Origin of the sequence: Pseudoalteromonas luteoviolacea CPMOR-1 (genome assembly GCF_001625685.1) — a bacterium.
GTDB classification, from domain to species: Bacteria; Pseudomonadota; Gammaproteobacteria; order Enterobacterales; family Alteromonadaceae; genus Pseudoalteromonas; species Pseudoalteromonas luteoviolacea_K.
Map to the genome: position 1 here is coordinate 1 of NZ_AUYC01000030.1, position 115,343 is coordinate 115,343.

Annotated in this window: 91 protein-coding genes and 1 riboswitch; of the genes, 60 read left to right on the forward strand and 31 right to left on the reverse strand. The window is 41.4% G+C overall.

The features are described from left to right. Window positions 1–486, forward strand: a 486-nt coding sequence (locus N473_RS26510) for a hypothetical protein (RefSeq protein WP_196766408.1), incomplete at its 5' end; no start/stop codon positions are given. A gap of 56 nt (window positions 487–542) precedes the next feature. Here the strand turns inward: N473_RS26510 and N473_RS12500 are convergent. Then, window positions 543–1,010: a DM13 domain-containing protein gene (locus N473_RS12500; protein WP_063368199.1), complete on the reverse strand. Its 468-nt coding sequence runs from the start codon at window positions 1,008–1,010 to the stop codon at window positions 543–545. 660 nt (window positions 1,011–1,670) lie between these two features. Between N473_RS12500 and N473_RS12505 the strand changes: the two genes are divergently transcribed. The 4 genes from N473_RS12505 (at window position 1,671) to N473_RS12520 (ending at window position 12,063) form a co-directional block, all read left to right on the forward strand. Continuing rightward, window positions 1,671–4,841, forward strand: a complete 3,171-nt coding sequence (locus N473_RS12505; protein ID WP_063368200.1) for a glycosyl hydrolase family 18 protein — start codon at window positions 1,671–1,673, stop codon at window positions 4,839–4,841. 66 nt (window positions 4,842–4,907) lie between these two features. Beyond that, window positions 4,908–6,518: a lytic polysaccharide monooxygenase gene (locus N473_RS12510; protein ID WP_063368201.1), complete on the forward strand. Its 1,611-nt coding sequence runs from the start codon at window positions 4,908–4,910 to the stop codon at window positions 6,516–6,518. 24 nt (window positions 6,519–6,542) lie between these two features. Beyond that, the gene (locus tag N473_RS12515; protein ID WP_063368202.1) at window positions 6,543–9,185 is read left to right on the forward strand and encodes a glycosyl hydrolase family 18 protein; all 2,643 of its coding nucleotides are present in this window, start codon (window positions 6,543–6,545) and stop codon (window positions 9,183–9,185) included. A 106-nt stretch (window positions 9,186–9,291) separates the two neighbouring features. After that, on the forward strand, window positions 9,292–12,063 hold the full coding sequence (locus N473_RS12520; protein ID WP_063368203.1) for an Ig-like domain-containing protein: 2,772 nt from the start codon (window positions 9,292–9,294) through the stop codon (window positions 12,061–12,063). 52 nt (window positions 12,064–12,115) lie between these two features. On the opposite strand, the gene N473_RS12525 is transcribed toward N473_RS12520, so the two are convergent. Next, window positions 12,116–13,306, reverse strand: a complete 1,191-nt coding sequence (locus tag N473_RS12525) for a DUF418 domain-containing protein (RefSeq protein ID WP_063368204.1) — start codon at window positions 13,304–13,306, stop codon at window positions 12,116–12,118. A gap of 176 nt (window positions 13,307–13,482) precedes the next feature. On the opposite strand from N473_RS12525, the gene N473_RS26215 reads away from it, so the two are divergent. Next, on the forward strand, window positions 13,483–13,656 hold the full coding sequence (locus N473_RS26215; protein ID WP_155401385.1) for a hypothetical protein: 174 nt from the start codon (window positions 13,483–13,485) through the stop codon (window positions 13,654–13,656). 67 nt (window positions 13,657–13,723) lie between these two features. On the opposite strand, the gene N473_RS12530 is transcribed toward N473_RS26215, so the two are convergent. Next, a complete protein-coding gene (locus tag N473_RS12530; RefSeq protein WP_063368205.1) occupies window positions 13,724–14,983 on the reverse strand; it encodes an alpha/beta hydrolase-fold protein in 1,260 nt (419 codons plus the stop codon). Window positions 14,984–15,154: 171 nt separating this feature from the next. Here N473_RS12530 and N473_RS12535 point away from each other — a divergent pair, with 171 nt between their 5' ends. Next, on the forward strand, window positions 15,155–17,215 hold the full coding sequence (locus tag N473_RS12535; protein WP_063368206.1) for a winged helix-turn-helix domain-containing protein: 2,061 nt from the start codon (window positions 15,155–15,157) through the stop codon (window positions 17,213–17,215). 66 nt (window positions 17,216–17,281) lie between these two features. On the opposite strand, the gene N473_RS12540 is transcribed toward N473_RS12535, so the two are convergent. Further along, window positions 17,282–18,229, reverse strand: coding sequence for a LysR family transcriptional regulator (locus N473_RS12540; protein WP_063368287.1), 948 nt, complete (start codon window positions 18,227–18,229; stop codon window positions 17,282–17,284). A gap of 124 nt (window positions 18,230–18,353) precedes the next feature. On the opposite strand from N473_RS12540, the gene N473_RS12545 reads away from it, so the two are divergent. The 4 genes from N473_RS12545 to N473_RS12560 are packed head-to-tail and all read left to right on the forward strand — an operon-like array spanning window position 18,354 to window position 25,128. Then, window positions 18,354–19,523: an efflux RND transporter periplasmic adaptor subunit gene (locus N473_RS12545; protein WP_063368207.1), complete on the forward strand. Its 1,170-nt coding sequence runs from the start codon at window positions 18,354–18,356 to the stop codon at window positions 19,521–19,523. A gap of 9 nt (window positions 19,524–19,532) precedes the next feature. After that, the gene (locus tag N473_RS12550; RefSeq protein ID WP_063368208.1) at window positions 19,533–22,661 is read left to right on the forward strand and encodes an efflux RND transporter permease subunit; all 3,129 of its coding nucleotides are present in this window, start codon (window positions 19,533–19,535) and stop codon (window positions 22,659–22,661) included. Window positions 22,662–22,663: 2 nt separating this feature from the next. Continuing rightward, window positions 22,664–24,082, forward strand: coding sequence for a TolC family protein (locus N473_RS12555; protein WP_063368209.1), 1,419 nt, complete (start codon window positions 22,664–22,666; stop codon window positions 24,080–24,082). Window positions 24,083–24,120: 38 nt separating this feature from the next. Further along, on the forward strand, window positions 24,121–25,128 hold the full coding sequence (locus tag N473_RS12560) for a zinc-binding dehydrogenase (protein ID WP_063368210.1): 1,008 nt from the start codon (window positions 24,121–24,123) through the stop codon (window positions 25,126–25,128). 35 nt (window positions 25,129–25,163) lie between these two features. Here the strand turns inward: N473_RS12560 and N473_RS12565 are convergent, their stop codons facing one another. Then, window positions 25,164–25,685 carry an acyloxyacyl hydrolase gene (locus N473_RS12565; protein ID WP_063368211.1) on the reverse strand — a complete coding sequence of 174 codons (522 nt, stop codon included), beginning with the start codon at window positions 25,683–25,685 and terminating at the stop codon, window positions 25,164–25,166. A gap of 241 nt (window positions 25,686–25,926) precedes the next feature. Between N473_RS12565 and N473_RS12570 the strand changes: the two genes are divergently transcribed. Beyond that, window positions 25,927–26,562 (forward strand): ABC transporter substrate-binding protein, encoded by a 636-nt coding sequence (locus N473_RS12570; protein ID WP_063368212.1) that lies wholly within the window; start codon window positions 25,927–25,929, stop codon window positions 26,560–26,562. A 219-nt stretch (window positions 26,563–26,781) separates the two neighbouring features. Continuing rightward, complete coding sequence (locus tag N473_RS12575) at window positions 26,782–29,589, forward strand: hypothetical protein (RefSeq protein ID WP_063368213.1); 2,808 nt, start codon at window positions 26,782–26,784, stop codon at window positions 29,587–29,589. A gap of 24 nt (window positions 29,590–29,613) precedes the next feature. On the opposite strand, the gene N473_RS12580 is transcribed toward N473_RS12575, so the two are convergent. Continuing rightward, window positions 29,614–30,525, reverse strand: coding sequence for a formylglycine-generating enzyme family protein (locus N473_RS12580; RefSeq protein ID WP_081221142.1), 912 nt, complete (start codon window positions 30,523–30,525; stop codon window positions 29,614–29,616). A gap of 139 nt (window positions 30,526–30,664) precedes the next feature. On the opposite strand from N473_RS12580, the gene N473_RS26220 reads away from it, so the two are divergent. Continuing rightward, window positions 30,665–30,832 (forward strand): hypothetical protein, encoded by a 168-nt coding sequence (locus N473_RS26220; RefSeq protein WP_155735598.1) that lies wholly within the window; start codon window positions 30,665–30,667, stop codon window positions 30,830–30,832. 28 nt (window positions 30,833–30,860) lie between these two features. Continuing rightward, complete coding sequence (locus tag N473_RS12585; protein ID WP_063368214.1) at window positions 30,861–31,040, forward strand: hypothetical protein; 180 nt, start codon at window positions 30,861–30,863, stop codon at window positions 31,038–31,040. A 16-nt stretch (window positions 31,041–31,056) separates the two neighbouring features. Here N473_RS12585 and N473_RS12590 read toward each other — a convergent pair whose 3' ends face one another. Continuing rightward, window positions 31,057–31,971, reverse strand: a complete 915-nt coding sequence (locus N473_RS12590; protein WP_081221144.1) for a formylglycine-generating enzyme family protein — start codon at window positions 31,969–31,971, stop codon at window positions 31,057–31,059. Between the two features lie 318 nt (window positions 31,972–32,289). Next, a complete protein-coding gene (locus tag N473_RS12595) occupies window positions 32,290–34,872 on the reverse strand; it encodes a M1 family metallopeptidase (RefSeq protein WP_063368215.1) in 2,583 nt (860 codons plus the stop codon). A gap of 648 nt (window positions 34,873–35,520) precedes the next feature. Here N473_RS12595 and N473_RS12600 point away from each other — a divergent pair. The 16 genes from N473_RS12600 (at window position 35,521) to N473_RS12685 (ending at window position 48,702) form a co-directional block, all read left to right on the forward strand. Beyond that, window positions 35,521–36,099 (forward strand): hypothetical protein, encoded by a 579-nt coding sequence (locus tag N473_RS12600; RefSeq protein WP_063368216.1) that lies wholly within the window; start codon window positions 35,521–35,523, stop codon window positions 36,097–36,099. 72 nt (window positions 36,100–36,171) lie between these two features. Then, the gene (locus tag N473_RS12605; RefSeq protein WP_063368217.1) at window positions 36,172–36,810 is read left to right on the forward strand and encodes a DJ-1/PfpI family protein; all 639 of its coding nucleotides are present in this window, start codon (window positions 36,172–36,174) and stop codon (window positions 36,808–36,810) included. A gap of 231 nt (window positions 36,811–37,041) precedes the next feature. Beyond that, entirely contained in the window at window positions 37,042–37,392 is a 351-nt protein-coding gene (locus N473_RS12610; protein ID WP_155735599.1) for a hypothetical protein, read from the forward strand. Between the two features lie 372 nt (window positions 37,393–37,764). Then, window positions 37,765–38,169: a hypothetical protein gene (locus N473_RS12615; protein ID WP_063368219.1), complete on the forward strand. Its 405-nt coding sequence runs from the start codon at window positions 37,765–37,767 to the stop codon at window positions 38,167–38,169. A 122-nt stretch (window positions 38,170–38,291) separates the two neighbouring features. After that, on the forward strand, window positions 38,292–38,666 hold the full coding sequence (locus tag N473_RS12620; protein ID WP_063368220.1) for a hypothetical protein: 375 nt from the start codon (window positions 38,292–38,294) through the stop codon (window positions 38,664–38,666). A gap of 136 nt (window positions 38,667–38,802) precedes the next feature. Beyond that, a complete protein-coding gene (locus N473_RS12625) occupies window positions 38,803–39,384 on the forward strand; it encodes a hypothetical protein (RefSeq protein ID WP_063368221.1) in 582 nt (193 codons plus the stop codon). Window positions 39,385–39,745: 361 nt separating this feature from the next. After that, complete coding sequence (locus N473_RS12630; RefSeq protein ID WP_063368222.1) at window positions 39,746–40,255, forward strand: hypothetical protein; 510 nt, start codon at window positions 39,746–39,748, stop codon at window positions 40,253–40,255. Window positions 40,256–40,710: 455 nt separating this feature from the next. Continuing rightward, on the forward strand, window positions 40,711–41,439 hold the full coding sequence (locus N473_RS12635) for a hypothetical protein (protein ID WP_155735600.1): 729 nt from the start codon (window positions 40,711–40,713) through the stop codon (window positions 41,437–41,439). Between the two features lie 60 nt (window positions 41,440–41,499). Continuing rightward, window positions 41,500–41,808 carry a hypothetical protein gene (locus N473_RS12640; protein ID WP_063368224.1) on the forward strand — a complete coding sequence of 103 codons (309 nt, stop codon included), beginning with the start codon at window positions 41,500–41,502 and terminating at the stop codon, window positions 41,806–41,808. 526 nt (window positions 41,809–42,334) lie between these two features. Then, window positions 42,335–42,718 (forward strand): hypothetical protein, encoded by a 384-nt coding sequence (locus tag N473_RS12650; RefSeq protein WP_063368226.1) that lies wholly within the window; start codon window positions 42,335–42,337, stop codon window positions 42,716–42,718. 575 nt (window positions 42,719–43,293) lie between these two features. Beyond that, window positions 43,294–43,743, forward strand: a complete 450-nt coding sequence (locus N473_RS12655; protein ID WP_063368290.1) for a GNAT family N-acetyltransferase — start codon at window positions 43,294–43,296, stop codon at window positions 43,741–43,743. Between the two features lie 57 nt (window positions 43,744–43,800). Then, on the forward strand, window positions 43,801–44,382 hold the full coding sequence (locus N473_RS12660; protein ID WP_063368227.1) for a pyridoxine/pyridoxamine 5'-phosphate oxidase: 582 nt from the start codon (window positions 43,801–43,803) through the stop codon (window positions 44,380–44,382). Window positions 44,383–45,152: 770 nt separating this feature from the next. Further along, window positions 45,153–45,650 carry a lipocalin-like domain-containing protein gene (locus N473_RS12670; protein WP_063368229.1) on the forward strand — a complete coding sequence of 166 codons (498 nt, stop codon included), beginning with the start codon at window positions 45,153–45,155 and terminating at the stop codon, window positions 45,648–45,650. 593 nt (window positions 45,651–46,243) lie between these two features. After that, window positions 46,244–46,510, forward strand: coding sequence for a hypothetical protein (locus N473_RS12675; protein ID WP_063368230.1), 267 nt, complete (start codon window positions 46,244–46,246; stop codon window positions 46,508–46,510). Between the two features lie 1,238 nt (window positions 46,511–47,748). Further along, a complete protein-coding gene (locus tag N473_RS12680) occupies window positions 47,749–47,967 on the forward strand; it encodes a hypothetical protein (RefSeq protein ID WP_063368231.1) in 219 nt (72 codons plus the stop codon). 219 nt (window positions 47,968–48,186) lie between these two features. Then, on the forward strand, window positions 48,187–48,702 hold the full coding sequence (locus N473_RS12685) for a demethoxyubiquinone hydroxylase family protein (protein ID WP_063368232.1): 516 nt from the start codon (window positions 48,187–48,189) through the stop codon (window positions 48,700–48,702). Window positions 48,703–48,851: 149 nt separating this feature from the next. On the opposite strand, the gene N473_RS26735 is transcribed toward N473_RS12685, so the two are convergent. Next, window positions 48,852–49,031 (reverse strand): hypothetical protein, encoded by a 180-nt coding sequence (locus N473_RS26735; RefSeq protein WP_063368233.1) that lies wholly within the window; start codon window positions 49,029–49,031, stop codon window positions 48,852–48,854. A 748-nt stretch (window positions 49,032–49,779) separates the two neighbouring features. Between N473_RS26735 and N473_RS12695 the strand changes: the two genes are divergently transcribed. Next, a complete protein-coding gene (locus N473_RS12695; RefSeq protein ID WP_063368234.1) occupies window positions 49,780–50,220 on the forward strand; it encodes a hypothetical protein in 441 nt (146 codons plus the stop codon). Window positions 50,221–50,712: 492 nt separating this feature from the next. Here the strand turns inward: N473_RS12695 and N473_RS12700 are convergent, their stop codons facing one another. From N473_RS12700 to N473_RS12710, 3 genes are read right to left on the reverse strand one after another with little or no spacing between them, the layout of a single operon-like run. Beyond that, window positions 50,713–51,939: a DUF1552 domain-containing protein gene (locus tag N473_RS12700; RefSeq protein ID WP_081221146.1), complete on the reverse strand. Its 1,227-nt coding sequence runs from the start codon at window positions 51,937–51,939 to the stop codon at window positions 50,713–50,715. Between the two features lie 29 nt (window positions 51,940–51,968). Next, entirely contained in the window at window positions 51,969–55,139 is a 3,171-nt protein-coding gene (locus N473_RS12705; protein WP_063368235.1) for a DUF1592 domain-containing protein, read from the reverse strand. A 12-nt stretch (window positions 55,140–55,151) separates the two neighbouring features. Next, a complete protein-coding gene (locus N473_RS12710) occupies window positions 55,152–56,948 on the reverse strand; it encodes a cellulose binding domain-containing protein (protein WP_063368236.1) in 1,797 nt (598 codons plus the stop codon). Window positions 56,949–57,179: 231 nt separating this feature from the next. Then, window positions 57,180–57,262: riboswitch (cyclic di-GMP riboswitch) on the reverse strand. A 561-nt stretch (window positions 57,263–57,823) separates the two neighbouring features. On the opposite strand from N473_RS12710, the gene N473_RS12715 reads away from it, so the two are divergent. The 6 genes from N473_RS12715 (at window position 57,824) to N473_RS12735 (ending at window position 65,627) form a co-directional block, all read left to right on the forward strand. Beyond that, window positions 57,824–58,780: a nucleoside hydrolase gene (locus tag N473_RS12715; protein ID WP_063368237.1), complete on the forward strand. Its 957-nt coding sequence runs from the start codon at window positions 57,824–57,826 to the stop codon at window positions 58,778–58,780. Window positions 58,781–59,138: 358 nt separating this feature from the next. Beyond that, window positions 59,139–59,981, forward strand: coding sequence for a hypothetical protein (locus N473_RS12720; protein WP_063368238.1), 843 nt, complete (start codon window positions 59,139–59,141; stop codon window positions 59,979–59,981). Between the two features lie 393 nt (window positions 59,982–60,374). Further along, window positions 60,375–61,139: an alpha/beta fold hydrolase gene (locus N473_RS12725; protein WP_063368239.1), complete on the forward strand. Its 765-nt coding sequence runs from the start codon at window positions 60,375–60,377 to the stop codon at window positions 61,137–61,139. Between the two features lie 256 nt (window positions 61,140–61,395). Beyond that, on the forward strand, window positions 61,396–61,590 hold the full coding sequence (locus tag N473_RS26740) for a transposase (RefSeq protein WP_081221148.1): 195 nt from the start codon (window positions 61,396–61,398) through the stop codon (window positions 61,588–61,590). 805 nt (window positions 61,591–62,395) lie between these two features. Continuing rightward, complete coding sequence (locus tag N473_RS12730; RefSeq protein ID WP_155735602.1) at window positions 62,396–64,288, forward strand: acyltransferase family protein; 1,893 nt, start codon at window positions 62,396–62,398, stop codon at window positions 64,286–64,288. 538 nt (window positions 64,289–64,826) lie between these two features. After that, complete coding sequence (locus N473_RS12735) at window positions 64,827–65,627, forward strand: alpha/beta hydrolase (RefSeq protein WP_231099567.1); 801 nt, start codon at window positions 64,827–64,829, stop codon at window positions 65,625–65,627. A 200-nt stretch (window positions 65,628–65,827) separates the two neighbouring features. On the opposite strand, the gene N473_RS12740 is transcribed toward N473_RS12735, so the two are convergent. Then, window positions 65,828–66,037: a helix-turn-helix domain-containing protein gene (locus tag N473_RS12740; RefSeq protein WP_039610207.1), complete on the reverse strand. Its 210-nt coding sequence runs from the start codon at window positions 66,035–66,037 to the stop codon at window positions 65,828–65,830. 2 nt (window positions 66,038–66,039) lie between these two features. Beyond that, entirely contained in the window at window positions 66,040–66,555 is a 516-nt protein-coding gene (locus N473_RS12745) for a DUF2975 domain-containing protein (protein ID WP_039610208.1), read from the reverse strand. A 139-nt stretch (window positions 66,556–66,694) separates the two neighbouring features. Between N473_RS12745 and N473_RS12750 the strand changes: the two genes are divergently transcribed. The 4 genes from N473_RS12750 to N473_RS12765 all read left to right on the forward strand — a co-directional run bounded on the left by N473_RS12750 (window position 66,695) and on the right by N473_RS12765 (window position 71,203). Beyond that, the gene (locus N473_RS12750; protein WP_081221150.1) at window positions 66,695–68,767 is read left to right on the forward strand and encodes a S9 family peptidase; all 2,073 of its coding nucleotides are present in this window, start codon (window positions 66,695–66,697) and stop codon (window positions 68,765–68,767) included. 584 nt (window positions 68,768–69,351) lie between these two features. Further along, complete coding sequence (locus N473_RS12755; protein ID WP_063368241.1) at window positions 69,352–69,729, forward strand: DoxX-like family protein; 378 nt, start codon at window positions 69,352–69,354, stop codon at window positions 69,727–69,729. 333 nt (window positions 69,730–70,062) lie between these two features. Further along, the gene (locus N473_RS26520) at window positions 70,063–70,467 is read left to right on the forward strand and encodes a DUF4177 domain-containing protein (protein ID WP_196766409.1); all 405 of its coding nucleotides are present in this window, start codon (window positions 70,063–70,065) and stop codon (window positions 70,465–70,467) included. Window positions 70,468–70,810: 343 nt separating this feature from the next. Further along, window positions 70,811–71,203, forward strand: coding sequence for a hypothetical protein (locus N473_RS12765; RefSeq protein WP_039610212.1), 393 nt, complete (start codon window positions 70,811–70,813; stop codon window positions 71,201–71,203). Window positions 71,204–71,307: 104 nt separating this feature from the next. On the opposite strand, the gene N473_RS12770 is transcribed toward N473_RS12765, so the two are convergent. From N473_RS12770 to N473_RS12795, 5 genes are all read right to left on the reverse strand, one after another. After that, a complete protein-coding gene (locus N473_RS12770) occupies window positions 71,308–72,969 on the reverse strand; it encodes a tannase/feruloyl esterase family alpha/beta hydrolase (RefSeq protein WP_231099568.1) in 1,662 nt (553 codons plus the stop codon). 150 nt (window positions 72,970–73,119) lie between these two features. Continuing rightward, the gene (locus tag N473_RS12775) at window positions 73,120–76,353 is read right to left on the reverse strand and encodes an ATP-binding protein (RefSeq protein WP_155735603.1); all 3,234 of its coding nucleotides are present in this window, start codon (window positions 76,351–76,353) and stop codon (window positions 73,120–73,122) included. A 599-nt stretch (window positions 76,354–76,952) separates the two neighbouring features. After that, on the reverse strand, window positions 76,953–77,930 hold the full coding sequence (locus N473_RS25855; protein WP_081221152.1) for a GGDEF domain-containing protein: 978 nt from the start codon (window positions 77,928–77,930) through the stop codon (window positions 76,953–76,955). Window positions 77,931–78,413: 483 nt separating this feature from the next. After that, window positions 78,414–79,049: a hypothetical protein gene (locus N473_RS12790; protein ID WP_063368245.1), complete on the reverse strand. Its 636-nt coding sequence runs from the start codon at window positions 79,047–79,049 to the stop codon at window positions 78,414–78,416. Between the two features lie 101 nt (window positions 79,050–79,150). Beyond that, the gene (locus tag N473_RS12795) at window positions 79,151–79,576 is read right to left on the reverse strand and encodes a GNAT family N-acetyltransferase (RefSeq protein WP_063368246.1); all 426 of its coding nucleotides are present in this window, start codon (window positions 79,574–79,576) and stop codon (window positions 79,151–79,153) included. 288 nt (window positions 79,577–79,864) lie between these two features. Between N473_RS12795 and N473_RS12800 the strand changes: the two genes are divergently transcribed. Further along, window positions 79,865–81,805 carry a RecQ family ATP-dependent DNA helicase gene (locus N473_RS12800; protein ID WP_063368247.1) on the forward strand — a complete coding sequence of 647 codons (1,941 nt, stop codon included), beginning with the start codon at window positions 79,865–79,867 and terminating at the stop codon, window positions 81,803–81,805. Window positions 81,806–81,875: 70 nt separating this feature from the next. Here the strand turns inward: N473_RS12800 and N473_RS12805 are convergent, their stop codons facing one another. The 3 genes from N473_RS12805 to N473_RS12815 all read right to left on the reverse strand — a co-directional run bounded on the left by N473_RS12805 (window position 81,876) and on the right by N473_RS12815 (window position 86,050). After that, on the reverse strand, window positions 81,876–83,891 hold the full coding sequence (locus N473_RS12805) for a TonB-dependent receptor domain-containing protein (protein WP_063368248.1): 2,016 nt from the start codon (window positions 83,889–83,891) through the stop codon (window positions 81,876–81,878). Window positions 83,892–84,030: 139 nt separating this feature from the next. Beyond that, on the reverse strand, window positions 84,031–85,368 hold the full coding sequence (locus N473_RS12810) for a HAMP domain-containing histidine kinase (RefSeq protein WP_063368249.1): 1,338 nt from the start codon (window positions 85,366–85,368) through the stop codon (window positions 84,031–84,033). Continuing rightward, window positions 85,355–86,050, reverse strand: a complete 696-nt coding sequence (locus tag N473_RS12815; protein ID WP_039610219.1) for a response regulator transcription factor — start codon at window positions 86,048–86,050, stop codon at window positions 85,355–85,357. The genes N473_RS12810 and N473_RS12815 overlap by 14 nt, the downstream gene beginning before the upstream one ends. Window positions 86,051–86,291: 241 nt before the next feature. Here N473_RS12815 and N473_RS12820 point away from each other — a divergent pair, with 241 nt between their 5' ends. From N473_RS12820 to N473_RS12835, 4 genes are all read left to right on the forward strand, one after another. Beyond that, window positions 86,292–87,398: an SGNH/GDSL hydrolase family protein gene (locus N473_RS12820; protein WP_063368250.1), complete on the forward strand. Its 1,107-nt coding sequence runs from the start codon at window positions 86,292–86,294 to the stop codon at window positions 87,396–87,398. Between the two features lie 158 nt (window positions 87,399–87,556). Further along, window positions 87,557–88,054 carry an SRPBCC family protein gene (locus tag N473_RS12825; protein ID WP_063368251.1) on the forward strand — a complete coding sequence of 166 codons (498 nt, stop codon included), beginning with the start codon at window positions 87,557–87,559 and terminating at the stop codon, window positions 88,052–88,054. 20 nt (window positions 88,055–88,074) lie between these two features. Further along, on the forward strand, window positions 88,075–88,929 hold the full coding sequence (locus N473_RS12830) for an AraC family transcriptional regulator (RefSeq protein WP_063368252.1): 855 nt from the start codon (window positions 88,075–88,077) through the stop codon (window positions 88,927–88,929). Between the two features lie 118 nt (window positions 88,930–89,047). Beyond that, window positions 89,048–89,968, forward strand: a complete 921-nt coding sequence (locus N473_RS12835) for an SDR family NAD(P)-dependent oxidoreductase (protein WP_231099569.1) — start codon at window positions 89,048–89,050, stop codon at window positions 89,966–89,968. A gap of 327 nt (window positions 89,969–90,295) precedes the next feature. On the opposite strand, the gene N473_RS12840 is transcribed toward N473_RS12835, so the two are convergent. Genes N473_RS12840 through N473_RS12845 form a run of 3 tightly spaced genes read right to left on the reverse strand, consistent with a single transcriptional unit; the run spans window position 90,296 to window position 91,358 of the window. After that, on the reverse strand, window positions 90,296–90,901 hold the full coding sequence (locus N473_RS12840; RefSeq protein WP_063368254.1) for a hypothetical protein: 606 nt from the start codon (window positions 90,899–90,901) through the stop codon (window positions 90,296–90,298). A gap of 9 nt (window positions 90,902–90,910) precedes the next feature. Further along, complete coding sequence (locus tag N473_RS26230; protein WP_155735604.1) at window positions 90,911–91,069, reverse strand: hypothetical protein; 159 nt, start codon at window positions 91,067–91,069, stop codon at window positions 90,911–90,913. Continuing rightward, on the reverse strand, window positions 91,029–91,358 hold the full coding sequence (locus N473_RS12845; protein ID WP_063368255.1) for a helix-turn-helix domain-containing protein: 330 nt from the start codon (window positions 91,356–91,358) through the stop codon (window positions 91,029–91,031). The genes N473_RS26230 and N473_RS12845 overlap by 41 nt, the downstream gene beginning before the upstream one ends. 165 nt (window positions 91,359–91,523) lie before the next feature. Between N473_RS12845 and N473_RS12850 the strand changes: the two genes are divergently transcribed. After that, entirely contained in the window at window positions 91,524–91,859 is a 336-nt protein-coding gene (locus N473_RS12850) for a helix-turn-helix transcriptional regulator (RefSeq protein WP_081221155.1), read from the forward strand. 229 nt (window positions 91,860–92,088) lie between these two features. On the opposite strand, the gene N473_RS12855 is transcribed toward N473_RS12850, so the two are convergent. Then, entirely contained in the window at window positions 92,089–92,544 is a 456-nt protein-coding gene (locus N473_RS12855) for an NfeD family protein (protein ID WP_063368256.1), read from the reverse strand. A gap of 3 nt (window positions 92,545–92,547) precedes the next feature. Then, the gene (locus N473_RS12860; RefSeq protein WP_063360469.1) at window positions 92,548–93,501 is read right to left on the reverse strand and encodes a slipin family protein; all 954 of its coding nucleotides are present in this window, start codon (window positions 93,499–93,501) and stop codon (window positions 92,548–92,550) included. A 149-nt stretch (window positions 93,502–93,650) separates the two neighbouring features. Between N473_RS12860 and N473_RS12865 the strand changes: the two genes are divergently transcribed. Then, complete coding sequence (locus tag N473_RS12865; RefSeq protein WP_063368257.1) at window positions 93,651–94,271, forward strand: class I SAM-dependent methyltransferase; 621 nt, start codon at window positions 93,651–93,653, stop codon at window positions 94,269–94,271. Between the two features lie 30 nt (window positions 94,272–94,301). Here the strand turns inward: N473_RS12865 and nudB are convergent, their stop codons facing one another. Next, window positions 94,302–94,730 (reverse strand): dihydroneopterin triphosphate diphosphatase, encoded by a 429-nt coding sequence (gene nudB, locus N473_RS12870; protein WP_155735605.1) that lies wholly within the window; start codon window positions 94,728–94,730, stop codon window positions 94,302–94,304. 668 nt (window positions 94,731–95,398) lie between these two features. On the opposite strand from nudB, the gene N473_RS12875 reads away from it, so the two are divergent. The 9 genes from N473_RS12875 (at window position 95,399) to N473_RS12915 (ending at window position 107,764) form a co-directional block, all read left to right on the forward strand. Then, complete coding sequence (locus N473_RS12875; RefSeq protein ID WP_063368259.1) at window positions 95,399–96,445, forward strand: tetratricopeptide repeat protein; 1,047 nt, start codon at window positions 95,399–95,401, stop codon at window positions 96,443–96,445. Between the two features lie 74 nt (window positions 96,446–96,519). Continuing rightward, window positions 96,520–98,406 carry a M6 family metalloprotease domain-containing protein gene (locus N473_RS12880; protein ID WP_063368260.1) on the forward strand — a complete coding sequence of 629 codons (1,887 nt, stop codon included), beginning with the start codon at window positions 96,520–96,522 and terminating at the stop codon, window positions 98,404–98,406. A gap of 303 nt (window positions 98,407–98,709) precedes the next feature. After that, window positions 98,710–99,723, forward strand: a complete 1,014-nt coding sequence (locus N473_RS12885; protein WP_063368261.1) for an SDR family oxidoreductase — start codon at window positions 98,710–98,712, stop codon at window positions 99,721–99,723. Between the two features lies 1 nt (window position 99,724). Next, window positions 99,725–100,948 (forward strand): aspartate aminotransferase family protein, encoded by a 1,224-nt coding sequence (locus tag N473_RS12890; RefSeq protein WP_081221158.1) that lies wholly within the window; start codon window positions 99,725–99,727, stop codon window positions 100,946–100,948. Between the two features lie 9 nt (window positions 100,949–100,957). Then, complete coding sequence (locus tag N473_RS12895; RefSeq protein ID WP_052262327.1) at window positions 100,958–101,404, forward strand: type II toxin-antitoxin system RatA family toxin; 447 nt, start codon at window positions 100,958–100,960, stop codon at window positions 101,402–101,404. Continuing rightward, entirely contained in the window at window positions 101,401–102,516 is a 1,116-nt protein-coding gene (locus N473_RS12900; protein ID WP_063368263.1) for an acyl-CoA dehydrogenase family protein, read from the forward strand. The genes N473_RS12895 and N473_RS12900 overlap by 4 nt, the downstream gene beginning before the upstream one ends. Further along, window positions 102,516–103,370: a formyltransferase family protein gene (locus N473_RS12905; protein WP_063368264.1), complete on the forward strand. Its 855-nt coding sequence runs from the start codon at window positions 102,516–102,518 to the stop codon at window positions 103,368–103,370. Before N473_RS12900 ends, N473_RS12905 begins: the two co-directional genes overlap by 1 nt. A gap of 234 nt (window positions 103,371–103,604) precedes the next feature. Then, a complete protein-coding gene (locus N473_RS12910) occupies window positions 103,605–104,672 on the forward strand; it encodes an efflux RND transporter periplasmic adaptor subunit (RefSeq protein ID WP_063368265.1) in 1,068 nt (355 codons plus the stop codon). Continuing rightward, a complete protein-coding gene (locus tag N473_RS12915; RefSeq protein ID WP_063368266.1) occupies window positions 104,669–107,764 on the forward strand; it encodes an efflux RND transporter permease subunit in 3,096 nt (1,031 codons plus the stop codon). The genes N473_RS12910 and N473_RS12915 overlap by 4 nt, the downstream gene beginning before the upstream one ends. A 707-nt stretch (window positions 107,765–108,471) precedes the next feature. Here N473_RS12915 and N473_RS12920 read toward each other — a convergent pair. Further along, on the reverse strand, window positions 108,472–108,906 hold the full coding sequence (locus N473_RS12920) for a helix-turn-helix domain-containing protein (RefSeq protein ID WP_063368267.1): 435 nt from the start codon (window positions 108,904–108,906) through the stop codon (window positions 108,472–108,474). 1,955 nt (window positions 108,907–110,861) lie between these two features. Here N473_RS12920 and N473_RS12935 point away from each other — a divergent pair. Next, entirely contained in the window at window positions 110,862–111,446 is a 585-nt protein-coding gene (locus tag N473_RS12935; RefSeq protein ID WP_063368270.1) for a hypothetical protein, read from the forward strand. A 13-nt stretch (window positions 111,447–111,459) separates the two neighbouring features. On the opposite strand, the gene N473_RS12940 is transcribed toward N473_RS12935, so the two are convergent. Together N473_RS12940 and N473_RS12945 are read right to left on the reverse strand one after the other, a co-directional pair. Further along, complete coding sequence (locus N473_RS12940; RefSeq protein WP_063368271.1) at window positions 111,460–112,017, reverse strand: heme NO-binding domain-containing protein; 558 nt, start codon at window positions 112,015–112,017, stop codon at window positions 111,460–111,462. Continuing rightward, window positions 112,017–112,961 carry a sensor histidine kinase gene (locus N473_RS12945; RefSeq protein ID WP_196766410.1) on the reverse strand — a complete coding sequence of 315 codons (945 nt, stop codon included), beginning with the start codon at window positions 112,959–112,961 and terminating at the stop codon, window positions 112,017–112,019. The genes N473_RS12940 and N473_RS12945 overlap by 1 nt, the downstream gene beginning before the upstream one ends. Before the next feature lie 419 nt (window positions 112,962–113,380). Between N473_RS12945 and N473_RS12950 the strand changes: the two genes are divergently transcribed. After that, a complete protein-coding gene (locus tag N473_RS12950; RefSeq protein ID WP_063368273.1) occupies window positions 113,381–114,883 on the forward strand; it encodes a calcium-binding protein in 1,503 nt (500 codons plus the stop codon). Window positions 114,884–115,343 lie beyond the last annotated feature (460 nt).

A 115,343-nucleotide genomic window follows, 5' to 3' on the forward strand; every position in this document is an offset into this window, starting at 1 on the left:
TCATACGGCGCAGGCGATTCAACAGGGGCAAGACCTGATGACTTCGTACCATTTCCAACCAATGAGCTTAATCCAGTCGACTTCAACCGAATGCATTTAGGTGTTTTGTACCTAGAGCATCGACCTGATATCCATAGCCAGTTCCAAGAGTACTATAAGGTGTGTGTGAAAGCGGGTAAACGTATGGTCATCGCATCGAACTCTCGATACGACAGCATGTACAAAAATATTAATTTTGCAGGTAAAGGATCTTTCAAGCCAACTTGGAAAGGTGGTGATGACTATGGTCGTCTTCATTTAACGCTGCAGCATTATTATGAGAGCAAAAAGGAAAGAATAGTCTTAGAAAAGATCTATGAGTCCAGGTTCGAATTTTATGGTAGCACAAAAAGGGGCAAGGACTACGCAGGTCAAGTGAGAGGCTACTATAAAGGAATAGATGCATATTGGAATGAGGGCTGTGACTCTCATTTAGGTAGTTACTAAATTATCTAATAATAGGGGCCTGTTTGGCCCCTAAACTTTGTCATTTAATCATTCGGTTACTGATATTTACCAGCCGTGATGAATTCACCAAATGTTTCACACCACACGACAACCGTTGTAAACTTTTCGATGTCAATGCCGTTTGGCACATCGACAATAAAGCCGTTAAAGCTCGAAACCATACTGACAAATTGCATATTATTTTTATGTTGCTCAAACTCGGCTTCATCTTCTACGAATGTCGGCGAGAGATATAGGCGGTAATCAGGACCTGGTGCAAGCCTGCCTTCAAACCCGATACTTTGCTTCCCGATAAACACACTGCCTTCACCAAAATGCAAAAAGTCTGAGCCTTTTAGGTTTTTATTAAACATCGCAGTGAATTTTGCCTGATTAGCCACAGTAGAGAGCGCTGTCTGTGTGGGGGCGGGCGGAGCCATCATGATGGGCAAAGAGTAAACTCCCAGTGCAAACCCGGCACAAAAAATAAACACAGTAAACAAAACTTTAAACAAAAATCGCATCTTCTATATGCTCTAGTAAATGAATGTAACTTAACCTTAGCTTGACCACTCGAGGAGTCAAACTGTTGTATGTTTTATTTGTGTTAACTTAATTGTTAAGGAAAAAATATTCCAAGAAAATGTATTTTGTAATGATAAATGATGATTGACATTTGGCGTATTAATTGAGTTTTCATGTGTAAAAGTATGGTGTCTTAGTAATTGTATGAAAATACTAAAGTATTCCTTTTTTAACTGTAATTGTTTCTTTTTTTATTTCTATTCATGAAATCTCAACGTACCGATTAGGTTACTTATGATACAAATAAAAGTATTAGATTTGTATTTTTTAATAATAAAAATGGTTTATCTTCTGGTTTGTCCTCGGTATATTGTAAATAAAAGTAAACAATATTGATGTTAATTTAGTTAACATTCATTGCTGTTTGTTTGTTGTTTATTTATCAACAAAGCAATCAATATCAATATGTTACGTAACTCATGATTTTGTCTAAAATTACCTTTTTTCTGGTTCTTTGGTTGGTTATTTTTAATTTTTGCTAATCCCTTGTGGTGTGTTTTTGGATCGGTACAATCGCCGCTGCTCAGTATTACATTGGGTAAATATGTTACTTAATGTAATTTTATAAACAAAAATCATACAAATTAGGAAATAATCAAATGAGCGTGTCAAAATCCTCAAATAAGGTGCTTAAGCTCAGCGCCATAACAATGGGTTTGATCAGTGCGTCGGCTTTTGCCGAGGTAAATTGTGACAATCTAGCCAATTGGGAAGCAGGCAAAATTTATGTTGGTGGTAACCAGGTGCAACAAGATAACGTTGCATATAAAGCAAATTGGTGGAACCGTTCTTCACCAAAACTAAAATCTGGTCAGTGGCAAGAATGGACGAAGCTGGGTGAGTGTAGTAGTGCAGAGCCTATCAACCAAGCACCCTCAATTAAATTACTTAAGCCAATCGCGGATATCACTGTGGCTGAAAATGAGCAAGTCATTATTGATTTCTCTGCGAGCGACAGTGATGGTGAAGTGAAGCATGTTGCGGTATACCACAACGACGCACTGGTAAAAGTATTGAGTCAGGCACCCTATAACTTTTCCTGGCAAGCTAAACAAGGCAAGCATGAATTTCACGGTGTTGCGTTAGATGATGATGGTGCTACTGCAAAATCTGTCAGTCGAAAAGTGACGGTTGAAGCGTTGCCGCCAAAAGATCAAAATACAGCACCGATCGCACGCTTAGCTGCACAATTGCCAAGTGAACTAGAAGTCGGTAGTCAGATAGTATTCACTTTGATTGCAAATGATAAAGAGTCAGATAGTTTGACTCAATCACTCTCTGTGAATGGCATCGAAGTAGTGAGCACATCACAAAATGAGTTCGAATATACATGGACGGCTACTGCAAAAGGTCCGCAGACATTTGTCTTAGTCGCGAAAGATGAACACGGTCTAGAATCAGAAAAAATAAGCCGAACCTTTACGGTGAAAGCGAAAGATGATGGTCAAAGCTCACATGACGATTGTCGCCCTGCGGGTTTATACCAAACACCCGGTGTAACGCCGTCTTACTGTGATATTTATGACAGTGAAGGGCGTGAAAAAATGGGCGCAGACCACCCAAGACGTGTGATTGGTTACTTCACAAGTTGGCGTCATGGCAAAAACGATCAGCCAAGCTACCTTGTTAAAGACATTCCATGGGACAAAATTACGCACATTAATTACGCGTTTGCACACGTCAATGATAAAAATGAGATCAGTATTGGTAACCCGAATGCAGACGGTAATGCGGCAACCAATATGACTTGGCCTGGTATTGCTGGTGCTGAAATGGATCCTAGCTTGCCTTACAAAGGGCATTTCAACCTGTTGAATAAATACAAAAAGCAATATCCACACGTGAAAACCATGATCTCGGTTGGTGGCTGGGCTGAAACTGGTGGCTATTTCGACGAAACGGGTAAACGCGTGAATAACGGTGGTTTCTATACGATGACCACGAATGCTGATGGCAGCGTTAACCATGCTGGTATTGCTCAATTTGTGAAAAGCTCGGTTGAGTTCTTAAGAACCTATGGTTTTGATGGCTTAGACGTTGATTACGAATACCCATCATCAATGAAAGACTCCGGTCACCCAGAAGATTTCCCTGTGAGTAATGCAAGACGTGCGGGGTTAAATAAATCTTATCAAGTGCTGATGAAAGAATTACGTGAAGCGCTTGATAAAGCAGGTGAGCAAGACGATAAACACTATATGTTGACCATTGCGTCTCCGTCATCAGGCTATTTATTGCGTGGCATGGAAACCTTCCAAACAGCACAGTATCTAGACTTTGTAAATATCATGTCGTACGACTTGCACGGTGCGTGGAACGATCATGTTGGTCACAATGCGCCGCTTTACGATACGGGCAAAGACACAGAGCTTAAGGTGTGGAATGTATACGGCACTAAAGAGTTCGGTGGCATTGGTTATTTGAATACCGACTGGGCAGTGAACTATTTCCGCGGTGCATTACCAGCAGGACGTATCAACATTGGTATTCCATATTACACCCGTGGTTTTAAAGACGTACGCGGTGGTGAAAATGGCTTATGGGGTCGCGCACCTTTGCCAAACCAAAGCGATTGTCCAAAAGGCACAGGTATTGGTGAGAAGAACAAATGCGGTAACGGCGCAATTGGTATTGATAACCTGTGGCATGACATTGAAAACGGTCAAGAAGTGGCTGCCGGTTCAAACCCACTTTGGCATGCGAAAAACCTTGAGCATGGGATCAACCCAAGTTACTTAGAAGTTTATGGCTTAACCCCTGAAACGGATGCAGATGATGTACTGCGTGGTGACTATGTGCGCCATTACGATGACGTTGCTGTTGCGCCATGGCTGTATAACGCCGAGAAAAAAGTATTCCTATCGATGGAAGACACTGAGTCTATGAAAACCAAATTAGACTATGTCGTTGATAAGGGCCTGGGCGGTGTGATGTTCTGGGAGCTTGCTGGTGACTTTGATTATCACGCTGATAAGGGCGAGTACTTCATGGGCTCAACAATGACAGCGCTGGCATACAACACATTTAACCAAAGTGGTGTTGCCTATGACAATCATGTTGGTGATAGTGCATTTGCAGTACCAACCGAAGCGGTTGATATTGCATTTGAAGCGAAAGACTTCCCTGTGGGTGACCAAAACTATCCAATTCGTCCAACCTTTGCCTTTACTAATAATTCTGAGATTGACCTGACGGGTGCAACGATTACGTTCAACGTACCAACTTCTACCTCCGCAATTTTCAAGTCAAATTGGAATGCGCGCAAAAAACTGGGTATGCGTGTAGAGCATGATGCGTCAAATTCTGCTGGCAATAACATCGGCGGTTTTGAAAATGAATTCCACCGTTTTTCAATCACATTTAAAAATGAGTGGGGTGGTCAGCTTGAGTCTTTTGCACCAGGTGAGACTGTGAACGCACAGGTTATGTACTACATGCCTATCACAGGTCCTGTGAACTTTGTCGTTGAAAAAGACGGTAAGCAGTATGCATTTGCCTCTGAATATCCAGAGCTGCCAGTCGCTAAAAAACACAATCCAAATCCAGGTGACGGCGATAAAACCCCACCAAATGGGCAGCAGTGTGAAGGCGTGAAAATTGAAAATATCAATACGTACCCTAATTGGCCTCGCACCAACTGGGCAGGTGATCCAAGTCATGCTGTCGGCGGCGACATGATGATCCATAACGGCGCTGTTTACAAAGCCAAATGGTGGACAAATGGCACACCAAGCAACGGTGGCGCATGGCAAAAAGTATGTAGCCTGTAACGGCCACTTTTATTCCCAACCGGAGTGATCTGCGGATCACTCTTACAATCAATAAATGAGAAAACTATGAGACAACAAGTAACCTTATGCGCGCTTGGCGTAGCCATAGGTGTGGGCGTCATTGGTAAAGTGAACGCGCATGGCTATATGGACTTTCCCAAAGCGAGGCAGGCAATCTGTCAGGAGCAAGGTGGATTTTGGTGGCCAAAAGATGGCTCAAAAATCCCCAATGCCGCATGCCGTACTGCATACCTTAAGTCAGAACACGTGCAATTTATTCAAAAGCATGAGTTTGCAGCAAACACAGCTGATTTTCGCAACCAAGCTGCTGTTGAAGCAAATATCCCAGATGGCACCTTGTGTGGCGCGGGTGATAGCCAAAAAGCGGGGATGAATATTCCCTCAACGCAGTGGCAGGCAACGGAGATAAAACCGAATGCCAATGGCAAAGTGAAAATTCGCTACCGTGCTACAACACCGCATAACCCCAGCTTTTGGCAGTTTTATTTAACCAAGCCGGGTACTGATTTTAAGCAAAAACCACTTGCTTGGCATGACTTAGAGCTGGTGCAAGAGCATGGAAATATTGCATTTTTCATGGCACCAGATGGCAAGCGCTATTACGAGATGGAAGTAGCGATCCCAGAAAAGTTTTCTGGTGATGCGATTTTATACAGCCGTTGGCAGCGTGATGATGTGGTGGGTGAAGGCTTCTATAACTGTAGTGACGTGACCATTGTGCGCAGCACTGAGCCAACACCGACGCCAGATAGTTGGTTCCCAGTTGATTATTTTGTTAAGCAGGGTCAAGAGGCAAGTGCTGGAGACACGGTGTGGGTTAGAGTATTCGACGGTAATGGCAATGAGCTTATTCAAGAGCGGTTCGATGTCACTTCAGCCAATGAAGTACACTGGCAAAGTCAGTTTGCTTTAAATCTCAGCACGCAATTTGCTGATATTGTGCGCATCGGTGTGAAAGACAGCTCGGGTAACATTGAGTTTAACTCTGAGGCGGTTTCGAGCAACCAAGTCTTTTTATCTGACAAATCATATAGCTACAACTTATCGGTGATCTCAAAGCCGAAAAATACCGCACCAACAGTGCATACGCCGGCTCCCATCACCATTGATGAGGAGCAGAGCAAGCACTTGCATGTCCATGCATTTGATGACGAGCAGCCAACCCTTAAATTTGACTGGCAGCTACCAAGTGCATTGAGCTTTACCGGTTCTGGTTCAACCATCACGATCACTGCGCCAAAGGTGGACGCGGATACGCGCTTTGACGGCAAAGTGACCGTGTCAGATGGCAGTCTGAGCAAAACAGTCCCACTGGTTGTGAATGTTAAAAACATCGATACCGATCCGGGCACACCGGATAAGCCAACAGGCGATACTTGGGCGCCCAGCAAAATCTACACAGCTGGCGATACTGTGGTTTATCAAGGCAAGACTTACCGTGCTAAATGGTGGGTACGTGGTCAGCTACCAACGTCGAGCCATGCATGGGAGTTAGTGCCAAGTGGTGATGATTCAGACGCAGGCAATACATCATGGCAGTCAAGCAAAGCCTACCGTGGCGGTGAAATCGTGACTTTTAACGGTGTGCGTTATCAAGCCCGCTGGTGGACACGTAATCAGCAACCAGACCAACATTCCGTTTGGAAAAAACTATAAAAATATCATAGAGGTAATTCAAAAATGTTTAAATATTTAACTACTGCTGCAGCTGTCGGTGCAGCGCTTGCGAGTGCCGCTGTTGTGGCTGCGCCATCAACACCAAGTATTAACTGGAAACCACAAAATTACTCGTTTGTTGACGTGAATATTTATGGCCGTGGGTCATACAAGCAACTGATCCAAGCCAAAGACGTGGTGGACATTCAAATTGAATGGAATGCATGGTCAGGTAAAGGCGGCAACAGCTATAAAGTGTATTTTGACAATGAAGTGGTGAATGAAGGCACACTCGCAGAGGGCACAACCGGTGGTACGATCCGTTTTCCATATCACAAGTCTGGTCGTCATGAATTAAGAATCGCATTGTGTGATGCATCCGGCTGTTCAATGTCTGCGTCAAAGCCAATCGTGATCGCCGATACAGATGGCGGTCACTTAGAGCCACTTAAACTGAATGTGAATCCAAACAATAAGAAGTTTGACACGGATCCTAATACAGTTGTCGGTGCTTATTTTGTTGAGTGGGGTATTTATGGTCGTAAGTTCGATGTGACACAAATTCCTGCGGATAACTTAACCCACTTACTTTATGGATTTATCCCAGTATGTGGTCCAAATGACTCGCTGGCGGAAATCGAAAACGGCAATAGCTTGAGAGCACTTAAGCTGGCCTGTGGTAGCTCAAAAGACTACGAAGTGGTGATCCATGACCCTTGGGCTGCGGTGCAAAAAGCATTACCGGGGATCAGTTCTAAAGATCCAATTCGTGGTACATATGCACAGCTAATGGCATTGAAGCAGCGTAATCCCGATCTGAAAATTCTACCTTCTGTGGGCGGTTGGACACTTTCAGATCCGTTCTTTGACTTTGATGTGAAAGCAAACCGTGACACCTTTGTGAATTCAATGCGTGAATTCCTCAAGACATGGAAATTCTACGACGGCATCGATATTGACTGGGAGTTCCCAGGCGGTGACGGTGCAAACCCAGACTTAGGTTCAGACAAAGATGGCGAAGTTTATATCATTCTTATGAAAGAGCTTCGCGAGATGCTCGATGAACTTGAGATTGAGATGGGTCGTGAGTTTGAACTGACTTCAGCGATTGGTACTGGCTACGACAAAATTGAAGATGTTGATTATCAGCAAGCTGCACAATACATGGATTACATTTTTGCCATGACATATGACTTTGCAGGTGGCTGGAACAATGTAACAGGTCACCAGACTGCGATTTACTGTGGCTCGCATATGTCTACAGATGAGTGTAATGGCACGGGTGTTGATGATAAAGGCGAAGCGCGAAAAGGCCCTGCATATACGCTAGACAATGCCATTAAATTGCTCTTAGCCCAAGGTGTGCCAAGTGAAAAGTTAGTCGTAGGCACAGCAATGTATGGCCGTGGCTGGGAAGGTGTATACCCACAAAATGCGCAAATTGCTGATAACCCAATGACTGCGCCAGCAAATGGTAAATTACGCGGTTCGACGTCGCAAGGTGTTTGGGAAGCAGGCGTTATCGACTACAAGGGACTAAAAGCACACATGATTGGTCATGATGAGCAAGGTATTAATGGTTTTGAAGTAGGGTACGATGAGCAAGCTGAAGCAGCATATGTTTGGAATCGCCAAAAAGGCACCTTGGTTACCTATGACAGCCCTCGCTCTGTGCGCGCAAAAGGTCGCTATGTACGTGAGCATAATTTAGCGGGTCTATTTGCATGGGAAATTGATGCGGATAACGGTGACATCTTAAATGCAATGCACGAAGGTCTTGCAGGTAAAGTAACAAACCCAACGCCTGTGAATAAAGCACCTGTTGTGACACTGACGAGCCAGATTACGTTAAATGCGGGCGATATTGATGTTTTGACGGCTCAAGCTATCGATCCTGAAGGAAAAGCGCTTACTTTTTCTTGGCAAGGTGATGCGGCCTTAAATCTACAAAGTGAAAATGACAGCGTTATCGTGACTGCACCAAGTGTCACAAGTGATTCTGTGTTCACCGTCAACTTAGCTGTTAGTGATGGTGCAAACACCGTTAATCGCACGGTAAAAGTCATTGTTAAAGCACCTGTTGTTGAAAACAAAGCACCAGTAGTTGGCAATATTTCAGCGATCTCACTCGATGAAAATACCAGCAAGTCAATCAGCGTATCAGCAACGGATCCTGAAGGTAAAGTACTGAGCTTTGCATGGCAATTACCGGGTCACACGATTGTGGGCACAGGCAGCACTGTCACGGTAAAAGCAGGTGAAGTAACACAAACAGAGACACTCACAGGCACCGTTGTGGTATCTGATGGCGAGCACAGCGTGACGCGTCAGTTTAATGTCACGATTAAGAATGTGGAAACGGATCCAGAGCCGACGCCAGATGATGGCAAGACAACTTGGGATGCAAACAAGGTTTACACTGGTGGAAATACGGTTTGGTACAAAGGCGTTCAATATAAAGCGCGTTGGTGGACCCGTGGTGCTGTGCCAAGCAATGGCGGTGTATGGGCTGAGATCATTCCTGATGATGGCAAAGTACGCGATTGGCGTAGTGACCTAGTTTATACCGGTGGTGACAAAGTGGTTCACAATGGTGAGACCTACCAAGCTCGCTGGTGGACTCGTGGTCAAACTCCGGGCAGCAACTCAGTATGGCGCAAGCTATAACAGGTTAATTAACTGAGCTCGTTTGAGTCGAGCTCATTCAAACCGAGTTCATTCTGGTGCATGGATGCACCTTCTTACTATAACAACAAGTACAGAGTAAATATCCATGTTAAAAGCAAAAAAAATAGCACTACTGGTCGCGGCAAGTGTTGGTGTTTTTTCAACGTTCGCGGCATTGGCCAGCGAGCCTGTAAGCCTGCACAACAATGAACAATTGAAGGCAAATATCAAGTCGCAGTTGTCACAACATCACAGCTTTTTTAGAGTGGCTTCAAGTGACGAGCAGCAAGATTTAGAGTTTATCACGCACCAACAAACGCAAGACGGACGCCATATGCGCCGCAGCCAATACTACAAAGGTGTGCGGGTGTACGGCGGTGAAATTGTCACTCACCATAATGAACAAAACTTTTTAAGTGTTTGGTTTCAACCTGAGGGTGAAATTACGTCAATCAGTGGCTCTGTGGTTCCAAATATCTCGCTTGATACGGTTAAAGCAAGTATTTCGGATAAACAAGCCATTGAGTTTGCAAAAGAGCAAATTACTGAGCTGCTTGCAACATCAGATGAACAGGTTGAGCTGGTTATTTACCCTCATCAAGGCAAGGCAAAACTCGCTTATTTAGTGACCTTATTTGCTGAAACTGAGCATGCACCAATGCGCCCAGAGTTTGCAATTGATGCACATACAGGTGAAGTGTTGTCGCGCATTGAAACACTTAATCACTCGAAAATTGGTATGGGTCCGGGCGGGAATGAGAAAATTGGCAAGCATTATTATGGTGATGATATGCCAAAGTTCCATGCAAAGGAGCTCGGTAATGGAAATTGTGAAATGTCTCATACAGATATACGTGTGATTGACATGGAGCATGGCACAACCAATACGCAAACGTATCAATTTCCATGTCACGAAAATACTCATAAGCATGTAAATGGTGCTTATTCACCACTCAACGACGCGATGTTTTATGGTCAAGCAACCATAGACATGTTTAATGATTGGTTCGATAGCCGTGCATTATCGGGCGACCTTGTTATGCGAATCCATTATCGTAAAGATTATTTGAACGCGTTTTGGAATGGTAAAGAGGTCACTTTTGGTGATGGTGACTTAGATAACTACGGCGTTTATCCATTTACGTCTTTAGGGGTTGTTGCCCATGAAATCGGTCATGGTGTGACGCATCAAAACTCTAAATTGGTTTATAGCAATATGTCTGGTGGCGTGAATGAATCCTTTTCAGATATGACTTCTGAAGCACTTGAATGCTTTATGAATCAAAAACCAGATGGCACTTGTGAGGTCGATTGGCTGATTGGCGCAAGCATATTTAAAAATAGAACGGCGCTTCGTTATATGGAAAATCCAGAGCGAGATGGCCGATCTATCGGTCACGCCAGCAAGTTTGAAATAGGCATGGGTGTTCACCACAGTTCGGGTGTATTTAATCGCGCTTTTTATTTGCTCGCAAACAGTGAAGGTTGGGGCGTTAAAAAAGCTTATGAAGTGATGCTTCATGCCAATAAAAACTTTTGGGTTTACAATGGTAAGTTCGAATCGCTTGCTTGTGGCGTTACAGATGCTGCGGCTGACTTGGGCTACGATACGAAGGCTGTGGGAGAAGCGTTTAAAGCAGTAGGTGTTTTTGCTTGTACTGAAAATAAAGCGCCGACCATCTCTATTACCAGTCCAGAAAGTAACGGACGCTATCTGGTTGGCAGTGACGTTACGTTTAAAGCTGATGCTAAAGATGAGTATGGTGCAATTGAGAAGGTCGAGTTCTTTGTCAATGGGGCATTGTACAATACCGATCTGAAAGCGCCGTTTGAGACGCAATTTAGCACAGATAAAACAGGGGTATATACGGTAACAGCCAAAGTGACCGATGATGAAGGTCTATCAACAGACGCTGCACCGGTGTCGTTTAGCCTGATCGACCCAAGTCAATGTCAAACTGCACCTTGGCAAGGTGGCAAAGTCTATACTCAGGGTAATAAAGTCGCCTATGATGGATTTGAATACGAAGCGAAGTGGTGGAACAGAGACCAAAACCCAGCGAGCAATTCAGGATCCTGGGGTGTATGGAAAAAGGGACTAGAGTGTGGTGGTGTAGCTGATAAGCCAAATCAAGCACCAAGCTTATCACTCACTTCACCATCAAATAATGTATCGATTGAATTAGGTGAATCTGTGTCAGTGAGATTTGCTGCCAATGACAGTGATGGTGAGATTGCTAAAGTTGCAGTGAGTGTCAATGGTCAAGCGCTAACCGAGCTAACGCGTGCACCTTATGCATTTAACTATCAACCACTTGAAGTAGGTACCTATCAACTATCAGCGGTTGCTTATGATAATGATGATGCACAATCAGCGGCTGTTCGTCGCACCATAACGGTGACAAATGCTGAGCCACAGCCAACACCAGAGGCACCAAGCGTACGCTTAACAAGTCCTGCGAATGGCAGTACATTTAATGTTGGTGAGCAAGTTGCGCTTTCAGTTGTGGCCAGTGACAAAGACAACGATTTAAAGCAAATCGCTTACTTTGTGAATGGCAAGCAAGTGGCAGTATCTAGTGTGGCACCATACAGTGCAAACTTTAAAGCGACATCCGCTGGGAGTTACAGTGTATTTGCCATTGCAACGGATGCACAAGGTCTGAGTACACAGTCTTCGACAAACCGTTTTAAGGTGAATGGCAGTAAACCGAGCTGTGATGTGCCAGCATGGCAGGCAAGTAGCGTATATACCTCTGGTAAGCAAGCCAGCCTTGATGGGCAGTTATATCAAGCGAAGTGGTGGACACGTAATCAAAACCCCGCGCAATACTCTAGTCGTTGGGCTGTCTGGAAACACCTAGGCGAGTGTAAATAATCTCCTCTTGAAATTGACCAAAGGGCCGATTTACCGGCCCTTTTTTACATATTTACAACGCCTTTCTCCACATCATTTCTACAGGACCTTGTCGAAATTGATTGAGCCACCATAGCCCAAAAGATACTTGCGCAGCTAAAATGATAGCACTAAATACAACAATCAAATAAAACGGCAAAGTATTCATCAGTGCTAAGCCATACCCATAAAACAGCATGACGCAGAAAGTGGTTTGCATTAAATACATGGTCAGTGACATACGCCCCAATGTATTAAGCCCAAGTGCAACTTTGTTGTGGCATTTATCGACTAACTTGACGATGCAAGCAAGGTACGTCAATGCCAAGAATAGGCATCCTAGGTGGTAACACACACCTTGCATAAAACCAATTAAGTTAAGAGAAAACGGGCTGCCTGTCATGGCTTTGATAACGGCGTACACTAAATTCAGTAAAAGTCCTATAAGCGCTAAAAAAGCGATGGCCTGCCACGAAATAACGATGTTGATACGACCATGCACTATAAAAGTTTTGACAAAATAAATCCCAAGCAAAAATTGCCCAAGAACTTGAAAGGGCCTTCCCGTAATAAGATAAGACATGGGTCTTGGGATCGCGCTATATATATTTGCAATAAACACGTCCATAAATTCGGTTGAGGTGCGCATGCTCAGTAAGCTGGTATGCTCATACCCGAGATTTGATTTTAAACTTAGCGCAATCAATTTTAGAGCTGACCAAAAGCTGGTATCTTTGCTGATCATGGCCATAAGGTGAATGAGTAAAGGTATAAACAGGAGCGTGAGGGCGATAAAAAGTAAGCGAGGCGCAGAGAAACGTATAAACCAAGGCAATGTCATGCCTAAAAGGCTATACAAAACAAGAATATCGCCATGCCAGATAAAAAACATGTGGATGAGGCCAATGAACAATAAAACACCCATTCTCCTGCGCCAATACGAAGCAAAATCAGCACCTTGCTTTTGTTCATGTAATAGCGCAAATCCTGCGCCAAATAATATGGCGAACACGGTATAAAATTTACCCTCAACCAGCCAATCAATAGCAAATAACGTGGCTCTGTCAGCAAAAGGTAGTTGGCTTATCTGCGCATAATTTAATGAATAAAACCCAAAAAAACTCATCAAATTAGCAAAAATGATGCCGCATAAGGCAAACCCGCGGATAGTGTCTAGGAGCGGTATCCGACCATAACTTGGCATAGGTGTGTGTGGCATGACCATGATAGCATCCTTTATCAATTGGTAATTGTTATGTTATCTCAATAAAAGAAGAGTATGACTATATGACGTTTTTGTGAACTTGTTTGTTTATTAGACGATTGTCTAGTGCCTGTTTGTGCAAATTAGCGACACACTGGTTTTGCCAATCTTGGCTCAACAACGTAAAGGAAATAATAATGAAATTAAAAATGAACAAAAAGAGCGTAAAAAACCTTTCGCAGACAATGGCTTCATTAAATCAAGAAAAAACACGCCAAATAGCAGGTGGTATTTCTGCAATGGGATGTGGCCCAATTTCTGATCCTAATTACTCTTGCCCTGTTTCGATTAATGGTTATAAGTGTAATTAAGCGCGTAAATAGGACCTGATGGAACAGGTCCTTATGGGTTACACACTCATTATATGAGAGGCAGAATTTACTTTTTTGTCAGTGATTCTATTTTACCTGTCAACCACTCCTTTCTTTTGGTGTTTTCAGGCTCAGATAGTGTTAATGCTTGACGGTAGAGTGTCAGTGCCTCGCTTGCTTCACCTTGTAGCTCTTTACTGACGGCAAGTCCAGCGACAGCTGACGCAGAGCGTGGCGAGTGTGATATCCAATAATTAAATAACGCATCAGCTTCACCATAGCGGCCTTGACCTCGTAAGCGCTGAGCGATAGCACGAATACAGGCTGCATTGTTGTTTAGGTTTAAGTTAGGGTAGACATCAAAACCCACTTGTTTGCTAAGCATTTGATAATGCGCGAGGATATCTGTCAGTGTTTGATCCCCGTTATTTGTGAACTCGATGAACTTAGCGCCTATATCCCAGTCTTTACGCGGAAATACAAGGCCGATGGCGTTTAATAATCCGGGCACTATCATGGGGTAGTGACCATAATCATCTATGTGTTCGACTTTTAACTTAAATGTTTTTGAATAAGGGGCGAGTGCTTCTCGAAGTTGTTTGGCAAGCGTGTACCTAACTGGGTTTCTCTCAGCTTCTTGCTTTGCTGACGCGACATAGAGAAAACCGGTTCTGTCGGGGGTCTTCTCGAAGCTTTTAGCGATTGCATCAATCATGGTGGTGTCAGGTGTATAGCCCAATCCCAGTACATCGGTTGCAGCAAATAGGAAATGCGCGTTGAATAGATTAGGCGCTGCATTTAAGGTATGCAGACCAAAAGCTGCTGTGGGCGATGCGCCGATGAAAATACGGAAATCATTGATGCGGTACTGACTTTTTAAAAATGGAAACAGCTCTTGTTGCAAGTAGTTAATCATGTCCTGCGAGCGCCCCTGTGAAAAGCCTTCTAAGCGGTCTGACTTTTCCCCCTGCCAACCGCTGTTACTTACATACAATTCAGGTCCCCATGCAAACCTATTATGAGAGTGAACCGACACGATAATGGCTTGCGGCATGGAAGCGGTGTCGCCGAGGTGGCTTAAAATACCATTTGTTACCTCAGAGACTAGCCAACCATCTAGCGTAACAACCAATGGGTAGGTACGCTTTTCAGATGTGGTGTGATAGTCCGAGGGTAAATACACATCAAAGTTTGGCGCATCCTTTATATATTTGGAGGAAATACTGAGCGTTTTGCCAACGATAAGTGGTGCTTCTGTGATTGGGGTTACGCTAGCTTGTGTACAAAAAGTCGCGATGAAAAATAATATGTACCATACAAATTGCATGTTACGCTCCTGAATTATTATTGTGATATGTGAGGCTACAGTGTGACAAACTGAGCAAGGAGAACATGAAATCGACCTGAAATTTTCTTGATATCTTCATGAAATTATTACTTATTTGTGTTGTACTATGGGTATATGTGAGCACTGATAAGAACAGCTAGGCTAAAATACGTGCGACAAAAAATAATAATAAACGAGCGAGTTATTGATACCGCGAGAAATCAAATCACCTATAAAAACCAACCGCAGATCTTGCCGCCTAAAGTGATTGCGGTTTTATATTGCTTGGCCAAAAGACAGGGGCAAGTGGTCAGTCATGATGAGATGATTAACGAGGTTTGGAAAAGCGTCGTTGTGTCACCTAATTCACTACAGCGTGCTATTGCTGAACTGCGAAAGGCACTTGGCGATGACGGTAAAGCGCAGGCCATCATTAAAACGCACTCAAAGCAAGGCTATAGCTTAGAAGCCGCCGTTTTATGGAGCGAACAACAAACCGAGCCAGCAATAAAGGCGCATACACATGCAAAGAAAGCCACAAAGCCTGTACTTTTTTTGGCAATCGTATTGTTTATTATCAGCTTGATTGGTGTGTTTTATTTTGCAAAGCCGCAGAGTGAGACGCTCGAGTTTACTCAACTGACTTCTTTGACTGCAAGTGATGTACAAGAAGGTGCGGGGGTATTTTCACCTGATGGTAAATACTTGGTATTTTACCGTCACTTGGCGAGTTGCGAGAGTGAGCTGTGGGCTAAAAACCTTGCAAGTGAGCAATCAATGAAGCTGACACTGAGCGGGGCTAAATTCACGGGGTTCACGTTTTCACCAGATGGAGAAAAGCTGGGTTTTTTGCAAAACCGAGCATGTGAGCACGAGCCCAATGAATACCAAAGCACTATAAAAAATTGCTGGGATTTGGTGGCAATCAATTTTGCTGAAGCTTTGAAAAGCCCGCAAACACCTCATGTACTAAAAGCATGTAAGCCGACCAAAATGTATCATCCGCAGTGGTTAACTTCAGATTCATTTGCCACTCTTGATTTGCAAAACAATCAGTTACGTGTTGCGTTGCACAATATAAATAACCATCCAGTCGCCACGCTCTTTGAAGATAAAAACTTACATTTATATGTATTAAGGTATTCACCCACTCATCAATTATTGGCCGTGATAGGGTTTAACAAAGAAGGAGGGCAAGTATTGAGCTTGTTAAAACCCACCGGTGAGCTTGTTGCGCAAAATATCATTGATTTTCCCGCGTCATTTGATGGCAGTTCACGTATTTATCCCAATTTTGACCCTGATTCAAAAAGGCTGCTTTATGGGAGTGGTAAATCCTTGTTTGAACTGGACTTCGATGGCAGTGTAAAGCCTATCACCTTGCCCCTTTATCAGGATATTTACAGCATTAATTTCCACCCACATACCAATGCGATTGTGGGCACTTACGGTACTTACGACTCGGACTTAATTACTATGCCTTATGTTGATGGCCAAGTGCTGGGTGAGTCAAAACCCAGTGTTCGCTCTACAAGGCGAGAAGCACAAGGGAAATGGAGTCAAAACACGGCACACCTTGCGTTTATCTCTGAGCGTTCAGGAAGAAAACAAGTTTGGTTGTCGAGTGGAGGAGAGCCAAGGCGATTGACACAATTTAATGGTGCGGAATATCCATTGTCTGTGGAGTGGCGCGCTGATGAAAATAAGTTATATGTTGCGACTAACCAAGGGCTGTACCTCTTTGACTTAACTGGAAATTATAAAAGCTTGTTATCTGAAAAAAGGTTCGTAGGGGTATATCAGTCGAACCTGCTTACGCATACTTTATTGGCTTATGAGGAAAAAGCAATAGTACATCTATCAACTCGAAATGAAGAGGGGGAAATAGAGAATTTGCTTAAAGTGGCAATACAAGATGCAGTGCTATTGAAGCCTCATGAGCTAGTTTATCAAGATTCAAATGGTCAATTTTGGCATTTAAATCAGGGCCAGGTGGTGGCTTTGGCGCTATTAAATCAGCATACGCATAAGGCTGGCTTTGTTGAGCGAGATGGTAGTTTATTTGGGCTGACAAAAAGCAATATGTTGTGGCGTTATAATTTAAAAGAACATACTTACCAAGTGCTTAAGCAAGTCGATAACGGTATTACGTCGATTTCAGATATCAATGACACTCAGTTGTTGTTTGTAAAGCGCATCTCTCAGAAAAAAGAAATTGTATTGATTGAATAGCATGATTTAGATTCATTTATCACAAGTGAGCCTTTTTAAGGTGAACTTGTGATAAATCAATTGAGCTTATTTCGGCAGATACATCTTATCTAGACCCGGGATATTATGCTCCCAACGAGGCACTGCTTCACCAATATAATGCCGTGCTGCATCTAAAAATAAGCGTGTTCTAACCGGTAAATCGCGGTGCGGATAAACGGCATACATGGCGCTATAGTCAGGTAAGTTGACATGTGTGAGCATTGGCACTAACTGCGCGTGATCGATATGATCGGCAAAGAAAAAGGCAGGCGCGGTGCAAAATGCAGTATGCGAGAGCACTTTTTCAAGTAATGCCTCACCATCGTTAGATTTAAACACCGGCGTAATAGGCTGCTCTTGAGGTTTGCCTTTGTCATCAATGTAGCTGATGGACTCAAAACGGATGTGGTTACTTGAGTAGGCAGCAGCTGGCAGCTCAGCCAAATCAGACATTTCTTTTGGCTCACCATAGGTCTCGATAAACTGAGGTGTGGCTAAAATCAACATACGGTTTCGTGCCACTTTACGTGCGATCAATGAGGAGTCTCTCGGTTCACCAACGCGAAACGCCAGATCAAAGCCTTCGGATACCATATCGATGACGCGGTCATCTAATCTTAGCTCAATGGTGACTTGCGGAAAACGTTTTTGAAAATCATTGATCACGGGTAGCAGGTAGTATTTGCCAATGTAACTTGATGAGGTGATACGCAATAAACCTCGGGCTTCTTGGTGATAGTTCTCAGCCATTTGCACTGTGTCTTGCAGCAGCACTCTCAGCTCAGCAGCTTTTTTAACCATTTCAGCGCCAGCGGCAGTTAATGAAAACGAACGGGTAGTCCGGTTGAGCAGACGTACACCAAGCTCCTCTTCTAATTTACTGATTTGTTTAGATATAACTGAGCGATCTATGTTTCTGACTTCGGCAGCTTTTGAAAAAGAGCCTTGCTCAACGACTTCTAATAACATGATCAATCGACTGGTTGTATCCATATCTGGCATCACTATAAATGTTTATTGGTGCCATTCTGGCATTAATGTTTTTAAAAAACTACTATTTTTCGTCATTAATAACAGGCGTACGATGTCCGCATATTAATTTTCTGCGGAGCAACAAATGAAAAAGTTAGGTTTTACACTCAGTGCTGTGGCCCTTGCCCTTGTTTTAAGTGGATGTGGTCAATCCAATGCACAGCAAGGACAACAGCCGCCACCTTTAACCATAGACGTAGCAAGCGTTGAGCTTGAACAAGTTCAATCTTGGCACACATTTACCACGCGTTTAGAAGCGCCTGAACGCGTTTTACTTAAGCCGCGTGTATCCGGTCAAATTGAACGTATGGCATTCACTGAAGGTGAGCGCGTCAATAAAGGTCAGTTATTATTTAGCCTTGATCCAAGACCTTTCCAAGCTCAGATTGATACTTTAAACGCCCAGTTAAAAAGTGCTGAGGCAAGCTTAGAGCAAGCGCGAGGTGAAGCAGAGCGTGCAAATCGTTTGGTTGCACAAAATGCCATTTCAACAGAAGAGGCAGAGCAGCGCAGTGCAACCCTTCGCAGTGCGATTGCAAACAAAAATGCCATTGAGGCACGTCTGCAAAACGCGCAGTTAGATTTAGAGTTCAGCCAAGTATCCGCGCCTATCAGCGGCACTATTTCTCGTGCGGTTGTCACCACAGGTAACTATGTTAAAGCGGGTGAAACTGAGCTGACGACCATTGTTTCTGACGATGAAATTTACGCATATTTTGATGTGGATGAGCGCACATGGAGCCGCCAATTTGCCGGTGTCTCTGTACAAGATCAGATCACAGTACAGCTTCAGCGCTTAGGCGAAACCAAGCAAGTAGCGGGTAAACTTGATTTTATCGATAACGAAATTAATCCCAATACTGGCACATTACGAGTGCGTGCAGTATTTGATGCACAGCAGCATCACTTAAAGCCGGGCGCATTTGCTCGCGTTTCAATCGGTGCGCAAAATGCACAGCAAATGGCCATTGTGCCTGAACGTGCAATTGGTACAGATCTTAAAAATCGTTTTGTCCTGACCATCGACGAAAACAATGTCTTGCAGTACAGGTTGGTTGAGCTTGGCGAGCGTTATGGTGCGTTTCGTGCCATTAAGTCGGGCTTAGAAGAGGGCGATCGCATTGCTGTTAATGGTCCTGCGCGTGTCGGCCCAGGTATGCCAATTACCCCGAATTCTGTCAGTTTAGCTTTTGAAAATACTCAGTTTGTTTTAAAACAGTCTGACCCTTCTTTATTCCTCAGTGCGGCAAACTAAGAGAGCGTTATGAAATTTTCCCACTTTTTTATCAATAGGCCCATTTTTGCGGCCATGCTGTCGATGATTTTTATCATCACAGGTGCTATCTCATTGTTTCAACTGCCGGTCAGTGAATACCCAGAAGTTGTGCCGCCTACGGTTGTTGTTAACGCGACATACCCAGGTGCTAACCCAAAAGTCATTGCAGAGACTGTGGCAACGCCACTTGAGCAAGAGCTCAATGGTCTTGAAAATATGTTGTATCACGGCTCGCAAGCCACCAGTGATGGGCGTTTAACGTTGACTGTCACGTTTGCGCTAGGTACTGATCTTGACCAAGCGCAGGTACAGGTGCAAAACCGTGTGAACAATGCATTACCGCGTTTGCCGCAAGAGGTACAGCGCTTAGGTGTCACAGCTCAAAAGTCATCACCCAACCTTGCTTTGGTAGTGCACTTAGTCTCACCCAATGGTGAGCAAGATACTGCTTACATGGCAAACTACGCTGATTTATATATCAAAGATGAGCTAAAACGCTTACCGGGTGTGGGTGACTTGCAGCTATTTGGTGGTGCAAAGTACTCAATGCGTGTTTGGCTAGACCCAGACGCTTTGGCTGCACGTAACTTAACGGCGTCAGATGTGGTCAACGCACTGCGTACGCAAAACCAACAAGTTGCAGCGGGTTCATTGGGCGCACAGCCAACACCTGAAGAAAACCAATTTCAAATTTTATTAAATGTAAAAGGCCGTTTAGAAAGCATTGAAGAGTTTGAAAGTGTGATCATTAAAGTGGGCGACAATGGCGCACTGACACGCTTAAAAGACATTGCTCGAGTTGAACTTGGCCAAGAAAACTATGCACTGCGTGCAATGTTAGATAACCAGCCAGCCCTTGCAATGCCGATTTTTCAGCGTCCGGGCACCAACGCCATTGAACTGTCTGATGATGTGCGTGAGACCATGGCACGTCTTGAGAAAACATTTCCAGCGGGCATGACTTATGAAATCGCTTATGACCCAACTGTTTTTGTTCGCGGTTCAATCGACGCGGTTATCATGACCTTGATGGAAGCAATTCTATTGGTAGTTGTAGTGGTAGTGGTGTTCTTGCAAACATGGCGCGCTTCTATTATTCCATTGATTGCGGTGCCGGTATCTTTGATTGGTACGTTTGCTGTGATGCAAATGTTAGGTGTCTCAATAAATACCTTATCTTTATTTGGTCTAGTACTCGCAATCGGTATTGTTGTGGATGATGCCATCGTAGTTGTGGAAAACGTAGAGCGTAATATTGCAGATGGCCACAGCCCATACGAAGCCACTAAAATTGCCATGACGGAAGTCACTGGCCCAATTATCGCGATTGCATTTGTACTGTGTGCCGTATTCATTCCAACGGCATTTATTACGGGTTTATCGGGTCAATTCTACAAGCAATTTGCGCTTACAATTACGATTTCGACGTTGATCTCAGCATTTAACTCACTGACGCTGTCACCTGCGCTATCTGCCATTTTGTTAAAATCGCACGATGCACCAAAAGACAGATTAACACGCATACTTGATAAGCTATTTGGCGCATGGTTATTCAAGCCATTCAATCGCTTATTTGATAAAGGTGCAAAAGGCTACGAAGCCATCGTTAAAAAGCTTATTCGTATGAGTGTGGTTGTTGGTGTGGTTTACCTTGCACTTGTTGGCTCAACCATTGGTTTGTTCCAGTCTGTACCAGGTGGCTTTATTCCGCAGCAAGACAAGCAATACTTGGTTGCCGTGGCGCAATTACCAGATGCAGCAAGCTTGGACCGCACTGAAGAAGTCATTAAACAGATGCAAGAAATTGCTCTGCAAGTGCCGGGTGTTGCGCACACGGTTGCATTCCCAGGCTTATCTGTAAACGGCTTTACCAATAGCACCAACAGCGGCATTGTGTTTACGCCACTGGATGACTTTGCAGACAGAAATGACCCAAGCTTGTCAGCGCAGGCAATTGCGATGCAGCTGAATATGCGCTTTGCAGCCATTGATGAGGCATTTGTTGCGGTATTCCCACCGCCGCCAATTTTAGGCTTGGGCACAACCGGTGGTTTTAAACTGCAAATTCAAGATAGAGGCAACCAAGGATTTGAAGCATTGTTTGCAGCGCTACAATCGACCATAGGTGCGGCACAGCAAGATCCAGCACTGACCGGCATTTACTCCAGCTTTAGAGTACAAGTGCCGCAAATGGACATTAATATTGACCGCGAGCAGGCGCTCATTCAAGGTATTCCATTACAGGAAGTATTTGATGCTTTACAAGTATATTTAGGCTCTGTTTATGTTAACGACTTCAACTTATTTGGCCGTACTTACCAAGTGAAAGCGCAAGCTGATGCTGAATTTAGAGCGAAAAAAGAGCAAATTAATAACCTGAAAGTGCGTAATGCCGCGGGCAACATGGTGCCATTAGGTTCAGTTGTTACCGTTGAGGCAACCACAGGCCCTGATCGTGTGATGCACTACAACGGTTATGTGACAGCAGAATTGAACGGCAGCCCAGCGCCGGGTTATAGCTCAGATCAAGCACAGCAAGCCATTGAAAAAGTATTGGCAAACACTCTGCCTGAAGGCATGGCGTACGAGTGGACTGAAGTCACGTACCAGCAGATTTTGGCAGGTAATACCATGGTGTATGTGTTCCCATTGGTTGTGGTTTTAGTCTTCATGGTACTTGCGGCGCAGTACGAGAGTTTGCGCTTACCACTGGCGATTATTTTAATCGTACCAATGACGATATTCTCGGCACTTGCTGGTGTGTATATGCTAGGTGGTGACAACAATATCTTTACGCAAATTGCCTTAATTGTATTGGTGGCACTGGCATCGAAGAACGCCATCTTGATGGTAGAGTTTGCCAGAGACAAGCACGTACAAGGTGCGACACATTTAGAGGCCATAATTGAAGCTTGTAGACTAAGATTACGTCCAATTTTGATGACCTCAATCGCGTTTACCGCAGGTGTTATCCCGCTGGTATTGGCATCAGGCGCGGGTGCAGAAATGCGTCAAGCCATGGGTAACGCAGTATTTTTCGGCATGATAGGGGTAACCGTGTTTGGCTTACTATTTACACCTGTATTTTATCGTCTAGTAACGCCAAAGGAGCAATAAACATGCGCATTATTAAACTGTCTATTTTAAGTCTGGCTGTTGCTGCAATGGTAGGATGCACAAGCACCTCCTACGAGCAAGATGTGGTTGCAAGTCAGCAGGCATTTAACTCGCAAGTTGACGGCACAGCGGTACTCAACACAGTAGCGCATTCTGACGAAGCCAATTGGTGGCAGCAACTTGAGGACACGCACTTAAATCAGCTGGTGGTGGATGTGATGTCTGCCAACCAAAACCTCAAAGCCTCTGCAGCGCGTTTGCGCGCTGCAATGGCGGGGTTAAGTGAAGCTCAGCGCGCTCGCTTACCACAAGGTAATATTAATCTTGCTGGCCAGCGCGGTACCACAGTGCTTACTAATGGACTGCAAGGCCCAATTAATGAATCACTAAATAGTGGCGGTGCATTAACATGGGATGTGGATTTATCAGGTCGTATTGCCAAGTTGGCGGATGCAGCAGCATCCGCTGCAGAGGCGCAGCAAGGTCAGTATCAAGCTTTGGCTGGAGAGCTAGTCACAACGACCATCCAGAGTTACCTGCAATGGCAGGCGCTGAAGCAAACGCAGGCCTTAACTCAAGCGCAACTTAAAGCACTGGAAGAGTCGATAGCCATTATTGAGATCCGTGTCAAAGAAGGCGTGGCAACGGAGCTTGAGCTCAATCGCACCAAGTCGCAATATTTTGAGCACATGCAACGCTTACCGCACATTGCCAGAGAGTTGGCTCAAGTCGAGCAGACATTGGCCGTGTTGAGCAACAAGTCGACTGACAAGCTAGGTCTACATGCATTAGAGCAAGCGCGTTATGAAGCGTTAGCGATTGCCATTAACGTAAACTCGGCATCAGATGCATTGCTGCAACGCGGTGATGTACAAAGTGCAATTGCCAAGCTTAAACAGCAAAGCTACCTGTCGCAAAGTGCAGAGCGAGCGCTATATCCAGACATTAGTTTTTCGGCATTTGCTGGGGTGCTCAACCCAACAGGGGTTAATTTTAATGACACCCAATCTAGCTGGCAGGTAGCCCCAACCTTGAGTTGGTCCTTGTTTAGTTACCCTCAGTTGTTGGCACAGTTAGATAGGCAAGCGGCGCTGAGCGAGGCGAGTTACTATGACTACCGCCAAACCTTAACCCATGTTTTGACACAGGCAGAGTATTCATTACGTGCCTTGTCACAAGCTAAAGTGCAACTAAATTATGCACATGAGCAAGTGATTGCAGCTGAAAGTGCTTATCAGCAAGCAACCGCAGCATATAAAGAAGGGCAATTGGGCTATCTTGAGTTGTTGGATGCGCGCCAAGATGTTTTAATAGCGCAACAATCGCAAATGGCCATGAGAAATATGCTACTTAGCTCGTCGGTAAGTGTATATGGTGAACTAAACGGACAATGGTCTAAGGCTTTGGTTGCAAGTATTTAATACCTGCAACAGCGCCACTTTTGGAGATACAACATACTATGTCTATTGAACACACTAAGATGAAAGCCCTTGAATTACGTTCGCACGGGCTTGATTTTGACTTAGTCATGAGTGAACACGCCATGCCTGAGCCTACAAGCAATGAATTGCTCGTGGCCATTGAGTATGTCGCGCTCAATCACTTAGATGCAAAAATGGCAAGAGATGGGTTTAGCCAATGGGAATATCCGCATATTTTAGGGTTGGATGCCGTTGGTACTGTGATCCAAGCTGGTAAAGGGGTATTTCCAAAAGCGGGCACCCGAGTGTTGTTTAATGCTAACTTGGCACAAAAAGGCATGTTAAAAGAGTTTGCCGTGGTACCTAATCACGCAGTCTCTGAGTTGCCAGCCGATATTAGCCCTGAAGTGGCGGTGATCTTACCGAATGCTGGCATGGCTGCGTTACTCGCTATTGAGAAGTTAAAGTTGCAAGAGGGCGACTCTCTCGCCATCAATAGCGCACAGGGGGCCGTATCGCATTTCGCTATACAATACGCAAAGCAAAAGGGCGCACAAGTCTTTGCTTTTGCACAAAAAGAGCATCATAAACGACTGCGTAAGTTAGGGGCTGACTTTGCTTTTGACTGTGAGTCAGAAAACGTGTGCGACCAAATTAAGCGCGAGATTGGCCCAGAGGGTTTTGATTGCATTTTAAATACCTCTGGCGGCGACTCGTTTGTGACAGATTTAGAACATTTACGTTTTTGTGGCCGCATAGCCTGTTTGAACGGGTTTAGTGAAATTCCTCAAGAGCTGTTGTTTGAGAAGTCGCCAAACATTGGTGTTGTGTCAATTGGTGGTGCTTGGCTAGCAAATAACCTTTGTGCACAGCAGCACTTATGCTTTATGGGGCAAAAGCTCCTAGCTGATGTTAAATCAGGTCAGATCAAAGTACCTGACATAGAACTCATTGAATTTAACGCGCAGGCCGTCAAGGATACTTTATCTTGCTTGCTCACCGCGTCGTGTCAAAAGCGGCCAGTGATTAAAATCGAACACGTATAAAAAAAGCCACAACCTAGGTTGTGGCTTTTTTATGTTTAAAATTTGGATGAGTAAGAAAGAGATAAAAAGTCTAAGCCCGGGTTTGGGCTTTTAAAGCCGGCGTTAGAATAATGAATATAGCGCATCGCGATATTGGCTTCTCCTAAGTTGTAAACGAGCCCTAATCGGTCTTCAAACTGGTAATGGGTGCTCACGTTTTTTCCTGCAAACTCAGTATCTTCAAGTAGTGCCAAACCTATACCAAACTCTATGGAAAGAGGTCTGTTGTAGAGTGTCATGACTGGGTATCGGAGCACCGGAGATACGGCTAAGACAAAGTTTTGGTCGTACTTGCCGCTGTCACCAAAACGCCAAAAGTTGACGCTTGACTCAAAATACATATCAACATGATGCCAATTGTCGGGCAGCCATGATTTTGTATGGTACTGATAGGCAAGCTTTACGCCCCGTACATCACCTTCTCCATGAATATAATGTACTCCGTAACCATGAGGTGAGCTAGCCAAGGCTGATCCTGACATGACCATAGATAAAAGTAAGCCTGATAAGTGTTTCATAACGCGTGGTTCAATAGAGAATTTGCGTTATTGTGCGCGTTATTTTTATGTCTAAATAGAAACTAAAAAGCAATTTATTGGTGCTGATTTGGCATCACTAATGTAAGTGTTTGGTTTTTCAGTTAATTTTTAATTTGTGCATTATCGGCATCAATTAATTGCTATTTTGTTGACTTTTTCAACTGTAAAGGAGGTGTACACTTACCTTAATCGCACCTTAACAGCAAAAGAGAGCAACACAATGCGCACTTGGTTTTCAGCATTTGCCTTAATGGCAGTATTGATATTCGGCCTAAGTTTTTCTGCACACAGTCAAAGTGATAATCAACCTGCTAGTCAGCTAGATGTATTAGCACAAGGTTTGAGCTTACAGTTTAAACAAGCCACTGAGCAATTGGCTCTTTTGCCTGTCAATGAGCGAAATACGTTTGCCATGCAAGTCGTTAACGCACAGTTTGTGCCGCATTTAGATTTGGAGTTCTCTTCTTTAAAATTATTAGGTAAGCATGTTCGCGGTTTAGATAGACAACAAACCGCTGAGTTTACCAAGCTGATTGAGTCACAATTGGTAAATATGTATGCCCAAGTGCTGGTGGATTATAAAGGCGCTGATGTGTCGTTGCAGTCTTTACAAACTAACCAAGGCCGAAAGTTTGCAGAGGCGGCCATTGATATAAATAAGCCCAATCGAGAGCACTCGCAACTGATCTTTAAGTTTAAACAAGACACGCAAGGTCATTGGCGCGTATATGATGTGATATCTCGCCATGTTTCGCAGTTAAGTGTTAAACGCCAAAGCTTGGTATTAAAAATCAGTGAAATTGGTTTTGAGCAGTTAAATCATGAGCTAAGACAAGCGCAAGCAAATAATATTTAAAAAGATTGTTGCACCTTAAAGGTTAACAAACTTGCGCAACAAGGTGTGCAGGCCTTACGAATTAAGTAGTAGGTAAGCGTGGGTTTGAACAATTATTGCAAAGGGGCAAATTGTCGGTGTTTTTGCCCTCGTTGCCTCTCTATGAAAAGGTTTTTTTGTGCTTTACACTGCCAAGCCATACCGGTTTTTTGGCAGCCAAATTTACAAGGAAGCATTTTCATGACGTTGTTAAAACAGCAGCACTTTTTGGGGCAACTCGAACAAGACAAGCAACATTTATCCCCCTTTTTACCAGCGCAAGACAACCCTGTATTGAGTGCCGAACCTGCGCCGCCAAACCCTTATTGTGAATTACCCATGCGGGGTGTACCCAATGATATTTTAACTGGGCTTAAGCCTCACTATTCAAACTACATACGTGTACCGGTCAGTTCAGCAAGATACTGGCATACCGGATTTGATTTGCACGCTGACAAACAGTTGTATTGTGTTAATAAAAACAGCACACAGCGAATTAGTACCGCGTTACAAAGTCAATCAGCGGATACGTATGCGTTTATTAAAAAACCGCCCGTGAGCTTATCAACCCAAGTCGTAACAGGTGCGCCGGCCAAGCCGACAAGCGCGATGTTTAAATCAGATGCAGCGGCGGTCGCCGCTGGCGCACTGCCAAAAGAGCACATTGAAAATCAGCAGAAAAATGCAGATACCATTGCCCCCTCGGTGATCATCAGTCAGCCAAAAGACGCGCAAGCCTTGGTATTAAAGCAAAGTGCGCAAACTAAAAAGCGCTTTGCGCACCATGTGATGCGACCCGGTGAAACCGTTGAAAGTGTGGTGGACCTGTACACAGGGACACTCGACACTGGCCGAATATATGGCTTTAACTACCCACAAATTACCGCCAAAAAACCACCTAAACCCGGTGACACCATAAAAGTACATACTGGCTATGATGTGCTAGTGAAAGGTCAGTTTTATAACAGTCGTTCTGTTGAAGTTAGTTGGCAAGGGCCAACATCCGGAACTATGCACGCAGAGTTAGAACGCATTGATGGTGAGTATCAGCCTGATACGGGGTATGAGTACACGCTTGCTTTGCCGCTTATTGAAGGCGAGTACCAGCTCAACGCTAATGCGGATGGCGCAAGTCATCGCATTCAATTTTCGGTTGTTGAGTCAAATGAACAGCAACAAATTGTAGATATTATTTATATCCCCGCGGATCATAGTTTTGTTGCCGTCACCCAGTCACTGGCGGATATTTTAGATGCGCAAAGAGCCGAGCTCAACCCCTTAATTGAAAACTTAAAGCAGTGTATTGCTGGGCAGAAAAAAGCGCCAGTCGGTGACGGTTTTACCAGTGAAATGATCGACGCTAAACAGGACTTGAACAAGGCTCTTAAGCCATTGGTAATGGGGCCAGGGGTAAATAAACTTACGGAAATTATTGGCTATAAGGGCAATAAATATACCTATGTGCTCAGTGATAAAGTGGCGAACCACACACGCAAATATAAAATTGACACGGATATTCGCGATGGCCGACGTTTTAGCAATGACAAAGGAGAGCTTGATAAAAATAAACTCGTTCAAGCCCTTAAAAATGATTTAACCAAGCTTAAAACCAGTTTTAAATTTGACTTTAAGCTTATTGAAAACAACGTCACGATATGGGGTGACTGGGCTAAAGAGTTGAATAAAAATTTAAGTATTAAAGGGTTTGAAAAAAGCGACTACTTTGATGCCAGCGCAGATGCTAGGTTGATGCGCTTTACTCACGGGGCCAGCATTGCACTAAAATTTAGTAAAAATGATGGGGTGTTTGCTTTGCAAGGGGATTATAAAGCAGACTTTGCTGTGGCTGAAGGGAAAGCACAATTACGGGGCTATGCACCGAGTAAGCACGGTTATGAAGTAAAATTTATGATGCCGCTGAAAAATAGCAGTGCGAAAACCGAAGTTAACCTTGGGCGTTTAAGGCTAAATATGTCATTGGCAGTAACGGGTTATGCAGGTGCCAATCTGCAAGCAGCGTTCAATTTGGGGTATAGCTATACACAAGGGAAGATGATGTTAAACGCACTGAGCGATGAAGAGCTCAGCGCCATCAAAAAAGCTGACCAAGAATTTATCCCTGTCAAATTAGGCGTTGAAGTCTTTGCCGGAGTGTCAGTTGGGGGCGAAGTTTCTGGCGCATTGCAATGGGATAACCCTGAAAAGAAACAAAGACCAGGGTTTTGTGATTTAGCAAAATTTGGCTCAAAAATAACGGGGTCACTTGGCCTTGGGGCGAGTAGAGCTTTTTATATTGAATATGATGCGGGCAAGTTTTTGATGAAGTTGAAAGCTAGCCTAGTCTGGGGTGTTGGTGTGGGAGGTGAATTCGTCTGCGAAGTGGGTGGTGACGAACTAATAACGTTGGCCCAATTTGTATATCATCAGCTGAAAAATAAAGACTATGATTATTTGTCTTTTATTCAACCATTGGCGTTTGAAGTGCTTTACAAGGCGATTATGCTTAATATATATACAGGAACTAACATGGTAAGCTTTTTGTACAATACAGTGCGTGAAGTAGATACTGTATGGCGAAACACAATTCTAGATCAAAAAAACGCTCAATTGTTAGCTGAACGGATTTTAATGAGGCCTGAATTTATCAAATATTCAGCACCAGAAGCAAAAGGCGCATTTCTAAATATATTGGCAAATACTAATTTGGCGAGTTATTTAGACTTAGACTCATACAGTTGGTCTGGTTTTAGTGAAAAACGAGAACATGCGATTTTGATCATTTTAGAACATATACTATGTAAGCATGAACTCGACGAGGTCTTACAGCATATGGGAGAAGGCGGGGAAAAATGTTCAAAATATGAAGGATTGGACCAATTAAATGGGATTCTCGACTTTTCCCAACAAACCCAATTTGACGCTTGGCAGCGGCAATTACCCCTGAGTGCGAAAGCTGGCTCTGTAGAAGTTGCCATGTTGCATTCAGAGCCATTCAGTGTAACAGCATAGTAATCAAAACGGTGCGTTTCTCAATCAAATTGGTAATGATTGATTTAGGGCGCACCTAAAGCCAAGATCTCTGTAACTTAAATTAAGCTCCGCAGCTTTTTGTCTAGAATAGACATTGTTTCCGCGGGGGGACTCCATAAATGTTCCGCCTCGCATGATTTTTTGATTGCCAGTGCTTGGCCCTTTAGGGTTATGTTCAGGAGAGTGTTGATAATAATCTTCTGCCCACCAATCGTTAACCCACTCAATCATATTGCCACTCAAATCATAAAATCCAAGCGGGTTGGGTGGGTATGTACCGCTAATGGCAGAGCTTTTTGAGCTGATTGAAGGTGCAAAATTTACACCGAGCTCTAACTGCCCGTTATTGGTTGCAAAAAATAAGTTTTCGCCTCGATTACGTGCGGCAAATTCCCACTGTGCTTCAGTCGGTAAATCAAAGGGCAACCCAGTGAGTTTCGCGATCCATAAGCAATAGTTTTTCGCACCATACCAGTGTACCCCAGCTGGATATTCAGGCGCGCGCCAAATAGCCTCACGTTTCCACTTTTTATCCCACATGGTTTTAGGTAAATCATTTACCGCAGTGTATAAATCAAAGTCCCCATAATTGACTTCATAAGCACCCATAGAGTAACTGGTTAATGTGACCTTGTGAGCGGGTTTGTTATCAGTAAATCGGGTCCATGGCAATCCATCGGGTGCGCCGCCATCTCCCATCATAAAGCTACCACCCTCAACAAAAATCATCTGAGCTTTGGTGCGCGCAATCAAGGCCTGAACTTGTTTGTCTTGCTCCCCCGAGATTTTGTCGATGCGCAGGCCAAGATCCTCACAGCCACCCAGCAATATGCTTGCGAAAGGTACGAGTATGAGTTGTTTATTACGGTAGGGCTGAAAATTAAAAGCGGTTTTGTCGAAGACTTTTTTAATCATTAATTACTTATCCTTAGTATGATTAATTTATGCGCTAGCATATCAGGGACAGGGTAAAGGAGAAAGTGAATCGTTATAAAGTATGAGGTTTGAGGCTTAGACTTTTTTGATTAAAGAGGGGGCTAATGGAGCCTCAAAAATGTGCCTGTCCATTTTTACACCGCCAGAGGCCAAAGGCGCTTTTTTAAATGCCTTAGCTAATAGTAATTTGGCGAGTTATTTTGATACAGACTCATACAGTTGGTCAGGATTTAATGAGCAGAGAGAAAATGCCATCTTAGTTATTTTTGAAACACGTATTGTGTAGGCATGAACTCAACAAGGTAATGCGGCATATGGGTGAAGGGGGGACAAATTGTTCCAAGCAAGAGGGGCTAGACCAATTAAATAGTATTTTAGATTTCTCTCAACAGGCCCAGTTTGATGCATGGCAGCGCCAGCTGCCATTCAGTGCTAAAGAGGGCTCTGTAGAGGTGGCAATGGTGAAGTCAGAGCCATTCAGCGCAACAGCATAGTAATTTAAAGGTGTGCCTAATCATCTAAAGGTTGCGATTGATTCAAGGCACATCTAAACCCAGTTGCGCGATATGCAATATCGAGCTCATCAGACTCTTGTCGAATATACACATTACTTGCTCCGGGAGATTCTAAAAACATCCCACCACGCATGACTTTTTTCTCGCCTGTGCTTGGTCCTCTAGGGTTATGTTCAGGAGAGTTTTGGTAATAATCCTCTGCCCACCAGTCGTTTACCCATTCATTGAGGTTTCCGCTTAAATCAAAAAAACCCATAGGGTTTGGTGGGTAGGTACCGCTGATATAAAAGCTTGCCGGACTTGTTGCTGGAGAGAAATTTATTCCCAGTTCTAATTGTCCGTTATTAGTAGCAAAGAATAGGTTCTCACCTCGATTACGTGCGGCAAATTCCCACTGCGCTTCAGTGGGTAAATCAAAGGGTAAATTTGTAAGCTTAGCTAACCACAGACAGTAGTTTTTTGCGCCATACCAGCTCACGCCCGCTGGATATTCGGGCCCTCGCCAAATTTCGTTTTTGTCCCATTCGTCCCAGACTGTTTTTGGGAGATTATGTACCGCAGTGTATAAATCAAAGTCCCCATAGCTGACTTCATAAGCACCCATAGAGTAGCTAGTTAATGTGACCTTGTGTGCGGGTTTGTTATCAGTCGCGATGGTCCAAGGCAAATCGTCGGGCCCACCGCCATCTCCCATCATAAAGCTACCGCCTTCAACAAAAACCATCTGCGCTTTGGTACGCGCAATCAAGGCCTGAATTTGTTTGTCTTGCTCCCCCGTGATTTTGTCGATGCGTTGAGCAATCTCATCACAGCCACCGAGTAACATGCTGGCCAGTGGAACGAGTATGAGTTGTTTAGTCCGATAGGGCTGTAAATTAAAAGCGGTTTTGTCTAAGATTTTTTTAATCATTAATTACTTATCCTTAGTATGATTAATTTATGCACTAGCATATCAGGGACAGGGTAAAGGAGAAAGTGAATCGTTATAAAGTATGAGGTTTAGGCGTGAGGTATTAATTGGAGGTGTATAGGGAGATAATTTTAAATACTCAATATCGTGATTTTTCCATCTGTTCAGCGTGTTTTTATCTTTGGCCAAGTTATAAGGCTTAACCCAAAAGAGATTTTGTTTCTCGATTCTGATGCTGTTGTAACTCCTCCACAAAGTGGCATAGGGTGTCAACAGAATTGAGTAATAGGGTAAGCCCCCTATTACTCAATATGATGTTTATAGTTGTTTTAAGAACCGCTCAGCAGAGGCGAGTTCTCTTTTTTGTAAAGATACGCAAGAGTTTAATCTGAGCTCTGCTGTGGGTAAGCTTTTGCCAATCCCTGGGAATGCCTCTACTTTCGATTCATAGAATGACTTAATATCGTTAAAACCTTTCATTTGACATTTTTGCGTTGAAATATAGGGGAGATAAGCAACCACATATGGCGGAACTCGTTGTGTAATTTGCTCAAAGTTTTCAAAAATCCACTGGTTCATTTTTGCTTTTCGTTCTGGTCGATAACTTAACCCTAGCAGTACTGAAGGCGTATCTGATGCTGTTAATTTATCAGTTAACAAGTAGCTTTGTACTTGGGACTGAAGATCCTTTTGATTAAAGTAACCAAGAGCAGATAATAATTTTACACGGACACTGGGCACGGCTGTCTGTTCAATGGTTGATTTAAATTGGTTGAGTAGTGCCTGATCGCCAAAGTAAGCCGCTATTTCAAGGTACGTGTTGGTTAGATAAGGGTCTACTTTACTGGGGTCTTTAAAGAACTGCGTTGTTTGCTTTTGTGCTTCAGCGATGATATTTGGGTCTTGTACTTCAAAAGCTGCCAGTTTGAATACTATCGCTCTTAACTCGGAAACGGTGTCAGCTTCTCCAGTTTGTCTTTCGAAGCCATATCGTTCGATGACATCAGATACTTTTTGAGAAACTAAAGCTTGCCACTGAGATTGATTTTTCTCTGTCTCAAAGGTGCGCATATTACTGACGATCCCTTTTAATGCATTGGCAGCAACTTTTGGATGGGGATCATTAGTGAATGTGTTTAGAGACGCGAGCAGGGTGTAGGCATTCACTTTCCCTGCATCCATCAGTTGCTTGGCTGTTTCTATCAAAGAGAGCTTTTCACGTGTGTTTAAAGCTTTATCTGCCTGTGCCAACACCGCTTGATATTGTACTTCTGGCATGGACCATAAGTAGTAGCCAATGGCGTTGTCATTAGGGTAAACCCAGGTAGGCTCAAAATCGAGAGTAACTGATTGAGTTTGCTGAGTTAACAGTATCCTTTTAGTGGCAACATTCCCTTTGTTATCTCCGTACTTGATAGAGACGGGCACCTTCCAAAGTTGCGCTTTGGCTTGTTGACCTTTAGGTAAAAACCGAGTCTGACTCAAAGTGAGTGTTTTACCTGACTGAGTAAAATCGATTAACGGAAAGGAAGATTGTGAGACAAAAGAATCTAAAACTCCCGGTACATCTTTTTTAGAAACCGCCTCAAGTTCAGACCATAAATCTTTTGCTTCTGCATTTTTATAGGCATATTTTTTGATGTAATTTCGCATACCCTGCTGGAATACTTTATGGCCTATCCATTCTTCCACCATGGTTAGCACAGCACTGCCTTTAGAGTAAGCAAGGCCGAGTCCATCCATAATATCATCTGAACTGTTTATGGGCTTACGAATCGGTTTTGTAGTGACCAAGGCATCTCTCAACATGGCGCTGTGTTGTGGCAACAATAAATCTCGTTCTAGCTCAGGGTATAATTTGGTGACCATTTTTCCACCAATCCAAGTGGCGAATGCTTCGTTTAGCCACATGTCATTCCACCACTTCAAGGTTACTAAGTTACCGTACCATTGATGCGCGAGTTCATGCGCAATGACGTATAGGTGTGTATCGAACTCACTACGAGGCTGAGTAAGGGGATCAATAAGTAGAATTTCTTCGCGGTAGGTAATTAACCCTGCGTTTTCCATCGCACCATAAGGAAACTCTGGTAGAGCAACTTGATCTAGCTTTTTGTACGCATAAGGAATATCAAAGTATTGCTCTAATGCTTGAAGGATTTTGGGCGTTTCTTTAACTGCAGAGTGAGCAATACCAATTTTCCCATGTGGCGTCACAATATTGCCCGGGACTGACATTTTTTCAACGGGCACTTCTTCAAAAGGCCCCACAGCCAGTGCGACTAGATAAGATGACAGAGGGGGCGTTTTGTCAAAGTAGTGCGTTGTTTTCCCATCGCTTGAACTGGTCTTAATGACGGGGGTATTTGCATAAACCTTTTGTGAAGATGGCGCGGTAATGGTGAGCTGAAAAGGAATTTTGAATTCTGGCTCATCAAACACAGGGAAGGCGCGCCTTGCGTCACTCATTTGAAATTGTGTAAACAGGTATGGTACGTCTCTATCTATTGATTTATAAAGGCCAACGCTTTGACGATTATAAGGCGCATCGAAAGCAATTTTTAGGGTGTATTCCCCTTTTGGGATCAGTGTGTCACAAGCGAGTTTTACTTTACCCGTCTTTAACATCGTATCTTTGAGGTCGCACTGCTTATCACCGAGTAGTTTGGCAAATTCAATGGCGTAATCGAGCCCATTTAATTCAATAAATTTCGTGTCTTCTAAGACTTGAATATCAATGACGGTCTGTCCAGAAAAACGCTCTTTAGCAGGGTCTACATCCAAACTAACATGTTGTTGTATTGGCTTGGCAACCTTGGCTAAGCGGTAGTCGTCGCTCATATTGGCTGAAGCAGTAAAAGAAAGAAAAATAGCCGTAGATAAGAGAGTAGGTTTAAACATTAATTGTCCTTTTTTGTTGTCATGCCCAATTATCTACACAATCGGGACAAAGTTAAAAGTCAATTCTTTCGTTAAGATTTAAAGTAGAGTTACATTTCAAATAAGAATCATGGTTAAGTTATTGTTTTGTATTGGCTATGCTTGGCTTTGGGAATGGTGGGAAGTGCAGGTGAAAATTAAGTTATTATGTAACAGGTTTTTTCAAAGTATGTGTATTCGTGTGCACTTTCATTTGCACCAATAGACTGCCATCGACTGAGCTGGGGTAATGCCTCCAAACATGTGCCTACCCATTTTATTTTTCGTCAATTTTATTTTTTATCTACTATACTTTGTTTTTTAGGGTAAATTATAAATTAAATTATGTAATTTTGATTAATTTATGTGCTGGCCTGTTGGGGCAGAGTGAGGCGGAAAGTGGCTTGCAATAAAGGGTGGGCCTTTACATTTTGAGGTGGATTTAGACACAAAGGTGGTACTTGGCGTGAGGGAGCGTCCGCTCTTCCTCTAAATTGTGCTCAGTATAAGTTTACGTTAATTGCGAATTTTAGGCTAATTATGTAAGGTTATTTTAGTGTACGAATGTGCTTTTCCCTGAAAGAGATTGGTGCTTGAGAGCGATAGAGCATATAAAACAAGCGAGAGTATATGACTCGAAAAATTGATTTTACTACATACTCTCTTGATGAGTTGTATCTGTCTGCCAAGGCTGTAGACCGAGAGCAGTACCCCAAAATTGCAAAGGAAATCGATAGGTTAATTTTAGAGAAAGAAAAGCTAGAGTCAGCTACCCAAAATAAGCAACTTTCTGCAATATATAATAAAGCTATTTTTCGCATTTTTAGTATGTTTTTTGTATTGCCTCCAGCTATTTTTTCTTCATCACTCCTGTTCGATGAGACTGTGCAGTTAATAATTACACCTGTTTTTGTGGTGGTTTTTGGGTTTGCTTTTTTTAAGTTGGCTTATTGGAACGTATCCGATGCGGTTTATGATGAAGGTGACGCTTTGCTATTCATAAAAAATAATAAACAACAAAGAGTAGAGTTAAAAGATATCGTCAAGGTGAAACATGTTATGACAAACCGGGGATTAATACGGGTTCAAATAAGAAATAACGATGCGACTGAGTCTGAATTGTTGTTTGAGCCACAAATGAAGTCTTCTATAAGTGCCTTGGTTAGCGAATTAAATAGAAGAGCAATATCTGCCAAACGTACAAAGTAATGCAAGGGAAAGCGCCTTGCTGTACGAGCAGGTTTAGAGAGTGTTGCAGATCAGCGAAAGGAATGAAGTTTGATGTATAAAGTTGGCGTTGTTTTGTTTGATGATTTTACCGATGTAGATTTTTTTCTTATGTATGACTTGCTTGGGCGAACAACTGATAGTTGGACTGTTAGTATTCTGGGAACCCAGCCTGAGCATTATTCTCATCTCGGTATGAAAGTTAAGACTGACGGACATGTGTCAGAGGTTACGAGTCAAGATGTAGTCCTTATAACCAGCGGTAAACGCGGTATACCCGCCGCCATGAAAGATTGTGAATTTATGTCAGCGTTAAACCTTGACCCGAATAATCAGCTAATTGGGTCGATTTGTGCGGGTTCATTCATCCTTCATGAACTTGGTCTGCTTAAAGGTAAGCCGTTAACGACGAACCCAGATGCCAAGCGTGCTCTGCAAAGTTTGGGAGGGGATGTTCAGGACCTACCCTTGGTTGTACAAGGTAACATAGCTACTGCTGGAGGTTGTCTTTCATTGATGTATTTAATTGGCTGGTTGGCAGAACGATTGTTTGACTCACGCAAACGAAGGGCCATACAAAATCAATTGATTCCGGCTGGGCAGTTGGAAATTTTTGAAGCGCTCATTGATACAACTATTCAATCAGCAGAATTGGAGAATTTACATAACTTAGCGGCTAAGAATCATTTTTAATGTGTGGCATTTATACTTTACGATGGATAGAGTATTTAAAGTGCTATGTGAAGGCTTCAGCGTTGTGTTACCAAACACTTTAATTTACTGCCTCTAATTTAGTTTTTACATAGGTTCTTTTCTTTATGTTTTATTATGGGTACAGTGACGTAAGCAAGCTTGAAGTTGATCTTTGCAAAGTTTAGCCATGTTTTTTCGATTCATATTAGAGCATGATGTTGAAGGTGAAAGTTGAGAATAATATTCGTACTTTTGATATTTTTTAGCCCTTTCTCCTTGGCTTGTAGGCCATGTAGTGATGATGTGAATGTCTATGTTGTCAAACAAGCAAAACCAATTTTTGATAAATATTACTCTTCGTCAGATAGAAATGGGTATGTCACTTTCCAAGCGGACATAGGGCATTCTAAAGTTAGCAAAATAAAAATTGCAGAAGTATACCCTGAAGATATACCTCTACAAGTCGTTAAAGAAATGATTTTAAAAACACAATATAAACTGATTTCTAATGAATCACGTCATATCGCATGTGACTCTAAGTCTCAGGAATTAAGTCTAGTATTTCGATTGCCATTTAAATAAGTTAATAACTATATAAAAACTGAGAATTTGTTCGAAATTTCGATAAAGTATTTATAGGGTGTTGAAAGAGTTAAACGTAAAGCGTGTGCATAAAATTAGTAAAAAAGTCTGATTTACGTACATTTTTTGATGAGCATGGCTCGTCTAGTAAAAGATATAATTAGTTGTAAAGCTTTTATCATATTAGTTGTTTCTGTATTATTGAGTGTTTTATAGCTTTATTTGGTCTGAATAGGCTATTTGTATAAAAATATAACAAGCCATCTAGAGGCGGGTGAACTTAGGCCGACCAAAGTTGCTGCGCTTAACGTTTTTACCAACCAAATTTTGCCTTTTAACATAGGTGATAGAAATAGAAAGTGAGTATTTGCAATGAAGCAAGTTTTAGTAATCGTTCTCGCCTTATTTATTGTTGGATGTAGCAGCACATCTAAAGTAGCCCTTTCAGAGGATCGTTTTCTCTTAACATCAAATGATCCCGAATATGGTTATACAGAGAACAAGCCTATAGAATTAGGCGGCTTTTTACGTGGTACTAAAAGTGCGGGTGCACACATAGAATATTTTGAAGGGTTAATGGGTCCAAACGGTGAAAAGGTTAAAGTAACAAGACTTGGTAGCTGTTGCGAATTTGAAGATAAATCAATGCCATTCGGTGGTGGCTTATTAGACCGTTATCAACTGACATACGAAGGTCAAAAAAAGCCAGTTATTATTTACGTTAACTTATATAAATTTAATAAGCCCCTAGCCCCCATGGGGTTTGCATTGCTATGATTTAATTTTACCAAGGTCATTAAATTATGGACACAAAACAGAGAGCATGCGCTCCTATACCATGAGTTTTAGCCTGCTATTTTGTGTCAGTTAAGCGAAGCGTTAGTTTTACATGAGAGCCGATGGACATTTTCATCTTGTCAATTGCATTTTTGGCGCCAGTGATAATTGCTGAATTTTACTCTAGTCGAGAGTATGAGCTATCGTTTAGAGATCAGTTTGATAAATGGAGGCTAGGAAAATACTTGGCGTTGTTGTTCTCCTTTCTTTATTTACTTGCGCTTATGGTTTTGGAAAGCGCTAACCCTGATAGTGTATTTTCGGCTCTTTATGCTGGCGCATGGCTTTCTTTAATTATCTATTCAAAATCATTCGGTGAGCTTTTTCTGGGCAATGCTGAAGAGTTTAAGCGGGTAGGCTTACTCGAAGATGCCGCATTTATTATTGGCTGGGTTGGGCTGATTCATCAGTGTGCATCTTATCTACTATACGTATAACGTTAATAAACGCATTAACTTGAGAACATAAAACAGCAAGCCTGCGTTCCTTCGCCGCTAATTTAACCTTACTATTGTTCGCCAACTGAGAATACGTTACGTTGTATCAATATTTTTTCGTTACTAAGGGTCTAAATTGAAATACGTTATCGCGCTTTCATTGAGTTTCATAATATTGACTGGGTGCAAATCTCCAGAGGGGCTCGCACCTGTTTCTAACATTAAGTCAGGAGTAGCAAAAGAAGGTACTCTTGCAAATACACAATTAATTTTAGACGCGAAAGTTGGCTTAGAAAAAATAGTTGGCGCTACCATCAATGACGCAGAGCTTTTAAAATTTGTTATTCAACAACCAATAGGAAAAGCTGGCGCACGGTCTTGGCGAGAAATGTGGGTTATAAAAAAATCGAATAACACCTCTCAATATTTACTCACATTTAAAGAGGTTGGTTTAGGATCAGCAAGTTTTGAAATAAAACAAATGGGTAAACGTTCAGCTATGAATGACTGCCCCCAATCGGTTAGTGACTTTAAACAAGGGCAAACCAACTTGTTTATAAAAGGATGTTTAGGGGAACCAGATAATATTAACCAAAACCCAGATGGGCGATACATTTATTTTTATTACCGCCCTAAGGGCGTAGTCTTAACTTATTTGTTTAACTCTGAAAATGAACTTATCAAGTTCAAAGCGTATCAAGAGAAAAATAAAGCATAATATGGTAACAAAGAAACGAGGCTGTTAAAGCTTGGCTTAGTTCCCCTTCGCTAAGTAAGTTTAGCTCATCATCAATAGAGCTCATTATTGATGATTGCTGGTTTATTGAACCATCAAGTTATAATCGCATTGTGAGGTTAGAGTTTACGTTGGGCTAAAGCGACAACATACCAATTTTGATAGACGACCTTTCTGTTGTTGCTAGGTTTCCAAGTACAAAAACACTTAAAGGGTCTACAGTGTTAGGAAGTATACCGTTTTAACAAGACGCTCAAAAGTGGGCATAAAAAGCTTGGTTTGTACTTTCCCTCACAGAGTCTCGCCAAGTATTGTGCAGCCTTGCGTGACGTTAAGTGACTTTATGAAATATTTAGCAGCAATACCTCTTATCATTTCAACTTGCTGTTTTGGCGTTTCTGAAATTGATCCTGTCGATAAATCAAACAAAAAATATGCAGATTATGCGTGTGATAAAATGGGAGCGGACTGCAAAAAATTTACTAAGGCGTGTGAGCCTCCAAATTCATCTATGCCTAACACGTGTATAGCGTTAACATACTTTAAGCTTGAAGTTGCTAAGGAATTGTGTGGGATTGAAAAGTATGTGGAATGCTATGTGTCAAATAACGAATATCTCGCGAGGTGGATGCACGAGCTCAACCTGCCCAATGTGGGCAATCCCAAGAGAGCGGTTGCTTTTGAAAAATGTGCAAATGTTGGAATATATGATGTTAAGTCAAGTGAACTAAAAAAGTTTGAAGTTGAGGTCTTAAAGGTTTTCCAAAAAATACGAGAACCGATAGACATAAAATCCCCTTCATATCAAAAACAGAAAGATTTTTATCTGTGCTTCGAAAAGCACCTTAAATAATAGTGGTATGGTAATTGATTCAAAGTATGTTTCGTCGTTAATGTAATCCGGTTAATTCATGACTGTTAGATGCGCTTTTTAAGCTCACTGATATAAACTTGTCTAAAAAATAGATCAATAAAGTTTGAGACTTTATTGCAACTGTTTATTTGCCGCGGCGAATACAAAAATCGAGATGCTAAAAGGCTCTTAAAACATAGTCCAACTGACCGCTTTTACACCTCATACAACTATGACGTTAGCGAAGTTATGTACACTCATTTTTCGTTATGAATCGAGTGTTAGGGGGAGTAACGATAAAAGTAACGTGCCTGAAATATTAAGTAGGTTTGCCATGGGTAAAAAGGTTCAGGCTTATATCGCCAGTCAAAAAAGCCAAATTTCTCTGCGCTTGATCCGCAATATTTGAGACAATCATTTTTGACGATGATCTGGACTGAGGGTAATTAGTTAAAGTGAAAAAGTTGATTAGGTGGTTGTTAGGCTACTTTGGTTTGGTCGTTGCGGTAGTCTCAGTGTTATTTGCGCTGTCAGCTTACAATGCCCCCAAGCCAGATGATTTGATTACATACAAGACAAAGAATCATAGCTTTCAAATTCCTCATCGTTTTGTCGTGCCAGGTACTTTGCCAAGTCAGCCACAATTAAAAGGTTTTGATACGGAAGGCCCTGACATTTTCATTTGGTTTAGTGGGGAGCATGCAAAAGCGTACATACCAGAGTTTAAGCTCAAAGGCGGTAAAGAGAATCGCTACTTTCGGAATATACATATTTCTTTATCTGACGGCTCAGACCAAAAGATAGCTAAGCTCTGGGGCTGGGATAAAAGGTTTGAACCATTATCACTATCCGGAGACTTTGAGAATGGCTTTGTAGAGTACAAAGAGGAGCTTGAACTGTATCGTGTATTTCGAGAATATGAAGGGAAAAAACTTACAGGTTTTTGGGATCTGGTAACCGTTAAGCCAACAACAGACTTTAAAGCCACGGGAAGTTATAAAGGGCTATGGGTTGGTAGTTGTTATCAAAATCCAGATGGTGTAGAAACAAGCTGTTTGTTTTTTATAGATATAATGGGTATGTACACAAAGATCTCTGTATCAGAAGATGATTATATTCGGCTTGATAAAATTAAATCAATGGTAACTACTCACTTGCAAGGTTGGGTCGCAACCACTAAGTAATGAGCGCATGTTATTGAACTGATTTTAAAGCAGCCTTCAATGTGGGCATTAGGCGTATCAATGTTGAAATCACTATTTTTATCTCTGGTGCTCAGGGCAATTGACAAAGGCGAGACACGCTCTAATGCCGTTTTCTCTGCTGCAATATCGTTGTCTTTTTTTGTGCTCATTAATTTTTTATCAGTTTTAATAATTGGTGAATTTTTTTGGGGAACTCTATTTATCGAAATAAATAACCTACTATTTAGTCCAAAGTACTACGAGGTAGTGGCATTGCTTTTATATTTTTTAGCCGCTGTAACTATATATAATCGTTATAAAAATTTAGATGCTACTCTGCTCAAAAGGCATTCAATACACGTTTGGTGAAGTAATCTGGAAGACCGTATCATGCGTTCGGGGGGAATTTGAAGCACTATAAGTGTACAAACTCAATTTGTAGTGAGTTTTCGGTATATAAAGAAGATAAAGCTGCTGCGTTTAATTACCGTTGTATTGCATGCATGTGTAAGCTTGATGTGGTATCGGTACCATATAAAGAGTATAAAATAGCGAAATACTTTGAGCGTTATTCGAATTCGATAAATGGTATATCTGCAGCTTTTTTGGCTTGTGTCACTCGAATTATTGAACCCAGTAATTTTGGCGGTCAAATATCCTCTGTTTACCTTCAGTTTTTAACCACTGTTATTCTTTTTGTTTTTATGCAAATCTGTATGTACCATCATATTTTAATACAGTATGAGAATAAGCCGATAGAAATTGAAAACAATTTAAGGCCAATAAAATCCTTTTTGGTGGCATTTTTTTTGTTGGTATTGTTTTCTGTGTATGATATTGCCACACTTTAAAGTATCAATGTAGGTGCAATCAGCGAAGACAGCTAGGAGGCTCAATGACAAATAAAATGCTCAGACAAAAATTAGCCTTTGCGAGTTTATCTCCTGTAATGATACCGGGACTTATCTTCTATACCTCAGTTCATGGTTATTACGACAAGGCTTTTGTATTCAGTTTGATATTTTTGTCGGGTATCTATCTCTTCATTCAATACTATAAGTTCTTTGTTAAAGCGGATGGTTTTATTAAACGGATAGTTTGGTCATTTTTTCTAGTAAACACATCAATGGTGATTATGACCTTTGCGCCAGAAGCTAAAAATGCTTTTGCAGGAGCCGCGCTGTTTTTATATATGCCATCGATGTTCATTTCTATAAGAATGCTAACCGTTAGTAAAGCGGCACACAAAGCAGTAATCTATTGTAAAAGGGGCGTATAACAGTTCATTTATGGCAGAGATAACAAGTCTTTGGTTTAAATGCCTTTGTTTTTAATTTTAGCCATGCACCTGTTAAAGCGGGAGCATTAAATCATGCTTGGTAAGCTTCGGTACATATTGTCACCAAAAAGTGTTAAACAACGCGCTGAATGGGGGCTTACATTGAAGATGTATTGTTTGAGCATTCTAGATAATTTCAAAAAGTGTGTAGGCGACATCGCCTAATTGAAGAATCGAGATCGTACCAATGAGGTAGTAACCGATCTTGATTAGAGAAAGCGATTGATCATTGGTGATTAAAATAACAAAGATGAGGGCAAGCTTATTTATAAAATAATGCGCCAAATATCACTGGATGCGATAGTTAGTGTGCTGCCAACAATTAAGGGCATTGGTTATTCGGTGCTCAAAGCTAGTTTGCAGTTTTATGTTGCGAGTAAAAAACGGTTGCAAGACGAATTGTGTGATTTATTTAGCGATAATTGTGGGAAAATTAGCTTGTAAGCATTGTCTATGATGCTTGGCTTCACATCATGGAAAATATAACTTTTCTCATTAACGAGGAGGAGTACCACATGAGTATTCGCGAATTCAGCGAGAAAGATTACCCAAGAATTTTTCAGATTTATGCAAGGTCTAAGCTAGATGAACTTCGCTTTGACAAAAAGGGCTTCAAGCTCTTGCCTCTAGAAAATGATGAAAAGAGGTTGTCTGCGCTAAAAGAATCAAAAATATATGTTTTTGATGATGGGGAGGTACGTGGCTATGGCGCAATATTTGAGTCAGAGATTAGAGCGCTATTTGTATGCCCTAGTGCAAGAGGTAAAGGGATTGGAAAGCAAATACTTGAGTTTCTTTTGTTAAAGATAAACGGTAAGGCCTCTCTTTTTGTCGCTAAGACAAATGAACCCGCAAAGGCACTCTACAGGGCATATGGCTTTGCAGTGTCCGGTGAGTTTCTTACTGATTATAATGGTGAGCCCGTATATGCTAATGAAATGATTCGAATAAATGGGCCTTGCTAACAAGACGGAGTAATCAAGCTCTGAACGTGTGAGGCGTAATTCATAAGGAGAGTGAAGGTGGTAGATTGTCCTATCAATAAATTTAAAGTTTGGTGGCAAGAATCGCAGATTGATAGTCCATTAAATCAAAAAAGTGCAGTGTGTGTTTCAACCATAGACAAAAGTGGTTTTCCATCAGGCAGGTTCGTTGATCTAAAATCAGTAAGTGATGAAGGGTTTGTCTTTTGCACTTATTTAGACTCAGCAAAAGGTAAACAAATTTTGCATAACGCCAAATCAGCCGTGACCATCTGGTGGGATCATGTTGGCTATCAGATCCGTGTCATTGGTCATGCAGAAGAAGTTTCTGAAGCACAAGCTGATGCTTTTTGGGAAACCAGAACTAGAAGCGCTCAATTAACTACGACAGCTTTCGACCAAAGCGCATTGTTAGAGTCAGAGAGATTGTTAGCAACACGTTTGAAGAAAGCTTCTATGCAGTTTGATGGTGGCCCTATTCCGAGGCCCCAAAATTGGGGGGGATATATCGTTAAGCCCGTTTCGATTGAGTTTCTTACGTTTCGAGAAAGTAGACTCCATTTGCGGGAGTTATATACGCGCACTGATGGTTGTTGGGAAAAGCAGCTTCTTCAGCCATAGAAATGCAGGACAAAGCTATTACATTAACGATTACTACTTAACCGCAATATATAGCGGCGTTAGCTCACTAGGAAGTGCATGTTAAAAATCGCTGTGGTTATTTTCGATTCATTTGAATAACTTTTAAAAATTACACGATCCAGAAGCAAAAGAATGGCTCAAAGAAAACAAAATAAGTATGCGTTAGCAGGAAAGCGGTTTATGGGAAAAGAGGATAGAAAAAGAGGGGTCCATACGCTGATTGCTATTGCAGTGACTTTGCCAAACTCTCAAACAAAGAGAGTCGCCTTATTTAAATTCTTTCATAGTGAGCAGAGTCTCAAGGTTTCATATTGATATTAAAAATAATAAAGTACTGGTTTGGTGGAGGTATGTCAGCGGCATAGCTGACAAATGCCGAAATTAAGGCACGAACAATATCTTGCTGGCGTTTCTGCCTGTACATTTTATTGTTGTGAGGCCTACGTTGCCTATTAAGCTTTCAAAAAGGCAGTTTTTGCACAATAAATACGACCAAAAAAGGTGGCTGTGCACGAGAATATTTTCAATACAAGCTATCTTGAATAGTCCTTTATAAGTAATTCAGCCAATGGAATGTGTGTTATGTTTATTGATGCAAGCCTTTGTTGCTAGTTATTTAATAAACTAAGTTATGGCTTTTAGCCAATCCTCGAAAATGCAAGGCTAGCACCTAGTGTGAGTTATTATGTCTTTAAACAATAACGCGCTGATAGTGCGCCAGTTTAAAATATTATATGGATATATGAACAATGAGAAGTTTATTTACCTTACTACTGTCGTTAGGAATGCTTGGCGGGTGTCAAACTTCAAACAACAGCACACAAACCGATACGCTTGAAGGTGAGTGGCAATTAGAACTAGAAACACTCACTATAGGTGAACAAAAATACACCACCTTTGATGGTGAAAACCGTGAAATGAAAAAAATATTCACTGATAGCCATTTTGCGTTTTCAAGTATTGGTATTAATCGACCTAGGTTTAGTTCGTATTTACTCACGAAAGAACAAAAAGCCATAGCGTTTGATAATTTTGGTGGTTCGCTAGGTCGCTACAGCTACGAAAACAACATTTTGACTGAGCATATTGAATACTCTAGCTTTCCAAATTATGAGGGAGTATCCATTCCTTTCAAAATAACAATCATGGGTGACACTATGATTCAAGAAGGAAACTACCCGCTCATTGAGCTAGGTTTAGGGGAGCAAGATGGATACTTGCGTGCAACTTTCAAACGTATTAAATAAGCATTCAAAGCGATGTAAATAAATCATCAGGATGCGAGGCGCATAACAGATTCACTTCTAGGGGACGAAAAAACAGCGCGTGCTTGTAACGTTAGGCACTATCTCGATGTGGCGGTCTTATGAGGTTATGTATATTGTAACTGTTGGGCTTTTGTTATGATTTTTTCAACTTACCTCCAGTGAAAGGTAGTAAGCTCGAACCAAATAATCCAGAAAAGTGACTGTATCGGTAATGGAGCAGAACGAGCGGGTTTACCTTTAGGCCCCAAATTGAAAGTGAGGCTGAATACAGAGACTAATTCAAGCAATCTAATGAAGACGCTTGCAATCATATCTGTTTTTTCTTTTGCAAAGGATATTGGCGGTGCATCGCCCACTAATATCTTAAAGGGGCTAAACCAGTGCTTATTGAAGAAAGTTTAATTAAAGTGTTTTCAATACGACATAATTGGGTTGCAAATATGAGGTTTTACAGAAAACAGAGTATAAGAGGGGGAGTTAAGTGCCAAAAGGCTAAAATTTGGTTTGTTAGTGCGTTACTCGTTTTAGCCAACATTTCTCATCTGTTGATAAGGTATTAGGGCTTTCTACGTATGCTTTTAACAATTGGTGTTATTATATGTTTTTTGATAATGGGGTTTGTTGAGACATATTTTTATATGAGTTTGGCGGCAAGACTGGCTGAAGCTAATAAGGAAAGTGGTATAAATATTGATCTAAATGAAATTCGTGAAGCAGTTTCAAAAGGAAATCGTTATACTAGCCTTATTGAAGAGCATGAGTGGGTTAAGTTTAAGTGGTTTCGTCGAATACGATTCTTTCTTGTCTTTGTTTTTGTGGTATCGATATTTTTTAATTAAATAGTTCTTTGAAACCAAATAAGAAACAGGAGATATGCTTGCTGCAATTCACTCCGCTCAATTCTACTGAAAAATATCAACCAGCTAGCGTCGGGCTTTTTTATTATTGAAGCTGGCTTGAATCGTGCCTTTTCATTTTAGCCCAATATTTCAAGCTGCTTATTGAGGCATCAGGTTTACTGTTTTGAACACACTAATTAAAGGTTTAAGAAATGCCATTCTTACAGGATGGGGATTGTCTTTTGTATATTTTTGGCTCTTGGCTGACTCTAACTTACTTTTAGCTCACCTACTTTTTGTATCTGTACTTGGTGGCATAGTAAGTACATTTGCAATGGTATTCTATGTACTACCAATACACCTTTTGTTAAGCCGAATCAGGCTAACTAGGCCGAGGTACTATTTAATTGTTAGCCTAATGCCATCAATTATATGTATATTTATTCCTAACTTCACCGATGCTACTGGTAGGTTAATGATAGAGTCAATAATAACTTATGCAGCCTTAGGTGTTATTTTAGTCACGGTTTTTTGGTTGACTGCATGTTATCGTAAACCGAATAACCAAAGTTAAAAGTAATGGCAAAAAAAGGTTTTTTCTTCTCCTACTCAGCTTGTCTAACGATATTGTTACTGGGTTATGAGTATTTAAAGGGTTGAGTGTGGACGTTACATGTTGGTGTTTAAAACTAAGCTTATAATGGTCATGGTGCTCTCATAGACATCTATCACACGTTGCGTTTGATGTTTTATATGGAATGTTGAATTTTTCGTTATAGGAAATATTGTATTAAAGATAAAATTTACATATAACAAAGTTGTGGTAGAAAAGATCAGTGGCTATGTTCGAGACTTTCAATTTATATCTGCCAATAGCATCAGTGCTAAGAACTGTCTTACCAAATCAAAAATAAGGAATAATAAATGCAATTTAGTAAGCTGAAAATCTCTCATTTTTTTTCATTGTTTATATTCGGGATATCAGAAATTTTTGGTACGAAAGTGCGAGATAAGCTAATTGCACAGCAAGTAGGACTGATAGATATATTTTTAAAATTCCGCTGAAACGCTTAGGGATGTTTTTTTCAACTTGTTTCTTCGAAAAAGTGAGCACTCAAATACACATACCGAAGAGGACTCTAAACTAACTAGCTCTTGGCATACTGACGTAATTTCAACGTCAAGCCAAGCAAAATTTAGAGATGTCATTTTTTGAGCTGAGGGAGTGATTTATATATATGGCCTTAGAAGCCGCTGGTGAATTAATAGTAATTGTCGTTCGGCTAATATTTCGTGCTCTAGTTAAAGTGGTGCTGGAGTTTTTAATATGTGGTGCAGGGTATATTATTTGTCGACAATTTTCGAAAAACATAGATCCTGATGGCTTGAGAGTCTTGATTGTAGGCCATGTCTTCTGGGCATTTGTGCTTGTATCGACCGTACTTGGATTCGGCTAGTCAGTGATTTGAGGCTGCCTTTTCCTTTACTCTAAATTAGCGGATGAAGTTGTGGCGTTTTTGCATTGTTTGATTAAGTATAAATACTTGTGCGCAAGTACAAGAATGACCTTGTAAAGCGTGAGTTTTATATCTGTAGAGTCTTACTTCGTTAACAGTGCTGCCTAACAAGCAATTTACTCGGACCGTGAACGGTAAAGGGTTATAGAGATATTTGATATGCCAAAAAAAGAAGTGAAAAGAATTATTCGGGTTGATCATGCAGGTGAGCGAGGAGCCATTAGTATTTACAAATCACAAAGGTTTATCGCACGTTTTTTTTATAAAGATATCGTTGCTCAGCTTGATGAAATGCTTGCGCATGAAAAGAAGCACTTCGATACCTTTAACTCGTGGCTCGTGTCTAATCAAGTTAGGCACTGTTATGCATTATGGCTTTGGTCTCTAGGTGGCTATGTTTTAGGTTTTATAACTGCACTTTTAGGACGTAAGGCGATTTGGGTATGTACAGAAGCTGTAGAGACAACGGTTTTGCATCATTTAGACTGGCAGTTAGACTTTCTTGAGCAGCATGATTTAAGTGCGCACGAGGCCGTGGTTAGTATCAAAGCAGATGAGGAGCAGCATCAAAACTTGGGTTTTCTGAACGGCTCCAATGGCATGAGATATCTTCCGATTCAATTGGTTGTCAAATATTCCACGAGATTTGCGATTTGGTTATCTACCAAGTTGTAGGTCGATATTGCAATGCCTGGGCTCATAAAGTAATAAAAAAACCTCTAATTAAAGGGGCTTATAAATTACTTTTCTCTTAAACAATAATCCCAGGGATCTCCTTACCAAATCCAAGAGCGACGCTACACAGCTTTAGCAGCTGTATGTAGTCAATCATGGTGGTTATCACCTGAACCCATCTTAATGACTACACCGCGGTTTATACGCGCGCCGCCGCCAATAAGGTACGAACATGGGTTGGCAGAGTGTATATCTGCATACCCCATGCCTAATGTGTCTCTGGTACACTTGGATAGTGGTAGTTGGCGCTTGATTGGAGTTATGAGCATCCAGCTACGCCTTTTAAACTGTCGGAGCTCATATATTCACACGTGCAGGGTAAGCCATTTACTATGAGGTATCCTGATGGATATCACTGCAATAGGTATGATTCAAGCACTCCTTCTATGATAGTTAGGCTCAGCAACTAAAGGGCTACTTTACTTGTTTGTCGCCTTCAGCCGAGCATAGTTAGTAGGTGACAAACTCTAAACTGAGCTAAATTTTTTTGAACTTATCACTCCTTAAACCCCTGTAAGTAGAGATATTTTAGAGATCTTAATCTTCTAATAATTTAAATAAGAGTAATACTTATTTAATTCCAGTTGTAATATTTATGTAGTAAGAGGTTTAACTCTCTAGTTTGAGTCTACCTTATCAAAAGCTAAGTTGAGCTTTATAAATATATTTTCAGTCTACAGATTTTTGGTGGTTCGTATGGCTGGACTAAATAAGTTTTAGAATTAATTTTTTGATTATGTAGAACTGTGCGGTTTTGAATGGAGTTATTAATATATTTACATTTCTACCACTTCTTACTCAGGCGAAAGGTCATCATGTAAACAGAAGAATTAAAAATCTCATCTAATAAATTTTTTTAAAAACCATATAAATTACAGTTGCTTAAGTTGGGTTTTATTTGTTGGTTTTTTATGGGGTAAAAAATTAACTGGTATTACTGTTATAAAGGCCTTCGACTCTATAACATTAATAAATTGGTTGTCTGTAAAAGTAAAGTTTATAAATTGAGTTTGTTTTGTGGTTTTTCTTGTTGTTATAATTTATTATAAGTTGCGCCTTTATGATGTTGGCGCTTTGGAATTAATTAAAAAAACTATATTATTAAGGATTGAAATGAAATATTTACTTGGAGTTACTTTGGCCTTAGCTGCGACTATGGCAAGTTCAGCTGAAGATCAGTGGACTGAAAAGGTAAAAATCTCGGAGATTTATACTGGTTATACAGGGGGGTATTTTTTGTTTAAAACATCGAAAACTCACATTAATCCAGCCAAATGCTCAAATTCAGCACTTTATTCTGTGGAGCCATCGAAAATAGACGCGCAGTCAGTATTATCTACTTTATTGGCAGCAAAAATGTCCAATACAGATGTTAAAATTGCTATTTCAGGTAGCCATTGTGGGTCTTCTGATCACGCTAATGGTAAGCCTGCTGTCTCTCGAGTTGGTATATTCTAGAGTTGGTGTGATTGTTTGACTTGCTTAATAAAAGCTTATTAGACACGATGATATTTCCAGTGAAAATATCTTTTTATTGAAAATAAAGTTTATGAGAAGTGTTAACCGATTTTTTGTTGGTTGTGGTGTACAGCAAAAGTTACTTTGGCTGATAGGCACCTTATAGATACGCTTTATTAGCATCAATATTGAAAATAGAACACTAGTTAGCTTAAAATTACTAGCTTTCTTATTATCCACAAAAACTCAGTTTGTTAAACTTTGTGTTTTGAGATGGACTTTAAAAGTAATAATAGTGCTTCGGGGCTATTAAATTAGTAGATTAAAAAATAAAATACACATGGAGTGACGCAAGGAGTATATGAGTCTGCATAAAGTAATAGGCTGACACACTAGAATCGGATAATACACTGCAATAAAATAATACATTTTATGGCAGTGTATCGAGAAACATAAGCCCCTAATTAAAGGGGCTTATTAAGTATCTATCTCCTACACAATAATCCCAGGGATCTCCTTGCCAAACCCAAGGTCAACACCGCACGCTTTAGCTGCTGTATGCAGCACATCATGTTGGTTATAACCTGAGCCCATACTGCTGACCACACCACGGTTGATACGTGCGCCGCCGCCAGCAATAAGGTACGAACATGGATTGGCAGAATGTTTATCTGCGTGTCCCATGTCTGATGTTTCTAGTACAACCGTGCTATCCAGTATGCCTGCCGCTTTCAGCTTTTGGATCAAATACGCGCTTAAGCTACCCAAGTGACTACGCATTTCGGTGTAATACGGGTAGTTTGGTTGACCGTTGCTTCCGCCATGAATTGCATTGTGATAGTGGCCTTGGAAATTCAATTCAGGAATTCGGAACTGTGATTGGTGATTACCAAATGCCAATGAAACCGAGCTGGTCAAGTTACATTGCAGGGCAGCTACGGCAATATCAGCTTGCAAACGGGCTTGTTGACTGAAGGTATCAAAGGTTAAAGCAAACTCGGTATTATCCGGTGCGATACCGCAAGATACGCCACCGTAAAGGTCATCCAGTCGGCGCTGCGTATCAGAAATCGCATCAAGGTGGTCATTCATTCTTTGCACTTCATAACCGGCGAGCCTATTTTTGATTGCATTGGCTGCTGACATATGCGCATTCATGATCGGCGTTTTACTGTTGCTGCCTTGTGCACTGCCAAACACCATTTTGAATACGGTGAATGGGTTTTCTTGGAACGGCAAGTGATTGCGATTGTCTTTGGTTAACTGTCCTTGACCATTACTATGCACACCTAAGTTGAGATAGCGAAACGGCAAGTTAGGACCAAGTGCATTACCCATGGTCACATCATAGCTGTCACTGCCCCAATTTTGCGCTAGTAAGATTGGCATACGGCCATGACCCGCGTTGGAATGTGACATATTGACCATAAAGTTACATTCGGTTTTCACCGGTTCATAGCCTGCGGACATCACGCCCAGTTGCATGCTTTCACCGCTACCTGTTGGGTTCCAAAGTGAAGATATGGACCCGCCTGGTATGTATATCGATACCGTTTTATTTGGTAGCCCAGCGCTTTGCGCATCTGCATCTCTGGCATATAACAGACCAGATACCAATGGTGAAGTGCGGATCAGGGCTGTAGAAATCCCAGAGGCCATAAACACTTTCAATAGCCTACGGCGTGACATCATCATGTTATTTAAATGTTCATCTTTCATTTTATTAACCTTCTGTATTGTGACCCGCACTATTCATTTCTGGACCAAGCTTTGCGATAACGCACAGATTTTAAGGAACCAAACTTCTCTAACATGGCTCTTGGGCTGTTTTGCATCATGGCATCTGTCAATGTGTCTATTTCGCACATGTAACCGACTTTTTCTGTTTCAGATAGGCGTCTATCTTCTTCGTTGGTTGGATCGAGTGAATCATGACCAACACCCATTACGTAGCGGAACATTTGCTGCGGTAAGCAGCTTTGAGCGGAGGATAGATCTGCGATCACGGTACCTAATTGTTTAGCACCATTAAATTGGATAGATTCACTGACTTCTGTGTATTTTTCAGGGGCGAAGAGGGTACCGGATGCATCTATGGTATTACCATTGTTGTCCGCACTTCTGATTTTGCCCACAGCGTCAAAGTCCTCCATGCCGAATCCCATCGGATTGATATACTTTTCGTGACAAGCAGAGCAAGGTTGGCCTTCAGTTAAGCTGTGATACTTAAGTTTGTTTGTAGTGGCAGGGTCTTGCAGCATATCAGACAGTTCAGCCAGCCTTTGTTCTCTGGCTTCAAAGGTGCCTGCTGGCGGATCGGGTTGGTCTTGGCACAACATACGACGGCGTACACGTACTGAGCGCAAAATAGGGTGTGACTCAGCAACCTCAGCCCAACGTGCCATAAATGCACCATTGGCTAATATGCCACCACGGTCAGTAGTATCGACCTTTTGCAACTCTTCGCCAGTGACTCCTGCAATGTTGTAGTGCTCAGCAAGTAATTGATTGACGAAGGTGAAGTTTGCAGTATATAACGAGCTGAAGCTCTCATCAGGTTGAGTCATGATATATGAGAACGTTTCGTTCATTTCTGCCTTCATGGCTGGGACTAATTGTGCAAAACCTGGGTAGATATTTTGATCTTTGGTGGCCACTTCTAGATTACCAGTACCAAGCCAACTGCCCACAAAGTCACCAAGTACAGACTTTGAGCTCTCAGCAAGGCGGTTTGCATGCGCTACGATATTGGCTTCATCACGTAGTTCATCGCGAGCAGCTGCTTGCCAAAGCTGTTGATCGGGTGTTGAGCCGGTAAATGTATAAGATAAGAAAGTGGCCATTTCCCACGAAGTCAACTCGAAGGCATCCGCGTCTAACTCTGAGTTATCAGGATTGGCCTCACCTAATTCATGACGATATATAAACTGAGGTGAAGACAATAGCCCCTCTAAAGCGAGCTTCATACCTGCTTCAACATCTCCATTGTTAAAAAAGCCAGTGGCTATCAATCTGTAATTTTGTGACTCATCTTGTGTTAATGGACGGCGGAATATTTGTGGCGCCAGTTCATCAACTAAGCGATTTGCGCAATCTTCGTTTACAGCATCACAGTTTAACGCAGGTGAAAAGTTGTTCTCAGCGGCCCACTGTGAAAGCTCTTCGGCCACTAACAAGTAGTTGCTGTAGTTAGAGGGCTGTACGCTGGCATGGGTATTGTTGATGAAAAAACCAATTTGAGAATCAGGAGATAGGCCATCAGAGACTTTAAAATTCACACCTAGCAAGTCTTCGACCGTATTTTGGTATTCTGTTTGAGTTAAAATCTTCAACTGTCTTGCCCCATATGCCACAGGCGCAACCCCAATATCACAAGTCAAAGGTGCAGGCCAAAGTGTTTGCAGATACGCCGCGATGTCTGTTGCACATTGCTCATCACACGCACTTGGTGTGCCATAAGGCATGGTGGTGACAATGGTATCAATCATGGTTTGTATATCTCGTTCAGTATCAAGTGCTGGGAATGACCCTAAGCCGCCTGCTTCTGAGCCGTGACAACCTGCACAACCCGTTTGATATAGCTGCCTACCTCGGGCAATGGGATCGGTTTGGGTGACAATGATGCGCTCAATATTACTTGACTCTGAAGGCACTGAATTGTTGAGTGCAATGACCTTGTAATCGAACTCGCCTGACTCAGGTAACCCAGATTCATAAAAGCTTGAGTTTGATGCCAGCTCAGCAGCCGTTTGCCAACGCCCATCCAAGCTTTTAAAGCGCACCAGATAATTGGTTTCGTTATTGCTGTTATCACGCCAATTCAATTGTGCTTTGGCATCGATGGACAGCACACTTGCACTGAGCTCTGTGGGAGCTGCGGGTTTTTCTGCCATAGCAACTGGCTCAAAACTGTCTTGCTCGGCAGTCAAATAAGTCAGGTTGAAATAGACAGGTACAGATTCACCAATACTTGAGAGGTTGGCAACAATACGCAAAGCTTCTATGCCATAGTCCATTTCAAAGCTTTTACTGTCGATGATCATGGGTGAAAGCGTGCTAACATTGACTTTGCCGGCGGAAAGTTTGACAACCAACACATCAAGACTCATCTGCTGGTTAATGCCGTGTAAGCTCATTTCTCCAGAAATATTCTGAATAATAGGTTGGCCAATCTCCATATCATTTAATAGTGCATTGTCAATTTGGGCGCTGAAGTAAGCAACCGGCAGTAAGTCCGTTTCAAACAGTAAGTCTAAAATTCGACTGTTTCTGATATCCACACCAGTCGAAATGGTACTTAGATCGACTGCCAGTTTAACGTTACCATCGTTATCGATACTGCCAGACAGGGCGGGCGATTCGCTATTTTGTGTTACAAACTGATTTAACTCTGCAACGTGATCTTTTTTAACTGACACATAACTCAGTAAAGATGCCGTACTATCGAGTTGCCATAAACCTGTTTCAGCCACATCCGCGGGAGGCAGTGTCGGTTCAGAGTTTGAGCAAATATCACCACTTAAGGTCATGGTGACATCACCAGTTAAGCCATTTTTATTGGCGACAAAGCCTAAACCAAATGACTGGTTGGCGTGTATGGTATGGTTTTGTGACGAAATGGTACAGCCTGTATCATGACAATTGAAATCACCATTCCAGCTGTTTTGCAGTGAAATACCTTGATCCCATGTAAGCTCGATAGACCAATCATTTAGGTCCTGATCTGACTGGTTATCAATGACAATCTCTGTTTTAAATCCATTGTTCCAATTGTCTGGAATAGTGAAGGAACACTGTGCCGCTTGAACAAAAGAGGCACTGGTTAGTAGGCTTAAACAGGCAGCGAACTTAGCGATTTTAGGCGTATGAGACCAAGTATCAGTCAAGGTAAAAAAGCGTGTTAAAGTATTGCGTTTCATCTTCTTCCCCTCCTATTGCTGCGCTTCAAAAACAAAGTTAAAGCTCACAGGCACGGCATAACTGATCACCGATAAGTTTGCCAATGTTCTGAGCGTTTCAATGCCAGACTCTAAACCAAAGTCTGTGGCGTGTAGTACAATTGGCGTTAGGCTTTGCACCATAATTTTATTGTTTGCAAGACGTTGAATAACAACATCAGCGTTCACTTCTTTAATAACGCCAGTGAGGTTGAGTGTGGCTGAGATAGATTGCTTTTCTGTGCTTCCAATGGGAAGTGCTACTAACGCGGCGTAGTCAATTGAGAGTAGGGCTTCGGCCGATGGGTATGACTCGGTATCGAATAAAAATTCTTTCATTCTGCCATCACGGGTGCTGTTATTGGTAGCAACACTGCTGAGGTCAATGGCTAACCTTGCAACTCCTTCTGGTGTAATGCTGCCGCTAATGTTGCCAAAGGTGTGTGACTCTACGAGGTGCTGTTTTTTGGTCGATATAAAGTGAAGATGAGAGCTTTGAGGGTCTAACACAAATGGTGCGCTGATGGGGGGCGCCTCAGGTTCTGAAACTTGAATAGTGATTGGATCGCTGGCTGTGCTTATTACGCCATCGTTGACCGTTAACGTGACGCTAAATGTGCCTTCTTCTTCATAAATATAAGTAGGGTTTGGCTCACTCGAAGTCTGTCCGTTGCCAAAGTCCCAGCTAAATGTGAGTGCATCACCGTCTAAATCAGAAGATTCATCGCCTTTAAAACTTATCGTTAGCGGGTAGTCGCCTGATGTGATAGAAGCTGATGCAATCGCAGATGGCGCGTGATTAATGCCGCCGTCTAACGAACATAAACCACCAAGGGAAGGTGTTGTTGGGGCGTCATTTTCCTGCGCTTTTTGAGCATTGAAACCAAAATCTAAACTCTGGCCCGGGTTAATGGTGCGATTGTAATTTTCATTGATGATTTCATACGGGTTGTTGCCACTGTGCCTAGCATGCCATACGCCCGTCAACTTGGTGTTGTCGGCAAATGCCATGAGTACTTTCCAGTCGGAGATGGCGACACCTTCAGTATTGGTAATGGTGACTTTGCCACGAAATCCTGAAATCCACTCTTGCTCGACTTCAAATGTACACTGTGCAGATTCAGGCTGAGCTTCACTAATGGTGACTTGTATAGGGGCTGCAAGGTAATCGTTTGTGCCATCATTGATAGTCAATAAAACAGAGTAAGCGCCAGCTTGCTCAAAGGTATGCTGCGGGTTTATTTCATTGGAGATTTTTCCATCACCAAAATCCCACTGATAGCTTACATTATCAGACGGTAAATTAGTCGCCTCGCTAGTAAAGTTGATTGTTGCGGGTACTGTGCCTTGGTTGTTAGACGCTGATGTCACAACCTTAATATCATTATTTTGTGAGCCTGCTTCACAAATACCAAATAATCTTGGTGTGGTAACGGCTTGTCCATTGCTCTTTTTGACATTAAACCCAAAGGCTTTGGATGAACCCGGATGAATCGTGCTATTCCAATTGAGGTTGCTAAATCGATATGGACTATTGCCACTTAACTGGGCGCGCCATGCATTATTAATTGACTCGCCTTGACTAAATTCAAGTCCCACTTCCCAACCGTTTACAACCGAATCAGTATCGTTATACACGATGACCTCAGCGGTATAGCCACTTTGCCATTCATTTTTTACATTGAACTCACATTGTGCAGCCAAGCCGTGTAGTGGGTGCCCCAAAACCATTAAACAGAGGCCGATTTTTAAAAATCGGTGCTGCTTGTTGTTGTATCTATGTTGTCTCATGAAAATTCCCCGAAACATTGCCAATTGACATGTTATTTCTCTACTGTTCTTCTTTGAACAGGCATTCGACCAGAACTCACAGGCTACGATAGCTGATGCATAAATCGGGTATAAGGAGAGACCAAAGGTTGGAGGTATGACATGACATGTCAAAGACGTGAATACCGATAGGCTACGCAATGCGCATACAAAACAACAGTATGCACATTGTCACCATTTTAAGCATTGGCATTCAGCAACCCCGCTATCTTAGTTTTCACCTTAGACCGGAAGCTTTGCGTCCCTTTTTTTCAAAAGGTTTGCTATTTTAAGCCTGTCAAAGGAACTTAGCTTAAAACCGTCATAACCGCAAAGCTCCAGCTGCAACTTTCACAGTATTTGCACATTTCACCTTAAAATGCTTTATAAAGTCATACAAAAGCCTCAGGTTTTTCCTGATAAGTTTATATAAATTAGTACCTTGCACTAAAGTCGTATTGTGAATGCACAATTTGAAATGAGGTGAGGGTTGTGCATGCCTATAGAGCAAATAGACACATTCAGTAATGTGATCAGGAGGAGGCTAAGCTGCTTGCAACCCACAGCCAGCATTGTGTCTTTTTTGGCATCATTAACGTTAAAGACTCTTCAATTACCTCATCCTCCAATAATATTCAAATCTAAGATCAACTCATCGAGCATGGTTAGGCTTCAAAGTTTCGCGAAGTTAGCTAAATACTTACTAGGGGGCATATTACCGCGAATTGACCGATGCTTAAGTTGCAATAAAAGCACAAGTTGGACCATGTTTAGCCTTAAAAGCGATCAAATGTTAGTTAAATGTTTATTCGTGATGTATTATTTCTTTGTATCGTTCCAAATTTATGAGGGGTGAAATGAAAAAAATAATATTTGATACAGATCCGGGTATTGATGACGCGATGGCATTGCTGTTCGCTCATGCGTGTAAAGATATTGAAGTGGTAGGCATCACCACTACTTTTGGCAATGCAAGTATAGAAAATACAACGCATAATGCACTTTATCTAAAACAACAGTTTGATATATCTGCTGAGGTCGCTAAAGGGGTCAACATTCCGCTAGATCAAGTGAAAACAGAACCTGCTACCCTCGTACATGGTGAGAATGGGTTAGGCAACATCGAAATACCTAAAGTGATAAACACGCAGATATCCCCTCTTGTTGCACATGATTACCTTATTGAAACCATTAAACAGCAACCAGGTGAAATTACATTAGTTGCGGTAGGTAGGCTGACAAATTTGGCCATGGCAATTAAAAAAGCGCCTGAAATTGGTAAATTAGTGAAAGAAGTCATCATTATGGGAGGTGCGTTTGGGCACAACGGCCATACTGGAAATCTGACACCATTTGCAGAGGCGAATGTTTATGGTGACCCTCTGGCTGCCGATATGGTAATTAACGCAGATTGGCCTGTCACTATTGTTGGGTTAGATGTTACGCAGCAAACCTTTATGTCGAATGCGTATTTAGACAAACTGCGAACTAGCAGTGCAAAGTATGGACAATTTCTTTATGACATTACTCGCTTTTACGCCAAATTCTACAGTGATGATCTAAGTTTAGATGGGTTTTATGTACATGACTCCTCTGCAATGATGTACTTGGTTGCACCAGAAATTTTTACGACTAAGCAAGGTCATATAAGGGTTATAACCGATGGGCCTGCAAAAGGCCATACGTTGTTTAAAAGTTCAGATAGAGTTTTTCCTATTGATGAGTGGGCGACTAAACCAAAACAAACCATAGCAATTAATGTTGAACCCCAAGCATTCAATCAACGTTATTTCGATACTATGTGTGGTAATTAAGGCTTTTTATTGCGCCAGATAACGTGCGCACATTATCTATTTTCTTTGCTATTACTTTTAAAAATTGACTAATAAAAGTGGAAGTCATAGAAGTTAGAGTAGTTCTATTTTTTATTATGTGTGCATTGTTTTAAATTTTTTTAATAATGATTTTTTAAGCTGGTTGGTTAGTTTTTTGTTGGTTAATTTTTTAAATTTTAATGGTTTGTTGCTTTTTGTTTTTGGTTTTTATTTGGGGTATTTTTGTTTATTATTTAGCTTTTGAATCTTGTGTTTTATTTGACATGAGTTTTTTTATAGATATAATTCGGCACCAGCATAGAGGGGCTATGCATTTATATATTTAAAAGGACGACACATGCTTAATAAAGCACTTTTCACTTCTGCATTCATTTTTTCTGTTTCAGCTCAAGCTTCAATTTCTACATATAATTTAACACCTGTTGTTAAATCACCTTTCCCATTAAGTTATTCTGAAACTGATAAAAATGGCCTGGATGATGCGAATAAAAAGCTTGGTTATTTATCTGAGTTTTCTAAAGCATATGTAGATGTTTCTAAACATTTTGATACTGTTGAATCGGTATGTTTTGAAGTAGATACTGAGTATTCTGGTGCAGGCTCTACACCAGGTATGGCCGGTGTTTCAATGTATAAGTATTTTGTATACAGTGAAACATTCAGAGGTGATAACCGCGCAAGCACGAGCTCTGGTAGCTTGGCAAGACCTACTTTTTCTAAGTGTTTCACAGAGAGTGAAGGTTTTGCTAAAAGCTTCATTAGAGAAGGAAAAATCGCATTTACTCCATTCACAACTGATCCACGTGTAACCATCAGTGATGTACGCATTCAAGTTAGTGGCCTTTCAAAAATCAAAGGTGATTTGGTTACTTTGAATGCTCAATTAAATGCGTTGGGAGCACATACTGGTGAAATCTTGACTCATGCAGTTGAGCCAAATGTGACCTATTCAGTAAGTATTATCGAAAATAATATGACTTATAACGATAAAGGCGATAAGTATCGCTCTGTTGGTGTGAGTTATATAAATAATCAGGGTGAAAAAGAAATTAAATCGGTTAATGATTTTTCATCTGAATATATCGAAACTCAAGGTGAAATTGAACTGTTTTTGATTGGTAATGATGCTACTAGTAAAGGTGATGTATCTATCAATATAAAAAAGGTAAATATAGATTAATTTAATATATATTTAAAATTGGCCTGGTTGTTTAATAAAAGCTACCTCTGCAAAGCTTAGTCTTTGTATAGGTGGCTTTTTTAATATGCTTTAATATATTTTTTTGAAAAACGCTACTTTTAAAGTGCTTTAGCGACAATGTTATTTTACTTTCTCTGTATGTGCATCTATGTATGGTGGCACATAACACGGGGTTGGGGACACTTTTAATCAGTTCAATGCGAATTTGATCTCTCTCAATTATGCTCAGCTTTAACTGCTCATTTACACAAAGTTGGTTCTTTAATTAAGCATAAATACGTTATAGTATTTGTGGCTTATTCATTACTGAACTTCATTGTAAAGTCAAAAGGAACTTCAAAAGGCACTCATCCAAAGATGTAGGGAGAATTAATGCGCACCTGTGGTTATATCAAAATTGACGATGCATCTATTTATTACCAAGTATCAGGCAACCTAAAGGGTAAACCTTTTGTGTTACTCCATGGTGGACTCGGTTCGATGAAAGACTTGACGCCGATACATAAATACCTTGCTGATGAATACTGTCTAATTTACATTGATTTGCGAGGCCATGGTAAATCAACCCTAGGTAGTGTCAAACTGAGTTATGAGCTATATCAAAATGATGTTTTAGCCATATTATCTTTCCTGAAAATATCTCAATTTTCACTGTTTGGGTTTAGCGATGGCGGCATTGTTGCCTATCGAATTGCCGCTCAATATCCTGAAAAAGTAGTTTGCCTGATAACGCTTGGATCACAGTGGCGTTTGGAGTCTGGGGATCCTTCAATAGAGGTGTTAAAAGGCTTAACTGCAGAGTTTTGGTTGGAGAAATTTGCGGATGATGTCGACAACTATCAGTTATCTAATCCACAACCACACTTCCATAAATTGGTTGATGCAGTAAAAGCGGTTTGGCTAGATACAAGTGAGTCTGGATATCCAAATAGTGTGGTAGAGCAAATTCATTGTCCCACTCTTATCATGCGAGGAGATCATGATTTCTTATTCTCGTTAGATGAGGCCGCTGCTTTACAAAGCAAGGTGAAAGATGCTGATTTTGCAAATGTCCCATTTACAGAACACGCTTCTCATCAAGAGTCACCTGAACTTGTGGGAAAAATACTGCAACAGTTCATGTTAAAAATACGATGAGTAAGATGGGGGTTGGGAAGCATTTACGGGAAATACATTAATTTTGCATTTTTAGCTACTTATCTTCAGCATTTTTTCTTTATCATAGTTAATGAATTACTTAAAGCAATTAGAGTCACACAGATTGAAAAAATAACGCAATCAAAAAACCACCATGACAAAGGAAATTAAAAACTGGCTTGCCTATAATCGCGCATTTATACAACGTCGCAATATTGCTATTTGGCTCCATGCCAACGCGATTTAAAAATGGCAAATTACTGACCAACATGGTAAGCGTAGTCGTTCAAATAAATATTCTGACTTTGTATTTGAAACTTGCCTGAGACTTCGGTTTGTTTTTAATTTGCCACTTCGAGCACTTGAAGGGATCGTTAACTCACTCCTCAATTTAATGTATGCGCCTATTCAGTCCCCAAAACGGCCTGTGCAAGCGAGGAACGCAGCTTAATGCTCAATACCTGACCAAGCTCTGAACTTGGCGTAAGTAGTCATTACATTGTTAGTGCAGAACTATCGATGGTACATGTATCTGATGGTGAAGTGTTAGGTGATCTACTCGATCACTGCGCTGAAATGTTGACGGAGTAACCTGTGATGGTGCTTATGATACGCGAGATTGCTATGTTAAAATTGCGGCTAAAGTTGCTGTAGATCGACTCCCGCAAATGGAAAACGCCCAATATTAATACATCAATTTGGTTTAAGACAATGGAAAGAAAAGTCTGGCTATCATAACGTTCACTGGCCGAAACGGGTGTTTATCGTTCTAAGCAAATTGCGGGTGACACGCCAAAAAGCCGCATCTTTAATTGCCAACAGACAGAAGTGATGATTAAGCCAAGGTATACCTAATTATCAGTAAAAATGACAAGACCATTAGGAGGGACCGATTACGGGTGAGTGTATAAGGGTCTAGTTCTATTTTATGGATTTTTTAATTTTTTTAGTGAGAAACTAGTGTTAATTTACGAGGCGAGTCACTTTTGATTGGCCTAGTCTTTAGTTAATTGTAAAACTTAAACTAAAGTGTTTTCAGGTAATCGTTTATCAGTTAAAGTGCATGGGCAAATTGGATGTCGCATGCCAAGTAGTCGTTTGAAGCTTGATCTAACTTTGTCAGTTAGTGATTCCACATATATAACAGATTCAAATATTTTTTAGGTTCTAACCAACACTATGCAGTGATTAGAATGCTATTTATGTGACGATTATTAAGGTGTTAGGTTTTATGGTAGAAAATCGGGATAATAATTTTGAAATATAGAAGTGATATAGACGGTTTAAGAGCTATAGCAGTAATGTCAGTTGTTGCTTTCCATGCGGGAATCACAGCACTCTCTGGAGGCTACGTTGGTGTAGATGTGTTTTTTGTAATAAGTGGATACTTGATTACAACATTAATATACAACGAAATGAAAAATAACGATTTTAGCTTTGGTCGATTTTATAAAAGACGAGCAGCAAGGTTGTTACCTGCGTTATTTATAACGCTATTTATTGTGCTCGTATTTGGGTTTATAAACTATAACAACAAGACATTTGATAATTTAGGAAAAGAAGTTTTCTTTTCATCCTTTGGTGGTGCAAATATCCTCTTTGCTCAAGGGGTGAACTATTTTGCTAAAGATGAAGCTTATCAGCCATTAATTCATATGTGGTCTCTAGGTGTTGAAGAGCAATTTTACATAATTTGGCCTGTTATTTTGTTGCTTACTTTTAAGTTTGCAAAGAAACTAATCATACCCGTTGCTAGTATTTTATTTTTTATTTCTTTAGGCCTATCGATTAATTCTGTTGCTGAAGGTCAAACCAAAGGCTACTTCCTTCTGCATTACAGAGCATTTGAATTGTTAGTTGGTGTTATCACAGCATTGTTGATATTAAAAAATAAAGGGTATAATTTCAGTGAGAATGTAAAGCAAGTTTTAAGTTATACAGGCCTCTTTTTGATCGCCGTTCCAATGTTGATTCTTGATGAAACCTCTAACTTTCCAGGTGTTAATGCTCTATGGCCCTGTATTGGTACAGCGTTGATTATATCTTTTCCTAACAATGGCTTGGTTACTAAACTCTTATCTCATAAGTGGATGGTTTTTGTAGGGTTAATTTCATATCCATTATATTTGTATCATCAACCTTTAATATCATTTATACACTTTTACAATTTACAATTGTCTTCATTAGAAATGTTTTCAGTTGTTACGCTTATTTCAACAGTTGCTGCTTGGTTGACATACAAATATGTAGAGAAACCTTGTAGAAGGATGGTTCACTCAACTGAGTCTAAAGCGTCTACTATCAAAATAGCTTCAATGGCTGCACTAATCCCTATGTTTGCTGTCGTAGGCCTATTTATTGCGAAAACCAATGGGTTTGAAGCTAGATTCAAGTACCTAAACCCGTTTGCCCTAGAGATCAGTGCTGCGCATTCACAAACATTCCATGAAAATTTTGAGCGTGGATTTAATGTCTCAGATTCTAAAGAATCAAGCGTATTATTTGTTGGCGATTCAGTTTTGCAACACTACATACTACCAATGAAGTTGGCGCTTAATCTTGCGGATGATGATGTGGATACGGTTACTAGAGGTGGGTGTGTACTACTTAAAGGCGCCGATTTTATAGATAAATTCTCAGATATATCATGCAATGATCTACGTGCTGATTTGTACAATGTAGAGAAAAAGTATAAGTATGTTGTATTATCACAAGCATGGAGCGGTTATGACTCGTCGGTGTTAAATTTCGACGACGGCGCTAATGGTTATTCAAAGTGGTCGGGACTTCTAGATAACACTGTTGAGCACTTCTTGAAGATAGCCGATAAGGTTATAATTTTTGGTGCGCACCCTCAAGTGGATGGTACTTTGTCATTACAGCCCTCCATTACAAGTCGTAAAGAAAATTTTATTCATCACTTGAATCGACTTGAGGTCACTAATATCAGTCAGCTAAATCAAGCTAGTTCTTTCTTTGAGAGATATAATCAAAATAAAGATGTACTAGTCATCGAACCGTCTGACATTTTCTGCCAAGAAGCATGTACTTTGCATAATGGCGAGTGGTCATTCTATAGTGACTCTCAACATCTATCTAATGCTGCCACGGACTATGTCAGTAGTCATATAACGAAGAGTCTTTTATAAAAATAAGATAGAAAAGTCAGTTGGCGTTTTTGCGCCGCTGACTTGAGCTTTTCGGGTCAGAGGGTTACTCATGTAATATTTTCATTTTATTGCTTTGAGTAAAAGTAGCTTACGATAAGTGTTATTTTTGCAATATTTAGGCTATGTAACTGTAATACTGATTATAAAAGAGTACGATATTAATAGTTTGGTAAATTTTAAAAGCTTTTAATTTTTTATAATGAGTTTTAAAAGATCTATATTTTGGGTAAGTACTTGTACAAATAATTTAATAAATTATGTAGAAATTAAAAATCATTACCCTTAAGTGTATATTTCAATGATGCGTGAACCTGTCAATTTAATGTAAAGTTACAAGTATCACATACTAAAACAAAAATCTTTAAGTCGTTTTAGAGCTTGTTTTTAATATATTCGAATGTTATAAAATCTACTTATATTGTTAAATTATCATTTTGGTAAACTCGTTCTTTGAGTGGTATATACATAGTTAGTTAAAAACTGCTATTAACGAACACTTCAAAAGGGATTTTGTATTTTGAAAACTCTTATCTATGCATTTCTTTTTCTTGTTTCAACTACTATTTATGCATCTAATTTTAAAGTCTTACAACTTCCTAAACCCCAAAATTTAGCTGAGCCTCCGTATATCACTATTGCATTACCTGCATCTTATGCAGCTGATACAAAAAAGGTATACCCAGTAATGTACCTACTAGATGGTGAACTCAATGGTGAGCTCGTTGACAGCATGCTAAATAGGTTGTATCAGTCTAACGGAGCGAATGAGCACATTATTGTCGGTATTACGAGTCGCGATCGTCTTAGAGATTTCGCGCCAACTGTCAATAAAGATCCGCGAGGGCCGGTAGGAGCAGGTGGGGGCGGTGATAAATTTTTAGACTTTATTGAAAAGGAGCTCATTCCACAGGTTAATAAGACTTATCGCACTAACAATTTTAATGCTGTAGCAGGCCACTCAATTGCTGGCTTATTAGTTGTTCATAGCTTTCATTCCAGACCAAAACTTTTTCAAAGTCATTTGGCCTTTAGCCCCGCAGTTTGGTGGGGAGCCCGAGAAACATCTAAGGCGACGAAAAAGTATGTGACTTCCAAGCAGCCTATTAAAAATTACCTATACCTGAATATAGGGAGTGAAGGTGGAGAAATGCGTGAAGTTTATAACTCTCTATCACAAACAATTTTGAGGAATCGCAATCTTGATTTAGAGCTCAGACTAAACGAGTTTAATGACGACTCCCATGACTTTACAATGGCGGCGGGGCTGTTTAATGCGCTGACAGGGCTTTATCAATATCAGCAACAGCAAGGCATGTAGAGTGCGTGTACGATAGCAGGTGCTGCGATGTTGGGGGTTTTCCGAATGTAATACGTGATTGACTGCTGATGCTCAATGAGTGAATACAATGAGCATGCCAATACTCTAATATCACTTTTATTATGTTGATTTTTATTTCGGCTAAACTATCAGATAGCTTTGGCCGAATTTTAACCCATGAACATTTTTAACGAGCTAGTTTACACGTCATTTTTAAAAGCCAAAATATCTCCTGGCTGACAATCCAAGTAATTACAAATTTGCGCTAGAGTTTCGAAACGAACCCCCTTTACTTTACCTCTTTTAAGCAGGGATAAGTTGGCTTCTGTGATACCGATGGCTTTTGCGAGCTCCTTTGATGAGACTTTTCGCATAGCCATAACAACGTCAAGGTTAACGATGATCTCCATGACTAAATAAACTCCTTGTTTTCATCTTCGATCTCTTTTGCTGCTTTTAGCAAGTAGGCAACAATTGCCAGCAAACCCAGTGTGATCAGCTCATCAAAGTCGATGGTTAAGACCACTTCAGCATCACCAAAAATAGCCTTATGCCAAAACCCCACACCTAATGTCAGTGCGATGTAGTAAACAGTTGATGCAATCTTAAGGAAGATAAAGTTGATGAAACAGCGAAAGCACTGATGAGAGAAAAACATCCCTTTTTCAAATAATGACAACAGCTTACAAACCCAATAAATGGCAGCGACGACAAACAGCAGTATTGGTGCGCTGGCTAAAAGTAACACCCACTGGTTTACCTGATCAGACGTCCATAAGATATTGAACAGTGCGTTATCAAAATAATTAATTTGGTTGTTGAACACAAGTTGGTAAAGATTAAACACAATAACCAATGCGGTTATGGCGATGACAACTAGGCGGATCGTACCGCTCTTTCTTTGAATTGTTTCTATTGTTTGCGACATGAGTAATCCGTATTCAGCCCTGCTTCTTGTGATGAACTATATCACACATAAATTTATTTCTGAAAAAAAATAAAAATTTATCGTTTTACAATAATTTTATTTCATGTAATGATGTTTTCAAGTTACCAAGGAGAATCAAATGGAGAACCAAATAATGAATAAGAACCTATCTGCATTTAAATCGGTCGTTATCAGCGCCGCTATCGGCTCAAGTATTTTATTAACAGGGTGTCAGTTTACCAATACGCTAGACAGCACCAAGGCGATACAAGCTCAGCAAGTCACAGAGTTGGTAGAGCTCGAAAGTTTATTCAGCCAAGATCAGATCAATAAGGTATCTCTATCAAACGATGGAAAGTGGATAGCCTTTATGCAAATGAATAACGGCGGTCAAAATATTTTTGTATTACGTCAGGGCGATCAATTAGAGAATGCAGTTGCACTCACTGATTTTGCTGACGGGGTCGACGGTTTTGTCTGGTCGGCAAATAGTAATGAAATACTGTTTAATAAAGATTTTGAGGGAAATGAGAACGACCAAATTTTTACTTTACGTTTTTCTCCCCAGCAGACGAAGTTAGCACCTGTTATTAATCGATTAACTCACAGAGATGATGTGGATTACATGTTTGTCGAGCAGGTAAAGAATGACTCTAATAAAATAGCGGTTTTGGCCAATCACAATAGCAGCCAAATGGATCTGTTCCATATTGATATCAACACACAAGCAATCACCTTGATGCAAGACAATGATATTTCATTTTTTACTTCCCAATTGGATGATGATGGTTATGCTGCTGTTGCCGCTAAATTAAACTCCGACAACTCTGTCACAGTATACAAACGTGTTGGTGATGGTTGGCAAGAAGTGTTTCAATCTGAAGTGGGCGAAAATGTCAGTGTGATCAGTTACGACAGTGACAGTAATAAGGCCTTTATTTCTGGCAGTATTCAGGGCCGGGATAAAGAGGAGTTATTGGAGCTAGACTTAACGACTCATAAACTAAAAACCGCACATAAAGACCCTGAAAATCAATCTGATTTATATCAGGTTATATTTGATAAAGTGGGTAAGCCGGTGATTGTTTCGTATTATGGTGGTCGCTTACGCAATTATGCTTTGAGCAATAGCACAGCCACAACAATGCGAAAAATAGAATCACAGCTTAGTGGCGACTATGATTTGTTAGTCGAAAAGATTGAACATGATAAAGGGCAGTGGTATCTCAAAGTATCATATGCTGATAGGCCTGACGAAAAGTTTGTGTATAACACCAACTCGGGCACATTGACTGATTTGTTGAACCAAGCACCAAGTTTTAACCCCGATTTATTGGGGGATAGAAGTTCGATAACTTACACCGCCGCAGATGGTGTTCAAATCCAAGCATATCTAACTTTACCAAAACAAATAAAGCAAAATTTGCCTACGATTATCTTACCACACGGAGGCCCATGGGCTCGAGACGAATGGGGGTATTCAAGTAATTATTTTGTGCCGATCGCTCACTTTTTTGCAAACCGTGGTTATGCTGTTTTACAACCAAACTTTAGAAGCTCGACAGGGTTTGGCAAACAGTTTATTGAGCTTGGTAATAAAAATTGGGGTACTGGCGGTATGCAGCAAGACTTAACCGATGGCGTTAATTACCTTGTTGAAATGGGTATTGCGGATAAACAGCGTGTAGGGATCATGGGCGCTTCTTACGGTGGGTATGCCGCTTTAGCTGGCGCGACTTTTACACCCGATATATACAGTGCAGTGATTTCATATGTTGGGCCTTCTAGCCTTACGGCGATGGTTGAGTCTTTCCCTGCGCATTTTAGGCCTTATATGGGCACTGTTTTTGCGGGTGTTGGAGACCCTTTAATTGAGGCGGACAGAGTGGATATGGAGTCACGATCTCCCATTAATTTTGTTGACAAAATAAAGGCGCCAATCATGTTAATTCAAGGTGCAAATGACCCGAGGATCCCACAATATCAATCAGATACGATTGCTAAAAAGCTATTTGAAACTGACAGAGCTGTTGAGTATATCCTAGCGAAAGATGAAGGACATGGTTTTAGGTCACAAGATAATAAGTTAGCTTCAATTATTGCGATGGAGGCCTTTTTTGCGAAGCACTTGGGAGGCATGCAATCATCTAAGGTTAACCCAAAGGTGAGAGATCACTTAACTTCATTAAAGGTAGACGTAAGTAAGTTGTAATGACTTATCTCTCACTGTGTAATGCGCACTGGATAGTGCGCTTTTTTTTTATTCAAAATTGAGCCTGCATAGAGCAAAATAAAGGAAGCGTACCTTGTGCTCACTGTTAGCCCGTCGAGCTAATACTATACTCGACGACAGAAACAGAACATAATGTGCGTGATAATAAGTACATATAGCATGCTCTATTAATTGCTATTGCAAGGTCTTTAATTGAAAAAGCTAACAATCACTCTTGTAACTATTTGCTTTTTAACTAATAGGTTGGTAATAAAACCGGAGTGATATTGGCCTATATAGTGACCTTTCTTCTAACTAGTTTATTTGGCTAGCAATCGAAAGGCTTGAAAAAAAATCTAGACTGATTGAATTTGAGTTCATTACAATTTGGTTATTTAATGAATTTAACTTAGGATAAAAAGCGGTTTGGGCATTAGGGTTATATGGGGCAATTGTGTTGAACTGTCGACTTTTATTACAAAGGTTTTTAATGATGATTCAAAAGTCATTCTTATTTTATATATCAGCTAAATAAAAGTTTCACTGCATTTATATTCTAATTCGTTTTTACCAGAGGTTTCGTTTTGTCCACAATTCAAATTGCTCGATATGTCATCTGTTTCGCTTGGCTATACCATGGTATTTTTCCAAAGTTAGTTCATGTTGCACCATTGGAGCGCCTAATGGTTTCTAGTGCAGGCTTTTCAGAAGAAGTATCAATTATGATTACCCGTACTGCTGGAGTAGCAGAGGTATTATTTGGTTTGGTGTTTTTCTTTCTTTATAAGCATAAACTCATCAATGTGTTAAATATACTTGGTTTAATAGGTTTACTCATAGCTGTGTATGTATTACAGCCTCAGTTGTTAATTGAAGCATTTAACCCGGTTACGACCAATATACCACTGATTGCTTTAAGCTATATCTTACTCAAAGAAAGCGCCGAACATAAAAAGTCCTAGCCGACTTTTGACTTTCGCCCGTTGTCAAAATAGCGTGTTTTATCTAATTTATTGAGAGTTTGGCAGTGCAGAGCAAAGTTGTTTGCTCATTGCATAAGTGACTTAAACGTGTGTTGCGCTTAAAAGTTGGCGTTTTTTTAGCCAGATTGCTGATTGCCAATAATATGAAAGTTAATAATTATAAGTATAATTTTCATGTGGTTAGAGTTTAATGTGTACGGATGCACATAGTGCTGTCGTATAAGTGACGTAAAACAATCGGCAAACTTGCGTAACAGCATACGAGCGCTTTCCACATAATAAAATCTCAAAGAATGAACGGTCACAACAAATATGAAAATAAATGCTGAATTAGTGCTCAGTGCAAGACAAGATAAAGCGTGGTCTCAAGATGAGTTAGCAATTGTATCTGGGCTTAATCTAAGAACGGTGCAAAGAATAGAATCAGAAGGCACGGCGTCGTTACAGTCAAAAAAAGCGATTGCATCAGCATTAGATCTGAGTATTAGCGAGTTGGACCACGAGGAGCCAAAGACAATGACAAAATATGAATATAAAACGTTAGAACTGCCGTTTAAATTTGGGATTTTTAAACAGGGCACACCAGATATTGACGAGGCATTAAATGCAGAAGGTAAAGATGGGTGGCGTTTAAAGCAAATGGTTTTACCTGCTTCATCCAATATGGGGCAGTCTGAAAAAATGATTGCAATTTTGGAGCGCGAGTTAGTTGAATAACCATATTACAACACGGTGTTTGTAGTTGAGTTGAACTTGATTGTATTATTTCAATGACATTAAGTTGTTCTTTTCATAGACATTAGAAAGTCAAACAGCATATCGCAAGACCTTTATTGCAATAAAGATTATAGCGCTCAAGGAGACTTAGGCTTGCATCAGCACCCAATGAGAGGATACAGGGTTCTTACCGCACCAAATACAAAGAGCGTGCAATATTGTTTAATTACTAATAGTATGAGCGCGATACGCTCAACAGGTGATTTGTTTTAGGTTTATTTGTCTAAACAAAACAAACAGAGCGAATAGTATTAACGACAGAAAAGCAATCTTGAGAGGTAGTATGATTCAAAAAATAGCGGGTTGGGCATTGGTTACATCCGGGGTAGTTGGATTGGGTTTGACTGGGTACTTGATTTTTACGTCTATGGAACTGAATTTGCTATTAGCTTTTCTACTGGCTGTGTCGATTTTGCCTATTGTGTCCGGTATATATACGCTTAAAAACCAGCGCTGGGCGCTATGGATTGGTTTGCTTTATTTCTTGGTACAAGTCATACGTATCGAGACTTCGGGTTTTGCCTGGTCATTTGAAAGCCCTATTTCATTTTCCTTTGCTCTGACTCATGAACATACACATATTGGGTTTAACTTATTTGCGGCAATCATGTTGATTATATTTATTAAACTACTTCGAGCTAAGCCCAATACCGATAATACTGAACAAAGCATTTAATAAACACATTCAATTAGACTCGCGCACTACTTTGTGCACCAACGTACATAAAAGTAGGTAAAGTCAGGAGCAAAGATGCAGATGCATCATTGCTCCTAGTTTAATTAAGGTGCTAGAAAGCCAGATATATAACTCGAAGCTTTTGTTGGGTCGCCTCTACCATCATAAATAGCTTGCAGTGGGTAAGGATAGACAGGTTGCGCTCTGATCACAGTTCCCTGTGTATTTTCCTTTTGTGTAAGCAGGCTATCTGGCGCAACACCACCAATTATCCAAGCTTCCAAAGCGTTGATGGCATCGAAAGTGGCATTGCCTGGTCCATCTATACCACAGTGGATAACACCAGGTAATAAAAAGAGTCGCGCAAAGTCTCTGACTTCGTGATCATGGCTCTGCATAAAAGCATCGACCTTTTCATACCAGTCAATTGTCGCATAGGCGGGGATCGCTGCGTCAGCCCAGCCATGTAACACGATCATTTTACCCCCACTTTTTTTGAACTCGCGCAAATCGGGGTCGTCTGCATCAATTAACTGGCTCACTTCCTGTAAGTTCTGCTTTTCATCTTGGTAAGAAAAGTCCCGCCAATCATAGTCCACATCAAGTGCTTCTGGGTACGCGATATATTTGAGGTACTCGGTAGCAGCGTAATAGGCGAAAGGTTTCAACTGTTCGAGCAGTGGTGTTACCCAGCCAACCCACTCAGGCTCCGAACCATAGGGTAATCCACCATAAATCACTTCTCCTTGGGCGTTTTTAGATGGGGCGTAAAGGGCCTTTACAGCATTGACCTGTTGGCTAGATAAACAGTTGGTGACTTGCCCAGGGTCGCAAGCCATAGTTTGTGGGTCAAAATCACAGAGTCTGGGGTCGTTGATTACACCGTCTATCACGCCATCTTTATGATCACATGCTGCCATCACTGCGCTGGCTATCATTGGGATCTCACTTGAAGATAAAATGGGTTCATTTCTGTCGTTGAGCACCGCACGTGCATTATCCATACAGTTAATAAGGTTTACGTCTGTATAATTGACGGTAGGCCCTCTGGCAATCACGCCATCGAAATCATTAGGGTATCGTTTGGCAGCCATTACACCGGCGTGACCACCTTTGGAGCAACCAGTGATAAATGAATATTGAGGCTGTGAATGGTAAAACTTTTCAATAATTGCTTTGGCGGCAACGGCGACAACATGGTTTGCACGGTACGCAAAGTCTATTTTGAGCTGTTCGTTGTTTCGTGCCCATTTACCATCAAATCCATATGCGGTGTGGCCACCGTCATGACTCATCGTGGCGTAGTGTCTAACAATGCCAGCCATAGGAGGGTAGGGACTAACATCACCGCAAAAGCCCATACACGCATTAAGTAAATACTTTTGATTCCAAAGTGCTCGGGAGGGCAGGCGTAACTCAAAACGTATTGTTGGTGTAACATAGCCGCGAACGAGGCAATGATCAGGCAAACTTGTTTGCGATTTAGGAATAGGCGCACCCATGAGCCTACTGTGTTTATATGCCCACTCTGATTCCGTGGCATTCATTGTGTAGCCTTTGATGAAACTGGATTCAATTACATTTGTAGCGGCTTCTCCACGCTCGAGTTTAGAGAAGTCATCAAACCTAAGTGACATACATGCGCGCTCTTCAGCACTGAGTTGCTGATCTGCAGGTGTTGCCATCGTGAAATTTGAAAAGCCACATAGACTCGTCAGGCCCAGTAACCAAATCGATTTACCTTTCATGATAGTTTTTATCGACATACCCATTTATCTCCTTTTGGTATCGCAATTGATAATTATTATCAATTGTGGGTATTGTCTTGTATTCGCTTTAGAAACTCAATAGGGGACGGGTTTATTACTTGTTAATTTGCGTACGCAGAGGCACTTATATGACGAGTTGAGTTGTTTTTATTTCAGGCTCGAAATACTCAATGTGATGGTGATATTAACGCCACCCAATTCACTATGAGCAGCGGAAATACTGCCTCCATGGCGGGCAACTAAATCTTGGCAAATAGCGAGCCCAAGCCCAGTTCCTCCTTTGTAGAGAGATTTATTTTTTTCACTTTGATACATTCGTTGAAATATCGTCGTGAGCTCAGAATTTGATACGCCAGGTGCACTGTCTTGAATTGATATTACCAGTTGCCCAAGTTTTAAATAGGCATTTAACTCGATTGTTGTAGGCGGCGCAGTATAGCGAAGACTATTTGATAGCAAATTAGAGAGCACCTGTGTTAAACGATCGATATCGGCATGAATTTTTGTTGTTATTGGTACTTTTATACTGAAATTAAACTGTGTATTGGGTCTCTGTGCTACTCTTGCTTGCGCATCTTGGCACCATGCAGTGAGCCAAGGCTTAACCGCCATATCTTTACAGTTAAGAGCTCGCTCTTCAAGTTCGGTCATGGCCAGTTGCTCGATGTCCGTAACAAGCTGATTAATATCTCCAATACGTCTGTGCAGTAGCTCGTAGGTTTTTTCACTGTCGTCTAATAAGTTGTATTCCAGACCCTCTATGGACATTTTCAATACACTTAAAGGAGTGCGGATCTCATGAGACACTTCAGCAAGCAGTTGCTTTTTTCGAGCTAATAATGCTTCGGAAAATTCTGCACGATCTTTGCTTCTTTGTTGTGTCGCTAAAATCTTAAATCGCCACTTAATAGCCTGATACATAAGCATGAATAAGAGGGTTAGCATTAACGCATATGCCCATTTTGTTTGCCACCAAGGGGCCAACAATTGGAAGGAGTAGCTAATTGGATCACCAACCTTTCCTGGTGAACTGGTTCTCACCTGAAACTCATATTCGCCAGGAGATAAGTGATTATAAGTGATCTCGCTTGATGTGGATGGCTCGCTCCAGATTTCACTGCTACCGAGGAGGCGAGTTTGGTACAAGGCTCGCTCTGGAGAAGACCAGTCATTGTGCGTGAACTTAAATAAAATTTGCAACGTGTCTGGTGAAAACTGAGTAAGGCTATTTTTTGGATCGATCGAGGGGTAATTGTATTTTCCGTCTTTATCTAAGGATACGATTTCGAGTAATTGCGTGTTTAAACTCGGAGTAATATCTAGGTGTTCAGGTTTGAAGTAAGTTAGACCGCTGCCTGAGCCCCAGTAGAAGGTATCATCAAGCATGGCAGCTGTGTTGAGGGTGGCATCAACCGCCAAATAACCATTGTCATACACAAAAGCGTCTAATTTGAGCGGACTGGCTGGATCGAAGAGTGATTGTGTGAGAAGACGGTTATTACCTCGTTCTGTGCCTATCCACAGATAACCTTGGTGATACTTTAGCCCAAGCACGATGTTACTACTGAGCCCTTCTTGAGTACTGATATGGCGTCCAAGCCACTGATTTTTCACTTGTGTTAATGCCAAAACACCTGTTCTGGTGCCGAGAAATAAAGTATTGTTTTCACTTTGTTCGATGCTGTATGCCCAATTACTGGGTAATCCACCTGACTCAGTAAACCGATACACAGTGTCATTGTCCACATAAAATGTACCGTCTCCGTTTGTAACAAACCAAACGCGCTTAGAGTTATCAATAAAAACATCGATTATATATTTGCGCTTAGACACGTCTAATAGCTGTAATTGCTTGCCACAGCTACGATAGAGCCCGTTATGTGTTGCCATATATAGACAGTTGTCTGGAGCGGGCACGATTTGATGAATAATATCAGCCGAGAGTCCTTGTTTACGCCAAATATGCACACTATTTTGTTTGCCTAAAACAGTTACCCCTTGGCGACTGCCTAACCACACTCGACCGTGTTGATCTTGTGCAATGCTGTGTATGTAACGATTGTAAATGGGGGCAGCGGGTTCAAGCCATGTTTTATTATCAAGTATTTGTATGCCGGTACCATATTGGCCTAACCACAGACGATCATGAATGTTGGCTAATGCACTGACACGTTCATTGAGCAATCCGCCGCGTCTGGTCAGTAACTTAAAGCCTGTGTCTTTTATTCGATTTACACCACCACCGTATGTGGATACCCAAATATTGCCCTGAGTGTCTTTCATAATATTGCGTATGTGTTTGTCACTCAGTCCGTTTTGTTTATTGAAATTTTGCGCATAGTGGTGACTGACCTTAAATACACCTTGGCTGTCGTCACCCAGCCAGAGCATATTTTGCTCGGTATCAAAATACATCGTGGTGATATTTGGTGTATTTATTCCGCTCAAACGTGCCGTAGACAGTGTTGATTTATTAATATGGCAGACATTGCCTGAACGCAGCGCAAAATACACATCACTTGGTGTGCTTGTTACTGTATTTATGGCACCTAAACACGCATTGTTGAATTTAAATTCTGCTAATTTACCTTTGGATAACTGAAATAGGCCGGAGTTTGCGGCAATCCACAGGGTATCTCCGTCAACTTCTAAGTCATTAATTAATTTAAAGGGGGTACGAGGGGAGATTTGCTCAAGGGTATTACTTTTTAAGCGATATAAGACGTTATTGCTGGAGAAAAAGAGGGTTTCACCAATCATTGCGACATGGTCTACTTTGCCAGTAAATGACTTGTCGGCAATTTTTAAGGTATGAAACCGTTGCCCATCGAAAGTATTAAGCCCGTTGTCAGTTGCCAGTATTAATTGCTCTGACCCTAAGGTTTCAATATCCCATACTCTGTTGTTATTCAAACCATGGCTATCATTAAAACACCTGAAATGATCACCAATATACTGACAGAGCCCTTCACCATTGGTCGCCAGCCATAACATACCAGCCTTGTCTTGAACTGTTTTATACACCGCGCCAGTCGGTAAACCTTGCCGAGTAGAGAAGTGTCGTATATCTGATAATGAATTAAGTTCATATTGAGCGGGTTTTACTTGTGTCCAACGCGGGGCGCTGGTGCTATTGTCGACAGCGTCAAAAGAAGCAGTAAATGAAGCTTCAACAAAAGGAGAAGGTTGTCTGGTAAAGAGGCCTATCTCTGTCCACTTGATGGGATCTGGCTTATCTAAGTCTATTTGATTAGAATTTTTAAGCACTGGGCTACCTTGGGGCAAGGTAAGCTTTGATGTATCGATCCATGTAGCCGTTTGGTATTTTTCTGCACTCAATTTGTAAACAGCATTATGCGGTGAAGCATTGTGTGAAGACACAAAACATGCTGTTATCGCGCATAGTAAGCAAATGATGTGTCGATACAAAAATATACTTCCTAAAGAGAGTTTTTATATAGCCATTAATGAGTGATAAGTTTATTTTTTTATTATGTAATCTGATACATTTTTAGCTTATTTTTACTGTTAAGGCCAATCTACAAGTTGAATTTTAGTATAGCTAATTCAGATACATGGCAATCCTTTGAAAGTAAGATTATGTTATCACATTCGATGGATAAGGGAATTAGAAAGTATTGATAATAAGTGAGAGGCAGTTGGCTTACTATGACGTCGCCGATGCTTGAAAATTGAATCAATGCACAGGTCGTTATATGAGCATGGTAGTAATTCACCCGTAATGGCCGATTTGCTCACAGGGTCTGATAAGGTTATTGATATTAATGTATTGATTCTTAAGCTTTCTTTTTTAAGTGGATGCTAACATCAGCATTGTTCAAAGAGACACATGTATTTGATTTGTCAGCAACCACTTGTTTTACATATTTGAAAGAGCCTGTAGGCATGTTTCTCTACTTTGTTAGTTATTTTAAATAACACAACTCAACGAATGAAAACTCAACGCTAGATTAATGGCCTTAACCTTCTTTTTGCTGAGATTTTCTCTGGGCTTTGTTTTCATAGAGGGCTTGATCTGCCAGTTCTAACAGCTGTTCAATCGCAGTATTGGCTGTGATTTCACAGACGCCAAAGCTCATCCCCAACGCAACACTTTCGACTGATAATTGAGACGGCACTAGGTTTTGAATACGTGCAATAAAGCTTTTTGCTGTCTCGGCATCCATGCCTGGGATCAGAAGCATAAACTCATCACCGCCGAGTCGAAATAACTTGTCATTTTTACGTGTATATTGGCTAATCAGCTTGACGAAGTTAACGAGCATTTCATCTCCAATACCATGACCCAGCTTATCGTTTAATGTTTTAAAGTTATCTAAGTCAATCATGATGATAGAGCATGTTTGTCCATATCTGGTGACACGCTCTGACTCGAGTTCAATATTTTCTATCAGCGTGCGTCGGTTAAGTGCACCTGTGAGTGGGTCTTGTGTTGCGACGCTTTCAGCGGCATGAATTGCTTCGTTATAGGTTCTTACAATCACGGCTGTCAGGAGCAAAACAAGCCCTGACGACATGGCAGATCTCAAGGCAATTTCCATATGCAAACTGATAAAGTTCAGGTAGGTAATGACAGCCCAACAGCATGAAGTTGTTAAACAGGCCATTTTGAAAGGGAACACCATAAAAACGCCAACTAAGAAAGCGGGTAACCAAATGACAGCAATGATGGGGGATTGGAATGAAAAGTATATGAGTGTACTACCCAATACTGCGCTTAAAACCAGGCACTTTAATACACTAAGCCGCCCTTGTAATAGTCTGACTGAGGTAAAAAGCAATGCGACAATGACAATAACAACCGCGAAGGCTAGCCCATAACTATGATCTATGGCGTAATGAATAGGGTAATAAAGCAAAAACGCAGCCGTTACGATAAGTAGGTAAGCAGCATAAGTTGGATATCGATTAATGAGAATTGGCTGTGCTTTAGTCAAGGCGCCAAAGCGTTCTTTTAACTTAAGGATAGGAATACCTTCAAAAAAATAAAATATCTACAGGTATAAGTGTAAATCACAATTTTAAATCATCAACAGTGTCCCTTTTTTGAAGGCAGTCATACGATGATTTGTTTGTACTGCTCTGCTGCTTGCGCATCAAAGCTAGGTGCTGCCATGAATGACATCAGAAGTGCTGCACTTACAGTTACTAGCGTTTTCATTTTTAATTCCTTTTGATTGTTTGATAATTGTCCAGCCAAAATTTGCCACCAAAGGATCGCGTTATCAATTTTGTATGTGGAGTTAGTATGACATGTAGGGATCAAGCGCTGTACTTTAGCTTCACAGAGCACAGCTTTTTTACAGTTATCATCTCTAAAGTCAAAGGATTAAGTTGTATTATCAAGGCTAAGTATTTGTTTTATCGCGTAAAAGTTAACTCAGCCTTCTTAGGTAAGACTGCGGATTGTGTGGTTTCAGCTACAGAGACTCTGCGGATTTGACCACTTTTTGCGGCGCTTCTCGCCATGAAAACCGGCCATCATAAGATTGGCAAACTAATGTGGTATTTCCAGCATCCGCTAAGTATATTTGATTTGTTTTTGATGCAGGGTAACTAAAGTAATCACTGCATTTAGCACTTTGCCCGGGGCCAACGACGACTTGTGTACCGACTTTAACTTTACAACTGACGAGCATATCTAAAGGGGAGTAACTCGGGCAGATCACATTGTCTCGCCGATATTGAGAGATAGAGCCTCGAGGTTTGTCGAAGGTCCACCACTTTCCAAGTTTAGAACCACTGTACTCACTATTCCATGCACGCCAGATGGTGATCTCTTTTGTCGTAACAAACACTTGCCCTTTGCATAATCCACCTTGTTGCTGAGGCATAACCACGCCAGGTGGGAGCTTTTCATCTGGTAGGGGCACAAGCCCTGTATGCTGCTCTACCTTGCCAATACAGTCATTATTCACCGTTTCAAGTGCGATTGACTCGCCCGTTAAACTGATCGTATTACAGCCAAAAAGCAATAAAAAGCTGGTAGATATCGCGAGTGGCTTTAATCTACTAGTGATTGTTCTGTAGTGAGGTTGTTGATTTGGCAAAGACATTTCATTGGCTCCCTGTGCTTTTCATACCGACAGTGTAATGTGCATTGATAAAAATGTATCTTTCATTGCATTACACGTGCATTTATTTGGCCAAACAGGGTTTAGCGCTTGCTAAATACACTCTGCTGTTTTGCTTGGGTAAAGCCAAGTCTGTTGTAAAATTCATGGGTTTCCACACGTTTGCAGTTGCACCTAACTTTAAGCTCCACATTTAGCGTTTGAGCATACTGATAAGCTTGTTCAACAAGTCGTCTGCCAACACCTTGCTTTCTGATTTTTGGGTCAACGACTAAACCGCCTATTTCATAAAACATATCAGAGGCTAGTCGGTGCGCTTTAAACCCGTGAAGCCACCCAGCAATGTGTCCATTTACCTCACATACCCAAACATCATCATTGGTTGATTCAAGTAAATAGGCCAGCCGCTGCTGAGCTTCGTCATAGGTCGTGTTTGAGTAGCCTAAAAAGCTCGATAGTGTATGAATTTTATCAGCGTCAGTGATGGTTGCTTGGCGCACATGTGCCATTAAATACTCCTTATAAAAACATGGGCTTTAATAATACGTGTTTGGATGTTTTGCGCACAAAATAATAGGCGATTGGAACAGTACTGTTCAAATACAAAGCGATAGATAGCACTCATTGTTTGCACGAAGTGCAAAATAAATGAAATTCGTCATATGTGAAGCAAAGGTGCCCTAATAGCTGGTATCATAAAATACATAATTTTTATGGGCGTGAATTAGCATTTGACCTGCTGTTTGGCTAAATAAGATGGCCAACGCTTATGCTCACACATCACAACGAGACACTTTATGCATCAAGCAGATATACACCAGACGCTAGAACAGTATTTTGGATTTAGCGCTTTTAGGGCTGGGCAAGCACAAACCATTGAGCAATTAATTGATGGCCAGTCTAGCTTGGCGATATTTCCAACGGGCTCGGGAAAATCCTTGTGCTATCAGCTAACTGCATTACATTTGCCCAATCTCACGTTAGTGGTTTCTCCCTTGCTTGCTTTGATGCAAGATCAAATCGAGTTTTTAAATAAAAAGGGGATCCCTGCCGCAAGTTTAGACTCGACGCAAACCTATGAGCAATCACAAAGTGTGATGCAAGGTGTGAGAGATGGTCACATCAAAATTTTGATGGTGTCTGTTGAGCGTTTTAAAAATGAGCGCTTTCGTGGCTTTATCAAGCAAGTGCCCATTTCTATGCTGGTGGTCGATGAGGCGCACTGTATTTCAGAGTGGGGTCATAACTTTAGACCCGATTATCTGAAGTTACCGCAAATTCGCAATGAGCTGAATATTCCTTTGGTCCTGCTATTAACAGCAACCGCAACAAAAAAAGTAAAACGAGATATGGCGCATCGATTCGTCATAGATGAGCAGCATATCGTGCAAACAGGGTTTTATCGCGCCAATTTAGATTTGAGTATTCAGGCCTGCACCGAGAGTGAGAAGTTGCCGACGATTTTATCGTTTTTAAGCCAGACACAAGACAGCGGTATTATTTATGTTACGTTGCAACAAACGGCAGAAGAAGTTGCAAAACAGCTGCAAGCGGCAGGGCAAGACGCGGTTGCCTACCATGCAGGTTTAAAAGATGACGTAAGGCAGCAGATCCAACAGCAATTTATGCATAATGAAAAGCGAATTATCGTCGCCACCATCGCGTTTGGGATGGGGATTGATAAGTCAGACATTCGCTTTGTTATTCATTATGACTTACCAAAATCTATTGAAAACTACAGCCAAGAAATTGGCCGTGCAGGGCGAGATGGACAGCCCTCGAAATGTATTACGCTGGCAAATTTAGACGGGGTGTCAACCCTTGAGAACTTTGTGTATGCAGACACGCCTGAGCTTGGCAATATTGAATCATTGCTTGATGAAATTCGCTCGTCAATGTCGCAAGGGCTTTGGGAAATGCAAGAGCTGAGTGTATCTAAGGCGACAAACATTCGTCTGCTTGCACTAAAAACGGCACTTGTACAACTGGAGCTGTTTGGTGTGCTGGAAGCCAAATACGCATTCTATGCTGATTTTCGTTTTAAATGGCTGCACCCAGAAAACAAAGTGCTGAGCTCCTTCGACGCAAATCGCCAAGCGTTTATTCAGCAGATCGTGTCAAACACCGACTTTAAAAAAGTGTGGGGTACGGTTGATATGACCGCTTTGGTCAATCAAGGTCTAGAACGGGGCCGCGTGGTAGCAGCATTGGATTATCTACATGAGCAAGGCATGATCTTGCTTGAATCTAAGCGCATGATGCAAGTCTACCAAGTAGATGAGACGGCTTTGAACGCCCCTGAGCTCGCTAACAAGTTAAGTGATTATTTTTCTGATAAGGAGCTTGGGGAAGTAAAGCGCATTGCCGCCATGTTACGCTTTTTTGAGTTGCAAAACTGCTTGTCTAATAACCTAGCCAGATATTTTGACGATCAGCAAGTGCCGCAAAGCTGCGGGCACTGTAGCGTGTGTCGAGGAAGCTCTGCGCAACTGCAATTTAGTCAAGAGCCGCTTTTTCCAGATGATCAGCAATTAAGAGATGACATCAATGGGTTAAAAAATTACCTCAACCAAGCAGGCATTGAAGCGACAGCCGCAGTACTGGTGCGGTTTTTAACTGGCATGACAACGCCGATGTCGACGGCCAATAAGTTTAGGCAGAGGTCTGGTTTTGGCTGTTGTAGTGCTTTGAGATATAAACAGGTTGAGAGCAAGCTTTCTCAGCTTGGGTTGGTTTAATCTGGTTGCAATCGCCCAGCAAGAAAAAAGAGGCCTTGCGGGCCTCTTTGTTCAGCTGACTAGAATTTTATTATAGTTGCCATGTGATGGTGGCACGAATATCGCGGCCAGGCTCTGCAACACCCGTATCAATTGGGCCAATAGCTGCGTAGGTTGCGTGGTCGTAGTAGAACTTATCAAAGATGTTCTTGATGGCGATATCTAGCTTTACGTTCTCGTCGTTCGTGATGTACCAAGTCGCTTTCAAATCATGGACACCGTAACCTACTTTTTCAGGCAGCTCAGTGTTATCCCAAACATAGGTCCCTGAATCATCTAGTCGCTTCACTAAGCGTGCTTGCCAAGCCAGCTCTATCGAGTCTGTGAGTGAGTAGTCTGCACCGAGTGTCAGAGTGTCACCGACAGAGGTACCGATTGACCAATCTTGATCCGAAATCGCCGAGCCCGCCAGTGCTGGGTTAACGTGCGTTTTCCATTCAGGGCGGCTGCTGTTGAACGCTAAAGACACAGATACACGGTCGAAGCTGTAACGCGCATTGATGTTTAAGCCTCTGTTTTCTAAATCGCCTACATTACTTAAGAAGTTTGCAGGTTGGCTTTCGATGTTTTTCGCAGTAGACACGGCATCATCAATGGTCGACATATACACATCAGCTTGGACAACGAGGTTATCACCAAGATATTTGAAGCCCACTTCGATGTTTTCAGCCACTTCTTTACGTAGGTTTTCATCGTTGTCATAGTAGCCAAGTACAAATAACTCTTTTACTTTTTGACCACGAACAGCTTTAGCGTACCCAGTATTTACAGATAACTCAGGCGTTAGCTCATACGTCAGATTCAGGTTAGGACTAAAGCCGCTTGAGTCAAAATCAAACCCGTTATCGTCTGTTAGTTCATATTTGTCGTATCTGACACCTGTACTGATCTGGAATTGATCCGTTACTTGGAAATAATCTTGGATATATAAACCCAGTACTTTGCCTTCTTCTACCCCAGATAGCTCGTAATTAGAACCGATATCTTCCAAAATCGCCTCATCACTTCGGTAGTCGAAGCCAGCAACAATTTTGTGCGTTTCAAATAGCGCCGTATTTTTTAGATCAAATCCTTGTGAGTCATACTCTGCAAAATAGGTGTTTTGGACAACAACACCGGCTCTATTTTCACCTTCAGGGTGTGCGTGGGTAATAGAGTTCTTCGTTTGATATGCAGAAAAAGCGATATCAATGAGGTCATCTTGTGGCGCATAGAAGTAGTTTAATGTACTTGTAGTGCGCTCACTTTCTTGCGGCAGGGCAAAGTTCTTACGACTTGGGTGCCAGTGAGCGCGAAGTAAACGCGTGCCGTCATCATGGCGGACATCATGACTTAAGCTGAACGATTGAGTGCTGGTTAAGTCACCGCTGATTTTTGCAAACCCGACTTCTTGCTCTGATTGTGAGTAAGGGATTTCGTCGCCATTACCATCTTCCATGTTTTCAGTGTCGCGTTTGATCAGTGACACAAGTGCATCTATATCGTCAGTTACACGGCCATATAGTGTCGAGCTGGCTTTAAAGCCCTCGCTATTGCCGTAATAGCCTAGCTTGAATAACGCGCCAAACTGTTCGTCTGGGGCAAGTAAGTCTGAAGCACTTTTGGTTTTAAATCTCAGTGCACCACCAAGTGCACCTGACCCCGAAGTTGCATCACCCGCACCAGCAACAACATCAACTTGCTTCAAAAGCTCAGGCTCAATAGATAAACGACCTTGATGGTGGAATAAGTAGCCTGCTTGTAATGCGCCATCAATGCTGACATTCAGCATGGTGTCTTCAAGACCACGCACGTAAATTTTCTGTGCGACTGGGTTTGAGCCACCCACAGACACTTGTGGTAAAGATCTAAAAATGTCAGATAAGTCGTTGGCTTGTAACTGGGTTAGATCAGTTTGGTCAATGATCATATCGGCGTCAGAGACTTTTCCATGAACTTCGATGATTTCAATCTTTTGTTGCTGATTGTCTGCCAAAGTAGCGGGAGACGCGAAAGTTGCTGCTGCGACAGCAAGGGCGATAGATGTGCGAGAAAAACCAAACTGCATTGGTGTGTTCCTTTATCTTAAATGAAAATAGTTATCAATACGCGTGTATTATTCATGGTTCTGTCCCAAAACAAAGCACTTTTACAACTGTTACATTTACAGTGACAATTGGCATGTAATTGGGACTAAAAAACCAGCGTTAAAGGGCTATGACGATACACAGCCCTGAATCTGAATTGTTTTGCGCGTATATCTGCCCATTGAGTCGCTCCATTTGGCGCTTGCAAAGCGCAAGCCCTAAACCGAATGAATCACTATCGGGCTGCGTATGTGAATAGCCGTGGCTGCGATAGAAGGGTTTGAAAATATCTGTCAGTTCACTGTCTGACACTCCTGGACCATCATCAATGATTTGCATGGTGGTGTTGTCGAGCTTTACTAAAATGCTGCTCTTGGCGAAGCGGCTGGCATTTCTCAAAACATTCTCAATGACTTGGCCAAGGACTCTGGCATCACTATTCAGCGTTTGGGAGTCGGGTAATTCGAGGTTAATTTGTAAATGAGGGGCTTCGAACTTCACCTCTTCAGCAATACAGTCAATTAAGTCGACCAAATCAAAAGGGGTGTTTTCTGTATCTGTATGTGGGCAGAAGCGCTCATTTTCGAGCCAAGTGAGTGTTAAGGTGTTTTCGGCAAGTTCTCGCATGGTATGGGTGTTTTTAGTCACGCGACTAAGCATGCCTTGTTGATCTAAGCCTGATTTATGGCACTCTAGCGCGGTTTCAATGCGAGCGATGGGCGTTCGAATTTCATGAGAAAAATCAGCAATAAACTGCCTTTGTGCGCGAATGGTGTTGGCGGTACAGTTGGCCATTTTGTCAAAAGTGGCTGCAATTTGCTTAAATTCGGCATCGCGACTTGAGATTTTGTCGCCAATACGGCTGTCTAAGTCACCATCTGCAAAGGCGCGGGTACTTTGCTCAAGTTGCTTGAGTGGCTTCATAATGGCGCGATATAACAGCCAGCAAATGCCCGTTAAAACTAAAAATGGCACACAAAATTGCAGCAAAATATAGGCAATTTGCCAATAATTACCCGGGCGCATATGACTGGGTAACTGGATCAAAAAGTGGGTTTTGTCATCTGCAAACGGAATGTCCATGACAGGGTTACGGGCAAAGTATAAGTGGATTTTCCATCGTACATCCCGACCAAGAGTAAACTCGTCTAGGTAGTACTGCTGAAGCTGCGTGCCTGCCAGTGGCGTCAGTTCGCGCTGTACCACCGCTGCCCAAGTATCATGGTCTCGCTCTATGTTTTTTACATAGGTACTGAGCGCAGCCATGTCACCTGACAAATACAATTGCTCAGCTTGCTTGCCCAGTGCGATAAGTTCTTGCTGATGTGCGACTTTAATTTGGCTCATTCGAAACTCAGTGTGATTGACCAAGTAGTCAATCACGGCAAAGAGCAATAAAGATCCTGCAATAACCAACGCACACAGGCGTAAAAAATATGATGCTCTAAGATTGAACATGCAAACGATACCCTTTGCCATGCACTGTGGTAATTGACTCGGGGCTGAGCCCAACTGCAACGAGCTTTTTACGTAAGCGGCTCAGGTGCATATCTAAACTTCGGTCATATCGGCTGAATTGACGCTCTAGTACACTTTGATATAAAAACGCTTTACTGAGTGTCTCTTTATGGTTGTGTGCTAACTGCCATAACAACTTAAATTGAATGGCGGTAATGTCTAGCGGCTCTGTGTTATAGGCAGCAAGCTGTTTTTGTCTATCTAAATGTAAGTCAGACAGCGTAATTTCAAAGGGTGTTTGCGCTTGTGTGTGGCTCGCATGAACACGTCGTAAAATGGCTTCAATGCGCAATACCAGTTCATCAAGGTTAAAGGGTTTAGATAAATAATCATCCGCCCCCAAGCTTAAGCCTTTTATGCGTTCTTGCTCAGCACCACAGGCGGATAAAATCAAGACTGGCGTGTGTTTAATTTTTCTTAACTGGGCCAAAATTTCATAGCCTTCCATGCTCGGCAAGCGAATATCTAAGATAATGAGGTCGTAATCCACCGCGAGTGCTTGGCTAAGTCCTTGTTCTCCATCATGAAGACAGTCGACCTGATAGCCTCTGTTATTAAGTAGGGCGCAAACTTGCTGGTTGAGAGTAATGTCGTCTTCTACGACTAAAATACGGTTGTTCACAGATCTGTGTCTTCTAAAATGAGAATGATTGTATTTTAAGATTATTGCACTTGTGCATACAATAGTGACTAGGTCGAATTGTGAACAGATGTTTGCTGTATGAGTTTTTTTCAAATGAAATTGGCTGTATTTGAGGGTGGCACTTAATGCGTGACTAATTTGGCGGGCACTGTGTGCATTGCATTTTGATATGTAATGTTGAAATACAGTCTCGGATACAAACTAAATTAAGGAATGACACATGTTAAGGTTAATATCTATTAAGTTATCACTGTTGGTGGCTTTTCTCAGTTGCAGTAGTGCGCTGTTGTCCAGCACCGCGTTTGCAAAAAGCTATCAAGCGACGCACCATGCCATTGTTTATGAAGGGCGAGTCAGCAAGCATTACAGTAAAGGTCAGGTTGAGTTTAATTGGCCAGGCACGCAGCTTAAAACCAAGTTAGTAGGCAAATCACTGAAGGTGACACTCGCTGGTTATGGCGATCAGTTTGATGTGTTGGTGAACGGTCAGCTGCATAAAAAAATTGTGACCAATGCAAATGGCAATTTTGAAGAGCATGTTGTTTTTACACAGCAAGAAGCCAAAATGGTCGAGATTGAAATCGTCAAACGCTGGGAAAACTATGGTAACAATACCAAAATACTCAGCTTTTCAACGGATGGCCGCTTAGAGGGTATTTGGCAGCAGCAACCCCATATTTTATTTGTTGGAGACTCAATTAGTGCCGGTTTTGGCAGTGAATCCACTAAACGCCAGTGTACTTGGCAGGAGATTGTAGATAGCAGCAATGCCAGAGTGGCTTTTCCTTATTTGACCGCATCCATGCTTGAAGCCAGCTTCACACAAGTATCATACTCAGGGTTGGGCTTAATTCGCAATTGGAGCGGTAACGATCCGCACCATGACCTACGTACTTATCTAGACAAAGTCTCAGCGGTATTTGGCGACAATAAAGCGTATGAAGATACACATCCTGATTTGGTTGTGATTGAGGTGGGCACTAACGATTTCAGTACAGATCCGCAGCCTCATGAACCGTGGGCAACCATTGAAGAAGTCAAAGTCGACTGGATCTCTACCATGGTCGAGTTCGTCAATAAGGTACGTTATCGCTACCCGAATGCACCCATTATATTTATGCCAAGACCGGCTTATCCCTATGACTTCATCATACCTGCGACATTAGAGGCAAAAGCCAAGCTTGAAGAGCAGGGAGTTGATAAGTTGTACTCACATACCTTCTCATCACCATTAGAGGGGTGTATTTGGCATCCGACCAAAGCAGAGCACACGGATATCGCGAATAAACTGTCTGCGTTTATCAATTCAAATGACTTGTTAGACTAAAGACGATTTAATGCAATTTTACATAAGCCTACCTGTTGCATAGCGGGTAGGTTTTTTGTTTTGCTATTTTAGTGAGTCGATACAGCAAGAAATATCAAAAAAACACAGTCGGTATTTTTTAAAGTACACCTATCCACGCAACACACACAGGTGCACTTATGAAAGTAACGAAAAAAATCATCATTAATAAATCCGCAGAGCAAGTTTGGCATTTGATTGCCCATGAGTTTGATAAAGCCCACTTATGGATGGGACCTATTCCTAACTCTGTGGCAATGGGCCGTGGCAATAGTAAAACAGGTGCACCGATGGAAGGGCGCATTTGTGATTTAAACGCCGATCCCAATGGCGCGAAAGTCAAAGAAGTTATCACCGACTTTAATGAGCAAAAAAAGCAGTTGGCATTTGATGTGCTGCCCGTAAACAACCCTAAAATTGTGCCAATTAAGCAAAACCATGTATCCATGTCTGTGCGTGCACTTGGCCCAAACCAAGCTGAGGTAATTTGGGTTGCTTCTCCTGTGCTTAAATTATTTGCTTATCCATTTTATCCGTTGTTAAGGCTGGTATTTCCGGTGGCGTTTGGCAAACTACTCAAAGGTCTTAAAGCGTATGCTGAGTCACATGTGCTCAAAGCAAATACGGCACAAGCGTAATTATTATAACGAGGTATGAGATGGACCGATTTTTTAAAAGTATTGAGTACATAGAAGCGCATCTATATGACAAGATAAGCGTGCATGAAATAGCGACGTCCGCTCATTATTCAACTTACCATTACAGTAGGGTGTTTAAAGCTTTGGTAGGAGATACCCCAAAAGAGTACTTACGCAAAAGGCGTTTAACGCTTGCTGCGAAACGGTTACTCACAGACGATGTCGGTATTTTGGACTTGGCCATAGAGTGCCAGTTTGAGTCACAAGAGGCATTTACCCGTGCGTTTAAGGCGTTATTTGATATGACGCCTGCCCAGTATCGCAAAATAAATGAGCCATTTAGGTTGTTGTATAAAAAGCCGGTAAGCCAAGAAGATCTCGCTTTTTTACAAAACAACTTGAGCATGGAGCCTGAGATCATTGAGCAACCCGCGATGAAAATCGTCGGTATCGCCACTCAGTATGATGATGGAGACCTAAGCCTACCCAAGCTATGGTCAGGGTTTAGACCCTATCGGGATAAAATCCCTAATCGTGTCGGCAGTGACTTTTTTGGCATTTATGAAAATTATGAAGAGTCGGAAGAGGGAACTCGATTTGTTTATATTTGCTCTGCACAAGTTGAAAACTTTGACGATGTCCCTGAAGGTTTGATAACCCGAGAGCTGGCAGCACAAACCTATGCGCGTTTTACTCACATAGGGCCGATTGCAAAATTGGAAGAAACCTTGCGTTATATTTGGGGCAGTTGGTTACCTAAAAGTAAGTATGAGTATGCCAATAAGCCCGATTTTGAATTACTGCCAGCGAATTTTAATGATGCAGATCCAAACAATAAGATTTACTTGAATATTCCAATAAAACCCAAAGCCTGATTTATTAGGCTTTTTTTATGCCTGAATTTTAAAGACCGCAAAAAATATCAAAAGTGCGTTTCGCGCTTCATTTAATCTAACCTCATTGAGTTTCGATGTTCTTAAATGAAAAGGGGTTATGATGATTAAGCGTGTTTTAATTACAGGTGCAAACGCAGGCTTAGGTAAAGAGGCGGCTTTACAGCTAGCAGCACGCCAAGAGGTCGAAGTGATTTATTTAGGCTGTCGAAATAAACACAAAGCCGCAGCTGCGCAACAAGCACTTGAGCAAATCACAGGACGGAATATTTTTGAGGTGCTCGAAATAGACGTCAGTGACATCGCTTCTGTAGAGCGCGCTGTACATGATTTACCGCAGAGTGTAGATGCGCTGATTATGAATGCTGGTGGTACGGGGGGAAAGCGCTTTTCAGCGATTAATAACTCAGGCGTGACAGAGATCTTCGCGGTGAACTTACTCGGTCATAGTGTGCTGACAGAGAAGCTTTTGAAGTGTGGCAAGCTGACACAAGTCGCCGTTTATGCAGGCTCTGAGGCTGCCAGAGGCGTCCCCGAAATGGGCATGCCCAGACCTAACTTAAGCACCTCATCTGTTGAGGAGTTTATAAGTATCTGTGATGGCTCTGCATTTGCAAAAAACCAAGATGCCACAGCGCATTATGGCCCAATCAAATACATGGGCGCACTGTGGATGTCGGCGATGGCGAGGCGTCATCCTCATGTTAGGTTTGTAACCATGAGCCCTGGTGCGACCAAAGGCACGGAAGGGTTTAATACACTCCCGTTTATTAAACAGTATGCCATGAAAGGCATGATGCAAGTCATGTTGTGGCTTGGCAAAGTACACCGAGTTGAGACAGGCGCAGCGCGGTACTTAACGGCCTTATTTGATGAGAATTTAGAGTCAGGCCGGTTTTACGCCAGTAAAAAAGGACTAACCGGCACGCTAAGTGCTCAGCATCATATGTTTGCAGATTTAGATAACCCACAGTTTCAAGACAATGCGCTACTGGCGATTGAACGATTTACAGTTAAATAAACTAAAACGCCCACAATGAGTGGGCGATGTGTAGAAGGTTATTTTGCAGGGAAGTATTCGCTAATGTGTTGTTGTCTAGGACGAAAGCCTTTGCCGAGGTATGTACCTGCACAGATCTGTGTAAGTAGCTTTTTGTCATTAATTAGCTGTTTTTTAGCTTTATTTTGGCGTCTTGCATAGTTAGTCTTTTATGTGTTTTTTTAAGGCGCAAAATATTGCGCCTCGATATAAAGGCATTTAGTAAGCATAATGTGAAGCTGTTCTCTATTAAAATAATCATCAACTCAGTAATAGAAATAAGCGCTAATCGTATAGTCAGAGCTGGCTTCATTCTTTTTCAACTGAGTCTTTCGCTTCTGAGCGGTGAGCATACACACTGGCAAACAAACAGGTAGCAGCCAAGCCAATTAAAATTGATTTGTAAATTTTAATATTGTAATACATATGCGTAATATCCCAAAGGTGGCGCACTTGCTCTTCCGGGAACCCTAATCGCTCTAAATTGCGCACGAAGTTTTCTACTAACGCATATAAGTCTACAAATAAAAAAAGCATAAAAACATAAAATAAGCTGTTCGCCATATCAAATAGACTAGGCTCTTCTCTTAAAAAGTAAATTGCTGACTTTCTGCAATATAAACAAATAAATAAATCTATAATTAATCCGAATGTAAAATACCAAGTATTTTCTGTAAAGCCTGTATACTGTCCGTATACAAAGCTATCCAATAAGATAGTTCCGATAAGCTCTACTAGGACAAACATTAAGATATACAGAAGAAATACACTCATCTTTGGTAAGTGAATGGTTTTAAAAAAAGCGAATGCCAAGCACGCAATATATATCATTGATTCATAAATTGGCGCTTTCATACTGTAAACAACAAAACTAAGTGCGATAAAGATAAGCATTAGTTTGGTAAATGGTTTCATTCAACCTCCCTAGAGTTCATCTGGAATAACCGTCACTGCCAGATAATAAATGGCCATTTTTTGCTGCTTGGGTTTAGTGCCTTTACCAGGGTTTCTGCCAGCACAAACCTGCTTGAGTTGATCTTTATTATTGATCAGGTGATTGTGGTTTATTTTCATGTTTTTCATCAGATGCCTTTAATTGGGGTTCTTTTTCGTTACAAGCGTTATTGTATTTTCCAGCAACACCAGCCATGGAGGCCAAAAAACCATATACATTTATTTTACAGCTATTGTGTAACTTAGTTAACACGCTTTGAGGAAATTCAGAAGTCCCATTCAGGTAGTTATTCATTGTACTGCGTGACACACCCGCTTTTTTGCAGCCTTTTGAAACAGAGCCTTGTTTTGCAATGAGTTCTTTCCTTACAAAGTGCCTCAGCTTTTCCCCGAATTTAAACGGGTCAATTTCATCCATAACCTAAACACCAGATTAAAAATTAAATACACGTTAACTTCTTGCGTTTGTTTTATCAACAAGTGTTGATGGTGGTAATTGTAATTAAGTTGTCCAGATTCTGGAACACGGGTTCTGTTAAATTGTGTGTACTCATTATTTTATAAGGTTTGGAAGGAAATCATCATGACCTTTGAATACGCTATTGAACCTAATTATACGACGACTGACTGTACAACGAAGAGAAGCTTCATACATAACAGGCCGGCTAGGCAGCTACGTGTGTCGCAGTTTAAAATGAATATGCAAAAATCAATTCGCCGATTAAGAAAAAGCAAAAAATTAACGCAAAGGCAGCTTGGTAATATTCTGGGTGTTGATCAGGCGACTATCAGTAATTTTGAGAGTGGCAAAACGATTATGACGTTAGATTTAGCCTATGAGCTTATTCTCGTTTTTGGTTGTGACTTTTATGTTGAGTGTGATTTATCCGGGATTATGAGTTTACCTGAGGCGAGTTAGAGATATATTCAATCTTGTTTAAATAGAACTGTGTAAATAATTTATAAAGAATAAGTGCTTGAGATAATTAATGGTCGGCGTCTTGTTGTGGCTAGAGCATCATGTGTTTACAGATTTAGATAACCCAGAGTTTAAAGACAATGCGCTGCTGGCGATTGAACGCTTTACTGTTAAATAGAACGCCCACAATGAGTGGGCGATGTGTTTATCGTTATTCAGTAGAGTCGTATCATTCAGCAGGTGCGACCCAAAGAACACCGACAGATTTTTCGACGACTTTTACTTGTACGCCTTTTTCGATTTCCGTTTTACTTTTCAATTGCCATTGAATACCAGAATATTGATAAAAGACCGGACTTTCATTATTCAGATCTTGCTCTAGCGTAAAACTAATATCTGCAAAGTCACTGTCTACTTTTTTGCTATCTTGTTGTGACTGCATTGCTTTGAGTGGTTTCCACAACACGCCAGCAAGTAAGGCTGTCAGTACGCCATTTATCCATGCGGCATTTAATAAACTGGGCTCAACAAGCCCAAAGTACATAAATATACCGCTGGTGATGAGGGATAAGCCTAAGAAAAACAGTACAAAGGTCGCAAACCCCAAGATTATGACTTCAATGCAAAGTGCAACTAGGCCAAAGATGATCAGTGCTTGGGGTAGATTGTCAGTTATAAACGCCATAACTTACCCATTTTTCTTGCTATTTAATGTGTTAATTATAGACATTCCCTGAGCGACTAGAGAGCTCGCATCAGTGCCGTTGTCAGGAAGTAATACAACGGAAGACTCTTTCGCGATGGCTTCTTTCGCAGAGATTGCCTTAGTGGCTAAATCAAGTTGTATGGCTTTTTGACCTTCTTCTGTATTGGCGGCCTCACCGACTTTTTTAAGTGCATCAGCTTGTGCTTCTGCGACGGCAATAATGGCTTTGGCTTCACCTTCCGCTTTGAGAATTTGCTCGGCTTTTTCAGCCTCAGCGGCGAGTACTTGGGCTTGTTTTTTACCCTCAGCAACATTGATTTCGGCTTGACGGTCACCTTCGGACTCTAAAATCTGCGCGCGCTTAACACGCTCTGCTTTCATTTGCGCTTCCATGGCTTCCATCACCGAATTTGGCGGCACAATATCTTTGATTTCATAACGCAGGACTTGAATACCCCAAGGTTCAGAGGCCGCATTGATGGCCGTTACTATATTGGTATTGAGCATGTCACGTTCTTCAAACGTTTTGTCCAACTCCATTTTACCCAGCTCACTACGCATGGTCGTTTGCGCTAATTGTGTTACCGCAAACACATAATCATCGACGCCGTACGTTGCTTTGTATGGGTCAAGGACTCTGAAATAAAGTACCCCATCTACCACAAGCGAGATGTTATCGCGGGTGATCGCTGATTGAGAAGGTACATCGGTCGCTTGTTCTTTTAAGCTTCTATCGGCAGCGACTTGGTCGATAAAGGGGATGATAAAGTTTAAACCGGCTTCTTTAGTAGATTGGTATTTACCAAAACGCTCAATGATCCAAGCGCGATTTTGCGGTACAAACTTGATTGAACCTTTTAAGATAAAAATGACGAAAATCAGCAATACTGCTTCGATGGTGAACAAAAAGTTCAGTATTGTGGTAACTGGATCCATAAGAAAATACTCCTTTTTTATGCAATTGCTATAACAATAGCATGATGTTGACTAGAGTTAAATTGGACAGGCTTTTTGTCATTTTTTTGTTATACAGTTTACCTAACATAGATACTAAGAGTAGTTCTAACTTTACGAGGCACAGAGAAATGAGTGCGCAGTACTATGAGCAAAATGCATTAAAGCTAGCAAAGCTATATCAGTCAGACAACTTTGAGTCATTACATGCCAATTGGTTGACCCATTTAATTCCATATTTACGAAAGCAAACAGTACAGTTTTTGGATATTGGTGCGGGGGCTGGACGAGACGCTAAGTTTATCGTCGAGCAAAATCAAGAAGCTGAAGTGGTCGCTGTGGAACCTATTAGCTCGCTCAACAGATTAGGGCAAGCTTATACTAGGGAGCTTCCTATCACTTGGTTAAGAGATGAATTACCTTGTCTTTATGAGGTAAAAAAACGATACGAATCTTTTGATGTAATTTTGGTGAGTTCTGTTTTTAATTATTTGGATGACAGCGCTTGTGTTCAAGCGCTGATCACAATTAGGCACTTACTGAAGCCGCAAGGTTTGTTAATTGTAAAACTCCGTCATTGCGAAGACCGCGCGCATTTAACTCAGCGTGGTTTAAGTAATATCAATGCTGAAGTACTCATTGCCATGGCCGACAGTGCTGATCTCACTCTAGAGCTTTTGACTGATCTTGAGCCAGATGCACAAGGCAGAGCCCATACAACTTGGCAAACTTTATTATTTAAGCCGACATAGCTGCATGATTTATATAGCATTAGTATAAAACTATATCGCTAGTATCTCTTTTTGGTTACTCGCTGACCATACTTTATCTGCGGCCTGTTGTTGGTCCAGCCAAACATAGTCAGTGTGCTCTTCATCACACAAGGTAACTTGGATATCATTGGGGACGCACACGCTGAAGACATGTTCACAATTAATGAGCGCGTTACTTACGTAGCGATAGCGCCATTGCGGCCTAATCTCATACTGATTGATGACGTCGTGTGATTTAATGTTTAGTCCTAGGGCGTGTGCATCAATGCCCGTCTCTTCCTTAAGTTCCCGATAGGCCGTTGTTAACGGCTGCTCTCCACGGTCGACCCCGCCAGTTACAGATTGCCAAAATTCAGGGTCATCTTTTCTTTGTAGAATTAAAAACTGTTTCTCTTGATTGTATATCACGACGAGTACAGAAATGGGTTGGCGTAACATTATATTTTCCATGAGGATGTGTACCAAATTATTATAACAAATTGATACGCAGGAAGGGGAGTTAAGCTTACAAAACAATAAAAAAAAAAGGCAGGCAAACGCCTGCCCAATCTCCAATAGCAATAATCTTTGCCAAGGAAATACCCAATAAACCAATATCCTTATCAGTAAGCTCTACTTCTCGGGAGTTCTAGGAGTCACTTAAAAGGTGGTGTCTCCAAAGGAACAACTTCATCCTACATGGATGTTTTTAAAATGTAAACTGTTTTGGGGTAAAAAATTGTAAATGTGTACATTTTGTGTTTTTTGTTCTTTTTTGTTGTATTTTTATGCGTTTTTTCATATGGCTTGAAAAAAGCTATTATTTACAGTGCTATAAAAATACTGAAGATAAGATTGTTACAGTTGGTACATTTATTGGGTACTTAACTGTGTTTGTATAGTGATGAAAAATAAGGGGTAAATTTTTTTGGGGATATTTATTTTTGTATTAATTATTTTATTTTGTTAAATAATTGTATTTTTACTTGGTGTCGTAGGGGCCTATTTGAGCGCACCAGATGCTTGCAAGGTTGACTACGAGTCAGCACAGAAATTCTGTGGTCTAGCTTGGTTTTCAGTATGTTCTATACCATGCTTAAAAAAGAACATGAAAAAATACAGACACTATGTTTATCGCATTTTGGTTATCTGTGGTTGTTGTGATGTCGCCGAGCGAAATGTTCATGACCCTCAATAAATTAAAAGAACTGAATAGTAAAAACCCACAACAAGCTGCGCAGGTTTTTCGAACTGTACGTTTGCGGTTACCCAAAAAACCTAGCAGAGGTTTACTCGAGCTATATTTGGTCGGATTAGAGTCTGGCGTGAGAGTCAATGATGCTGACGTAGTACAGCATATTGTGTCGATCCTTGAAGGAGAAAGCTGGCGTGATACTGTGGAAGGCGCAGAGCTTGATATTGCCTCCGCTGTGGCCATTTACCATCGCCGAATATTCGATTATGCGTATGCTGAAACATTAAATGAATGTGCTATTTCTTATGCCGCTGATCCGAAAGAGTTTGCAAGAGTCGCAAACAATATGGCTGTTGTGTATCGATATAGTGGTCAACCAAAGAAAGCGCAAAATATATTAAAAGAGTCTTTAATGTTGGCCGAAGACAGAGAGGTTGTCGCAAATATCAAAAACAACTTAGGCAACATCTATTTTGACCAAGAAAAATACCGTCATGCGCAACTGATGTATATTCGGGCCTTTCGCTTTCATTCTGAAGTAGGGCAGGCGGGTTATGCTGCGGGAACAGGGCTTAATTTATTAAATACACAAATATTTTTGGGTGATTGGCCAAGCTTTGAACGGTATCAATCGTCAGTCGCACTGGAAGTTAAGCACAGTGGACAACAGGCTTTTAGGTTGTTTTATATGTGGCAAAGCTATCTCAATGATCACGTTAACAAACATGCGCTTTTAGACGATGACAGGGTCAATGCGTTAGTTGAATCAATACCAATATTGCTAAAGAGTGAGTTAGGCCCATCACTTTCACACTATTCGGGTCTTTTCAAAAACGCAGTGTTGCAAAGCAAGCTGGAAGAACAGTTAACTAAAACGCCGGATATCAAGGGGATGAGTGAGCCAAATGGCATCAGAATTAAGCTCGAAAAGCTCTGTACGACCAGAATAATTGCAAAAAAATACTTTTCTAATCGTTAATACAGTTTGAAATTGGTTAAAAAAAGGTCAATAATCTAGTTTCCTAAATCGGAAAACATGTAAAGGAAACTATAATGAAATTAGTAAAATCTCTGGCGGCGTTCTCGTCGCTTATGATCCCCACGCTTTCACTGGCGGCAATTCCATATCAAAATGAGGAATATCAATTCACTCAGCCTAATGGCGAAGTCATTTCGATATTTTTGCAGGGAAATACGTACTATGCAGAACAAAGAACCCGTGATGGTAGGTTGGTCATATTTGATAAAAGCAAAGGCGGTATGGTTTACGCGTCGGTTAATAAATCAGGCACTGATTTTGTGTCATCGGGTATTTTGGTCTCTCAACAGTCTGACATGACGCTGAGCACGTCACAGCTTAATGCCGATCAAGCCAGTGGGTTATCTGCCGAAGCAATTCAAAACTTAGTGGTGCAAAAGCAAAATGAACTTCTTCCAGCTTTGGAAAGCCCTTTGCTTGTGCACACTCAAACTGCTGATATGAGTACGCAGGTTGCGGGTAATATCAAAGGGCTGACCATTATTATCGACTTTCCAGATGAGAAAGGCAGCATAACAAAGTCACAGGTAGAGCGGTTTCTAAATGATAGAAATTATACTGAATTTGGTAATGCACAGTCTGTACGCGGTTACTTTTTAGAAGTATCAGACAATAAACTGGATTACACCAATACGGTGACAGCTTACTACACGGCCAAAAAGAACAAGTCTTACTATGCGGATTCTAGTCTGAGCTCCACTGTACGTTCACAAGAGTTAATAAAAGAGGCGCTAGATTGGCTGGAGTATCAACAGGGATTTGATTTTTCCACGCTATCTACAAATGGTAGTAGTCAAATACGTGGCTTAAATATTTTCTATGCAGGCAACTCAGACAGTGCTTGGTCTAAAGGGTTGTGGCCTCATATGGCGAGATTAAGCCCGCGCTTTTGTGCAGATGGCGTGTGTACGGACAGGTATCAAATTACAGATATGAGAGCCAGTTTATCAATTGGTACATTTGTTCACGAATCGGGACACCTGATCACAAATTGGCCTGATTTATATGACTATGACGGCAGCTCTCACGGATCGGTAGCAAGTTACGGTGTGATGGGATTCGGTGCGATTGGTACAACCAATAAATTTAGGCCGACCCCACCTGTTGCGCACTTTAGAGCCATCGCTGGTTGGGATACAGTGACTGAGCTAAACCCAGCCATTGATGCAAATGCGCCAACAGGGACACTCACTCATACGTCAGGTAGTCACACTTCATATAAGTGGACTAACCCAAGCAATCGAAATGAAGCCTTTTATATTGAGGCTATTCATCAGTCAGGTCAAAACACGGAACAGCCAAGTCAAGGCCTCGCAATTTGGCACGTCGATACGCGCGGTAGTAACTCCAATGAATGGTTCCCTTATATTCAGATGGAGCATGCAGACGGAAATCGCGACCCTGAAAATAATCGTAATAGAGGTGATGGTACAGATTTATTTGTAGCTAATGGCGAGTTTAGCAACTTATATCCAAACAGTTTGTCATCGAAAGGGACTAACTCTCTGTGGTGGAATGGCGCGGACTCTGGGCTGGCTATTTCAAGTATCTCAGCGCCTGCTCAGACGATTTCGTTTAATCTTGAGTCAAACGTTGTCGAGCCACCTAAAGGAGATACATATCGAGGAACACTCAGTGATAAAGGGCAACAGATCCAACCTAATGGCAGTTGGTTCCAATACTCTGGTGGGACGATTAAGCTCGATTTAACCGGTCCGAACAATGCGGACTTTGATTTGAAGTTAGAGCGTTGGCAAGGTGGGCGATGGACCCAAGTGTCTATTTCAGAAACGCCGACATCGGTAGAATCTATCTCTTACACGGCCACAAGCGGATATTACCGCATAGTTGTGTATTCGTACTCTGGCGCAGGGGATTACACTTTAACTGTTAATAAGTAGTGACTTAACAGAATAGCTCACAATCATACGTGGACTGGGTGTTTGACACTAGGTCCACTTTGTAACTTTTACCTACATAATTTTCATATCAATATTTCGTGCACATTTCCTTGATACACCTCAATAAAGTGAGCAAGTAGTCCGCATTTACATTGTGCGATCAACATAAACGAATCTCACAGGTTAAAATTTAGTGAATTATTTGTTTGATCTGAAATTGAAAATCATTATCATTATTACCTGTAAAGGGGACTTTGCAGTATATAGCGTGCTTTTTACACACAAAATGATTAAGGAGTAATTATGTCTCGTAGATTTTTATTGACTGGCGCGACCGGTGTCGTGGGGCTCTCAATGATAGAGCTGTTATCACCAAATGATGAGATTGTTATTCTAGTAAATCAACGATCTTTTAGTGAGTTACCTCAAGGGGTAAGTCAGCAAATTCAGGGTGATATCCGTAAAGCCAACTTTGGCTTAAATGATGAGCAAGTTGCTCAACTCAAAGGTATTGATTGCATAGTGCACAGTGCAGCATTGACCGATTTCACAGCCGATCCAGACATACTGGCCGGCATTAATGTGGCAGGGCTCAAACATGCTATTGAACTGTCTGAACGTTTAAATGTGCCATTGATCCATATAAGTACCGCATTTGTGAAAGGTCGAAATGGTCATGATTTTAATAATTATGAGCAAAGTAAGCGCGAAGCAGAGGCCTGCCTAAGTGACAACATTACCGTTGTACGCCCCTCTGTCATTATTGGTGACAGTACCCTTGGTTTGATGCCTAAAAAGCAGGGTTTGCATAATATGCTTAAACTCGCGACGAAGGAAGTTATCCCGATTGTACCTGGAGATGCAAACACGCTGGTTGATGTGATCCCTCGTGATATTGTCGCTAAATGTATTTTGACGATAGTGGATAAAAAACTATCGGGAGAGTTTTGGTTAACAGCGGGCACTTTGGCTAAAACGTTAGGCGATTTGCTTACACTTGGCGAAGATGATGATATCACATCACGTTACGATGTGCGTTTTAAAGCCCCTAAATTGATGAGCCCGACCACATTTGAACGGTTGGTTAAGCCTGTGTTTATGCCTGCGCTACCAAAGCGGTTTAAACGCATGTTTGAAGAAACTTCTATTTATTTAAAATATCTTGATATGTCAGAAGGGTTTCAATCTGATGTTCCACAACTCGCTGAAGTCGCAGGCGAATGCTATCAGTTTGATGTACGTCATACGTTAGCTAAAAACTTGGTTGCCTACGATCATCAGCACCCTTTGATTGCTGAGCTTTCAGGAGCGCAGTAACGTGAGAGAGGAAACACTCGAACTACTCAAAGCCCACAGTAACCGTTCAAAAGCGCGGTTGTCTAGCATGATGAATTTGCCCATTGAACACAGTGCACACGGTGCCGAAATTGTCGATGAAAATGGGAAAACCTACTTAGATTTTGGTGGCTTTGGGGTATTTATTTTAGGTCATAAACATCCTCAGGTAGTTGCAGCGGTAAAGTCTCAATTGGACATCATGCCTATGAGTTCACGCACACTAGTGAGCCCTAATTTAGCGACTGCCAGTAAAAAGCTGATAGATATATGCCCTGATGCAATTCAATATGCCTTTTTTACTAATTCTGGCGCAGAGTCGACAGAGCTTGGCTTGAAGCTTGCCAGAGCCAATGGCTGTACACATATTATTGCGGTCACGGGCAGTTATCACGGCAAGTCATTAGGTGCTTTATCGGTGACACATCGTGATGAATTCCGTACGCCATTTGCGCCTTTGTTTGACAATGTGGAGTTTGTTGAGCGTGATAATGTTGAGGCCTTGAAAGCTGCATTTACCAAGTACAAAGAGCCTGTTGCGTTTATCACTGAGCCTGTACAAGGTGAGGGCGGTGTTTACGCCTTGAGCTATGAATTTTTGCATACTGCCAAGCAATTGTGCGAACAATCAAAGGGACTTTTTATCTGTGATGAGATCCAGTCAGGGCTGGCACGCACAGGCACCATGTGGGCAATCGATAAACATAACATCGTGCCTGATGTGATGTTAGTCGGCAAAGGGCTCAGTGGAGGCGTGATACCGTGTGCTGCGGTGGTTGCAACCGAAGCGGCTTTTGCCCCTTTAAATAAGGATTTCATGCTGCATTCGAGTACATTTGGTGGTTCACCCATTGCACTGAGTGCCGCTGAAGCAACCATTGACGTTTTAACATCACAAAACCTAGCTGAGCGTTCAGCCTATTTAGGTAAAGAGATTGTTTGTAAATTAAATGAGATTGTCAAAGCACACAATGAAACCGCATCTCAGCAAATTATCATCCGTGGCGAGGGACTGTTGGTCGGTATTGACGTTGGCACACCTGCGAGAGCAGGTCAGCTGACGCTGTCATTATTAAATCAACAAATCCTAACCAGCCATTCACTCAGTAACGCATCCACTGTGCGCTTAACACCGTGCGCCTTTTTAACTGATGACCAGCTAGCACAGTTATATACCGCGTTTGAAAACGCAATAGACAAGATTTAAGGAAATACCATGAGAGACGTAAAATATACCCAAACTGTGAATGCTTCAGCAGAACAGGCATTCACTAAAATTGCTGATTTTAAATCGTTCGAAAGTCATTGTCAGGCTGTGATTTCGGTTGATGTGACTGAAATTAATGAGCGTGAGTCAGAGTCAACGTGGTTAGTCCATTTTCATGATGGCAAGATGTCTTGGCGTGAGCGTGACCTATTTAATAAAGACGCGCTTAAAATTGAATTTACGCAAATCGAAGGTGATGCGGATATTTTCGAGGGATTTTGGGCGATTGAAGCTGTGTCAGACACGGAGTGTACGGTCACATTTGACGCACGCTTTTGTATGGGGATCCCGACACTTGCCGATATTTTAGAGCCAATCGCTGAGTCTGCGATTAAGCAAAATGTCGAACAGATGCTAAATGAATTATTCGTCCCTCAGCAAGAGGCTGTTGCATGAGCACATTTCAAAAAGCGCAGCATTTGCTGCGCGGCACCTTGCCAGAATTAGCGCAATATCTTTCTGAAACGCCTTTTGATGCACTTGAAAGTGAACAGAGCCAAGCGATCAATATCTTTCGAGATACTGGTGGCGCTCCGACCTTAGTTAAGCAAAAGTATGGGGGCAGGGGCCTGAATGCTTGGCAGGCCGTGCAGTTGCAAATGGCCATTGGTGCCGCTTCCCCTTCATTAGCAATCGCCGTTGGCATGCATCAGTTTTCTATCGCAACTTTGCAAGAAATGGCAAAAATCGGAAATGGTCTTGAGTCACTGATGTTAGAGGGGATCTCTCGCTCAAATTTACTTGTTTCTTCTGCATTTAGTGAAGGACAAATTGGCAAAAGTATTTTAAAGAGCTCGATTATCGCTAAAGAAGTGGATAAAGGCTACGTCATATCAGGTGTGAAGAAACCATGTAGTTTAGCCCATTGCATGGATTTATTGACAGCAAGTGTTCAAGTAGAACCTAAGGATGGCGAGCCTTATTTTGCCGTTGCCATGATCCACAAAGCGTGTGAGGGCATTACAGTAGAAAAATTCTGGCAAGCGCCGTTTTTGCAAGCAAGCCAAAGTGAGGCTGTGGTACTAGAAAACGTCTTCGTACCTAGCTCAATGTTGGTTAATGTCGATGAAAAGTCTGCATATCAGTCTCATGTGGCGGGTTTTGTGTGGTTTGAACTCATTACTTGTGCGTCATATTTGGGCATGGTGTGTGGTCTAGTTGAGCGGGCTTGTGAATTGGGTAGGTTACAAGGTGCAGATAAAGCACATGTGCATGTTCAACTGGAAGCATGCGCGTTGTCACTTAAAGCCATCGCTGGAGATATGGACAACCAAACTCAAGACACGCTGGCACAAGTGTTGAGTGTGCGTTATCACTTGCAGGATGTGCTTGCAGAGGTGACTCAAAGTACCTTGAGTTTGGTTGGCGGCATTAATTACATTAACAATGGCTATTTCGCAACGATTGCGCAGGTCATCCATGCATTTAACTTCCACCCACCTGCTAAGCACGCAATGTATGCGCCGCTAAATAATTATTTTGATGGACAAGAATTGGAGATGGTGTAATGCGTGTAGCGCTGTGCAATATTGAAAATTTGGCGACACAACCCGCTATCTTGCAGGTTTTAGAGGCACATAAGAATGAGATCAAGTTGGTTATCACCAGTGATCCTTATTCAAAGAAAAATGGCGGTTTTATAGCGCAAGCTTATAGAAATATGCGTTTTAGAGGATATGGTTTTACAGAGTACTTATTTGTAAAAATGGTATTTTTATCTGTTATCCGGCCGCTATTAAAACTCTTAGGTATGGATGTGCTGCCGAGCATTGAACAGCGCTGCAACGAACTGGGTATTACGTATATCAAAGTGAAAGACATCAATGATGCCTCTGTCGTTCAGTTGCTAAAAGATAAGCAAATCGACTTATTGAGCATTTATTATTTTGATCAAATTTTACATGATGAAGTCATAGAAATTCCTAGCCAAGGTGTGGTGAACTTTCATCCGGCCTATTTGCCAAAATGCCGAGGGTTATTCCCAATTATGTTTAGCTATCTTTATAATGAGCAAAATTATGGCATCTCAGCACACTGGGTTGAAAATAAAGAAATTGACGCGGGACCTGTCATTGCTCAAAGTGCGATTAAGGTGAGTAATGCAAAGTGCTTATTGGAAATTGATAGGAAAGTGAGTAACCATTTTCCAGCTTTGTATACGCAAGTGCTAGAAATTTTGCAAAACCAACAGGTCAATGCATCAGTTCAAGCACAACAGAGCAGCTATTTTTCTTATCCGCAAAAAGCACAGCTGCGCGAGTTAAATGAAACGCTGCCGCTCATTAATTGGTGTTGGGTACTGCGCGCATTAGGGAACAAAGGCGAACAATACGTTGATAAACACATATCTAAGATAAATTGACAATGAAATATCATTAGTACATCTAGTATATAAATCAAACAGGGGTACAATGAAGGTTGGTTTAGTCTATTTATTCTAATTTGGGTTGTGCCACATAGTTTTTGAGCGGGTTTATAACCCGCTTTTAGTATTTAAAAGCTTTATACTGGAGTTTGACATGCTTTTGACACAATGCACTAAACTCAAGGCTGACTCGGCAAGTATAAAAAGTAAAGAAATTCGCAAGGATCTATTATGAGAGTTTTATGGAGCTTCATGTTGTTAGTGAACGCACATTGGGCGTCGGCCACAGATGATGTGCAAAGCAAAGGCTTGCCTGTAGCGGCTTATAGCGTTCAGCAAGCAACTGGTTTTTATCAATTTCGTCAAGTAACAGGCCAAGTTGTCAAGCACCAAGAAGCTGAAATTGGCTTTGAATTTAATGGCGTATTAGAGTCTCTTTATGCCGACCAAGGTGATGCGGTTAAAAAAGGTCAATTATTAGCGAAACAAGATACTCAGCTCCTAGCCATCGAAAAGCTCGAATTACTTGCAAACCTAGACAAGGTAAAAGCGCAATTGACACTTGCTGAGCAAGACAGTGAGCGTCTTTTGAAGTTAAGTAAGTCTAATTATTCAGCCCAGCAGCAACTTGATCAAAATCGTTCGCAAATATCGGTCTTAAAAGCCGAGTTTCAAGTATTAAATGTAAAGTTGCAAGGCATGGACGTTAGGCTAGAAAAAGCAAACTTAAAAGCCCCATTTGACGGTGTCATTGCGGCGCGTGAAGTGTCAATTGGCGAAGTGGTTGGCCCTGGTAAAGTCGCGTTGAGAGTGCTTGAGCAAAGCAACTCAGAGGTACGCATTGGTGTGCCTCAAGGTCTATTATCTGATATTCAAAAAACCATGCCTATTACGGTTGGTGGCACTGTTTACCAGGCTCAAAAGCGCTCTGGTGGCACCAATCTAGACCCAATCTCTCGTACTGTACAGTTGCGATTTTCTCTACCTGAAGATGCACTGGTTTTTTCTGGTCAAATGGCGGTCATGACCATCGCCAAAAAGCAACAGAAAAACGGATACTGGGTCCCAATCAGTGCGCTTACGAACGGTACTCGAGGCACATGGCAAATATATCAAATTGAACAAGGACGCTTGCAACCTACGGCTGTTGAAGTGCTGCATAGCGATGGTCAATATGCTTACATTGATGGCGATTTTATGAATGGCACTGAGATTTTGGCAAATGGCACCCATAAGGTCGCCGCTAATATAAAAGTCGATATTGTGCAATCTGTTGCTACCCGAGGTGAGCAACAATGATTCCATTTTTGTTGAATAATGCGCGTTTTCAAGTTCTGTTGATTGCGCTGCTTCTCGTATCAGGTTTTGCTGCTTTAAGCAGCTTGCCTCGTACTGAAGACCCACGGATCATAAATCGTTTTGCTTTTGTAACCACCTATTTACCGGGGGCATCTGCTGCGCGTGTTGAAGCGCAGGTTACCGAGAAAATAGAGCAAAAATTAAAGCAACAGTCAGAAATTAAAAACCTCATTGCCATGTCTCGTGCTGGGATCAGTGTATTGAGTATTGAGCTGGAAGATGCCGTTACAGACAGCACGCCTGTGTGGTCGAGAATGCGGGATTTGCTGGCTGATGTGCAAATAGAATTGCCAGAGGATGCATCGTCGCCGCTGCTTGAAGATGACAGAGGGTATGCGTACACAAAAATAGTGGCGTTGACCATTGAACCCGATGAGAGTGAGTCGCAGTCTTTACAGCAAGCCAAACAGATAGCGGTCAATCGCTATACCAAAGAATTACGTAATCAGTTACGTAATCAAAGTGGTGTGGAGGTTGTCCATTTATTTGGTGTAGCAAATGAAGAGGTCAGAGTCACGTTAGATCCGGCTAAACTGAAGTTAGCAGGCCTATCGTTTGAACAAGTCGCACACGCGGTTAAAAATGCCGATGCTAAGGTCTCTGCTGGGATGATCAGCAACCCCCAAATTCAAATGCAGGTGGAGCTCAGTGGCGAGTTTAAGTCGATTACGCGCATTAAAGCAATCCCTATCCAAAGTGATGACCGTTATGGTCAAATCCAACTGAGTGACATTGCTAAAGTAGAGCGTATGTTGGTCGAGCCCCAGCAAGAAATTGCTTGGGTTGATGGTATGCCTGGTGCTTACTTAGGTATTCGAATGCTACCTGATGTACGCATCGATAAATTCTCTGAACAGATAGATGAGTTGTTAGAGTCGTTTAAACTCACGTTACCCAACAATATTCAATTGCTCAGTTTGTTTGACCAAAAAGGGTATACCGAAGACAGGCTAGGCGGCTTACTCGATAATATTTTACTGGGCTTTGTGCTTATTTTGGGTGTGTTGTTTGTCACATTAGGATTAAGAGCCGCAATTATCGTAGGCTTGGCGCTGCCACTCACCGTGATGTTTACGCTTGCGTGCATGAATATTTATGGTTTGCCCATCCATCAGATATCAGTAACGGGCTTGGTCGTTGCACTGGGTATTATGGTTGATAATGCCATCGTTATTACCGATGCAATTCAACGCTACCGTCAGCAAGGCTTAGCGGTACTCAAAGCAGTTACAAAAGCAGTCAATCATTTTTGGCTGCCGTTATTGAGCTCAACCTTAACGACCATTTTGGCGTTTATGCCCATCGTACTCATGCCAGGGCCTTCTGGTGAGTTTGTGGGGGGCATTGCATTGAGTGTTATCTTTGCATTAGTCGGGTCGTACCTTATTTCACATACGCTTATTGCCGTCTTTGCGGGTAAATATGTTCAATCAGACAATCGCACTTCGACTGGTTTTTTGTCGCAAGGGATCAGGCTAAAAAGACTGAGTAATGTATTTGAGCAGCTCCTTAGTCGTTCTTTAAAAAGACCCATAGTCACAGCACTATGCGTCATGGTACTGCCAGTACTTGGTTTTATTTCTGCTGGGCAATTAACAGAGCAGTTTTTCCCGCCTGCAGATCGAGACATGTTTCATATTGAAGTGCGTTTATCAGACAACGCCAGTATTCACGCCACCAAAGCGCTCGTTAAACGTATGGATGCCCACATTTTAAAGCACGAGGGTATTGAGCGTTTGGACTGGATGGTAGGGCGAAATATCCCCATCTTTTATTACAACCTGATGCAAAGAGATAAGGGGGCGCGAAATTATGCACAAGCCATGGTCAAGGTAACCGACTTTGAACGTGCAAATACGTTAATTCGAACCTTGCAAGGTGAGCTTGATCGTGCCTTCCCTGAAGCACAAACCTTGGTTAGAAAGCTAGAGCAAGGACCTCCTTTCAATGCGCCGATTGAAATTCGAATATTTGGGCCAGATTTAGATAACTTGGCTGAATTAGGTCAGCGCATAAAGCAAACCGTTATAGCGCATCCAGAGGTAACGCATACGCGCACAACGCTGCAATCAGGCGCTGCAAAAGTCGAGCTGTTAGCCCATGAGTCACAACTCACTCACGCAGGTGCGCAGGCACAACGTGTTGCTGCTCAGCTTCAAGCGCAGTCACAAGGCGTGACGGTGGCCAGTGTTTTAGAAGATACAGAGACGGTACCTGTTAATTTAAGGTTTGATGATCAATATCGTGACGGGCTTGATGGGCTGGCTAACGTTGAAGTCATGGGCAGTCAGCCATTGTTGTTATCGGCTTTTGCGACCAGTCGTATTGTGCCGGAGCAAAGTACCATCCACCGACGTAATGGTGAGCGGCTGAATGTTGTTGAAGCATTTTTACAGACTGATGTTTTACCAGCGAAAGTGCTGAAAGATTTGCAAATTCAACTAGAGAAAGAGCAATTTACGTTGCCCGTAGGTTACCGCTTGGAAATTGGTGGTGAGTCTCAGCAGCGAGACCAAGCTGTGGGCAGTTTGTTAGGTAAAGTTGGCGTTATTTTTGTGCTATTGATCACAGTATTAGTGCTTACATTTAACTCGTTTACAACAACGGGGCTGATACTTATCACGGCGTTTCAGTCGGCCATGTTAGGCATTTTAAGTGTGTATATTGCAGGTCATCCGTTTGGTTTTACGGTAATAATTGGTCTGCTCGGTCTAATGGGACTCGCCATTAATGCGGCCATTGTAATTTTATCTGAGCTCAGAGCGAATGAAGCGAAGACCGTAGATGAGATTGTCACTGGGGTTATGACATGTGCTCGACATATCACATCAACCACCATCACTACAGTGGGTGGGTTTTTACCCCTCATTTTGGCGGGGGGGAGTTTTTGGCCGCCATTTGCCATTGCGATTGCGGGCGGTACGGTACTAACAACCGTGTTATCATTTTTCTTTGTGCCAAGTTGTTATTGGTTAATGCAAAGGAAACGTACGCCAGCGCTGATGACTAAATTAAAAAATCTAAAAGCCTAGAGTATTTGGATTAAGTATGGCCATTTTATATGATGGTCATACATTATTTTATTCTATTAATCTGTTTCGTTGTCTCCATTTTTTTTGCATATTTTATAACTATGCTTGGAAGGTATTAAAGCATTGCAGCTTTAATACCTTCCAAGCAAGCAGAGTCACATGGATGTGACTTTTTATCTTGTTGCTTCCATATATCATCTTTTATAAAACAAATAGAACATCTCGGTTATATATTAACCTGTCAGTTTTGAAGAGTGAGCGATCTATATTTTTTCTGCTTCAACACATCGAAGCGCGTTGATGACAGCGCGTATTGAGTTTTATTAGGTAATGAGACAGCCGCCAATAAGTTTATATGGGGCTCATGGTTAATAGTAAATTTTATTTTTGTATTTGTTTTCAAATTTAAAATTACAAATTCTATGACTGCTTACTACAATAAATTTTTGGGTCAAAGTGTTCGGTGAAGTAAAAGGCTTAAAATGATAAACACCGCGTGCTTTTCTTATTTTTATTTCTGATCAGGCCGTTAAAATAAGCTTAGTTTGCTAGACTTAGACATAAATCGGCGCAGCTCCATATATCGGGTTTCTATCCATTGCAATTTGCTTATTAAAGGCCAAGTGATGCCATTTTTAGGTATGTTTTATGTGCAAAAGGGAAAGCACTTTCAGTTGCCTATACTATCACCATAAACCTGGTGGTTATTATTTAGTTTTAGACTTATTAATCGCACCTGAGCTTATTTCATCAGTTTTAGGTGCGTCAAAAGCGTTTTTCATTAGCTTTTTGAAATTATAACAATCTAAATGATTTGAATTCGGGCAGTTAGCTACTTTAACTAACTCTGCTTTGACTGCCTCTAATTGTATGATCTTATTTGAAATATCCTCAGACTTTTTAATTAGCATCTGTCTGTCAATTTCAATACTTTTACCGTTAAAAAATGAAGCAATTTCATCTAATGAAAAGCCCGCTAATTGACCTAGAGAAATAATAGAAAGCTGATCAATGATGTCATGGGTATAATATCTTCTCAATCCTTGCCTGCCAGCGGGCTTTATGAGCCCTTTTGATTCGTAATATCTCAAGGCGGACGCATTGATGCCCGTTTTTTTGGTGACTTGGCCGATATCTAGCATGTATAGCCCTTAAACAAGTACGCGTTAATTTTGTTACTTTGTCACATTTTTTCAAAGTTGTTAAGCATAAGCTTGTTTTAAAATTAATCCGTAACATAGACCAATAAACAGTAAGATAAATAAACCAAGCTTAAATCAAAATATGGCTTGATAAATACACAATTGCATTGCAATAAAGTCAATTATTTCGATGTCATTTATATGTTAAAAGTTCATGTAGATAATTATAGAGAGCTCATGCTTGACGTATTCAACTGACCCAGTGTTATTAAATATTATTGCGTATGAAGGGTTTAAAATATTATTATTCTTAACATTGCTGTATTTTTTGTATGAAGCAAATTGTAATGGTTTTACGAGACTCTATGATAAAAAGTATCAACTACAGAGTGACTTTGATAAACAGTTTGTTTCTTGGAGTATTACCTTCTGCGTTATTTCTATCCTGCACTTTACAGACCAGCCAGTGAACGACGCTGTTCTCGATGCTGATATTGATCAAACCGTAAGACGAAGACTTTTTTATTTCTTGAAAATGTGCTTTAGTTTTATAAGTATTGTGTGCATTTATGCCTTGCATACTCTTCGCGACTGCCCATTTTCAAAGACAGCAAGAAATTGTATTTATGTCATCATACCAACGATGACCATTAGCTTTATAGAATTCTTTTTGAGAGGGTATTTGGACATTAACACGTTCATTCCAGTATATAGGTTTTATGGTGTGTTGCATTATGTACTGCTTATGGCTGCGCTTATGGCTTTTCCAATTCGTCAGTTGTGGATGTTACAAAAATCAGGCTAGAAGCTTACTTAAGCGCACATTTTAATAAATGCATCACACTTAATCCCTTCGTTTTTTTGCTCGCCTTGAGCTGTGAAATAAACATCATTTTAAGCATAAACAAAATTAAATTGGTTATTTTGGAATTTAATATCTTACAGTGTGTGAATTTAATATTCTTTTTGGTTGATTGAAATACGTAGTTGTATCAGAGAAAGGGTTAGTGTATTTTGTGCAAGTTTTTACATTAGTGGGATGCTTTCGACGTGGCTGAAAATAGCTCTTCGAATTAATAGGCATGGGATAACGTCAAGCCGGTATGTGTCACAGTTCAATATATTGAAACGGAAAGTGCAAAACTATGCGAAAAACTTGCTTTATTAAAAGTGTACATTTTCTACAAGCCCAATAAATAGTTGAGAGAATTTTAGTGTCGCTACCAATCGAAACAGCATTATTGAACGCGATTGTTTTCAGGGGGTTGCAAATTAGTTTAGTGCTGGCTTTGATATATTTCGTTTTTACCGCTAAAAGTCAGCGAGTTGCTCGAATTTATGATAAGAGATTTGAGTTAAAAACAAAGCAAGAACAGTGTTTTGCGTCTTTTTGGATTACATTTTTTTGTCTTTTTATTTATATACTTATTGATGAACAGATCACGAACACAATTATTGCAGCGGATCTTGATTACTTATTGAGAAGAAAGCTTTTTTACTTCTTTAGGATCTGTGGTGTGTTGATGTTTTTAGTGTCTGTCTATTCGCTACACTCATTAAGGCAGTGTGCTTTTTCACCTGCCACTAGAATTGCTTTCTACATATCTATACCTGTTGTTTCGATATTCTTTTTACAACTTATCTTACGTGGATACTTAGAAATTGAAGCGTTAGTGCCTTTGTATCGCTGGCTTGCAATTGTTCAGTGTTCGACGTTGTCAGTTGTTGTTTTGTCAAACCCAGTTAGTGAGATATATCAAATGTACAAAAAGCGAGATATGTAAATATATAAATTAAAACAATGGAGTGTTTAGGGAATTTGAATTGAAAGAACTCGTTAGGTTGTGCTTAAGCTATGTATGGAAGGACGCTGTTGCTTAGGTTTTTGACATAATAAAAATGCAACTGAGTCAGGCGTTCTGTGTTTAACGGTATTACATTCAAAGTGTTTAAAGATGGATCAAATAGTAGATTTTTTGATAGTGTCGGGCGTTTTGTACAAGGGCTTACAAGCTTCTTTGTTTGTTGCTTTTTTGTATACATTGTACGTAACGCGTCGGCGAGGTTATGGCTTTTTTTGCGATAGAAGGTATAAGCTAGATAACCCTGCCGATAGGGATTTGGTCTCTTGGCATATCACAATAGTGACCTTATTTGTTATGCAGCTAATTGATCATATATTGCAATATTCGCTTGTTGCTTTGGATCTGGATTATGTTGTTAGACGACGCCTATTTTATTTTTCAAGGTTGTTTTCTATTGGGATTTTTATCGTTTCTGTTGTGGCATTGCACTCTCTTAGGGGATGTAGCTTTTCCCGATATTCGCGCGCGATAGTGTATGTATTGTTGCCAATTTCTACGACGACCTTGGTACAACTTGTGTTGAGAGGGTATTTAGATATTGAAGTGTTTAGACCTTGGCATAGGTTGGTTGCTTGTATTAGCCAATTAGCGTATCCGATCATCATATTTTCGTTTATTGCATCGCAGCTTTATGCTGATTTCAAACAGCGTGCAAGCAGACGTGCAGCGCAATAGGCGCTTTATTGTTTCACAGTTCAACGCCGTTGGCGTAGGTGATAGAGTATTTGGCACTGTTTGGGTTTTCTTGCCAATTTAGCTGTTTGGTAACGGTGATTTGTACGCCATAATACTCAGCCATACCAGCCAATACGCCTTCAACGAGATCGAACATTCTACGTGAGGAAGTATAAATAAGCTGCGCTTCAAATAAGGACAACGTGTTGTATTGGAATTTTGGTGGCAGTGCATCTGGGTAGAGCTTTTTAAGTTCGATATGATGTAAGTCATCCAATTGTTGCAATACATACGCTGGGTGTGCGTAATCAGTGAAATGCTTAGGCAGCAACCCCGACAACCTTGGGTAAAGCCATTTACCAAAACTAAAATGTGCTTGAGCGAGTGTAATGCCTATTTTATTAATGACGATATCGACTAATTCAATAAGGTGTTCGTCAGGGTAATTTTCTGTTCTCACAAATGCGGTGTTAGTGTCAAACGAGCAGGCTTCAAAAGCGTCGTATAATACTTCTTCACCGGCGACTTCAGTGACAAACTCTTCAAGTAACATAAAAATATGGCCTTTCATTATGCAAACTCCGGTTTAAATGGAAGACTAATGGTAAAGCGCGTACCTTTACCCTCTGTACTTTCAACGGCGATTTTACCTTTGTGTTGCTGAATGATTTTGTAAGAAATCGAGAGGCCCAACCCTGTGCCTTTTCCGACTGGCTTAGTGGTAAAAAATGGGTCAAATATATTACGTAGATTTTGTGCTGAGATCCCCATGCCGTCATCGGCGATAGTGACGTAAATGTTACGCTCGTCAAAGCTACTGGTGATATCAATTTTGCCAAGTTTCTCAATCGCTTGACCGGCATTGATTAATAAGTTTAAAAACACTTGGCATAATTTGTTACCACTGCAAACAAGCTTGGGTAACTTGCCCAGGTGGGTGTTCAAGGTCGCGTGATGTTTAAAGCTGCTCTGTGCTAGGTTGATTGCTTGGTCAAGGACTAGGTTTAGATCCTCTGGCACCATTTCCTCGTTGTCGATATGTGTATAGTTACGCAGCTCAGTAACAATTGACGCAATTTTGTTGAGGCCGCACAAGGACTCATCCATCAAGTCTGGGATGTCGTCCTGAATAATGGCTACATCATAGCTGGATTTGAGCGCTAACATTGCTTGCTCGTTGGGTGCCATCTTTTCAAGATCTTCCTGATACGCCAGTAGCGTAATGAGATACATTTTTAGCGTCTCAATATTAGACTTAGCATAGCCGGTAGGGGTGTTGAGTTCATGTGCAACGCCCGCAGATAGCTGACCTAAAGACGCCATTTTTTCCTGCTGGATTAGTTGCACCTCTTGCTTTTTTAGGGCTTCAAGTGCTTCACAAAGCTCTTCATTGGCTTTGTATAAGCTTCGAGCTCTGGACTCGAGTAAGTCTTCAGCATGTGCCTTACCTGCTAGCGCACGTTGAAGCTTTTTCTCAAGTAGCGCGATGGTTTTACTTGCTTCTAGTGTTGTCATGCAAATCCAATCTGGTTGATACATTTACAAACAACGAAGCAAGAATAGCTCCAATTTAGCTCTCAATACCAACTTTGTATTTTTTTACCTATAAAAAACAGCAAGTAAGGAATAGCCAGCCTCAGTTTGACGGCGAATGTAAATGCGTTTTTTGCATTTTGCAAAGGCCTAAAAAAACGAAATTAATTCTCAAAATGCAAAATTTTACGATATAAAAGCCGTGAGTCTCAATTTGCGAAAAGCAAAGCTGTTTTGCAAGTTGGTACTGGCAGATGCTGCCAAAATACATGCCGTTTACGCCAAAAAGGGCTGGGAGTTGCTGCCTTCACTTTTCTTACTTATTTGCTTTTTAGCTTCCTCTTGAGTAGGCAGATAAAGGATTAAAAATGCCCCTGTATCAATTATATTGAGGAAATAAAATGATATTTAAAAAAAGTACACTCTGCGCAGCTTTGGCATTTGGGTTGTCAAATTATGCGATGGCGGGTTGTAGTGGTTTAGACGATGGTGCATCAGCCTATATTGATGGTTCGACTTTAAAAATTAAAGGTACGAGTAGTAACGAGCAAATTACCTTAAGTGTGTCTGGTGATGATGTCACCGTAACCCGAAAAGTGGGTAATAGCACAAGTTGTGACGAATTTTATCTTAGCCAATTTGACACCATTTATGCAGCTTTAAATAGTGGAAATGATACCTACAATGGTAAAGATATTGCTGTAGTACAAAAGATATATGGAGGCAAAGGGAACGACCATATTACGACAGGGCGTAAAGATGATTTCATTAAAGGTGGACGCGATAACGACACTATTTTTGGCACTAGTGGCAATGACGTGATTTTTGGTGAACGTGGCAATGACGAAATAGACGGTGGCTATGGCAATGATTCTATAAGTGGCGGCGACGGCCATGACAAGCTTTTTGGTTCTTTCAACAATGATACCATCACAGGTGATGATGGCGGTGATTTACTCATGGGAGGTCAGGGCGCTGATACATTACATGGCGGCAGTGGTAATGACTACTTAGGCGGTGGGTGTACGCTTGAAAACGCCAATGGCGGCGATATTTATGAGGTTCATGCATGTAACGACAGCAGCGACGGCGCCGATAAGTTGTATGGTGGTGATGGCCATGATGTGCTCAGTGGCGGTAACGGGAGTGACACCTTGTATGGCGATGCAGGAAACGATTACTTAGCAGGGAATGGTGGCCGTGAAGATCGTTTACACGGCGGTGAAGATGACGATGCTTTGTTTGAAAACGGTGATGGGAATCCAAACAACCAACGCTGGCACAAAGCGTGGGGTAATAGTGGTGATGACATCATTGTGACTAACGGCGAAAACTCGAACTTAGAAGGCGGTCGTGGCAACGATGTGATCATTGCGTTGTCGAGTAATTTTGATGCAAAAATCCACGGCGGTAAAAATGGCGACTACATTTGGACTGGCGACAATGCACCGCAGGGAACATGTGGAAAAGGCGATGACAAGGGCATGGCACTACTCAATAGCTGCGAAGGCACCACTTGGGTGAGCGACTATCAAGGTCTGTTGTCTAAAATGGGGAGTCGCAGCAACTTTGACAACCCATTTTTTGATGCCGCTGACGCAGTCGCTGAAATGGACGGTTCTTATACTGGTTTTAAAAACGGTTGGCGTAGCTACGATGATAACAAAAAGCCAAGCGCATTATACGGTATTGTTTCAAGTGCAGTATTTGACCGTTGGTTAAACGACCAGTCTACAAGGCCTTATTCGTACTACCAGTGGCAAGTCTCGTTTTATGTGGGTAATGGTATTTACGGCACGTACACCCACTGTATGGAAAACAACGTTGCTTACAAATGTAAAAGACAAATAGGCCAGCATCAAATTTGCTATAACCAGTCTGGCAATACAGTTTCATGTGACTAACCTAGTTTGGTAATTAGGTTATCAACCCAAGCCCACATATGTGGGCTTTTTTGGTGGGCGGGTCGAATAATATGGTGGTATTGTGATTTAAAAATCGTGATTCAGAGCTAAAACCCCGTCCCTCAGAACTTAAACCCCGTCATCCTGACGAACGTCAGGATCCATGTGTTGTTCATTCAAAAGGCCAAACATTTAGATTGTTTAAAAGACTAGATTGCGGGGCAAGCCCACAATGACGAATTATTAGATCGAAAACAGGTTTCAAATCCCGTCATCCTGACGAACGTCAGGAACCATGTGTTGTTCATTCAAAAGGCCAAACATTCAGATTGTTTACAAGACTAGATTGCGGGGCAAGCCCGCAATGACGGGGGGAGAGCGAAAGGTGATTTTAAGTTGCCTAACTTAAACTAATATTCGCTATTCTAAGCCGCCTCCCTAAACCAACCTTCGTCATCCT

What these genes read in the sequence shown, in the direction of transcription:
- N473_RS12575 (WP_063368213.1), top strand. Translation starts at nt 26,782, where the DNA reads ATGACGTTGTTAAAACAGCAGCACTTTTTGGGGCAACTCGAACAAGAC.
- N473_RS12950 (WP_063368273.1), top strand. Translation starts at nt 113,381, where the DNA reads ATGATATTTAAAAAAAGTACACTCTGCGCAGCTTTGGCATTTGGGTTG.
- N473_RS12550 (WP_063368208.1), top strand. Translation starts at nt 19,533, where the DNA reads ATGAAATTTTCCCACTTTTTTATCAATAGGCCCATTTTTGCGGCCATG.
- N473_RS26220 (WP_155735598.1), top strand. Translation starts at nt 30,665, where the DNA reads ATGTGCCTGTCCATTTTTACACCGCCAGAGGCCAAAGGCGCTTTTTTA.
- N473_RS12825 (WP_063368251.1), top strand. Translation starts at nt 87,557, where the DNA reads ATGAAAGTAACGAAAAAAATCATCATTAATAAATCCGCAGAGCAAGTT.
- N473_RS12530 (WP_063368205.1), bottom strand. Translation starts at nt 14,983, where the DNA reads ATGCAATTTGTATGGTACATATTATTTTTCATCGCGACTTTTTGTACA.
- N473_RS12705 (WP_063368235.1), bottom strand. Translation starts at nt 55,139, where the DNA reads ATGAAACGCAATACTTTAACACGCTTTTTTACCTTGACTGATACTTGG.
- N473_RS26520 (WP_196766409.1), top strand. Translation starts at nt 70,063, where the DNA reads ATGAAAATAAATGCTGAATTAGTGCTCAGTGCAAGACAAGATAAAGCG.
- N473_RS12875 (WP_063368259.1), top strand. Translation starts at nt 95,399, where the DNA reads ATGTTTATCGCATTTTGGTTATCTGTGGTTGTTGTGATGTCGCCGAGC.
- N473_RS12915 (WP_063368266.1), top strand. Translation starts at nt 104,669, where the DNA reads ATGATTCCATTTTTGTTGAATAATGCGCGTTTTCAAGTTCTGTTGATT.
- N473_RS12860 (WP_063360469.1), bottom strand. Translation starts at nt 93,501, where the DNA reads ATGGATCCAGTTACCACAATACTGAACTTTTTGTTCACCATCGAAGCA.
- N473_RS12750 (WP_081221150.1), top strand. Translation starts at nt 66,695, where the DNA reads ATGGAGAACCAAATAATGAATAAGAACCTATCTGCATTTAAATCGGTC.
- N473_RS12910 (WP_063368265.1), top strand. Translation starts at nt 103,605, where the DNA reads ATGAGAGTTTTATGGAGCTTCATGTTGTTAGTGAACGCACATTGGGCG.
- N473_RS12510 (WP_063368201.1), top strand. Translation starts at nt 4,908, where the DNA reads ATGAGACAACAAGTAACCTTATGCGCGCTTGGCGTAGCCATAGGTGTG.
- N473_RS12590 (WP_081221144.1), bottom strand. Translation starts at nt 31,971, where the DNA reads ATGATTAAAAAAATCTTAGACAAAACCGCTTTTAATTTACAGCCCTAT.
- N473_RS12840 (WP_063368254.1), bottom strand. Translation starts at nt 90,901, where the DNA reads ATGAAACCATTTACCAAACTAATGCTTATCTTTATCGCACTTAGTTTT.
- N473_RS12855 (WP_063368256.1), bottom strand. Translation starts at nt 92,544, where the DNA reads ATGGCGTTTATAACTGACAATCTACCCCAAGCACTGATCATCTTTGGC.
- N473_RS12650 (WP_063368226.1), top strand. Translation starts at nt 42,335, where the DNA reads ATGACAAATAAAATGCTCAGACAAAAATTAGCCTTTGCGAGTTTATCT.
- N473_RS12620 (WP_063368220.1), top strand. Translation starts at nt 38,292, where the DNA reads ATGGACATTTTCATCTTGTCAATTGCATTTTTGGCGCCAGTGATAATT.
- N473_RS12655 (WP_063368290.1), top strand. Translation starts at nt 43,294, where the DNA reads ATGAGTATTCGCGAATTCAGCGAGAAAGATTACCCAAGAATTTTTCAG.
- N473_RS12580 (WP_081221142.1), bottom strand. Translation starts at nt 30,525, where the DNA reads ATGATTAAAAAAGTCTTCGACAAAACCGCTTTTAATTTTCAGCCCTAC.
- N473_RS12895 (WP_052262327.1), top strand. Translation starts at nt 100,958, where the DNA reads ATGAGAGACGTAAAATATACCCAAACTGTGAATGCTTCAGCAGAACAG.
- N473_RS26215 (WP_155401385.1), top strand. Translation starts at nt 13,483, where the DNA reads ATGAAATTAAAAATGAACAAAAAGAGCGTAAAAAACCTTTCGCAGACA.
- N473_RS12900 (WP_063368263.1), top strand. Translation starts at nt 101,401, where the DNA reads ATGAGCACATTTCAAAAAGCGCAGCATTTGCTGCGCGGCACCTTGCCA.
- N473_RS12830 (WP_063368252.1), top strand. Translation starts at nt 88,075, where the DNA reads ATGGACCGATTTTTTAAAAGTATTGAGTACATAGAAGCGCATCTATAT.
- N473_RS12615 (WP_063368219.1), top strand. Translation starts at nt 37,765, where the DNA reads ATGAAGCAAGTTTTAGTAATCGTTCTCGCCTTATTTATTGTTGGATGT.
- N473_RS12500 (WP_063368199.1), bottom strand. Translation starts at nt 1,010, where the DNA reads ATGCGATTTTTGTTTAAAGTTTTGTTTACTGTGTTTATTTTTTGTGCC.
- N473_RS12540 (WP_063368287.1), bottom strand. Translation starts at nt 18,229, where the DNA reads ATGGATACAACCAGTCGATTGATCATGTTATTAGAAGTCGTTGAGCAA.
- N473_RS12600 (WP_063368216.1), top strand. Translation starts at nt 35,521, where the DNA reads ATGACTCGAAAAATTGATTTTACTACATACTCTCTTGATGAGTTGTAT.
- N473_RS12585 (WP_063368214.1), top strand. Translation starts at nt 30,861, where the DNA reads ATGGGTGAAGGGGGGACAAATTGTTCCAAGCAAGAGGGGCTAGACCAA.
- N473_RS12670 (WP_063368229.1), top strand. Translation starts at nt 45,153, where the DNA reads ATGAGAAGTTTATTTACCTTACTACTGTCGTTAGGAATGCTTGGCGGG.
- N473_RS12685 (WP_063368232.1), top strand. Translation starts at nt 48,187, where the DNA reads ATGCCAAAAAAAGAAGTGAAAAGAATTATTCGGGTTGATCATGCAGGT.
- N473_RS12805 (WP_063368248.1), bottom strand. Translation starts at nt 83,891, where the DNA reads ATGCAGTTTGGTTTTTCTCGCACATCTATCGCCCTTGCTGTCGCAGCA.
- N473_RS12880 (WP_063368260.1), top strand. Translation starts at nt 96,520, where the DNA reads ATGAAATTAGTAAAATCTCTGGCGGCGTTCTCGTCGCTTATGATCCCC.
- N473_RS12630 (WP_063368222.1), top strand. Translation starts at nt 39,746, where the DNA reads ATGAAATATTTAGCAGCAATACCTCTTATCATTTCAACTTGCTGTTTT.
- N473_RS12520 (WP_063368203.1), top strand. Translation starts at nt 9,292, where the DNA reads ATGTTAAAAGCAAAAAAAATAGCACTACTGGTCGCGGCAAGTGTTGGT.
- N473_RS12565 (WP_063368211.1), bottom strand. Translation starts at nt 25,685, where the DNA reads ATGAAACACTTATCAGGCTTACTTTTATCTATGGTCATGTCAGGATCA.
- N473_RS12710 (WP_063368236.1), bottom strand. Translation starts at nt 56,948, where the DNA reads ATGAGACAACATAGATACAACAACAAGCAGCACCGATTTTTAAAAATC.
- N473_RS12605 (WP_063368217.1), top strand. Translation starts at nt 36,172, where the DNA reads ATGTATAAAGTTGGCGTTGTTTTGTTTGATGATTTTACCGATGTAGAT.
- N473_RS12795 (WP_063368246.1), bottom strand. Translation starts at nt 79,576, where the DNA reads ATGGCACATGTGCGCCAAGCAACCATCACTGACGCTGATAAAATTCAT.
- N473_RS26230 (WP_155735604.1), bottom strand. Translation starts at nt 91,069, where the DNA reads ATGAAAAACATGAAAATAAACCACAATCACCTGATCAATAATAAAGAT.
- N473_RS12790 (WP_063368245.1), bottom strand. Translation starts at nt 79,049, where the DNA reads ATGTCTTTGCCAAATCAACAACCTCACTACAGAACAATCACTAGTAGA.
- N473_RS12850 (WP_081221155.1), top strand. Translation starts at nt 91,524, where the DNA reads ATGACCTTTGAATACGCTATTGAACCTAATTATACGACGACTGACTGT.
- N473_RS12765 (WP_039610212.1), top strand. Translation starts at nt 70,811, where the DNA reads ATGATTCAAAAAATAGCGGGTTGGGCATTGGTTACATCCGGGGTAGTT.
- N473_RS12680 (WP_063368231.1), top strand. Translation starts at nt 47,749, where the DNA reads ATGGCCTTAGAAGCCGCTGGTGAATTAATAGTAATTGTCGTTCGGCTA.
- N473_RS12810 (WP_063368249.1), bottom strand. Translation starts at nt 85,368, where the DNA reads ATGTTCAATCTTAGAGCATCATATTTTTTACGCCTGTGTGCGTTGGTT.
- N473_RS12595 (WP_063368215.1), bottom strand. Translation starts at nt 34,872, where the DNA reads ATGTTTAAACCTACTCTCTTATCTACGGCTATTTTTCTTTCTTTTACT.
- N473_RS12865 (WP_063368257.1), top strand. Translation starts at nt 93,651, where the DNA reads ATGAGTGCGCAGTACTATGAGCAAAATGCATTAAAGCTAGCAAAGCTA.
- N473_RS12920 (WP_063368267.1), bottom strand. Translation starts at nt 108,906, where the DNA reads ATGCTAGATATCGGCCAAGTCACCAAAAAAACGGGCATCAATGCGTCC.
- N473_RS12505 (WP_063368200.1), top strand. Translation starts at nt 1,671, where the DNA reads ATGAGCGTGTCAAAATCCTCAAATAAGGTGCTTAAGCTCAGCGCCATA.
- N473_RS12515 (WP_063368202.1), top strand. Translation starts at nt 6,543, where the DNA reads ATGTTTAAATATTTAACTACTGCTGCAGCTGTCGGTGCAGCGCTTGCG.
- N473_RS12835 (WP_231099569.1), top strand. Translation starts at nt 89,048, where the DNA reads ATGATGATTAAGCGTGTTTTAATTACAGGTGCAAACGCAGGCTTAGGT.
- N473_RS12715 (WP_063368237.1), top strand. Translation starts at nt 57,824, where the DNA reads ATGAAAAAAATAATATTTGATACAGATCCGGGTATTGATGACGCGATG.
- N473_RS12700 (WP_081221146.1), bottom strand. Translation starts at nt 51,939, where the DNA reads ATGAAAGATGAACATTTAAATAACATGATGATGTCACGCCGTAGGCTA.
- N473_RS12820 (WP_063368250.1), top strand. Translation starts at nt 86,292, where the DNA reads ATGTTAAGGTTAATATCTATTAAGTTATCACTGTTGGTGGCTTTTCTC.
- N473_RS12560 (WP_063368210.1), top strand. Translation starts at nt 24,121, where the DNA reads ATGTCTATTGAACACACTAAGATGAAAGCCCTTGAATTACGTTCGCAC.
- N473_RS26735 (WP_063368233.1), bottom strand. Translation starts at nt 49,031, where the DNA reads ATGCTCATAACTCCAATCAAGCGCCAACTACCACTATCCAAGTGTACC.
- N473_RS12935 (WP_063368270.1), top strand. Translation starts at nt 110,862, where the DNA reads ATGGATCAAATAGTAGATTTTTTGATAGTGTCGGGCGTTTTGTACAAG.
- N473_RS12725 (WP_063368239.1), top strand. Translation starts at nt 60,375, where the DNA reads ATGCGCACCTGTGGTTATATCAAAATTGACGATGCATCTATTTATTAC.
- N473_RS12720 (WP_063368238.1), top strand. Translation starts at nt 59,139, where the DNA reads ATGCTTAATAAAGCACTTTTCACTTCTGCATTCATTTTTTCTGTTTCA.
- N473_RS12905 (WP_063368264.1), top strand. Translation starts at nt 102,516, where the DNA reads ATGCGTGTAGCGCTGTGCAATATTGAAAATTTGGCGACACAACCCGCT.
- N473_RS12545 (WP_063368207.1), top strand. Translation starts at nt 18,354, where the DNA reads ATGAAAAAGTTAGGTTTTACACTCAGTGCTGTGGCCCTTGCCCTTGTT.
- N473_RS12570 (WP_063368212.1), top strand. Translation starts at nt 25,927, where the DNA reads ATGCGCACTTGGTTTTCAGCATTTGCCTTAATGGCAGTATTGATATTC.
- N473_RS12940 (WP_063368271.1), bottom strand. Translation starts at nt 112,017, where the DNA reads ATGAAAGGCCATATTTTTATGTTACTTGAAGAGTTTGTCACTGAAGTC.
- N473_RS12675 (WP_063368230.1), top strand. Translation starts at nt 46,244, where the DNA reads ATGCTTTTAACAATTGGTGTTATTATATGTTTTTTGATAATGGGGTTT.
- N473_RS12555 (WP_063368209.1), top strand. Translation starts at nt 22,664, where the DNA reads ATGCGCATTATTAAACTGTCTATTTTAAGTCTGGCTGTTGCTGCAATG.
- N473_RS12885 (WP_063368261.1), top strand. Translation starts at nt 98,710, where the DNA reads ATGTCTCGTAGATTTTTATTGACTGGCGCGACCGGTGTCGTGGGGCTC.
- N473_RS12740 (WP_039610207.1), bottom strand. Translation starts at nt 66,037, where the DNA reads ATGGAGATCATCGTTAACCTTGACGTTGTTATGGCTATGCGAAAAGTC.
- N473_RS12770 (WP_231099568.1), bottom strand. Translation starts at nt 72,969, where the DNA reads ATGTCGATAAAAACTATCATGAAAGGTAAATCGATTTGGTTACTGGGC.
- N473_RS12745 (WP_039610208.1), bottom strand. Translation starts at nt 66,555, where the DNA reads ATGTCGCAAACAATAGAAACAATTCAAAGAAAGAGCGGTACGATCCGC.
- N473_RS12845 (WP_063368255.1), bottom strand. Translation starts at nt 91,358, where the DNA reads ATGGATGAAATTGACCCGTTTAAATTCGGGGAAAAGCTGAGGCACTTT.
- N473_RS12525 (WP_063368204.1), bottom strand. Translation starts at nt 13,306, where the DNA reads ATGGTCATGCCACACACACCTATGCCAAGTTATGGTCGGATACCGCTC.
- N473_RS12640 (WP_063368224.1), top strand. Translation starts at nt 41,500, where the DNA reads ATGTTGAAATCACTATTTTTATCTCTGGTGCTCAGGGCAATTGACAAA.
- nudB (WP_155735605.1), bottom strand. Translation starts at nt 94,730, where the DNA reads ATGTTACGCCAACCCATTTCTGTACTCGTCGTGATATACAATCAAGAG.
- N473_RS12945 (WP_196766410.1), bottom strand. Translation starts at nt 112,961, where the DNA reads ATGACAACACTAGAAGCAAGTAAAACCATCGCGCTACTTGAGAAAAAG.
- N473_RS12800 (WP_063368247.1), top strand. Translation starts at nt 79,865, where the DNA reads ATGCATCAAGCAGATATACACCAGACGCTAGAACAGTATTTTGGATTT.